Raw genomic sequence first — 115343 nt, 5'->3', positions numbered from 1 at the left:
TCGCGCCCGTGAGGAGCAGGACAGCCGCCTGAAGGAATGGACCGACGACCAGGCCGTTCCGACCGTCGCGGTGGCGTTGCCCAACGCCCGCGCGCTCAGCCCGACGATCGAGCTGCCGGGCCGGCTCGAGGCCTATTCCCGTGCGCCGATCTATGCCCGCGTCTCCGGCTATCTCAAGAATTGGGACGCCGACATCGGCGCCCGCGTCAAGGCCGGCCAAGTGATCGCCGAGATCGAGGCGCCCGACCTCGACCAGCAATTGCTGCAGGCGCGCGCCGATCTCGCCAGCGCCCAGGCCTCGGCCAAGCTTTCCGAGGCGACGCTGGCCCGGCGCAAGACGCTGGTGGCCTCGAACTTCGTCTCCGCCCAGGAGATCGACGAGCGCACGGCAGACCTCTCCAACAAGAACGGTGCAGTGAAGGCCGGCCAGGCCAACGTCGAACGGCTGGAAGCACTCGCCGGCTACAAGAAGATCACGGCGCCGTTCGACGGCGTGGTGACCTCGCGCGATACCGATGTCGGCGCGCTGATCAATGCCGGCGGCGGCTCGGGCCCGGCGATGTTCACGATCTCCGACATCACCAAGCTGCGCGTCTATGTCAACGTGCCGCAGAATTACGTCCCGGCGATCAAGATCGGCGCCAAGGCCACGCTGGCGTTGCCGGATTACCCGAACCGCAGCTTCCAGGCGACGGTCGAAGCCTCCTCGCAGGCGGTCGACGTCGCCTCCGGCACCACGCGGATGCAGCTCGGGCTCGATAATTCCTCCGGCGAATTGATGCCGGGCAGCTATGCCAGCGTGAAGCTCAATCTGCAGCGCGAGTCCACGCCGCTTAGCATTCCCGCCAGCGCGCTGATCTTCAACAGCAACGGGCTGCGGGTCGCGACCGTCAGCCCCGACGACAAGGTGCTGTTCAAGACCGTGAAGATCGGCCGCGATCTAGGCAAGGAGATCGAAATCGCCTCCGGCCTCGCGCCCGACGACCGCATCATCACCGCCCCGCCGGACGGCCTCGCCGACGGCGATCACGTCCGCGTCACCGGCGCCGGTGCCAAGGGCAAGCCGGCCACCGCGTCCGAAAAACAGGACGTGAAGGGGTAAATCCCACAGCCTTCGTAGCCCGTAGCCCGGACGAAGCGAAGCGCAATCCGGGGCAGGTCTATCAGCGGACAGAGCCCCCGGATTGCGCTGCGCTCCATCCGGGCTACGCGCGCTTGTTGCGGGCTGAAGCGCGGGAGAACTGCTACCCCACGCGCCATTCCAGCATGCCGTCATCGGCGGTGACGATGTTGCCCGTGCTGCCGACCGGCGTGCGATCCATGTCCTGGAGATATGCCAGCGTCGCGGTGTCGCTCGCCGGGATGCGGCCGAGCGTGCGGCGGCCGTCCTCGGTGCGCAGCATGGTGACGCCGTGCTCGACCTCGCCATTGGCGCGATAGATCACGGTGAAGGCCTCGACCTTGCCTTTGCCCGCCGCCTCTGCGGTGAAATCGGGCACATCGCGCCGGTTGCGGTCGGCCTCCGCCTGCACGGAGGTCTCCTGCTTGAGCGCGGCCGTCGGCGCGGCGCGCGACAGCACGAGGCCATGGTGCTTGGTGACGAAACCACCCTGGCCGTAGAGCAGGCCGAGCGTGCCGCCGCCTCTCAATTTGCGCACCATCGCGCAAGCCGAATGCGTCATGTAGGTGTTGAGCGGCGCGCCGAAGAACGTCAGACCACCGGTGACGGTCGGCTGCACGTCAGGCCCGAGGCCGAGCGTGCGGCGCGCCATCTTCGGCACGCAGGGGAAGCAGCTATAGAGTTCGATGGCGTCGAACTTTTTGCCGTCGCCGCCGACGAGATCCATGACCGCCTTCAGCACCGCGGTCTGCGCGTGGCTCTCGATGAACTGATCGCGAGTCAGATAGTCGCGCGGCTCTTCCGCCGAGGCGCCGCCGAGCGGATAGATCAGCTTGTCCACGGGCACCCCCGCGGCGCGTGCCTTGGCGAGGCTGGTCAGGATCAGCGCACCGCCCATGTTCACGGTCGGGTTCGCCACCATCAGCTTTGTATACGGCCAGGCAATCATCCGGTTGTCGGTCGTTGCCGTGGTGATCTCGTCGCCGCTGAACTGCTTCTTCAGCCAGGAGTTCGGATTGGCGGCCGCAACCCTTGCATAGGTCGACCAGAGATCGCCCGACTCCTTCAGCGCCTGGCGCGGGGTCTGGCCCCAATGCGCCGAGGTTGCGGACTCATAGAGCGGATAGACCGTGATCGGCCTGAACACGCCGAGGCTCACGGCCAGCGGCTTCTGGAACGCGGCGCCGCGCTTCGGTTCCTCGACGTCGTGCGCGAACGGCGTCCACGGCAGTTCGACGCCGGCGCGCTGCGCCTTGGTCGCGGTCGACTGCGCCTCCGCGCCGCACACCGCCGCGACGCTGCATTCGCCGCGCGCGATGCGCTGCGCCGCCTCATGCAGATAGCGGATCGGGCTCTCGCCGCCGACCGGCCCGTAATAAAGATGCGAAGGCCGGATACCGAGCCGCGCCGCGAGCTGCTTCTCGGGATCGCGATAGCGCCAGCTCAGGAAATTGACGACGTCGAGCGACTGCACGTCGGCGAGCAGCTTTGCGCCGCTGTCGGCCTCGGCGCGCTTCAGCGCCTGTTCCAGCAGCGTGAGCGGCTCGAGGCCGGCTGCGATTTCCTTTGGACGATCGACGATCTCGCCGACGCCGACGATAACGGGAATGCGGTCTTCGGGGATGCTGTTCGACATTCTTGTTGTTTCACTCTGCGGTATTGGAATCGGTGGTCGATTTAGCCGTCATTGCGAGGAGCGAAGCGACGAAGCAATCCATCCAACCGCATACGCGGTGAAATGGATTGCTTCGCTTCGCTCGCAATGACGGGGAGGGGCCGTCACTCCGCCACCAGCGCGTTCATGTGCTCGACGGCTTCGACGAATTCTTCCTTGAATTCCTGCACCACCGCGCCCGCAGACTTCACGCTGTCGATCAGGCCGACGCCCTGGCCGACGAAGTAGCTGACGAGATCGCGCGCCTTCTCGTTGCCGGCTGCGGCTGCACGGTCGATCGCGTTGAAGGCGTCGCGGCTGACGATGCTTTGCAGCGGCATCGGCAATGCGCCCGGGCTGTCCGGCGCGCGGTCCCAGGCGTCGGTCCACACCGAACGGAGCTGCCGCGCCGGCTTGCCGGTGCGGCCCTTGGAGCGGATCGCGTCGCGCGAGGAGGCCGCGATCATCTTTTCGCGGAAGATCTCGGAGGTTTCCGACTCCACCGTGGCGAGCCACACCGAGCCGGTCCAGGCGCCGGCGGCGCCCATCGCCATGCAGGCCGCCATCTGACTGCCGGTCATGATGCCGCCGGCGGCGAGCACCGGCACGTCGCGGATCTTTTTCACCGCCTTGATCACCTCGGGCACCAGCACCATGGTCGAGACTTCGCCGCAATGGCCGCCGGCCTCGGTGCCCTGCGCAACGAGGATGTCGACACCGGCCGCGACCTGGCGCAGCGCGTGCTCCTTGGAGCCGACCAGTGCCGCCACCGGCACGCCGTGCTTGCGGCCCATCTCGATCATCGCCCTCGGGGGCACGCCGAGCGCATTCGCAATCAGCCGGATCGGGTGGCGGAACGAGACCTCGAGCAATTGCAGCGCGGTCTCGGCATCGAACGGCTGCGGCTGGTTGTCGGCGACATTGCGGCTGGTCAGCTCGATGTCGTATTTTTTGAGCAGATTGCGGGTGAAGTCGCGATGCTGTTGCGAGACGCGCGCCTCGAGGCTCTTCCAGGTGACGTTCTTCTCGCCGGCGGTCGAGATATTTTCCGGGATCAGCACGTCGATGCCGTAGGGCTTGCCGTCGACATGGGCGTCGATCCACTTCAATTCCTGTTCAAGCGTTTCCGGCGAATGCGCGGTCGCGCCGAGCACGCCGAAGCCGCCGGCGCGGCTCACCGCCGCCACCACGTCGCGGCAATGGCTGAACGCGAGCAGGGGGAATTCGATGCCCAGCATGTCGCAGATCGGTGATTTCATGGACTGGTTCTCTCCCGGCGGCTGCGTGTTGTGTTTGTTGGCATCAGCCTCTGCGACGCTAGCGCATGACGGTCGGCGAAGCCAAGCGGGTTCGGCCGCGGCGATCTTGCGTGCAGGCGCTGCTTGGCTGCATCGCCCGCAGCGCATTCCGCTGGATAGAAAATGCGATCCGGCGGGCTGGGCAAAGCCGGGAAAACCCACCATCTAGTGCGGGCATGCGGATGGGCGCGGCGGTCGCCGCACCATGGAAAAATGGAAACCGGGAGCCAACGACGTGACTGACACCTCTGCCTACGAGCCGCCGAAAGTCTGGACCTGGAACAAGGAGAGCGGCGGCCGCTTCGCCGGCATCAACCGGCCGATCGCCGGCCCCACCCATGAGAAGGAATTGCCGGTCGGCCGCCATCCGCTGCAGCTCTATTCGCTGGCGACGCCGAACGGCGTCAAGGTCACCGTGATGCTGGAGGAGCTGCTCGCCGCCGGCCACAAGGGCGCGGAGTACGACGCCTGGCTGATCAAGATCGACGGCAACCAGTTCGGCAGCGGCTTCGTCGCGATCAATCCCAACTCGAAGATCCCGGCGCTGATGGACCGCAGCGGGCCTGAGCCGATCCGGGTGTTCGAGTCGGGCTCGATCCTGGTTTACCTTGCGGAAAAATTCGGCGCGTTCCTGCCGACCGACGTCAAGACCCGCGCGGAGACCCTCTCCTGGCTGTTCTGGCAGATGGGCTCGGCGCCCTATCTCGGTGGCGGCTTCGGGCATTTCTATGCCTATGCGCCGACCAAGATCGAATACGCCATCGACCGCTTTGCGATGGAGGTGAAGCGCCAGCTCGACGTGCTCGACCGTCGGCTCGCCGACAACGAGTATCTTGCGGGCGACGTCTATACGATCGCCGACATGGCGGTGTGGCCCTGGTACGGCAGCCTCGCCAAGGGCCTGCTCTATGGCGGCGGCGAATTCCTCTCGGTGCAGGACTACAAGAACGTGCAGCGCTGGACCGACGCGATCGCGGCGCGGCACGCAGTGAAGCGCGGCCGCATGATCAACCGCACCTGGGGCGAGCCGTCGAGCCAGCTCCACGAGCGGCACGACGCCAGCGATTTCGAGACCAAGACGCAGGACAAGGTCGAGCAGATGGCGTCGTAATCGCGTAGGGCGGATTGATCTTACTGCGTCACGAGTCTGTCTCCGTCGTCATTGCGAGGAGCGATAGCGACGAAGCAATCCATCCAACCGCATTTGCGGACAGATGGATTGCTTCGCTTCGCTCGCAATGACGGCTGGATTCGTTTGCAGCCTCACAGGACCGGCGGAAAGGACGTTTGTGGCGCAGTATGCTAACCTGCCCTATGTGTCAGCGCTTCACCCCAGCAAATCATCATACTCCGGATGCTTCTTCATGAAGCCCTGGATGAACTCGCATGTCACGACCAGTTTGATGCCCTGCGCGCGCACCGCGTCGAGTGCCGCGCGCGCGATCCTGGAGCCGATGCCGCGGCCGCCGAGCTCCGGCGGCACTTCGGTGTGAACCAGCGTGATCGTGTCCGGCGTCTTGCGATAGACCACGAAGGCGGTGGCGCCGTCGACGGCGAGCTCGAACCGGCTCTGCGCTGCGTTATCCCGGAATGCTTCACTCATTGTCTTGTCCTCGGCTATTTCGTCTTTGCCCCTTCGGCCGCGGGAAACACCACGCGGTCGTCGGTGCGGCAGTAGCGATCGGCGAACATGCGGCCGATCGGGTGGTAGCGGTCCATATGGACGCGCATCGCATCATGGTCCCACAATTCGTCGCGGATGTGGAAGTGGATGCCTTCGCCCATGATCAGCTCGCGGTCGCCATTGACGTCGATCAGCTTCCAGGTCTTGCACTCCATCGCGAACGGCGCGTCGGCGAGCCGAGGCACGGCGATCTTGCTCGAGGGCGCGAGCTTCAGCCCGAGATAGGCGGGCTCGCCGATCTCGGGCGGGAAGTCGCCGCTCGTCTCGTGCATCGCGCGCGCGAGCGGCTCGTCGGTCAGGTTGACCACGAATTCGCCCAGACGCTGGATGTTGACCATCGTGTCCTTCTCTCGGCCATCCGGCCTGCGGTTGACCGCGAACATGCAGAGCGGCGGGTCTTCGCAGAACACGTTGAAGAACGAGAACGGCGCCGCGTTGACCACGCCATCGGCGTTTTGGCTCGTGACCCATGCGATCGGCCGCGGCAGCACGAAGGAGGTCAGCACCTTGTAGCGTTCGCGCTGGGTGAGGTCGCTTGCCGCATATTCCATGGGACTGTCCGGAAGTTCGTAGGGCGGGTTAGCGCAAGCGTAACCCGCCGCGAGCGGACAAGAAAGTAAAAGGCGGGTTACGCTTGTGCTAACCCGCCCTCCGGTTCTGTTTGTTCGTCTCACCGCGAAGTGCGGGGAGAGGACTACGGCATGCTCAGTTCATGCCGGCCGACCACCATCCAGTGCACCTCGTCCGGACCGTCGGCGAAGCGCAGATGGCGGACGTCCTGGTACATTTCGCCGAGCGGGGACCATTGCGAGATGCCGGTGGCGCCGTGCATCTGGATCGCCTGGTCGATGATCTTGCAGGCGCGCTCGGGGATCATGGCCTTGACCATCGAGACCCAGACGCGGGCTTCCTTGTTGCCGAGCACGTCCATCGCCTTGGCCGCCTTCAGCACCATCAGCCGCATCGCCTCGATTTCGCAGCGCGCCTGGGCGATGATCTGCATGTTGCCGCCGAGATGGGCGATCTTCTTGCCGAACGCTTCGCGGGTCAGGCCACGCTGCACCATCATGTCGAGCGCCTTCTCGGCCTTGCCGATGGTGCGCATGCAGTGATGGATGCGGCCCGGTCCGAGGCGGACCTGCGAGATCTCGAAGCCGCGGCCTTCGCCGAGCAGCATGTTCTCCTTCGGCACCCTGCAATTGTTGAAGCGCAGATGCATGTGGCCGCGCGGCGCGTGATCATGACCGAACACGTGCATCGGCCCGAGGATCTCGACGCCGGGGGTGTCGATGGGGACCAGGATCTGCGACTGCTGCTTGCTCGGGGCGGCGTCCGGATTGGTCTTCACCATCACGATCATGATCTTGCAGCGCGGATCGCCGGCGCCGGAGATGTAGTACTTCTCGCCGTTGATCACCCACTCGTCGCCGACGAGTTTTGCGGTGGTCGAGATGTTCTTGGCGTCGGAGGAGGCGACGTTCGGCTCGGTCATCGCATAGGCCGAGCGGATCTCGCCGTTGAGCAGCGGCTTCAGCCACTTCTCCTTCTGCGCCTTGGTGCCGACGCGCTCCAGCACCTCCATGTTGCCGGTGTCCGGCGCCGAGCAGTTCATGGTCTCCGAGGCCAGCGGGCTCTTGCCGAGCTCGGCGGCGATATAGGCGTAGTCGAGGTTGTTGAGGCCTTCGCCGGTCTCGGCGTCGGGCAGGAAGAAGTTCCAGAGGCCGACTTCCTTGGCCTTGTCCTTGGCCTTCTGCAGGATCGCGAGCTGTTCGTCGGTGAAGCTCCAGCGGTTGGTCTTCTTCTCGCCGGCGCGATAGAACTCGACCGACATCGGATCGACGGTGTCGCGGATGAACTGCTTCACATGGTCGTAGAGCGGGCGGACCTTGTCCGACATCCTGAGGTCGTTGAGCTCGTCGCCCGGATTGAGCGTGTAGTTCGTGGTGCGCGGCACATAGGCATGTTTCATTGTCTTTTCTCCCTCGCGAAGGCGCGTTTCGCGGCGGACAATAGACGCGTGCGGCGCCAAGCGCGAGCACCGATTTTGGCGGGATCGCTACCGCATCGCGGAATATCGCTGCGGCGTTTCAAACGTTGTTTGAACGCCGCCGCTGGCGACGCGATGCCGTTATTGCGGCAAGAGCCGTCTCAGAACGCCGTGTACCCGCCGTCGATCACAAAGCAGTCCGCCGTATGATAGGACGATGCCTTGCTCATGATGTAGACGGCGATGCCGCCGAAATCGCTCGGCTCGCCGAAGCGGCGCAGGGGGATGCGCGGCATTACATTGGCGACGAACTTGTCGTTGGCCATGATGCCGGCGGTCATGTCGCTCTTGATCCAGCCGGGTAGGATCGCGTTCGCGGTGACGCCGTGGCGGGCGAGCTCGACGCCGAGCGCGCGGCACAGCGCGTTCAGCGCCGCCTTGGTGCCGGCATAGTGCTCGTTGCGCGCGGTGCCGAACAGCGAGGCGAGGCTCGACGTGGCGACCAGCCGGCCGAACTTGTCGCCGGCCTCGGACCGCTCGGTCATGTGGCGTGCCGCAGCCTGGAATACGTGAAACACGCCGTCGAGATTGGTCGCGAACATCTTGCGCCACTCCTCCTCGGTGCGGTCGATGAAGGAGCGGCGACCGCCGCCGCCGATGCCGGCATTGGCGAAGCAGCCGTCGACGCGGCCGAAGGTGTCGAGGGTTGCCTTCATCGCGGTCTTGACCGAGCCGGGATCGCTGACGTCGCAGAATTGCGTTGCGACCTTGCCGGGCCCGGCCTTCATCGACGCCGCGGCGTTGGCATTTTTTTCCGCGTTGCGGCCCCAGATCGCGACGTTGCAGCCGGCGGCGTTCAGCGCCTGCGCGATGCCGAGGCCGATGCCGCCATTGCCGCCGGTGATGACAGCGACGCGGCCGGTGAGATCGAAGATGCCACTCATTGGGGTTTCCATTTGGCTTGGTGCGCGCTAATCACGCGTTCACGGATGGGCTTGCCGCCGACCATGGACAAGCCCGGCACAAAAATCAAATATGGGTCCAAATATAGGTCGACCCATCGACCTACCGCGGTACCCGCCGCCGCAACAACGTAAAGAGGAAACCATGCAGTTCAAGCACGTCACGCTCGACTTCGACGGATCGGTGGCGATCCTCAAACTCGACCATCAGGAAGTCATGAACGCGGTCTCGCTCGACATGCTCGGCGGTCTTGCCGAGGCGCTCGATGCGATCGACGACAAGCGTGACGAGGTGCGCTGCCTGGTGATCACGGGCGCCGGCCGCGCCTTCTGCACCGGCGCCAATCTGCAGGGCCGCAACCAGCAGCAGAAGCCCGGCAGGAGCAATGCCGGCGCGGCGCTGGAGACCGCGTTCCATCCGTTCCTGCGCCGGTTGCGTAAGCTGCACTGTCCGATCGTGACCGCGGTGAACGGTCCGGCCGCCGGCGCCGGGATGAGCTTCGCATTGATGGGCGACCTCATTTTGTGCGCGCGCTCGTCCTATTTCCTGCAGGCGTTCCGCCGCATCGGCCTGGTGCCGGATTGCGGCTCGACCTGGCTCTTGCCGCGGCTGATCGGCAAGGCGCGTTCGGTCGAGCTGTCGCTGCTCGGCGAGCGGCTTCCGGCTGAGAAGGCGCTGGAATGGGGCCTCGTCAACCGCGTCTATGACGACGGCGCGCTGATGGACGAGACGATGAAGCTGGCGCACGATCTCGCCAACGGCCCGACGGTGGCGCTGTCGCTGATCCGCAAGCTCTATTGGGACAGCCCGGAAAACACCCTCGAGGATCAGCTCAATCTGGAATTCGAGTCGCAGCGGATCGCGGGCAGTGCCGAGGATTTCAAGGAAGGCGTCACCGCATTTCTCGAGAAGCGGCCGGCGAAGTTCAAGGGCAAATGATCGAGACCGAGCTCGCCCGCTGCGTCGCCGCGTTTCATCCGGGCGCGACCGGCGTCACCGGTGCCGCAAAGCTCTCCGGCGGCGCCAGCCAGGAGACGTGGACGTTCGACATCGTGCACCCGGACGGCACGATCGGCGCGATCCTGCGCCGCGCGCCGCCGGGCTACGGTGCCGCGCCCGGCCGCGCCGCCGGGCTCGAGGCCGAGGCGACGCTGATGCAGCTTGCGCATGACGCGGGCCTGCCGTCGCCGAAGGTGATGCACGTGCTGACGCCGGAAGACGGCCTCGGCCGCGGCTTCATCATGGCGCGGGTCGAAGGCGAGACCATCGCGCGGAAAATTTTGCGCGACGAGGAATATGCGGCCGCGCGGCCGATGCTGGCCCGCCAGCTCGGCCGCGTCATCGCGGGCATTCATAGCCTGCCGCAGGCCAAACTGCCGAAGCTGCGCAGCCTGACCGCGACCAGGGAGATCGAGGATCTCTCCCGCGAGTACCACAGCTTCAACTGGCCGCGGCCGGTGTTCGAGCTGGCGCTGCGCTGGCTGCGCGATCACGATCCCGGTCCGTCGTCCGAAGTGACGCTGGTGCATGGCGATTTCCGCCACGGCAATCTGATCATCGGTCCCGACGGCGTGCGCGCGGTGCTCGACTGGGAGCTCGCGCATTTCGGTGATCCGATGGAGGATCTCGGCTGGATCTGCGTCAATTCCTGGCGGTTCGGCGAGATCGACAAGCCGGTCGGCGGCTTCGGCACGCGCGAGGACCTGTTTGCTGGCTATCAGGAAGCCGGCCGCAAGGCCGACCCCGATCGGGTGAAGTTCTGGGAAGTGATGGGCACGTTGCGCTGGGGCGTGATGTGCTGCGGCATGATGCAGCGCTTCCGCATGGGCCCTGACCATTCGATGGAACGCGCGATGATCGGGCGCCGTGCGTCGGAGACCGAGATCGATTTGTTGCGGTTACTTGCTCCGCGGGGAAAATAACCATGCAGGACGAACCGACACCCACCGAACTGATCAAGGCCGTCGCCGATTTCCTGCGCAATGAGATCGCGCCCGCGATCAGGGGCCACAACGGCTTCAAGCTGCGCGTCGGCATCAACGCGCTCGACCTGGTGACGCGGCAGCTCGCGCTTGCCGAGGCCGGCGATGCGACCGAAGCCGCGCGGCTGAAGGCGCTGCTCGGCGCCGACGGCACGCTGATGGAGCTGAACCGCGCATTGTCGGAGAAGATCGCAAGCGGCGAGGTCGATCTGACGACACCGGGGCTATCGGAGCATCTCTGGCAGACTACGATGGACAAGCTCGCCGTCGACCAGCCGAACTATGCGTCCTACAAGCGGGAGTTAGGGAATAAGGCGTAGCGAATACCAAAACTCGTCATTCCGGGATGCGCCGCAAGGCGCAGGCCCGGAATCCATGCTCACAATGGTGATTATGGATTCCGGGCTCGATGCTGCGCATCGCCCCGGAATGACGGGAGGAGGAATGCCTTACCGCCCCAGCCATTTCGGCGGACGCTTCTCCGAAAACGCCTTCGGGCCCTCGATGTAATCCTCCGACGCGGCCATCGCCTTCACCGCGGGATATTCGCGCTGCTCGGTCATGGCTTGCTCGAGCGAGACTTCGAGGCCCTTCTGGATCGCCTGCTTGGAGGCGCGGATCGACATCGGCGAGTTCTTGGTGATGGTCTCGGCCCAGCGCTCGGCGGCCGCCAGCGCCTCGCCCTGCGGCACCACCTCGTTGACGAAGCCGAGCTCGAGACCTTCCTTGGCGCTGACGTGGCGCGCGGTCAGGATCATGCCCATGGCGCGCTTCAGGCCGATCTGGCGCGGCAGCCGTTGCAGGCCGCCGGCGAGCGCGGCGAGGCCGACGCGCGGCTCGGGCAGGGCGAAGGTCGCATTCTCGGCGGCGATGATCAGGTCGCAGGCCAGCGCGACCTCGAACCCGCCGCCCATCGCGACGCCGTTGACCGCCGCGATGATCGGCTTGTCGCAGTCGAAGCGGGTGGTCAGCCCGGCGAAGCCGCCCTTGTCCCAGCCGCGCTTGCCGCCGGCGGCCTGCCATTTCAGGTCGTTGCCGGCGCAGAAGGCCTTGTCGCCGGCGCCGGTGACGATCGCGACCCACTGCTCCGGATCGGCGGAGAAGTCGTCGAACACCTTGTTGAGCTCGAAATGCGCGTCGATATGCAGCGCGTTGTAAACCTCGGGCCGCGACAGCGTCACGATGGTGATGGGACCCTTGCGCGTCACCTTGGAGAATTTCAGATCCATGTTTGCTCCCGTCGATTTTCTGCGGCGAAGAATATTGCCGATATCCTAGCGCCTGCGCGCCGGTCCGTGCCATCCAATTACGCAACGCGACCGCGCGCGCAAGCCTCACCGACCTGCTTGACTTGGCGGCGTGCTTCTCACCTTAATCGATCCGAACGCGGATGCGCGATAGCGTCTCAACGCAAAATCAGAATCAACAAGATCTTCGGGGGAGACCGCCTTGGATTTCAATCTGCCGGCTGACCTGACAGCCTATCTCGCCGAGCTCGATCAATTCATCGAACGCGAGATCAAGCCGCTGGAAGCCGCTGACGACAACATCCGCTTCTTCGATCACCGCCGCGAATGGGCGCGCACCGATTTCGACAAGGGCGGCCTGCCGCGCCACGAATGGGAGCTGTTGCTGCGCAAGGCCAAGAACCTGGCCGATGCCGCCGGTCATCTCCGCTTCGCGATCCCGAAACGCTACGGCGGCAAGGACGGCTCCAACCTCTGGATGGCTGTCATCCGCGAGCATTTTGCCTCGAAAGGGGCTCGGCCTGCACAACGATTTGCAGAACGAGCATTCGATCGTCGGAAATCTGCCGATCGTGACCATGCTGGACCGCTATGGAACCGACGAGCAGAAGGCGATGATCGACGGCTCGATCACCGGCAAGTACCGCATCACATTCGGTCTCACCGAGCCCGAGCACGGCTCGGACGCCACGCACATGGAAACCAGGGCGGCGCCGGCGACCCGTGACAACGTCAAGGGCTGGATCATCAATGGCGAGAAAATGTGGACGACAGGCATGCATGTCGCCACCCACTGCGCGCTGTTTGCCCGCACGTCAGGCAATGACGGCGATGCGCGGGGCATCTCCTGCTTCCTGGTGCCGGCGAACTCGCAGGGCGTGAAGGTCGAGGAGTATATGTGGACCTTCAACATGCCGACCGACCATCCGAGGGTCAGCTTCACCGACGTGTTCGTGCCCGAGGATGCGCAGTTCGGCGAGGTCGGCCGCGGCCTGTCGCTGGCGCAATGTTTTGTCCATGAGAACCGCATCCGTCAGGCCGCAAGCTCACTCGGCGCCGCCGTGTATTGCATCAACGAAAGTGTGAAGTATGCGCGCGAGCGAAAACCGTTCGGCAAGGCGCTGGCCGAGAACCAGGCGATCCAGTGGCCGCTGGTCGAGCTTGCGACCCAGGCCGAGATGCTGCGGCTGCTGATCCGCAAGACCGCCTGGGAGATGGACCAGCTGACCCAGGCGCAGGTCGAGCACACGCTGTCCGACCGGGTCTCGATGTGCAATTTCTGGGCAAACCGGCTGTGCTGCGAGGCCGCCGATCGCGCCATGCAGGTGCATGGCGGCATGGGCTATTCGCGCCACAAGCCGTTCGAGCACATCTACCGCCACCACCGCCGCTATCGCATCACCGAGGGCAGCGAGGAGATCCAGAAGCGCAAGGTGGCGGGCTTCCTGTTCGGCTACATGGGAGCGGGGAAGCGTTGAGGTAAGAGAATGAAGGAGAGATGAGAGCCATTGCCATTCTCTCCACCGTCGTCCCTGCGAAAGCAGGGACCCATAACCACAAAAGGTCGTTGTTGGAGCGAGATGCGGCCCCAGCGTATTGTCACCGCTAACAGCGGTGGTTATGGGTCCCGGCTCGCGCTTCGCTTGGCCGGGACGGCAGAGGGAGCTAATTCACCTGCCGATCTTTCCCCGCCCAGTACGGTTCACGCAGGCTCCGCCGCAGGATCTTGCCCGACGGGTTGCGCGGCAGCGCCGGGATGAAGTCGACCGATTTCGGCGTCTTGTAGCCGGCGATCCGCTCGCGGGTGAAGTTGATGATGTCGGTTGCGGTCGCGCTCTTGCCCGGCTTCATCACCACCACGGCCTTCACCGCCTCGCCCCATTTGTCGTCGGGGATGCCGATCACGGCGGCCTCCGCCACATCGGGATGGTCGCACAGCGCGCTCTCGACCTCGGCCGGATAGATGTTCTCGCCGCCGGAGATGATCATGTCCTTGATGCGGTCGTGGATGTAGAGATAGCCATCCTTGTCCATGTAGCCGGCATCGCCCGTGCGCAGCCAGCCGTCGCCATCGATGGTGCGCGCGGTCGCCTCGGGCAGATTCCAGTAGCCGGCCATGTTGGAGCCGGAGCGGGTGGCGATCTCGCCGACTTCGCCCGGCGGCAGCGGCTTGCCGTTCTCGTCGAGGATCGCAAGCTCGACACCGGGCAGCGCCTTGCCGGCCGAGCGCATCCGCTCGAGCCCCTCGATGTGGTCCTCCGGCGGCAGCGCCACGATGGTGCCGGTGGTTTCGGTCATGCCGTACATCTGCACGAAGCCGCATTTGAAGACCTCGATGCATTCCTTCAGCAACGCCGCCGGGATCGGCGAGGCGCCGTAGAGCATGTATTTCAGGCGGGAGAAGTCGACCTGCCGCGCGCGCGGCTGCCGCACCACGAACTGCATCGCCGCCGGCACCATGAACAGTTTGGTGATGCCGGATTGCTCGAAGAAGTCGAGCACCTTGGTCGGGTCGAACTCGCGCGCGATCACGCCGCGGGCGCCGTGATAGAGCCCCATCACGCCCCAGCCGGAACCGCCGATGTGGAAGATCGGCATCGCCACCAGCGAGACGTCGTCTGTGGTCCACCGGTTCCACTCCGGCTTCTCGGCCTCATTGCCGCTCTGCACAAGGTTGAGGAAGTTGGCGTGCGACAGCATCGCGCCCTTCGGCTTGCCCGTGGTGCCCGAGGTGTAGAGCTGGATCGCGATGTCCTTCGGCGCGATCGCAAGGCGCGGATCGTCGCCACTCTGCGCGTCGCGCCAGGCGACGAAGTCGAGCCATTCCGGCGCGCCGCCCTCGGTGGTGATGATGCTGCGGACGCTCGGCAGCTTTTCGCGGATGTTACGCGCCTGGGTGATGAATTCGGGGCCGACGAACAGCACCGGCGCCTTGCAGTCGTCGACGATGAAGGCGACCTCGGGGCCGGCGAGGCGCCAGTTCACCGGCGCCATCACCACGCCGGCCTTCATCGCGCCCATCAAGAGTTCGAAGTAGAAGTCGCTGTTCTTGCCGAGATAGGCGATCCGCTCGCCCTTCTTGAGGCCCATCGCGATCAGCGCGTTGGCGACGCGGTTGGTCTTGACGTCGAATTCGGCGAACGAGGTCTGCCGTCCCTCGAACTCATAGGCCAGCGCATCGCCGCGGCTTCTGGCGCGGTCGCGCACCATATCGGCAAGGTTGTTCAGCTTCGGCGCGTCGGACATGTTTCCCCCGTGACGTTTTGTTTTGGTTGCGCGGAGTGTGGCGGCATCGCGCGGGAAAAACAATATGGCGATGTTGGGCGCGATGTTTCAACATCGTCCCGGGCAAGCCAACGGGTCGGCGCGAAGCGCCGCCCGATGACAGGCTCCGCGCGACCCGGGACCCATAACCACAGGGTCGAGTTATCGAGCGCGCTGCGGCCCCAGCATGCTCGATGTTTTCCAGTCGCGGTTATGAGCCCCTGCTTCCGCAGGGACGACAGCAGTGACTCGGGCGCAAGCGCGAGCTTCAACCCCGCGCCGCGCGATCCTTCTCGTTCTGCGCCTTGATCGAGTCGCGCGCCTTGGTCCAGTCGTCGTCGCTCCAGTCGCGCAGCTGGTAGAAATTGCCGCCCATCGCCAGCGCCTGCGCGCCGTCCATGGCGATGGTCTCGCCGTTGATCCAGTCGCAGCCGCCGGAGATCAGGAACACCGCGAGGTTCTGCAACTCCTCCATGGTGCCGACGCGGCCCATCGGGTTCATCGCCTTGGTGCGCGCGCCGGCCTCGTCGCCGGGCTTGATGCGCTTGCTCATGCCTTCGGTCGGAATCTCGCCGGGCGCGATGGTGTTGAGACGGATGCCGTGCCGGCCCCACTCGATCGCAAGCGACATGGTCATGGCGTGGATCGCCGACTTGCTCATCGCCGATGGCACCACATAGGGCGAGCCGTTGCGCACCCAGGTCACGGTGATCGACACCACGTTGCCGCGATGCCCGCCGGCGATCCAGCGCCGGCCGACCGCGTGCGTTACGTAGAAGGTGCCGTGCATCACGATGTTGGCCACGGCATCAAACCCTCGCGCGGAGAGCTCCTCGGAGCGCGAGATGAAATTGCCGGCAGCGTTGTTGATCAGATCGGTGAGGGGACCGCTGGTGGTCCAGATCGCCTCGATCATCTCGTCGACCGCCATGGCGTTGCGGATATCGACGCCGTGGCTGACCACGCGCCCGCCATGCTCGGCCATCAGTTCGGTGGCGGTCTCGTCGCAGACGCTCTTGCGTCGGCCGCAGATATGCACCTCGGCCCCGAGCTGGAGGAAGCGGGTGGCCATGGCCTTGCCGAGGCCGGTGCCACCGCCGGTTACCAGGATGCGCCGCCCGGCAAGAAGCTGATCGGTGAACATCGTTTCCTCCACGGGGGTTGTCAGTTAATTGGTCGATTGACTAAAAGCGGACAACGGCCTTTCTGTAAAGCGCCAACTCAGGGAACAAAGCGGAGGGAATGATGGAAGATCGCGTTTCGATATCGATTTCGGACGGTATCGCCGATGTCCGGCTGGTGCGGGCGGACAAGATGAACGCGCTCGATGCCGCGATGTTCGAGGCATTGGTCGCCGCAACCGACCGGCTTTCCAAGGAAAAAGGCGTTCGGGTGGTGGTGCTGTCCGGTGAGGGTCGGGCCTTCTGCGCCGGGCTCGACATGGGGCGGTTCGCCGCCATGAAGGATGGCGGTAACGGAGTGCCCGGCGGCGCGAACCGCGATCTCACAATCCGGACCCACGGCAAGGCCAACGCCCCGCAGCAGGCGGTCTGGGGCTGGCGCCAGCTCCCGGTGCCGGTCATCGCGGCGGTCCACGGCGTCGCCTTCGGCGGCGGCTTCCAGCTCGCGCTCGGCGCCGACATGCGCTTCCTGTCGCCGGATGCGCGGATGTCGATCATGGAGATCAAATGGGGCCTCGTCCCCGACATGGCGGGCACGCCGATCCTCGCGAGTCTCGTGCGCGACGACATCCTCCGCGAGCTCACCTATACCGGCCGGATCTTCTCGGCGCAGGAGGCCCAGAGTTACGGTCTCGCCACTCGGGTCTGCGACGACCCGCGCGCAGCAGCGTTCGAAGTCGCGCGCGAGATCGCCGGCAAGAGCCCGGATGCGATCCGCGCCGCCAAGCGGATGCTGAACAATCTGTCGGTCGATCCGGCCGCGGCGCTGCTTGCGGAATCCGTCGAGCAGCAGAAGCTGCTCGGCAGCCCGAACCAGACCGAATCCGTCCGCGCCAATCTGGAGAAGCGCGCGCCGAAGTTTGCGGATGCTGGATAGAAGTCACGCCGTCATTCCGGGGCGATGCGTAGCATCGAACCCGGAATCTCGAGGTTCCGGGTCTGGTCCTGCGGACCATCCCGGAACGACGACTTAACTTCGAACCGACACAAGATCGGATAACGACAATGGAAACGTCCCAACCCTTCCGCGGCATCGTCAGCGGCGAGCGCCGGCGCGATCACGCCGCCGTCGCCGAGCGCACTGAGCGCATCGCCTCCGGCCTCAACAAGCTCGGCGTCAAGCCGGGCGACAGCGTCTGCATGCTGATGCGCAACGACATCGCCTTCATCGAGTCGGCCTATGCGGCGATGCGGCTCGGCGCCTATGGCGTGCCGATCAACTGGCACTTCAAGCCGGAGGAGATCAACTACGTGCTGACGGATTCCGGCACGCGCGTCCTGATCGGCCATGCCGACCTGCTGCATCCGCTGCGCGGCGCGATCCCGGATGATGTCATCGTGCTCAGCGTGCCGACGCCACCGGAGATCCTCGCCAACTACAAGATCAATCCCGATCATCTCGCGGCGCCGGACTTCGCGATCGATTTCGAATCCTGGCTGGCGCAATTTCCGCGCTACGACGGCCCCGTGGTGCCGCAGCCGCAGAACATGATCTACACCTCGGGCACCACGGGCCATCCGAAGGGCGTTCGCCGTTTCGCACCGACACCGGAGCAGACCGCCAACGCGGAAGCGATGCGCGCGATGATCTACGGCCTGAAGCCCGGCGCGCGCGCGATCCTGCCTGGACCGCTCTATCATTCCGCGCCGAATTCCTTCGGGCTGCGCTCGGGCAAGCTCGGCGGCGCGCTGGTGCTGATGCCGCGCTTCGACGCCGAGGAATTTCTGGCACTGATCGAGCGCGAGAGGATCGACACCATCTTCATGGTGCCGACGATGTTCATCCGCCTCATGAAGCTGCCGGAGGAGGTGCGCCGGAAGTACGACATGTCGTCGCTGCGCCACATCATCCATGCCGCCGCGCCCTGTCCGGCCGACGTCAAGCGCGCCATGATCGAGTGGTGGGGGCCGGTGATCTACGAATTCTACGGCTCGACCGAGTCAGGCGCGGTGACGTTCGCGACGTCGGAGGACGCGCTGAAGAAGCCCGGCACGGTCGGCAAGATATCGCCCGGCGCCGAGCTGCGCTTCATCGGCGACGACGGCCGCGAGGTGGCGCAGGGCCAGATCGGCGAGATCTATTCGCGGATCGCGGGCAATCCCGATTTCACCTATCACAACAAGCCCGAGAAGCGGACCGAGATCGACCGCGAGGGCTTCATCACCTCCGGCGATGTCGGCTATATCGATGCGGATGGCTACGTCTTCATCTGCGACCGCAAGCGCGACATGGTGATCTCGGGCGGCGTCAACATCTATCCGGCCGAGATCGAGGCCGTGCTGCATGCGGTGCCCGGCGTGCACGACTGCGCGGTGTTCGGCATTCCCGATGCCGAGTTCGGCGAGGCGCTGATGGCAGTGGTCGAGCCGCAGCCGGACGTCACGCTCGACATCGCAGGGGTCCGGGCGCAGCTGAAGACCGCTCTCGCCGACTACAAGGTGCCGAAGCACATCGAGATCCAGACCAACCTGCCGCGCGAGGATTCCGGAAAGATTTTCAAGCGCCGGCTGCGTGATCCCTATTGGGAGCGGGCGGGGCGGAGGATCTAGGGGCCACAAGCTCGCTGTCGTCCCGGCGAAGGCCGGGACGACGTTGGTGGACGTGTGCACCGCGCAAGTTCATCTTGCGCTGCGGCAAAAAAAGCGCACACTTGGGAGCGAGCCGGGCAACCTCTGGAGTAGCCAGCCATGTCTTCCCAGACTTTGCCTCCCCAGACTTTGCCTCCCCAGACGATGCCTTCCGAGACCGACCGGCGCGCGGCAGAAGTGCAGGCGCAGGAGGAGGATGCACGGCTGCGGAACGACATCCGCCTGCTGGGGCGCGTACTCGGCGACACCGTGCGCGACCAGGAAGGGGCCGAGGTGTTCGACCTGGTCGAGCGCATCCGCCAGACCTCGGTCCGGTTCCACCGCGACGAGGACAAGCTGGCGCGGCGCGAGCTGGAAGGCATCCTCGACGGCATGTCGATCGCCGAGACGCTGCGGATCGTCCGCGCGTTCAGCTATTTCTCCCACCTCGCCAACATCGCCGAGGACCAGAACAACATCCGCCAGATGCGCAGCCGCGGCCCGAGCGGGGCGCCGCGGCCGAGCACGCTGGAGCAGACGCTGGTGCATGCCCGCCAGGCCGGCATCAGCCCGGCCGATCTGCGCAGCTTCTTCAAGAGCGCGCTGGTCAGCCCGGTCCTGACCGCGCATCCGACCGAGGTCCGCCGCAAGAGCACGATGGACCGCGAGATGGAGATCGCCGACCTGCTCGACCGCCGCGAGCGGCTGCAGATGACGCCGGACGAGAGCGAGGCCAGCGACGAGCAGCTTCGTCGCGCCGTCGTGACGCTGTGGCAGACCAATCTGTTGCGCCGGACCAAGCTGACCGTGCTCGACGAGGTCGGCAACGGCCTGTCGTTCTACGACTACACCTTCCTGCGGGAGGTGCCGCGGCTGCATTGCGCGCTGGAGGACCGGCTGAACACCGAGGGCGGCGAGGCCGGCGACCTCGCCTCGTTCCTGACGATGGGAAGCTGGATCGGCGGCGACCGCGACGGCAATCCGTTCGTCACCGCGGGAGGTGATGCGCGGCACCTTGCGGCTGCAGTCAAGCCGGGTGCTCAGCTTCTATCTCGAGGAGCTGCACGCGCTCGGCGCCGAGCTGTCGCTGGCGGCGCACCTCGCCGACGTCTCGGACGAGCTGCGGATCCTCGCCGAGCGTTCGCCCGACACCTCGCCGCATCGCAGCGGCGAGCCGTATCGTCTGGCGGTATCCGGCATCTATGCGCGGCTTGCCGCCACCGCGATGCGGCTCGAGGTCGAGACCACGCGGCCGCCGGTCGGCAAGGCCGAGCCCTATGCGAGCGTGAAGGAATTCCAGGCCGATCTCGACGTGCTGAATCGCTCGCTGATCGCGAACAATTCCGGCGTGATCGCACGCGGCCGGCTGCGGCAGCTGCGGCGGGCGGTGGATTGCTTCGGCTTCCATCTGGCGCGGCTCGATATCCGCCAGAATTCGGCGGTGCACGAGCGGACCATCGCCGAGCTGCTCGACACCGCCAATCCCGGCATGTCTTATCTGGCGCTCGGCGAGGACGCGCGCGTCAGCCTGCTGCTCGGCGAGTTGCGCAGCGCGCGGCCGCTGGCCTCGCCCTTCGTCAAATATTCCGAGGAGACCCAGAGCGAGCTCGCCGTGTTCCGGGCCGCGGCCGAGGCGCATGCCAGATTCGGCCCCGAGGTGATCTCCCAATGCATCATCTCGATGTGCAAGGGCATGTCCGACATGCTTGAGGTCGCGGTGCTGCTGAAGGAGGTTGGTCTCGTCAATCCGTCCGGCCGCAGCGCGATCAACATCGTGCCGCTGTTCGAGACCATCGAGGATCTGCAGGCCTCAAGCCACATCATGGACCGCATGCTGGCGCTGCACGACTATCGCAAGCTGGTCGACAGTCTCGGCGGCGTGCAGGAAGTGATGCTCGGCTATTCCGACAGCAACAAGGATGGCGGCTTCGTCACCTCGGGCTGGGAGCTCTACAAGGCCGAGATCGGCCTCGTCGAGGTGTTCGAGCGGCACGGCGTGCGGCTTCGCCTGTTCCACGGCCGCGGCGGCTCGGTCGGCCGCGGCGGCGGCCCGAGCTACGATGCGATCATCGCGCAGCCCGGCGGCGCGGTGAACGGCCAGATCCGCATCACCGAGCAGGGCGAGATCATCTCGTCGAAATATTCCAATGCCGAGGTCGGCCGCAGCAATCTGGAGATCCTCGCCGCGGCAACGCTGGAGACCAGCCTGCTGCAGCCGCGGCAGAGCGCGCCGCGCCCCGAATATCTCAAGGCGATGGAGGAGATTTCCGCGCTCGCCTTCAAGGCCTATCGCGGGCTCGTCTACGAGACCGAAGGCTTCGCCGATTATTTCTGGGGCTCGACCGTCATCAACGAGATCGCGACCTTGAACATCGGCAGCCGTCCGGCGTCGCGCAAGAAGACCCGCGAGATCGAGGATTTGCGCGCGATTCCCTGGGTGTTCTCCTGGGCGCAATGCCGGCTGATGCTGCCGGGCTGGTACGGTTTTGGCGCGGCGGTCGAGACCTGGATCGCGGAGCATCCGGAGCAGGGCATGCCGTTCCTGCAGGAGCTGTACCGGGAATGGCCGTTCTTCCGCACGCTCTTGTCCAACATGGATATGGTGCTGGCAAAGAGCTCGATCGCGATCGCGTCGCGCTACGCCGAGCTGGTGCCCGACGTTGCGTTGCGCGAGAAAATCTTCGGCCAGATCCGCCGCGAGTGGCATCTTTCGATCGAGACGCTGCTCGACATCATGGGCCACGACCGGTTGCTGCAGGGCAACCCGCTGCTGGAGCGCGGCATCCGCAACCGCTTCCCCTACATGGACCCGCTCAATCATGTGCAGGTGGAACTGCTCAAGGAGCATCGCGCGCAGAACCCGGACGAGCAGGTGCTGCGCGGGATCCAGATCACGATCAACGGGATTTCGGCGGGGTTGAGGAATAGCGGCTAAGGCCGTGATGCCTGCGCCGTCATTGCGAGCGCAGCGAAGCAATCCATTGGGCCGCAAGCGGTGACATGGATTGCTTCGTCGCTTCGCTCCTCGCAATGACGACGGAAGGAAGATCGGTCAACAATTATGCGCGCCCCGCGTCTCCACATAGACCGCATACAGCGACTGGCTCGCGGTCATGAACAGGCGGTTGCGCTTCTTGCCGCCGAAGGTGAGGTTGGCGCAGGTCTCGGGCAGCAGGATCTGGCCGATGCGCGCACCGTCAGGCGCGAACACCTGCACGCCGTCATAGCCCGGTCCCACCCAGCCGGCGCCGACCCAGATATTGCCGTCGATGTCGACGCGCATGCCGTCGGGGAAGCCGGACTTGCCGTCCAACGTCATGTCGATCAGCGTGCGCGGGTTGGAGAGCTTGTCGCCGTTGAGATCGTACTGCCAGACGATGTTCTTGGCGTTCGGATAGTGCGTGATGCCGGTGTCGCAGACATAGACCTTCTTGTAGTCGTGGCTGAAGGCGATGCCGTTCGGCTTGAACGGTTCGTCGCAGACTTTGGCGATCTGCCCGGTCGAAGCGTCGATGCGGTAGACGGCCTCCTTCTGATAGGGCTGGTTCGAACCGGTATTGGCGCGCTGGCCTTCATAGATCGAAATCGCACCGTAGCCGGGGTCGGTGAACCAGATCGACTTGTCGTTGGGGTGCACGACCATGTCGTTCGGCCCGTTGAGCGGCTTGCCATTGGCCTGCTCCGCCAATGACGTCACGGTTCCGTCGTGCTCGTAGCGCACCAGCCGGGTGCGCTCGGCGGTGATCTGGCGGCCCTCGAAATCGAACGTCGAGCCGTTGGCCTCGTTCGACGGCTTGTGGAACTGCTCGGAGATGTGGCCGTCATCGTCGAGATAGCGCAGCTGCCGGTTGGCCGGGATGTCGCTCCACACCAGATACTGGCCCTGCGCGTTCCAGGCCGGGCCTTCGGCCCACAGACAGCCGGTGTAGAGGCGCTTGATCGCGGTGTTGCCGACCTTGGCCTTGAAGCGCTTGTCGTCGATCACGACGATATCAGGATCGGGATAGCGCTGCGGCTCCGCATTGGGGCCGAAGTCGCGCGCCGCAGCATCGGATGCGGCCATCGCAGTTGCAGCAAGCGCGGTTGCGCCGCGCAAGATCGTTCGACGGTTGAACGCCTTCGTTCCGTCGCCCTCGTGTTTCGCTGTGTTGCTCGGATGTGTGTTGCTTGGATTTGTCACGAAAGTCCTCCCAGGTTTCTTGTTATCGGGAGGACGATCATACCCCCGCAATTCTGGCACAATGCGGGCACGCGATGAAGGAACAACCGAAGAGTGTGTCGCCCCTACGTTCTCGTCGAGGCGACATTTCATAAAACCGTCAGATCGGATCCGAAGATCAGATCGGATCCCAGGTGAAGACGTCGGCCGAGCGGTCGAGCTTGGCGAACGATCCCTTCAGCGCCGGCATGCCGTGTTCGGCAATGGTCTCCGGCGTCCAGCCTTCGCCGCGATGCACCGAGCGCACCGGACGATGCTGGCCGAACAGGAAGATCTCGTTCATGCGCACGCCGAAGATCTGGCCGGTGACGTCCTTGGCGGCATCCGAGAGCAGATAGGCGCAGACCGGCGCGATCTTCTCCGGACCCATCTGCTTGATCTTCTCGACCCGGGCCTTCTCGGCATCGGTCTCGGTCGGGATCGTGCCGATCATGCGGGTCCAGGCGAACGGCGACACGCAGTTCGAGCGCACGTTGAAGCGGCCCATGTCGAGCGCGATCGATTTCGACAGGCCGACGATGCCGAGCTTGGCGGCGGCATAGTTGGCCTGGCCGTAATTGCCGATCAGGCCGGAAGTCGAGGTGAAGTGCACGAAGGAGCCCGACTCCTGCTCGCGATAGATCCGCGCCGCGGCGTGGCTGACGTAGAACGAGCCCATCAGATGCACCTTGATGACAGCCTCGAAGGCCTCCACGCTCATCTTGTGGAAGATCATGTCGCGCAGGATGCCGGCATTGTTGACGACGCCGTCGAGCCGGCCGAAATGATCGGTCGCGGTCTTCACGATCTTGCTCGCGGGAATGGCTTCCGCCACCGATTCGAAATTGGCGACCGCCGTGCCGCCGCGCTTCTTGATCTCCTCGACCACCTCCTCGGCGGGCGCGGCGCTCGAGCCTGCGCCATCCGCCGCGCCGCCGGGATCGTTGACCACGACCTTGGCGCCTTCCGCCGCGCACAGCAGCGCGATCTCGCGCCCGATGCCGCGGCCTGCGCCGGTGACGATGATGACTTTATCCTGCAGTGATTTTGCCATGTGGGTTCTCCTTGTATGTGTCCGTCATTCCGGGGCGATGCGTCAGCATCGAACTATGGTGCGCAATGCGCACCTGAGAATCTCGAGGTTCCGGGTTCGCGCTTCGCGCGCCCCGGAACGACGGAGGTTGTTACTTCTCGTTCGTAAAGATGATCGTGCCTGATGCGGCGAACATGCCGCCGACGCCGTGGCAGACCGAAATCTTGGCGTTCGGCACCTGTGCGGGTGCAATGCCGCGCATCTGCCGGACGCTCTCCTGCAGCGCATACATGCCGTACATGCCGGAGTGCATGTAGCTGAGGCCGCCGCCATTGGTGTTGAGCGGCAGCTTGCCGCCGGGGCGGGTATTGCCGTCGGCGATGAACTTGCCGGTTTCCTCGTAGGGCATGAAGCCGAGGTCGCCGAGGCCGTACAGCGGCAGATGCGCGAAGGCGTCGTAGATCATCAGATGATCGACGTCCTTGTGGGTGATGCCGGCCTCCTTGAACGCCAGCGGGCCCGCCACCTTGAAGGCGCGCGAACTGTCAAAAGTCTTCATCTGGCTGACCATCGGCGTTTCCACGCTCTCGCCGGTGCCGAGGATATAGACCGGCTTCTGTGGGAAATCCTTGGCGCGGTCGGCCGAGGTCAGGATCAGCGCGCCGCCGCCGTCGGTGACGAGGCAGCATTGCAGCAGCCGGAAAGGATAGGCGATCATCCGCGAGTTCAGCACGTCCGCGACCGTGATCGGCTCCTTCATGGTCGCACGCGGGTTCTTGGCCGCCCATTCGCGCTGCACGACCGCGACCATCGCGAGCTGCTCATGGGTGATGCCGTGCGTCTTCATGAAGCGCAGCACCGGAATCGGGAACATGCTCGGCGGCCCGTAGACGCCGAACGGCGATTCAAACTGGCCGTTGAGGCTGTCGGGCGCGGTGAAGCGCGGCTGCTTGCCGATCATCGACTTGCCGCTCTCGGCATGGGTGATCAGCACGGTCTTGCACAGCCCCGCCTCGATCGCGGCGGCAGCGTGGCGGACATGCAGCATGAAGGAGCAGCCGCCGACCGAGGTGCCGTCGACCCAGGTCGGCGTGATGCCGAGATAATGCGCCATCTGCTGTGGGGTCTCGACCGCGGTGGCGAAGCCGTCGATATCGGACAGCTTCAAGCCGGCATCCGCGATCGCGTTCAGCGCCGCATCCGCGTGCAACTGGATCTGCGACATGTTGGGGATGACCCCGAGCTCGGTGGTCTCGGCCGCACCGACGACGGCAACCTGGTTCCTGCGCATTGCGTTACCCCTTCGCCGGACGGAACAAGGGAAGGGTGATCTTGTCGTCGAGGGCCTCGAAGGCGACCTCGAGCGGCATGTCGAGCTCGAGCGCTTCCGGGGTCTGCGGACAATCGATGATGTTGCTCATCATGCGCGGGCCCTCGTCGAGTTCGACCACGGCGATCGCATAAGGCGGCGTGAAGCCGGGCGCGGCGGGGCGGTGGTTGATGACGTAGCTGTAGAGCTTGCCCTTGCCGCTGGCCTTGAACACCGAGACCCTGCGCGAGGCGCAGGAGGGGCAGAACGGCCGCGGCGGAAAGTAGACATTGGCGCAGGCGTCGCAACGCTGCAGGCGCAGCTCGCCGGCCTTGGTGCCGTCCCAGAAATGCTGGGTCTCAGGCGTCGGCTTTGGTTTCGCGCGCGCGGGCTCGGCCATGTCTATAGTCTCCTCCGGAAATCGTTACGGTCTTGATGCGCCATCGGACCGAGACCCGTCAACGGTCCATCCATGTCCCGCGCAGCGGCCTGTGTCCCGCGCATGCCGCATATTCCGCCCCTCGCACAATTGCTAAGGCCGGCGTGCTTGTGTCGCTCCGGTCCGGCGCGTAGAAGGGCCGCGTCCAAGATACGTCCAAGACACGTCAAAGATACCCGGGAGGAATAATATCATGCTGAGGATCATCGGCGCGGCACTCGCTGCCAGCCTCGCATTTGCCACGCAGGCGATGGCCGCCGACGCACCGTCGGAGATCAAGATCGGCACGCTCTACGCGTCCTCGGGGCGCTACGCCTCGATCTCGATGCCGGTGTACAGCTCGCTGAAATTGTGGGTCGAGCAGAAGAACGCCGAGGGCGGCGTGTTCGTGAAGGCGTTCGACAAGAAGATCCCGATCAAGCTCGTGTCCTATGACGACCAGAGCAATACGGCGACCGCGTCGACGCTTTATAACCAGCTGGTCACCCAGGATAAGGTCGACCTCCTGGTCGCCGATTCCGGATCGGTGCTGACGGCGCCCGCGGTTGCGATCGCGCGCGACCACAAGATGTTCCTGTTCGACCAGACCGGCACCGGTGCCAGCTTCTTCTCCAAGGACAATCCCTACATCGCGCTGATGGCCGACCCGGTGTCGACGGTCTGGCCCAAGCCGGTCGCCGACTTCATCAGCCATGACGGCCCCGGGCTCGGCATCAAGAAGATCGCGATCCTGTACGCGACCAACGAGTTCACCGGCACCCAGGCCAACGCGTTCCGCAAGTTCGTCAAGGAGTCCGGCGCGCCGATCGAGATCGTCTACGACCAGGGCGTTCCGACCGAGACCACCAATTACAACGTCATCATCAACAACATCAGCAACGCCAATCCCGACGCAGTGATCCATTTCGGCTATGCGCCGAACGACATCGCCTTCCTGCGCAACGTCCAGGACGTCGGCACCAAGTTCAAGATGCTGTTCGCGATCTATGCCGGCCTCGAGACCGAACTGCTGGAGAAGAATGTCGGCGCCAAGGGCTTGGAGCACATCTGGACCTATGTGCCGCCGTCCGAATTGGATTATCCCGTCAATTTCGGGATGAACATGAAGGATTTCCGCGCCGCCTGGACCAAGAAGTACAACGACGGCAAGATGGAGTTCGGCTTCAACGCGGTGGCCGGCTACACCACGGCGCTGGTGATCGAGAAGACGCTGTCGGTTGCGACCAGCCTCGACCAGATGGAGCTGCGCCGCGCGGTGTTCTCGCTCAGCGGCCAGCTCAAGACGCTCGACGGCACCTTCGCGCTGGACGAGACCGGCGGCCAGATCGGCGAACTGACGCCGCTTGGTCAGCTCACGGTCGACGAGCACGATCACATCAAGTTCGTCTCGATCTATCCCCACGAGACCGCCACCGGCAAGCCGATCTATCCGGCCCCGTGATGCGATTGACAGCGGCAGGCGTACACCTTCGGCGGCGAGCGATAGCATGACCTATGCGCTCGTTGCCGGCGTGCTGTTCGGGCTGTATTTCAGCCTGGTCGGCATCGGTCTCAATCTCGTGTTCGGCGTCATGCGCATCGTCAACCTTGCGCATGGCGACATCCTGATGCTCGGCGCCTTCATCGCGCTGGGCGTGGTCGGCATCGCCGGCATCGACCCGCTGTTCGCGGTGCCGCTGGCCTTCGTGATCTTCGTGCTCGCGGGTGTGCTGCTTTACTGGGTGCTGGTGCCGCGGCTGCAGGGCTCGGCCAATCCGGAAATGCTGTCGATCATCCTGTTCTTCGGCCTGTCGCAGGTGATCGAAGCCGTCACCACGATCTTCGCCGGCACCAGCGAGCGCTCGATCCAGAGCCGGCTGCTCGGCACCGTGTTCACGACCATCAAGGTGAAGTGGTTTGGCGGCAAGGCCGCTGGCGCTGGGCCGATCCAGATCTTCGGCCAGGGCTTTCCGGCGCCCTGGGTGATCGCGGCGATCACCAGCCTGATCGCGATCGGGCTGGTCTACCTCTATCTCTACCATACCCGGCTCGGCACCCTGACCCGCGCGGTGATGTCGCGCCGCGACGAGGCCTTGGCGACCGGCATCGACGTCGATCGCGTCTCTGCGGCGGCGTTCGGCATCGGGCTCGGGCTCGCGGCCATCGCCGGCGTGTTCGCTCCTTTCATGTTCGGCTCGGTGACGCCGGCGTTCGGCGCCGATGCCACCGTGACCTCGTTCGCCATCGTCGTGCTCGGCTCGCTCGGCAATCCCCTGGGCACCGCGCTCGGCGGCGTCGTCTATGGTCTCTGCTACATGCTGGTGCAGACCTATCTCAGTTCCTGGGCCGACTTGCTGCCCTATGTGTTGTTGATCGTGATCCTGTTGCTGCGCCCGAGCGGTCTGCTCGGAAGGCGGGTGCGCGTTGCATAACGCCTCGAAACACCTGCTGTTCATCCTGGCGCCGCTGGTGGTGGTGTTCGCACTGCTGCCCGGCGTCTATCAAAACCATCTTTTGCTGTTCAACTTCGTGATCTTCCTGATCCTCGCGCAGGGCGTGAACATCATCTATGGCTTCACCGGCTATCTGCCGTTCGGCTATGTAGGCTTCTTCGGTGCCGGCGCCTATGGCTTTGCCATCATGGTGATGCACCTGCAGACGCCGGCGCCGCTCGCGGTGCTGGTCGGCGGCGCCGTCGCGGTCGCGCTGGGCCTGCTGCTGACGCCGCTATTGCGGCTGTCGGGCGCGTATTTCGCGATCGCCAACCTCGCGGCCTCGCTCGCGGTGCTGCACTTCGTCGCCAACCCGGCGCTGGAGGGCATCACCAAGGGTCCCTACGGCGTCTCGCTCACCGGCACCTTCAATCCGACCCACGCCTATTACGCCGCCGTGGTGGTGATGGCGCTGACCGTCGCAGCGGTGGTCTATCTGAAGAACTCGCCGTTCGGGCTTGCGCTGCAAGCCGTGCGCGAGGATGCGGTGTCGGCCTCGATGGCCGGCGTCAACATCATCAAGATGCGGGTGATCGCCTGGCTCGCCTCGGCGCTGGTCGCCGGCCTCGCCGGCGGCATCTACGCCTGGTACGTCTCGGTGTTCTATCCCGACAACGTGTTCTCCGGCGAGTTCTCGATCTTCGCCATCGTGTTCGCGCTGTTCGGCGGCGTTGCCACCATCACCGGACCGATCGTCGGCGTGCTGATCCTCTACGGCATCTACAATCTGATCGGCTTCACCACGCCGCAATATTTCCAGCTGATCTATGGCCTGTTGATCATGGGACTGGTGCTGTTCCTGCCCGCAGGCCTGGTGTCGCTGGCAACCCGCAGGGGGTGGCATGTCCCCTGAGAGAACCCCGATCCTCAATGTCTCGAAGCTGGTGAAACGCTTCGGCGGATTCCACGCGCTCGACGGCCTGAGCTTTCATGTCGTGCCCGGCGAGATCCTCGGACTCGTCGGCCCGAACGGCTCCGGCAAGACCACCGCGATCAACGTGATCTCCGGGCTCTATGCGCCCGATGGCGGCGAGGTGGTGTTCGACGGCGCATCCTCCGGCGGCGTCGCCTCGCACAAGCTCGTCCATCGCGGCATCAACCGCACCTTCCAGGTGCCGAAGCCGTTCCTGTCGCTGACCGTGCGCGAGAACATCCAGGTGGCGCTGGCCTATGGCGGCGCCGCCGGCACGCCGCCATCGATCGCCGAGCTGCTCGACGAATATCGGCTGAAGGAGGTCGCCGACCGCCCCGCAGCCGACCTCAACAGCGCGCAGCAGAAGATGCTCGATCTGACCCGCGCGCTTGCGACGCGGCCGCGGCTGCTGCTGCTCGACGAGCTTGCCGCCGGGCTCAACCCGGCGGAGCTCGACTGGATCGCCGGCCGCATCAAGGCGCTGGCCGCGACCGGCATGGCGATCATCGTGGTCGAGCATCTGATGGGCTTCATCGAGCAGATCACCGACCGCGTCATCGTGCTCAATGCGGGCAAGGAGATCTTCGAGGGCACGCTCGCGACCGCGGTGCGCGAGCCGCAGGTGATCGAGGTGTTTTTGGGAGGCGAGCATGCCCACTGACGCAGCGCCGCTTCTCGACGCCAGCGGTGTCGACGCCGGCTACGGTACCATGCAGGTGTTGTGGGGCGTCGATCTCGACGTCCGCCCCGGCGAAACCGTGCTGCTGCTCGGCGCCAATGGCGCGGGCAAGACCACCTTCCTGAAGTCGCTGGTCGGCCTGATCGAGGCCCGCAGCGGCCACATCAAGCTCGGCGGCGAGGACATCACCAGGATGCGGTCGTCGGACCGCATGAAGCGCGGCATGACCTACATGTCGGAGCTCGCGGTGTTTCCCGACCTGTCGATCGAGGAGAACATCCGGGTCGGCGCGCAGGCACTGGGCCATGCCGATCCGGGCGCGCGGGTCGACGAACTCTACGGCCTGTTTCCGGTGCTGCGCGACAAGCGCCGCGACCCGGCCTCCAGCCTGTCCGGCGGCCAGCGCAAGATGCTCGGCATCGCCAAGGCGCTGTCGGCCGAGCCGAAGCTCTTGGTCATGGACGAGCCCTCGGCCGGGCTGTCGCCGCTGTTCGTCAAGGAGGTGCTGCGCGCCCTGTCGAGCCTGCAGGGCCGCGGCCTGGCGCTCCTGATCGCCGAGCAGAATATCGGCTTCCTCGAGATTGCCACCCGCGTCTTCGTGCTGGAAGGCGGCCGTATCCGCTTCTCCGGCACGGTTGCCGAAATGAGCGGCAACGAAGAGCTGCACCGGGCCTATTTCGGGCTGAAGTGATAGTGATGCGAGGCGGGGCCGGTGCACTGGAAATCGGCCCCGGTTCGCGCGACAATCGGCTGCAAGCCATGAAGCGCACGCCGTGAAGTGCAAGCCGTGAAGTGAAAACCATGCCGAACAATCCGACACTCGCCTCCCTTGCCGCCGATCTCGCCAGCGGCGCGACCTCCGCCCGCAAGCTCGTCGAGCAATGCATCGCCAGGATTGCCGACCCGGCAGGCGAGGGCCAGCGCACCTTCACCCATGTCGACCGCGACGCCGCGCTGGACGCCGCCGACGCCATGGACCGGCTGCGCAAGGCCAACGCGGCACCGTCGCCCTTCGCCGGCATTCCGGTCTCGATCAAGGACCTGTTCGACATCAAGGGCCAGGTGACGCGCGCGGGCTCGCGGGCGCTGGAGGATTCCGCACCGGCGGATGCCGATGCGCCTGTGGTGGCGCGGCTCAAGCGCGCCGGCTTCATCGTGATCGGCCGCACCAACATGACCGAGTTCGCCTATTCCGGCATCGGCATCAATCCGCATTACGGCACGCCGAAGAGCGCCTGGAACCGGAGCGTCGGCCATGTGCCGGGCGGCTCGTCCTCCGGCGCGGCGGTCTCGATCGCCGACGGCATGGCGTTCGGCGCGCTCGGCACCGACACCGGCGGCTCCTGCCGGATTCCGGCCGCCTTCAACGGCATCGTCGGCTACAAGCCGACGCAGCGCCGGATTCCGCTCGCTGGCGGAGTGCCGCTGTCGTTCACGCTGGACAGCTACGGCCCGCTGGCGAATTCGGTGGCCTGCTGCGCCGCGCTCGATGCCGTGCTGGCCGACGAGCTGGTGACGTCGCTGACCCCGCGCCCGGTCAAGGGCATGCGGCTCGCGGTGCCGACCACGATCGCGCTCGATGACCTCGACGATGCCGTCGCAAGAACCTTCGAGCGCGCGCTGGCGTCGCTGTCGCGCGCCGGCGCCTTGATCGAGCGCATCGAGGTTCCTGAATTTCACGACGTCGGCGTGATGAACGCCAAGGGCGGGTTTTCGGCGGCCGAGAGCTATGCCTGGCACCGCTTCCTGCTGGCCAGCAAGGGCGACATCTACGATCCCCGCGTTGCAGTACGCATCCAGCGCGGCGAGGGTTTCCTTGCGGCCGACTACATCGATCTCATCAACGCGCGCCGCTCGTTCATTGCCCGCACCGAGGCGCGCATCGCGCCCTACGACGCGCTGGTGCTGCCGACCACCGCGAACCTGCCGCCGAGCATCGCCGCGCTTGCCGATGACAGGGCGTTCGCAACGGAGAATCTGCGCGCGCTGCGCAATCCTTCGCTGATCAACACGCTCGACGGCTGCGCCATCTCGCTGCCCGCGCATCGTGAGGGCGAGGCGCCGGTCGGCCTGATGCTCGCCGCCGCCGGCGGTTCGGATCGCCGCATCTTCGAGCTCGCGGCCGGAATGGAGACCGTCATCCGTGTTTGATCTCACCTTCACTATCGATGACAAGGGCGTCGCGACGCCGCTCACGCTCGAAATCAAGCAAGCGGTGATCGCCGGCTGGACCGGCCGCGATCCGGTGGCACGCGACAAGCACATCGCCGAGCTCGAGGCGCTCGGCATCGCACGCCCCGCGACGACGCCGATCTACTACCGCTGCTCGGCCCGCCGGCTGACCTTCGCCGACACGATCGAGGTCTGCGGCGAGGACTCCAGCGGCGAGGTCGAGTTCGTGCTGATCGGCTGGCAGGGCCGCATCTTCGTCGGCTGCGGCTCCGATCATACCGACCGCAAGGTCGAGAGCTACAGCGTCACGGTGTCGAAGCAGATGTGCGACAAGCCGATGGCATCTGAACTGTGGGAGCTCGAGGACGTCATCGGCCATTGGGACCAGCTCATCCTGCGCTCCTGGGCCACGATCGGCGGCCAGCGCGTGCTCTACCAGGAAGGCACGCTCGATCACATGCTGCCGGTCAAGGACCTGATCGCGCGCGGCTTCGACAACGGCGCGCTGCCGGACGGCTGCGCCATGTTCGGCGGCACCTTCGCCGCCAAAGGCGGCATCCGCCCCGCCAGCCGCTTCGAGTTCGAGCTGGAAGACCCGGTCAAGAAGCGGAAGATCAGCCACGGATATGACGTGATCACGCTGCCGGTCAGGGGCTGAGCTCTTTCCGCGCGTCGTTCCTTCGACAGCCGAGCGACACTCTCTCCACACGTCGTCCCTGCGAAAGCAGGGACCCATACGCCGCGGCTTTCGCAAAGGGCACGCGGCTGGACGGCTTTCTAACAACCGGCACCTGTGGTTATGGGTCCTGCTTTCGCAGGGACGATACCGTGATTATGGCAGCGTTCTCGGCAGATCTGGATCGGAAATCGGGTGGCGCGGGGCGCAATCATGCGCCAGATTCCATCCCATGACAGCAACAGCCCAAACCCTCACCCGCCCATCCAGCAACAGCCTCGCCCGCGTCGACGCGCTCGACTGGGACCGGATCACCACCGAGCTCGACGGGCAGGGCTGCGCCGTCCTCAACGGGCTGCTGACGCCTGAGGAATGCGACGCCATCGCCGCGCTGTATCCCGACGACAGCCGGTTCCGCAGCAAGGTCGTGATGGGCCGCCACGGTTTTGGCCGCGGCGAGTACAAGTATTTCTCCTATCCACTGCCGGAGCTGATCGCGGAGCTGCGGCCGGCGCTGTATGCGCGGCTGACCGCGACCGCCAATCGCTGGAACCAGACGATGGGGATCGCGATCAGCTATCCGCCGTCGCATGCGGCATTCCTGAAGCGCTGCCACGATGCCGGGCAGACGCGGCCGACGCCGTTGCTGCTGCAATATGGCGAGGGCGACTACAACTGCCTGCACCAGGATCTCTATGGCGAGCACGTGTTCCCGATCCAGGTCGCGATCCTGCTGTCCGAGCCGGGGCGCGATTTCACCGGCGGCGAGTTCGTGCTGACCGAGCAGCGGCCGCGGATGCAGTCGCGGCCGGAGGTGGTGCCGCTCACCAAGGGCGATGCGGTGGCTTTTGCAGTGCATCACCGTCCGGTGCAGGGGACACGCGGAGCATATCGTGTCAATCTCCGCCATGGCGTCAGCCGGATCAGGTCCGGCCATCGCCACACCGTTGGTGTGATCTTCCACGACGCAAAGTGAGTGCGAGTGAGGCGTGGCCGCTGATCTGTTCGAGACCATTTGCGATGCAAGGCCGCCGCGCGAGACGATCGCGGACGGCGCCGTGCTGCTGCGCGGCTTCGTCCGGCCGTTCGAGGCCGAGCTGATCCCGGCCTTGCGCGTCATCGTCAAGCAGGCGCCGTTCCGGCATTTGATCACGCCCGGCGGTCACCGCATGTCGGTTGCGATGACCAATTGCGGCAGCGTCGGCTGGGTCTCCGACGCGAGCGGCTATCGCTATGATCCGATCGATCCTGAGAGCGGACAGCCCTGGCCTGAAATGCCGGAGGTGCTGCGCAGGCTCGCCGCCGATGCTGCTGGTGAGGCCGGCTTCAGCGGCTTCGCGCCGCAAGCCTGTCTGATCAACCGCTACGTGCCCGGCGCAAAACTGTCGCTGCATCAGGACAAGGACGAGCTCGATTACGGCGCGCCGATCGTCTCGATCTCGCTCGGGCTGCCGGCGATCTTCCTGTTCGGCGGGCTGAAGCGCAGCGACACGCCGCGACGCTACCGGCTCGAACATGGCGATGTCGCGGTGTGGGGCGGGCCGTCACGGCTGTTTTATCACGGCGTGGCGCCGCTCGCAGACGGCGAGCACGGCGTGCTCGGCCGCCAGCGCATCAATTTGACCTTCCGTAGGGTGCGCTGAGGCGCCGGCTGGTCTAGACTTGGCGGATGACCACCAAGGCCGACCGCGCGGTCAATCGCACCGGCGTCTATCTCGCCCTGCTGCAGCTCGTATTCACGCTGGGGTGGACGACCTACCTGATCTATCTGCCGAAGCTGTGCGCCGAAGTCGGCATCGCGCCGTCAACCGTGATCCTGATCCTGATGATGGACCAGGCCATCTTCACCATCACCGACACCGCGATGGGCATGGCCGCCGACAGGATCTCAGTCCTGGTCGGCCGGCTCGGCCTGTTCGTCGGCATCCTCGCCGCGATCTCCTGCGCCGCCTTCATCGCGCTGCCTTATGTCGCCGGCACCGGGCCGGGCGCAAAGGCCTGGCTGATCGGGCTGATCGTGATCTGGGCCGTGACGTCGTCGGCGTTGCGCGCGCCGCCGCTGACGCTACTCGGCAAGTATCGCGCGCAGCCGTCGGTGCCGTTCCTCGCCGCGCTGGCGATGCTGGGCTACGGCATCGCGGGCGCGGTCTCGCCCTATCTCGGCGTTGTGCTGCGCGATCATGATGCGCGGCTGCCGTTCGCACTGTCGGGCGCGGTGCTGCTGCTGACCGCGCTCGCGTTCTCGGGGATCGAGCGGCGTATCGCGGCGGAGACCGAGCCCGTGCGGCTCGCTGTACCGGCAAAGCGGCTCGGCGCCGTGCCGATGTTCCTGATCGGCTCGATGGTGCTGCTGTCGCTTGGCTATCAGCTGCACTTCAACATCAACAGCGCCCCGTTCTATTTGCGCTTTGCCAAATCGAACGAGTTGCAATGGTTGATGCCGGTGTTCTGGATCGGCTTCAATATCGCGATGTTTCCGGCCAGCATCGTCGTCAAGCATCGCGGCGGCCTGATCGTGATGGGCGCGGCGGGACTGCTCGGTGCCTTCGCCATCGTTGCCGCGGAGATCGCCGGAAGCCTCAACGTGCTGATCGCAGCGCAGTTCATGGCGGGCGCGGCTTGGGGCTGCATGCTGATGAGCGCGGTGTCCGCGGCGCTCGCGATCGGCGAGACCGGCGCGGAGGGCAAGGTCACGGGCCTCGTGTTCTCGGCGCTGGCGCTTGCGACCTTTGCGCGGATGGCCGCGGTCGCCGGCGGCCTGCAGAAGATGCCGGACTATGCGCCGCTGGTGCACTGGGCGCCGGTCGCCTGCTGGTCGGTCGCCGGCGCCGGCCTGCTCGTGATCGCCGCGTCGCGGCTGCAACGCGGCGTGAAGAGCGCCTAGTCGTTCCGCGCCGGATGGATGAATGCCCAGGGCGAGACTTCGGAATCGGTCGGCACTTCGATCGAGATCACATAGGGCCCGCCGTCGGCCAGCGCCTTCTCCAGCACCGGGCGGAAGTGATCCGGCGAGGTGACGCGCGCCGCGCCGACGCCGAAGGATTCCGCGAGCTTGACGAAATCAGGATTGACCAGGTCGGAGGCGACGACGCGGCCGTCGAAGCGCTCGCGCTGGTCGCGGCGGACATTGCCATAGGCGTTGTTGTTGAACACCAAGGTCACCACGCCGATCTTGAACTGCACCGCGGTGGCGAGCTCCTCCACGGCGAACATGAAGCCGCCGTCGCCGGTGATGGCGACCACCGGCGTGTTCGGATTGGCGACCTTGGCGCCGAGCGCGGTCGGGAAGCCGGAGCCGAGCGTGCCCTGATAGCCCGAGGTGACGAAGGTGCGCGGCTCGTAGATCGGAAAGCCGTACCACGAGGCGAAGCCGACCTGCGACAGCTCGTCGGTGACGATGGCGTTCGCCGGCAGCACCTCGCGCAGGATCTTCAGGTAGGCCATCTGCGGCTGGATGCGCTGGATCTCCTGCTCGGTCGCGGCGGTCGCCTCGCGGATCGCGGCGCGGCGGCTGGAGGTCTTGCTGTAGCCGGCCTTGCGCACGGCCGCGACCAGGTCGGAGGTCGCAGCCTTGGCGTCGGCGATCACGCCGGCATCGGCCGGCCAGCGCCGCAGCTCGACCGGATCGATGTCGATGCGTACGCATTTCAGGCCGGCCGGCTGATAGGGCCAGCGCGACATCGTCGGCAGCTCGAGCCGCGTGCCGATGCCGATCATCAGGTCGGTCTTCGGCCAGAGCTTGTAGGCCGCGGCCATGGTGAGCCCGAGCTCATGCGCATTGGAGACGATGCCGCGGCCGCTGCGGAAGGCGACGACAGGCGCGTCGATCATCTCGGCGAGCTCGAGGATCTCCTCGCGCGCCTCGATGGCGCCGCTGCCGACGAAGATCATCGGCGTCTTGCTGCCGGCGATCAGATCGGCGGCCGCCTTGATCCGGTCCGGATCGGGCTGCGGCGCCGGCAACGGATCGAACGGCTTGACGGCTGCGACCTGGGTGCGCTGGGTGAACACGTCCCACGGCATCTCCAGCGACGCGGGGCCACGCCGGCCCGACAGCATCTCCTGGAAGGCGCGCGACACCATCGCGGGCGCATTGTCGGGGTATTCGATCCGCTCCGCCCATTTCACGAAGCTGCGCAGCGTCGCGAGCTGGTCCGGCATCTCGTGCAGGTGGCCACGGCCCTTGCCGAGGAATTGCGTCGGCACCTGGCCGGTCAGGCACAGCACCGGCTCGTTGCAGCCGAACGCAGTCAAGAGCGCCGCCGAGGCGTTGAGCACGCCGGGGCCGGGCACCACGCTGAACACGCCTGTTTTGCCGGAGGAGCGGGCATAGCCGAACGCCATGTAGCCGCAGGCCTGCTCATGCCGGGCGCCGATCACCTTGAGCTGCGCCTGGTGGAAGGCATCGAACAGGCCATAGATCTGCGCGCCGGGCAGGCCGAACACGGTGTCGACGCCGTGGGCGACGAGGCCGTTGACGATCGCTTCGCCGCCGGATGTTGAGGTCATGGCACTGTCCACTTGCTTGCAGGGTTAGATGGCTTCGTCGACGACGCCGTTGCGCAGGATGCCGACGCCTTCGGCCTCGACCTCGACGACATCGCCGGGCTTCAGATAACGCGGCGGATCGAACCGCGCACCTGCACCGGTCGGCGTCCCCGTGACGATGACGTCGCCGGGAACCAGCGTCGTGAAGGTCGAGATGTAGTTGATGAGGTAGCGGAAGCCGAAGATCAAGCGCGAGGTGCGGTCGTCCTGCCTGAGTTCGCCGTTGACCCGCGTGGTCAGCCTGACATCGGCGATCTGCGCTTCGCTGCTGTAGGGCACGATCCACGGGCCGAGGCTGCCGGTCGAATCGAAGTTCTTGCCCTGGGTGACGTTGAACTTGGCATGGCGCACCCAGTCGCGGATGGTGCCTTCGTTGCAGAGCGTGATCGCGGCGATGTGGTCGAGTGCGGTGCTTTCCGGAATGTGGCGGCCGGCCTTGCCGATCACCAGCACCAGCTCGCCCTCATAGTCGAGCTGCGGCGAGATCCGCGGCCGCACCACCGGCGTGTTGTGGCCGACGAAGGAGCGCGGCACCCGCAGGAACATGCTGGGGTATTTCGGCGCGTCCGAGCCGTCCTTGTATTCGGCATTGCGGTCCGGATAGTTGACGCCGATGCAGATGATCTTGTCCGGCGCCGGGATCGGCGGCTGAAAGGCGACCGCGTCGAGCGCGTGGTCGGGCGATCGCCTGGCCGCGTCTTCCACGAGCTTGCCCAGCGCGCCGGCGGCGATCGCCTCGCGCAAGGTCGGATAATCCCTGGCGAAGCGCGACGCGAGGTCGACGATCCCGGTGTCGGTGACGGCGCCATAGAGGGTGGCGCCGTTGACGGAATAGGTGGCGAGGCGAGGGGCTGACATCGGCGATCCCTCAGTCCGCAACCAAGACGTCGGCGACGAAGCGCGGCTCGCGCACCGCTTGCCCTGCGAAGGTCGAACCCTCCTCGAACCAGGAGCGTGGCGCCGGCGCGCCCCATAGCGTCTGGCGGCGCGGATCGCGCAGGGACCAGCGCAGCGGCTCGTGGTCGTGATCCCCGGTGAAATAGTCGCTGGTGTAGAGCTCGATGCGGTGGCCGTCGGGATCGCGGATGTAGAGGAAGAAGGCGTTGGAGATGCCGTGCCGGCCCGGGCCGCGCTCGATGTTCTTGAGGAAGCCCGACGAGGCCATCACGTCGCAGAGATGCACGATGTTCATCGCGGTCGGCACCCAATAGGCGATGTGGTGCAGGCGCGGGCCACGGCCGTTGGTGATGGCGAAGTCGTGGACATTGCCCTTGCGGTGCATCCAGGCGGCGGCGATGCGCCCCTGGTCGCCGTCCTCCTCGGCATATTCGGTGAGGCGGAAGCCGAGCCGGGCGTAGAAATCGATGGTGTCCTGCACCTCGGCGGCGAACACGTTGAAATGGTCGAGCCGCTGCGGATGGCAGCCCTTGTAGAGATCGTAGCGCCGCAGCAGATGCGGGCGCTTCTCCATGGTGGCGTAGAGCTCGATCTGGAAGCCGAACGGATCGGTGAATTGCAGCGTGCGGCCCTGGAACGGCTGGTCGACGAAAGCGTAGGTGATGCCGTTCTCGGAGCAGAACGCGGCCGCCTTGTCGAGATCGCGGTCATTGCCGACCTTGAAGCCGAGCCGGTTGCAGGCCGCCTTCGCCGCCTTGCGCAGCACCACCGAGTGGTGCTGGTGCTCCTCGCTGGCGCGCAGATAGACCGATTTGTCGTCGCGGTCCTCGATATGGAGACCGACCGTCTTCTCGTAGAAGGCGGCGCTCTTGTCGAGATCGGTGACGTCGAGCACGGCATGGCTGCAGCGGATGATGTTGAACGGCGGATCGAAAACGTGTGTCGGAACGGGCATTGGTGTTTCCCCTCGCTTTATTCGTCATTCCGGGATGCGCCTCTTGGCGCAGGCCCGGAATCCATACTCACGATCGTGGTTATGGATTCCGGGCTCGCCGCTACGCGTCGCCCCGGAATGACAGTGGTAGTTAAATTCCCAGTTTCTGAATCTTGTGCGTCCCGCGCGCGAGCGAGACGTGCTTGGTTTCCATGTAGAAGTCGAACGAGTAGTCGCCGCCGTCGCGGCCGATGCCTGACGACTTCATGCCGCCGAACGGGGTCGGCAGATGGCGGACGTTTTCCGAATTGAGCCAGATCATGCCGGCTTCCAGCGCATCGGCGACGCGCAGCGCGCGGCCCATCTCGCCGGTCCAGACATAGCCGGTCAGGCCGTATTGCACGCCATTGGCGATCTCGATCGCCTCTCGCTCGTCCTTGAACGGGATCACGGTCAGGAACGGGCCGAACACCTCTTCCTGCGCCACGCGCATGCTTGCGTTGGCGCCGGTGACCAGCGTCGGCTGCACATAGTGGCCGCCGCCGGGACCGTCATGCGGCTTGCCGCCGACCGCGATGGTGGCGCCGTCCTTCTTCGCGACGTCGAAATAGCTGCACACCTTGGCGAGATGCCGCTCGTGGATCAGCGGCCCGATCTCGGTCGCGGGGTCGAGCGGGTGACCGACCTTCAACGCCTTCACCCGCGCGGTCAGCCTCTCGATGAACTTGTCGGCGATGCTTTCCTGGACCAGCAGCCGGCTCGACGAGGTGCAGCGCTCGCCGTTGAGCGAGTAGATCATGAACACGACGGCATCGAGCGCGCGATCGAGATCGGCGTCGTCGAACACGATCACCGGGTTCTTGCCGCCGAGCTCGAAATGCACCCGCTTCAAGGTCGGTGCGCCCTGCGCCATGATCGCCGAGCCCGTCGCGCTCTCGCCGACAAACCCGATCGCCTTGATGGCGGGGTGTTCGGTCAGCGCCTTGCCGGCCTCTTCGCCGAATCCATGCACGGTGTTGAGCACGCCGTCGGGGAGGCCAGCCTGTTTTGCCAGTTTGACCAACAGGTCGGCGGTCACCGGCGACCATTCCGCCGGCTTATGCACCACCGTGCAGCCGGCCGCGAGCGCCGGCGCGATCTTCCAGGTCGAAAGCATGAACGGCGTATTCCACGGCGTGATCACGCCGACCGGGCCGATCGGCACCCGGGTCGAGATGTTCCAATGCTCGTCCGAGGGCGTGTTGAGGCCGTCGCGGGCCTCAGTGCATTTGTCGGCGAAGAAGCGGAAATTCTCCGCGGCGCGGATCGCGGCCTTGGCCATGAAGCGGTGCGCCTGGCCGGTGTCGATGCATTCGAGCACGGCGATATCGTCGGCGCGCGCCTCGATCGCATCGGCGACGCGATGCAGCAGCTTGCGGCGCTGCGCCGCCGGCATGTCGCGCCAGGCCTTGAAGGCCTTGGCCGCCGCGGTTGCCGCGTGGTCGATATCCTCCGCATTGCCGCGCGCGACGCTCGCCAGCACCGTGCCGTCGATCGGGGATTTCGTCTCAAACGTCTGGCCGGAGGCCGCCGGCACGACCTTGCCGTCGATCACATTGCCGATGCCTTCCGCTTTTAGCTTGGCGAGCAGCGGGCCGGCGCGATCGCGGTTGGCCTGGAACACGTCGGCTGACGATTTCGCTGTCGCTTTATCCATTGACCGTCTCCACCTTCAGTGCGTCGTGGATGTTGTTGCGTTTCCAGCTGGTTTCCTTGTCGTTGATCTGCATGTCGAACGACAGAGCGAACTTGCTGTTGGCGAACACCGGATCGAGATGGGCCGACAGCGCCTTGAAGATGTGCTCGCCGGCCTTTTTGCGGGCGGCGAGGTCGCGGCCTTCGCCGAGCCGCAGCACCATGTCGAGGAAGCCGTAGGTCTTGCGGCCGTCGGCGATCGCGTAGTGCTCGCACCTGACGGCGCGAACCCGGATGCCGCCGAGCGGGAAGATGCCGGTCTCGACGGCGGCCTTGCGGACCACCTCGACGGTCGCGCCCATGTCGACGAGGCCGTCGAGATTGGCGGAATATTCAAGCGTGAAATGCGGCATGCAGCGCTCCTGAGTGCGTCAGGCGAAGTAGCAGCTCACGGACCCGTACGGTCCGTAGTCGGCCTGGATGGTGTCACCCTTGCGGGTTTCGATCGGACGGATGAAGGAGCCTGCCAGCACGACTTGTCCAGCTTCCAGCGCCAAACCGTTCGGCGCGATCTTGTTGGCGAGCCACGCCACCGCGGTCGCCGGATGATTCAACACCCCGGCCGCGAGACCGGTTTCCTCGAGCTGGCCGTTTCTGAAGCACAGCGCGCCGATCCAGCGCAGGTCGGCCTCCAGCGGACGGATCGGCCGGCCGCCGAGCACGATGCCGGCATTGGCGGCGTTGTCGGCGATGGTGTCGAAGATCTTGCGCGTCGCCTTGGTCTCGGGATCGACGCGCTCGACCCGTGTATCGAGGATCTCCAGCGCCGGGACCACGAAGTCGGTGGCGTTGAGCACATCGAACAGCGTGCAGTTCGGTCCCGCGAGGCGGTGCTTCATCACGAAGGCGAGCTCGGCCTCGACCCGGGTCGCGATGAAGCGATCGGTCGGCACCAGCCCGCCATCGGCAAAGAACATGTCGTCGAGCAGGATGCCGGAATCCGGCTCGTCGATATTGAGCGCGCTCTGCATCGCCTTCGAGGTCAGGCCGATCTTGTGGCCCTTGACGATGCGGCCCTGCGCCACCTTCATCTCGACCCAGGCCTTCTGAATCGCGTAGGCGTCGTCGAGGGTGATGCCCGGGTATTCCAGCGACAGCTGGCGGATTTGCTTGCGGGTCTTTTCCGCAGTGTCGAGCCGCTCGGCGGCAGCGCGGATATCGTCCTTGGAGAGGGCCATGCGTGCTACACAAAAGTGGATGTCGGGAGATGATTAACATGTTAAATGAATTCCCGCAAACTGAATCGAGGCATGCTGCAATGCGAAATTTCGTTGCGGTGGATTGAGCGATGGCGCGCAAGAAATTGGATGAGATACGGCCGGAGGACGAGGCGTCGGCGCGCCGGACCCCGATGCGCGAGTTCTCGCGCTCGCTGCCGATGTCGCTGCTCCGCGCGCGCGAAGCGGTGATGCGGCAATTCCGGCCGTCGCTGCGCAATCACGGGCTGACAGAGCAGCAGTGGCGGATTCTGCGTGCGCTCACGGCGGTCGACGAGATCGAGGTCACCGAGCTCGCCCGCATGGCGTTTCTGCTCGGCCCGAGCCTGTCGCGAATCCTGCGCGATCTCGAGGCGCGCGGGCTGATCGAGCGCAAGGCGGCGGAGAACGATGCGCGGCGCGCGGTGGTCTCGATCTCCGCCAAGGGATTGAAACTGATCGAGGCGGTGGCGCCGACCTCCGAGGTGATCTACGCCGCCATCACCAGGCGCTATGGCGCGCGCAAGCTTGCGGAGCTGCAGGAGATGCTGGGTGCGCTGGAGGCGAGCCTGGCCGGAATGGGCGCGGCCGAAGGCGCCGACGTGGAGGGCGACGAATAGCCGCCGCTCAGGCCATGTAGGGCACCCGCGAGATCACGTTGATGGCGCGGAATTCGGCGATCCAGCCGGCGACCTTGGAGTGCGACCATTCGATATGACGGCGCAGGATCGCCGCCGCCGCGTCGCCGTCGCGGGCGCGCAGGGCTTCGATGATCACCAGATGCTCGTCCATGAAGGAATCGATCTGCGGCGCGGTCAGCGCCACCTGAATGTGCTTGCCGATCACGAAAGCGCAGTGGGTGCGCTTGAGCGCTTCGAGCATCTCGCGATTAATGCCGTAACCCAGGCAGCGGATATGCAGGTCGCCCTCGATCTCATCGAGCTCGCCGACACCGACGTTGCTGCGGAATTGGATCCCCTCGCGCAGCCGCGCCGCCATCCGGTCCAGCAGGGCGGTGGGAATCTTCGCCGCGGCTGATTTCAAGAGCAGCGGCTCGAGGGTCGCGCGCACCTCGAAGATGTCGCGCAGGCGATCCTCGTCCAGCGGCACCACGTACCAATGCGCCTTGGCGCCTTTCTCCAGGATCCCGATCGCCTGCGCGCGGAGCAGCAGATTGCGCGCGACCGTGCGTCCGACCCGGAAATGCCGCGCCAGCGCCAGTTCGCTGACCCGGAAGCGTCCGAACAGCGAGCGGTAGATGATCTCGCGTTCGAGCTTGTAATAGAGGGTGTCCCAGGCGTCGCTGCGCACCGCCTCGACCGGGCCGTCGGTCAGCCCGAACATCTCAGGGGTGATCGGCACGCGCCGCGGTTCGACCTTGCGCTTACCGGCGATCACGCCGCGGCCATCGAACCGGCGCACCAGGCCGATGTGCTCGAGCTGCTCGAAGGCCTGCCGCACCGGCGAGCGGCTGGAGCCGAACAAGGTTGCGATCGCCGACTCGGAGAGGACAGCGCCGGGCGGAACATCGCCGGCCCGGATGTGCTTTGCCAGCGCGCTCTTGATCAGCGCGTAGGCCGGCTGTTTCCGTCTGGTCTGCGATTTCGCTCTTGGAATCGACATCGATGACTGCCCGTCGGTCACATTACTGGTAGCAGGCATTTACGCACCGCCGCCAGCGAAGTTTTGGCTATTGCGTGCAATGTGCAATCATGTTTAGCTGAGCCGGTACGTTTGGATCGATTGTCGCCGTTGCACGTGTTGTGCGCTGCAGCGGCGCTGATGTTTGTTCGTCGCGCTGTTTGATGGCTGCGGATCGGGGCAACGGGTCTATGCGTCCAGCTCGTCTCAATGCAGCCGGCATCCAAGTTCGGCGCCATCAAGGGAGGATTGAATGAAACTGACGAGGCGTGAGTTTTCCGCCGGCTTGGTGGCAGGTCTCGCTGCGCCCGCGCTGATGCGCAGCGCGTGGGCGCAGGGCGCGACCATCAAGATCGGCATGTGCGTGCCGGTGACCGGTCCGGCGGCGGAGCAGGGGCTGTGGGCCCAGAACGGCGCCAAGCTGGCGCTGGCCGCGGTCAACAAGGCCGGTGGCGTGCTCGGCAAGCAGGTCGAGCTCGTGATCGAGGACGACCAGACCACCAATCCGGGTATCGTGCTGGCGTTCTCTAAGCTCGCCGCGCAATCCGACATCGTCGCCTTCCTCGGCTCGATCCGCTCGACCCAGGTGCAGGCGATGGCGCCCGACGTGATCAAGGTCGGCAAGCCGGTGATGATCGGCGGCACCAATCCCGATCTCACCCATTCCGGCAATCCCTGGCTGTTCCGCTTCCGCCCGAACGACAATTATTCCGGCCGCGTGATCGCCGACTTCGGCGTCAATACGCTCGGCAAGAAGAAATGGGCGATCGTGCATTCCACCGATGCCTTCGGCACCGCGGGCGGCAAGGCGCTCAGCGAAGCACTGACCAAGCTTGGCGCGCCGCCGGTGCTCGACCAGGGCTATGCCAACCAGAGCCAGGATTTCACTCCGGTCGTGCTGGCGGTGAAGCAGTCCGGCGCCGACGTGCTCGGCACCTACTTCACCTTCGAGAACGATCTCGGCATCTTTGCCCGGCAGCTGCGCCAGCTCGGCGTCAACATCCCCTGGGTCGGTTCGCCCTCGGTGGTGGCGGTGTCCTCGACCAAGCTCGCCGGCCCCGCGCTGTTCGGCACCTACGGTGTCGCCGACTTCGCCGAAGACTCCAGCGATGCCGCGAAGGCGTTCGGCAAGGCCTATCGCGATGCCTACAAGACCGCGCCCGACAACCAGAGCGCCTGGCCCTATGACGCGATCACCATCCTGTCGGCGGCGATCAACAAGGCGGGCTCGACCGATCCGACCAAGATCCGCGAGGCGATCCTGGCGACGCAGAAATTCGCCGGCGCCGAAGGCGAATATAATTTCGACAAGAACGGCGACGGTCTGCACGGCTACAACGTCGTGAAGAACGACAAGGGCAAGATCGTCTACGACAAGCACATCGACTTCAACGATTGATTGGGCCGGTCAGGGAGGCGCGAGTGGATGGTTCCCTCCCCCACGCAACCGGGGTCTACCCCGGTTGCGTTGGGGGAGAGAGCCCTACCACCTCCCGAACGATAATCACTCCGATCCGGCTGGTCCCGGGATGTTCGTTTCGCCTTTCAATCGAGCGCCGTCATGGATCTCATCCTCCAACTGCTATTCACCGGAATCGGCATCGGCGCGGTCTACGCGCTGGTCGCGCTCGGTTTCGTGCTGATCTTCCGCGCCACCAACGTGGTGAACTTCGCGCAAGGTGAATTCTCGATGGTCGCCGCCTATCTGATGGTGGTCTGCGTCGAGCTCGGCCTGCCATACTGGCTGTCCTTCGTGATCGCGCTTGCCGGCATGGCGCTGCTCGGCGTCATCTTCAATCTCGGCGTCTATTATCCGCTGCGCCACCGCACCTATCTGCCCGTCATCATCGCGACCATCGGCGCCTCGATCCTGCTGTCGAACTCGGTGCTCGCGATCTACGGTCCGCAGCCGCAGGTGTTGCAGGGTTGGTTCGATACGCCCGGCATCCAGCTCGGCCCGGTCTATCTCGACAGCCAGTATCTGTTGATCATCGGCGTCACGATCCTCTTGGTGCTGTTCAATTTCTGGTTCTTCGAGAAGACGCTGCTCGGCAAGAAGCTGCAGGCGACCTCGCAGGACAAGGAGATGGCCTCGCTGCTCGGCATTTCCGTCTCCACCATGATCATGATCACCTTCATCTATTCGGCCGTGCTCGGCGGTCTCGCCGGCATCCTGGTGGCGCCGGTGCTGTTCGTCTCGATCCAGATGGGCTCGACCATCGCGCTGAAGGCGTTCGCCGCGACCATCATCGGCGGCTTCGGCGACGTTGCGGGCGCGATCGTCGGCGGCCTCGCGCTCGGCGTCATCGAAACGTTCGGCGCCGCCTACATCTCGGTGCCATACAAGGACGGCTTTGCCTTCCTGGTGCTGATCGCCTTTCTGGTGTTCCGGCCGCAGGGCATCTTCGGCGAACGTGTCGCGGAGAAAGCATGAGCGCCAGCGACAACATGATTCCGGCGCCGGCCGTGCGCTCGAAACCGCCGATCATCCGGCATCTGCCGTATTTCCTCGGCGCCGCGGTGCTGGTGGCGCTCGCCGCCAGCATGCAGTTCGACGGTTACGTGCTCAACATCCTGCTGCAGGCCACGACCTTCTCGATCGCGGTGTTCGGGCTGTCGGTGGTGCTCGGCCTGTGCGGCCAGATCAACCTGGCGCAGGCCGCGTTCTTCGGCTTCGGCGCCTATGCCGTCGGCCTCGGGACCGCCGACCTGCATCTGAACTTCTGGCTCTGCCTGGTCGGCGGCTGCGTGATCACGTTGATCGCCGGCGCGTTCCTCGGCATGTCGACGCTGCGGCTCGGCGGGCATTACCTGGCCATGGTGACGATCTCGTTCCAGCAGATCGTGACGCTGGTGATGATCAACGCGATCGGCGTGACCCATGGGCCCGACGGCGTCGCCAACATTCGCCGTCCCGAGCTGTTCCAGTCCTCGCAAAGCTATCTGGCGTTCTGCGTCGCGATGCTCGCCATCGTCGGCTATCTGGTCTGGCATCTGCCCGACACCAAGCTCGGCCGCGCCATGCGCGCGGTGCGCGACAACGAACTCGCGGCCGGCGTCAACGGCATCGACGTGTTCCGCACCAAGGTCTCCGCCTTTGCCGTGTGCGCGGTGCTCGGCGGCCTGGCGGGCGGCCTGTTCGCCGGCGGCTTCGCCTATGTCAGTCCGGACCAGTTCTCGTTCGCCGAATCGATCCAGTTTCTGACCATGTCGCTGCTCGGCGGCGTCGCCTCGCCGATCGGCTCGGCGATCGGCACCGGGCTGCTGATCCTGATCCCGGAATGGCTGCGCTTCCTCAAGAGCGTGCCGGGTCTCTACCTCGCGATCTACGGCCTGTCGGTGATCCTGATCATCCGCTTCATGCCCGACGGCATCTGGGGCTTCGTGTCCGACGCCTTCACGCGCTGGCGTGCCCACACCAGGGCGCCGCCTGTGGCCGGAGCGCTCCAGCTCAAGCCCGCGACGACCGGCGGCGACATCGTGCTCGAGGTCACCGGGCTCTCGAAGCATTTCGGCGGCCTCAAGGCGGTCGACGGCGTCGACATCGCGGTGAAGCGCGGCAGCGTGCACGCGCTGATCGGACCCAACGGCTCCGGCAAGACCACGACGCTGAACGTGCTGTCCGGCCTCTACAAGGCCACATCAGGCAAGATCGTGCTCGACGGCACCGACATCACCGCCATGGCGCCGCATCAGCGCACCGCCGCGGGTCTCGGACGCACGTTCCAGAACATCCGCCTGTTCCGCTCGATGACGGCGCTGGAGAATGTCGAAATCGGCGCCGAGCGGCCCGGCAACACCATGATCGGGAAGGGCGACGACGCGCTGACCGAGCGCGCGATGGAGGCGCTGACCTTTGTCGGCCTCGGCAGCCGCGCCAACGAGTTGATCTCGAGCTTCTCCTACGGCCACCAGCGCCTGATCGAGATCGCGCGGGCGCTGGCCTCGAATCCGACCTTGCTGCTGCTCGACGAGCCGGCCGCCGGCCTCAACTCGACCGAGAAGCTCGAGCTGCACGAACTGCTCAAGCGCATCGCAGCGCAGGGGCTCACCATCCTGATCATCGATCACGACATGACGCTGGTCTCGGAAGCCGCCCAGCACATCACCGTGCTGAACTTCGGACGCCGTATCGCGGACGGCGAGTCGATGGCGGTGCTGCGCCATCCCGACGTTGTCTCCGCCTATCTCGGGAGCGAATGATGCCGCTGCTCGAAATCCGCAATCTCGTGGTCCGCTACGGCGAGATCGAGGCGCTGCGCGGCGTCACCATCGCCGTCGAGCAGGGCCAGGTGGTCACGCTGCTCGGCGCCAATGGCGCCGGCAAGTCGACCACGCTGCGCGCGATCAGTGGCCTCGCCAAGCCCGCCTCCGGCGACATCCTGTTCGACGGTCACTCGATCGCAGGCCTCGGGCCGGAAGCGATCGTGCGGCTCGGCATCTCGCATGTGCCGGAAGGCCGCCGCGTGTTTCCGGGCCTCACGGTGAAAGAGAACATCATGCTCGGCGCGTCGAACCGGAAGGTTTCGGCGTCGCAGATCTCGCGCGAGGCCGACGCGATGTTCGATTTGTTTCCCGATATTCGCGCCTTCTCCAATGCGCTCGGCTGGACGCTGTCCGGCGGCCAGTTGCAGATGGTCGCGGTGGCGCGCGGGCTGATGGCGAAGCCGCGGCTGCTGCTGCTCGACGAGCCGTCGCTCGGTCTCGCACCTGTGATCGTGCAGGCGGTGTTCCGCATTATTTCGCAGATCAGGAAGGACACCACGGTCTTGCTCGTCGAGCAAAATGCGCGCATGGGACTGTCGGTCGCCGATCACGGTTTTGTCCTCGAAACCGGACGGATCGTGCTCGGTGGCAAGCCCGACGAATTGTGGGGCAATGAAGCCATCGCCGCGGCCTATCTCGGCGGCCACGCCAAGACCCACGCTTAAGACCCACACCTAAGAACACACTGTGCCTTATCGAGCGAGCTAGTTTTTCATGGTCACCATCAAGGTCGATAATCTCATCAACTTCGTGTCCGAGGTGTTTTCGCATTCGGAGTCCTCTGCGGAAGAGGCGAAGCGCATCGCGACCTATCTGACGACCGCGAACCTCACCGGACATGACAGCCACGGCGTGATCCGCGTGCCCGTCTATGTCAGGTGGAAGAAGATGGGCTCGATCGTGCCGAACCAGACCCCCGAGGTCGTGGTCGACACGCCGTCGCTCGCGGTGGTCGACGGCAAGTTCGGCTATGGCCAGACCGTCACACCGGTTGCGGTCAAGCTCGGCATCGAGAAGTGCAAGAAGGCGGGGCTCGCCGCCGTCGCGCTGCGCAACTCCGGCCATCTCGGCCGCGTCGGCGACTGGGCCGAAATGGCCGCCGCCGAAGGTCTCGTCTCAATTCATTTCGTGACCGCGGCGGGCTCGCTCCTGGTCGCGCCCTACGGCGGCGTCGAGAAACGGCTGTCGACCGCGCCCTATTGCGTCGGCATTCCGCGCCAGGGCCAGGATCCGATCGTGCTCGATTTCGCGACATCCGTTGTCGCAGAGGGAAAGTGCCTGGTGGCGAGCCGCGGCGGCAAGAAGCTGCCGATCGGCGCGCTGGTCGATGCCGACGGTACGCTGAGCGAAGACCCGCATGTGCTGTATGGCCCGTACACGCCGGATGGGCCGCGCGACCACACCAAGGGAACCGGCGCGATCCGCGCCTTCGGCGATCACAAGGGCTCGGGCCTCGCCTTCATCTGTGAGCTGCTTGGCGGCGCGCTGACCGGCACCGGTGCGACGTCATCGGACCGCCGCTTCGCCAACGGCATGATGGCGTTCTACATCGATCCCAAGGTGATCGACACCAGCAACTTCTTCGACGGCGAAATCACCCGCTACACCGATTTCATCCGCGCCACCAAGCCGATCGCGGGCACGGAGTCGGTGCTGGTTCCGGGCGATCCCGAGCGCAAGACCCGCGCCGATCGCACCAGGAACGGCATCCCCTTGCCTGACGACACCTGGGCGGCGATAGTGAATACCGCGCGCGACGTCGGCGTCAGCGAAGTCTCGATCCAGCGGGCGACGGAATAATTCATCCGTCATTGCGAGGAGCGTAGCGACGAAGCAATCCATGCTTCAACAGACTGAGAAATGGATTGCTTCGCTGCGCTCGCAATGACGACAAGTTCGGAACAGGGAAGGAAAAACAAGATGGCAAACAAGGTCAAGCAGGTCTGGGCATCGGGCAAGGCGGTGGTCAACGCGTGGCTCGCGATCCCCTCCGGGTTTTCGGCCGAAGTGATCGCGCAATGCGGCTTCGATAGCGTCACCGTCGACATGCAGCATGGCGTGCAGGATTATCAGTCGATGGTGCAATGCTTCCAGGCGATGCATGCCCATCCGGTCACGCCGATGGTCCGCGTGCCCTGGAATGAGCCCGGCATCATCGGCAAGGTGCTGGACGGCGGCGCCTATGGCGTGATCTGCCCGATGGTCAACACGCCGCAGGAAGCCAAGAACCTCGTCTCCTACGCAAAATATCCGCCGAAGGGCGTGCGCTCCAACGGTCCGATCCGCGCCGGCATGTATGGCTCGGCCGGCACCTATCAGCAGACCGCAAACGACGAGATCGTGCTGCTGCCGATGATGGAGACCAAGACCGCGGTCGAGAACATGGAAGCGATCCTCGACGTCGAAGGCATCGACGGCGTCTATATCGGCCCGTCCGATCTCGGCTTCTCCTACGGCCTGGTGCCGAAGCTCGATCGCGACGAGCCGGAGATCCTCAAGATCTATGAGAAGATCATCAAGGAATGCGGCAAGCGCGGCCTCAACCCGGGCATCCACTGCTCCGGCGCCGAAGGCGCGGTGCGCGCGATCAACATGGGCTTCAAGCTCGTGACGCTGTCGAACGAGGTCGGCCTGATGCAGGTCTACGCCAAGATGCAGGTCAATGCGACCCGCGAGAAGTCCGGCGGCAAGGCCTGAGAACGCGAATAGCGAGTAGCGAATGGCGAATAGGGGACGATGATTGGAGTAGCACTATTCGCTACTCGCCATTCGCTATTCGCCCCTCAAAAGGAGAACTTCCATGGCCACCGCACAAACGATCCGCCTGCACGCCGACGACAGCGTCCTGATCGCGCGCGCGAGCCTGCCGCCGGGGTTGGAGGTGGCCGAAGGCGTCACCACGGTCGACCGCATTCCGGCCGGCCACAAGGTCGCGATCAAGCCGATCGCGCAGGGCGAGCCGATCCGCCGCTACGGCCAGATCATCGGCTTTGCGACCCAGCCGATCGCGCCCGGCCAGCATGTGCACACGCAGAATTGCGGCATGGGCGATTTCGCCAAGGACTACGCCTATGGCGTCGACGTCAAGCCGGTGCCGAATTTCGATCTGCCGGCGACGTTCGAGGGCATCCGCCGCGCCGACGGCCGCGTCGCGACGCGCAACTATATCGGCATCCTCACCTCGGTGAATTGCAGCGCCCATGTCGCCGGCATCGTCGCCGACATGTTCAAGAAGAACCCGTTCACCGGCGACAATCCGCTGGCCGATTTCCCCAATGTCGACGGCGTCGTCGCGCTGACCCACAAGACCGGCTGCGGCATGACCCAGGACGAGCCGCTGGCGCTGCTCCGCCGCACGCTCGGCGGCTATGCGCGGCACGTCAATTTCTCCAACGTCATCGTGCTCGGCCTCGGCTGCGAGGTGAACCAGATCGGCGGCCTGATGGCCGAGCAGAAGCTGGCCGGCCGGCTGCGTGCGATGGACATCCAGGAGGTCGGCGGCACGCGCAAGACGGTCGAAGCCGGCGTTGCCTTCGTCAAGGAAGCGCTCACTGATGCCAACAAGGTCAAGCGCGAGGCGGTGCCGGCGAGCGAACTCACCGTGGCCCTGCAATGCGGCGGCTCGGATGGATATTCCGGCGTGTCGGCCAATCCGGCGCTGGGCGCGGCGAGCGATCTGCTGGTCCGCCACGGCGGCACGGTCATTCTCTCGGAGACACCCGAGACCTACGGCGCCGAGCATCTATTGACCCGCCGCGCCGTCAGCCGCGAGGTCGGCGAGAAGCTGGTCGGCCTGATGCGCTGGTGGGAGGAATATACGAGCCGCGAGGGCGCCGAGATGAATGCCAATCCGAGCCCGGGCAACAAGGCCGGCGGCCTCACCACCATTCTCGAAAAGTCGCTGGGCGCGATGGCGAAAGCGGGCAGCACCAACCTCGTCGACGTCCTGCACTACGCCGAGCCGGTGACAAAAAAGGGCTTTGTGTTCATGGACACGCCCGGTTACGACCCGGTCGCCGCGACCGGGCAGGTCGCCGGCGGCGCCAACCTGGTCTGCTTCACCACCGGCCGCGGCAGCGTGTTCGGCTGCAAGCCGGCGCCGTCGATCAAGCTCGCCACCAACACGCCGATGTACAAGCGGATGGAAGACGACATGGACGTCAATTGCGGCACCATCCTCGACGGCGAGGAGAGCGTGCAGCAATGCGGCCAGCGCATCTTCGACCTCATCCTCAAGACCGCCTCCGGCCAGCCGACCAAGAGCGAGAGCTTCGACTTCGGCGGCGCCGAGTTCGCGCCGTGGGTCCTGGGCGCGACGATGTAGCCTCACACTCCGCTGTCGTCCCTGCAAAAGCAGGGACCCATACCGCGTGATCTATCGATAAAGGCGGTGGCAGACACCTTCCACATTACCACGGCCGGTGGCTATGGGTCCCTGCTTGCGCAGGGACGACGAGTTCTGTTGACGCGGCGTCCCGGATTGCGCTTCGCTCCATCCGGGCTACGGACTGGACGGAGGACACATGCGCGCGCTTCGGTTCGGAATTGTTGGATGCATCGCATTTCTCGCCGCTTTGAGCCTCGGCGCCGCATCGGCTGATGCCGCAACCGTCGTTGCGCTCGGCGCGAGCAACACCTACGGCAAGGGCGTGGCACGCAACCAGGCCTATCCCGCGCAGCTCGAAGCGATCTTGCGCGCGAAGGGACTGAACGTCCGCGTCGTCAACGCCGGCATTAATGGCGACACCACCGAAGGGATGCTGCAACGCCTCGACCGGGCGGTCCCGAACGGCACCCGTGCGGTGATCCTGCAGCCCGGCGGCAACGACCGGCGCAAGGGCAGCCCGGACCGGACCGCGGACATCCAAAGCCGGCTCAGCGCCCGCGGCATCACGGTGATCATGCTCCCCAACGGCATGCTGGGCGGACTTCCGCATCAGCCCGACGGCGTGCACCTGACCCCCGAAGGCTATCACATGCTCGCCGAGCAGCTTGCTTCGCAGGTGTCCGGCGCGATCGGCCGTTAGTCGGTGAGGGCGATTGCCCGCGGCCATTGCTGACTTCGGCACGCCGCGCGGATAATTCCTGGGCAATCGCTGCCCGTTGTTAGTGCTTGATCCATACCGGAACCAGTGTTCTGCTCAAAAAAGCTGCTGGAGTCCTCGGTCCGTGTCGATCTTCGTCGCACTGCATCACGTCACGCACTACAAATACGACCGGCCGATCGATCTCGGGCCCCAGACCATTCGGCTCCGGCCGGCGCCGCATACCCGCACGCCGATCCTGAGCTATTCGCTCAAGGTCACGCCATCGAATCACTTCGTGAACTGGCAGCAGGACCCGCAGGGCAACTGGCTGGCGCGCTATGTTTTTCCGGAGAAGGCGACCGAGCTCAAGGTCGAGGTCGATTTCACCGCGCAGATGACGGTGGTCAATCCGTTCGACTTCTTCGTCGAGCCTTACGCCAACAGCTTTCCGTTCGAATACCCCGCCGACCTCAAGACCGAGCTCGCGCCCTATCTCGAGACCGACGAGCCCGGGCCGTTGCTCGCGGCGTATCTGAAGGGAATCCCGCGCCAGGCCGACTCGACCGTCAATTTCCTGGTCGAGCTGAATGCGCAGCTGCAAAAACAGATCAGCTATGTCATCCGCATGGAGGCCGGCATCCAGACGCCGGAGGAGACGCTGGCCGCGGGCTCCGGCTCCTGCCGCGATTCGGCGTGGCTCCTGATCCAGGCGCTGCGCCATCTCGGGCTCGCGACGCGTTTCGTCTCCGGCTATCTCATTCAACTCCGGCCCGACATCGATCCGCTCGAAGGGCCGCGCGAGGTCGAGAGCGATTTCACCGATCTGCACGCCTGGGCCGAGGTCTATCTGCCCGGCGCGGGCTGGATCGGGTTCGACGTCACCTCCGGCATGCTGACCGGCGAGGGCCACATCCCGGTCTGCGCCACGCCGCATTACCGCTCGGCCGCGCCGGTGACCGGCACCGCGGGCATCGCCAACACCGAGTTCGGCTTCGACATGAGCGTCAAGCGGATCCGCGAGGCGCCGCGGATCACCCGGCCGTTCTCGGATGATTCCTGGGCACGGCTCGACCGGGTCGGCGAGCAGGTCGATGCCGACCTGACGGAGCACGACGTGCGGCTGACCATGGGCGGCGAGCCGACCTTCGTCTCGATCGACGATCCGGAATCGCCGGAATGGAATGTCGCCGCGGTCGGTCCGACCAAGCGGGCGCTCGCCGACGATTTGATCCGCAAGCTGCGCACGCGGTTCGCGCCGGGCGGGCTGCTGCATTACGGCCAGGGCAAATGGTATCCCGGCGAAAGCCTGCCGCGCTGGGCGTTCGGCCTCTATTGGCGCAAGGACGGCAAGCCGATCTGGAAGAATGCCGACCTGATCGCAAGCATCGAGAATCCGCGCAAGGCGGAGGTGGCCGATGCCGAGCGCTTTGCCGTCGGCACCGCGAAGAAGCTCGGGCTCGGCGCCGACTATGTCATGCCGGCTTATGAGGACCCGGCGTTCTGGCTGCAGCGTGAAGCCGGGCTGCCGCCCAACGTCACGCCCGATAACTCCAAGCTGACCGATGCCGAAGAGCGCGCGCGCCTGGCGCGGGTGTTCGACGAGGGACTGACGACGCCGAAGGGGTTCGTGCTGCCGATCCAGCGCTGGACGCCGCTTGCCGACAAGATCCCTGCGCGCTGGCGCAGCGAGCACTGGAAGATCCGCCGCAGCCATCTGTTCGCATCACCCGGCGATTCCCCGCTCGGCCTGCGGCTGCCGATCGGCTCGCTCGAACATGTCCCGCCCGAGGACTATCCTTACATCATCGAGCAGGATCCGATGGCGCCGCGCGAGGCGCTTGCCGATGCGGAGCTGAAGCAGGCGCTCAAGGATATCCCCGAGCCGCTGCCGGTGCGCACCGCAATGGCGATCGAAGTCCGCGACGGCGTGCTTTGCGTCTTCATGCCGCCGGTCGAGAAGGTCGATGACTATCTCGAGCTGATCACGGCAATCGAGGCGACCGCCGAGGAAACGCAGCTCGCGGTCCATGTCGAAGGCTATGCACCGCCATACGATCCGCGCGTCGAGGTGATCAAGGTGACGCCCGATCCCGGCGTGATCGAGATCAACGTGCAGCCGGCGCAGAGCTGGCGCGAGGCCGTCGATATCACGCTCGGCCTCTATGAGGACGCCGCGAAGACACGGCTTGGGGCCAACCGGTTCCTGATCGACGGCCGCCACACCGGCACCGGCGGCGGCAACCACATCGTGGTCGGCGGCAGCAAGCCGGAGGATTCCCCGTTCCTGCGCCGGCCTGATCTGCTCAAGAGCCTGGTGCTGTATTGGCAGCGGCATCCGTCGCTGTCCTATCTGTTCTCCGGTATGTTCATCGGCCCGACCAGCCAGGCGCCGCGCATCGACGAGGCGCGGCACGATGGACTTTATGAACTGGAGATCGCGCTGGCGCATGTGCCGCCGCCGGGCATCGATGCGCCGCTGTGGCTGGTCGATCGGCTGTTCCGGCACATCCTGGTCGACATCACCGGCAACACCCATCGCGCCGAGATCTGCATCGACAAGCTCTATTCGCCCGACGGCCCGACCGGCCGGCTCGGCCTGGTCGAATTCCGCGCGCTCGAAATGCCGCCCGATCCCAGGATGTCATTGGCACAGCAGCTTCTGATCCGCGCGTTGATCGCAAAACTGTGGCGCGAGCCGCAGCAGGGCAAGTTCGTGCGCTGGGGCACCGCGCTGCATGACCGCTTCATGCTGCCGCATGTCCTCTGGGAGGATTTCTTAGGCGTGCTCGCCGAGCTCAAGCAGTCCGGCTACGACGTCGAGCCGGAATGGTATCAAGCCCAGCTCGAATTCCGTTTCCCCGCCTTCGGCCGCGTTCATCATGGCGGCGTTGGCCTCGAACTGCGGCAGGCGCTGGAGCCGTGGCACGTGTTGGGCGAGGAGGGGACGTCGGGCGGCACGGTGCGCTATGTCGATTCCTCGGTCGAGCGGTTGCAGGTGAAGGCGACCGGATTCGTCGAGGGCCGCCACGTCATCACCTGCAACGGCCGGCGGATGCCCATGACCGAGACCGGCCGCTCCGGCGAGGCGGTCGCCGGCGTCCGCTTCAAGGCCTGGCAGCCGGCCTCCGGCCTGCATCCGACCATTCCGGTGCACGCGCCGCTGACATTCGACCTGATCGACACCTGGAATGGCCGCTCGCTCGGCGGCTGCGTCTATCACGTCGCCCATCCCGGCGGCCGCAATTACGAGACCAAGCCGGTCAATTCCTACGAGGCCGAGGCGCGGCGGCTGGCGCGCTTCCAGGAGCACGGCCATACCCCCGGCAAGATCGAAACGCCGCCGGAGGAACGCACAACTGAGTTTCCCCTTGACCCTCGACTTGCGGACGCCGCTCCTGCACTAATTGGCTGCAGGGGAAGTGGAATGACCGTGTCGGGTGGCCAAAGCGGCGGCAGTCAGGAGAGCAGGGCCCGTCCCGGCCAGCGCCGGATGGCGCAATGGACCCGCGACTACGTCCGGCTGCCCGGCATTCCCGACGAATATATCGCCGAGAACGGCGCGCCGCGGCCGGCCTGGGCCCGTTTCTTCGACGCCTTTGCCGCGCTGTCGCCGGCCGATATCGAGCGCCGCTTCGCCTCCGCCGATCGCCATCTGCGCGAGGCCGGTGTCACCTACCGTACGCCCGGCGATACGTCGGACCGGATCTGGCCGCTCAGCCATCTGCCGCTGATCATCGACGCCGCCGACTGGCGCCAGCTCGCCGCCGGCGTCGCGCAGCGCGCGCAGCTTCTGGAAATGGTGCTGGCCGATCTCTACGGCGACGGCCGTCTCGTTGCTGACGGCGCGATCCCAGCGGCGGCGATCGCCGGCAGCAGCGAATATCTGCGCGCGGTGAGCGGCATCAAGCCGCCGGGCGGCCGCTATCTGCATCTCTATGCGGCCGACATCGGCCGCGGGCCCGACGGCCGCTGGTGGGTACTCGGCGATCGCACGCAGGCGCCGTCGGGCGCGGGCTACGCGCTGGAAAACCGCCTGGTGCTGTCACGCGCCTTTTCCAATCTCTACAAGTCGATGAATGTCGAGCGCGTCGCGCCGTTCTTCGAGGCGTTCCGCGATTCGCTGCGCGCCAGCGCCGACCGCGACGAGCCGCGGATCGGCCTGCTGACACCAGGCGCGTTCAGCGAGACCTATTTCGAGCACGCCACGCTGGCGCGCTATCTCGGCTTCCTGCTGGTCGAGGGCGACGATCTCGCGGTCTCCGGCGATCGCATTCATATCCGCACCGTTGCCGGATTGAAGCGGCTCGACGTGCTGCTGCGCCGGGTCGATTCCAACATGCTCGATCCGCTCGAGCTCGATGCGTCGTCCTATCTCGGCGTGCCCGGGCTCGTCGAGGTGCTGCGCAAGGGCGGCGTCGTGGTCGCCAACATGCCGGGTTCCGGCGTGATGGAGGCGCGGGCTCTGCTCGGCTTCCTGCCCAACCTGTGCCGGCGCCTGCTGAGCGAAGACCTGATGATGCCGCATATCGCGACCTGGTGGTGCGGCCAGAAATCCGCCCGCGAGCAGGTGCTGTCGCGGCTCGACGAATTCGCGATCGAGGGCGCCTATGGCCGTGGCGTGGCGGATTTTCCGGGCCACGGTCCGGTACTCCCCGGCGAATTGTCGGCCGCGGACCGCGATCGCCTCAAGGATGCGATCAGCCATCGCGGCATCGACTATGTCGGCCAGGAGCTGGTGCGGCTGTCGACCACGCCGGTGTGGGAGAACGGTCGGATCACGCCGCGTCCGTTCGTGCTGCGGGTGTTCGCCGCCGCGACGCCGAACGGCTGGACCGTGCTGCCCGGCGGCTTCTGCCGGATCGCCGACCGGGCCGACGCGCGCGCGGTCTCGATGGGCGACGGCGCGGTGTCCGCCGACGTCTGGGTGGTCTCCGACAAGGCGGTGGCGACCTCGACCTTGCTGCCGGCGGTCGATACCGTCCGCATCCGGCGCATCGCCGGCGTGCTGCCGAGCCGCGCCGCCGACAATCTGTTCTGGCTCGGCCGCTATCTCGAACGCGCCGAGGCCACCATTCGCCTGATCCGCGCCCTGGGCACGCCGTTGCGCGATCCGGCGCGCGCCAATTCGAACGGCAACGCGCCGGCGATGCATTCGGCCGAGCGGATCCAGCGCCTGCTGGTGACCTGGGGCGCGGCCACGCAGACCGCGCGCGCCAATCCGGCCAAGGTCGCGCTCGAGGCGTTGCAGAACGAGGAGAAGTTCGGCTCGGCGCTGTCGCTGGTGCGATCGGCGCAGCGCACCGCGACCTCGCTGCGCGAGCGGCTGTCGCCGGACGCCTGGCAGGTCATCACCGAAATGGCCGACCGGCTCGCCATCGAGGTGCACGACGATGACGGCGTCGTCAGCGCCGCCGAACTGACCTTGCAGGAACTCGCGAGCTTCGCGGGTCTCGCGCAGGAGAACATGAACCGCGCCGCCGGCTGGCGCTTCCTCGAGATGGGGCGCCGCGCCGAGCGCGCCATCAACACCACGCGCTTCGCCCGCCAGTTCGCCTATGACGAGGCCGGCGACGAGGATCTCGACGTCCTGCTCACGCTGGTCGATTGCCAGATCACCTATCGCTCGCGCTATCTGGTGCAGCCGCTGCTGACGCCGGTGCGCGATCTCGCGGTGCTCGATCCCTACAATCCGCGCTCGGTGGCGTTCCAGGTCGCGGCGCTGAACGAACATATCGCCGCGCTGCCGAGCCTGAAGGAGCACGGTCTGATCGAGCGGCCGCAGCGGCTCGCGGTTGCGCTGGAGGCGATGCTGACGACGGCCGAAGCCTCGAGCCTCGACGTCAAGACGCTGTTCGCGCTGGAGCAGGATCTGCTCAATCTCGCCGACGCCGTCGGGCTGCATTATTTCCCGCATGGACCGAACGCCAGCCGGCCGGAGAAGCTCACGGGGCTGGCGTGATCTACGACATCCGTCACGTCACGACCTATAGCTACGAGACCCAGGTCAGCTTCGCGCGCTGCGCGCTGCGGCTGGAGCCGATCAGCGGCGACGGGCAGCAGCTGATCTCGCATGCGGTCGAGATCCGACCCAAGCCCGCGGAGCGCACCACCCGGCGCGACTTCTTCGGCACGCTGACCGAAAGCGTCCTGATCGAGACCGCGCATCGCAGCCTCCGCATCGATTCCCGCTCGCGGGTCTCGGTGACGCGGCAGCCGCCGGCGCGTGACGCCGCCAGCCCGTCCTGGGAGGACGTGCGCGATCACGCCTTCGAAGGCTTGAGCCTCGATGCGGCCTCGCCGGTCGGCTACGTCTTTGCCAGTGCGCTGGTGCCGGTGTTGCGGCCCGTGACAGCCTATGCGTCTGCGAGCTTTGCGCCGGGTGGCGGCATCCTCACTGGGACAGCCGACCTGATGCGGCGGATCCGCGGCGACTTCAAATACGATCCGAAGGCGACCGTGATCTCGACGCCGCTGCGCGACGTGTTCGAGAAGCGCCACGGCGTCTGCCAGGACTTTGCCCATGTGATGATCGCGGGCCTGCGCGGGCTCGGCCTGCCCGCGGCCTATGTCAGCGGCTATCTGCGCACCATTCCGCCGCCGGGCCAGCCGCGGTTGCAGGGCGCCGACGCAACCCACGCCTGGGTCTCGGTCTGGTGCGGCAGCGAGCTTGGCTGGGTCGGGTTCGATCCGACCAACGATCTGATGGTCGGAGGCGACCACATCATCCTCGCCATCGGCCGCGACTTCGCCGACGTCTCGCCGGTCGATGGCGTCATCGTCGGTGCGCGCAAGCAGAAGCTCGGCGTTGCGGTCGACGTGCTGCCGGTCGAGTGAGCGGAGCTGGAGGCGAGAACCGCGATCAGGCGACGTGCCGCTTGCCGGATTTGTCCCATCCGATCGGGCTGACGACGACGCGGTCGCGGCCGTCGTGCTTGGCTTGATAGAGCGCAAGGTCCGCGGCCTTGAGCAGATCGCGCGACGTGCGCTCGTGGTCGGGCACGAGGCAAGACACCCCGATGCTGACGGTCGGCAGCTCCTGCTCGGTCTCGCGTGCAGCCGTCAGCTTGGCGCGAATCTGCTCGGCGACATCAAGCGCGCCGGCCTTGCCGATGCCTGGCAGCAGCACCGAAAACTCCTCGCCGCCGTAGCGCGCGCCGAGATCGGTGACGCGCTTGGCGCTGGCTGCGATGCACCGCCCCACGGTGGCGAGCACGGCGTCGCCGGCCTGGTGCCCGTAGGTGTCGTTGAACGCCTTGAAATGATCGACGTCGATCATCAGCAGCGAGACCGGCGATTTCGCGCGCATGCCGCGCCGCCATTCGATGTCGAGGGTGTCGTCGAGGCGGCGGCGGTTGGCGAGGCCGGTCAGCGCATCGGTGCTGGCGAGGTGCGCGAGCCGGCGTTCCGCCGCGGCCCGCCGCTTGAGAGCGGCCAGCAAATAGAACATCAGCACGATCGAGAAGCCGCACAGCGCGGCCACCACGCTGCCGATCAGCCAGACCTGCTGCCACCAATCGGCATAGATGCCGTTGAGTGCGAGACCCTCGGCGATGATCAGGCGATGGCTGCCGACCGCCTGGAAGACGTAGAGCCGGCTGACATGATCGACGAGTGATTTCGTCATGTAGGAGCCGGATTGCCGTGCCGGATACTGCTTGAAGACCAGGGAGTCCTTGATGCTTTGCCCGATCTTGCCGATCTCGAATGGTGCGCGCATCAGCATGACGCCATCGGTGTTGAACAGCGCCATGCTGTCGCCGAGGCCGAAGTTCAGCTTGCGAAACAGATTGTGGAAATAGCTGAGCCGCATGCTGCCGGCGACCACGCCGGCAAACGAGCCGTCGTCGTTGCTGATGCGGCGGCTCAGGCTGATCAGATATTCGCCCTCCGGCGTGACCCAGGGCGCGCTGATGAACAGACCGCGGTCCGGTTGGGTTCGATGCACCAGGAAGAAGTCCCGGTCGGCGAAATTCGCGGTCCGCGGCGTCAATGTCCGGGAATCCAGCGTGACGTCTCCCGCGGCACTCAGCACCAGGATCGAGCCGAGATCCTTGGCGGTGGCGGCGCGGTCGAACAGCACGACCTGGCGAAGCTCCGGGCTGATCTTGGTTAGTTCCGGCAGCTTGACGCCGTCGGCGACCGCCTGCAGCGAGAGGTCATAGAGCTCGATGTTGCGGTCGATCTCGCTGGCGATGGAGGCGACGAGGTTGGTCGCGCCTTGCTTCGCGTGCTGGTAGTCCTTGTCCGCCATCTCCCAGAGGATCGATGCGCAGATCGCCGAAAAGCCCAAAACAAGGCCGATCCCGAGCGCAAGCAGCCGTTTGGTCGGCACCGCCTTCGGCCTTGGCACAAGCCCGTTCATTGCACGCTTCCACTTCCCCCCGCGCCCCCGCGCTTTGACCTTTTCTATGGGGGCATCAAATTGAGAAAGGCGACCCGAAGCGCGGGCAATTTATGTGCGCGCGTTGGCAGAGTCTTAACCATCGGGAGGCGGGGACCCAGTCGCTGGCCTTGGCCTGCGCGCCATGCGCTCAAACGCGAAAGCAGCGCGTAGGATGGTAGAGCGAAGCGAAACCCATCGATGCTTTTGCGCTGCGCGAATGATGGGTTTCGCTGCGCTCTACCCATCCTTGCTACACGTCGCCAATCCTTAGGCGAGTCGTTCGGATTTTCGGAATTTTACTTGACAGCAGACCCAACTCAGATGTTTAATGCGTCTGTCTCGCCCGATCGAGGGGCGCTTCGCGGTCGTCACGAACGCGGGTCGAGATGCGGTGGACGCCGAATGCGCAGTTGACGAACGCGCATGAGGCGGACGGCGAAATCGTGCAGGCCTGACGCCCTAGCGGTAGGTGTCTCTTCCGATTGCGCAAATGCGCGTTGTGAAGACGGTGACAACAAAGCCAAGTCTCGCCGGGGAGAGCACGTATAAGCCGTAAGCCATCGCGCAGGGAAAGCCGGATTGCTCCGGTTACACCTGTGGTCCTACCCCCGTGCTTTCTACCCATTGCTCGGGGCCCATGGGTGCGATCGGCACCCGGCTTTCCCTGCGCCCTCTGTGACAGGAGGGAGGGCGAAACGAAAGAGCAAAGCTCGGACAATTCATGTCGCGAGAACGCGAAGCTATATCCTCATCTACAACTGTCATCGCCCGGCTCGCCGCCTCCGCTAAAGCTTCGGCGCGCCACGGACTGCTTGCCTCGTCGAAGCCTTGGCGTAGACGGGACCGGGCGATCCAGTACGCCGCGGCCTCTCGGCTCAAGCATTACTGCCTCTGGAATACTGGATCACCCGCTTTCGCGGGTGATGACACCGACAGTGTGGCACGTGAATCGAAACCCATTCTCATCGTCGTCCTGGAAAGCCAGGACCCATTGCCCCGAATGAGACTTGTAGCGCGACGCTGGGGCCACAATCCCTACGACGACCAAAATCAGTGGCTATGGCTTTCGCCAGGACGACGAGGGGACAGGTCCAGTCAAGACATCAAACAGCGTGATGACACCGAACACGACATCCCTGACGCAGCCCCGGGATCTGGATTGATCCCAGCAGCCGCTTTGTCGCTACGTCCCCGTCCGCCGCAGGCCGTCGTTGGCATCGCTGCGCAAATTGCGGAAGAACTGCTCGACCTCGCGCGACAGCGTTTCGGCGGTTGCGGTCAGATCGTTCGACGCCGCGAGCACCGCTTCCGCCGCCTTGCTGGTCTGGTCCATGTCGTCGCGGAGCGAGCCGACATTCGCGACCAGGGTTTCGTTGCCCTGGGCCGCCATCTGCGCGTTGGCCGAGATTTCGCGGGTCGCAGCATCCTGCTGGCCGATCGCGCTTGCGATGTTCGCGGTGACATCGCTGATCTCGCGCACAGCCTGGCCGATCTCGCGCACGGCAGCCACCGAGTTGCGGGTGGAGGCTTGGATCAGGCCGACATTCTCGCTGATCTCGGCGGTTGCCTTCGCGGTCTGCCCGGCCAGCGCCTTGACCTCGTGCGCGACGACGGCAAAGCCGCGGCCGGCATCGCCGGCGCGGGCGGCTTCGATGGTGGCGTTGAGCGCGAGCAGATTGGTCTGCTCGGCGATCGCCTGGATCAGGTTCAGCACGCCGTCGATGCGCTGGGTGGTGGCGGCAAGGCTCTCGATCTCGGTGATCGAGCGGTCGGTGCGCAGCCCGGCCTGATCGACCGCGCCGGAGGACTGCTTGACCTGGCGGCCGATCTCCTCGACCGAGGCGGACAGCTCTTCGGCCGCGCCCGCCACCGCGGAGACGTTGCTCGAGGCCTGTTCGGTGGCGCCGGCCGCGGCAACCGCCCGGCCGCTGGCGTCCGCCGCGACGGTCGCGATGGTCTGCGCGGTTTGCCGCATCGTCGCGGCGTTGTCGTGCACCGCGCGCAGCACCTCACCGATGGTGCCGCGGAATGCGTCGACGAAGCTCTCGATGTGCCGGCCACGCGCGTCGCGGGCCGCGGAATCCTGCAGGACTTGCGCGTTCAGGCTGCGGTTGCGCTCCATCGCCTCCTGGAACACCTTGATGGCGCGCGCCAAGGCGCCGATCTCGTCGCTGCGCCCGACATGGGGCACTTCGACATGGTCGTCGCCGTCCGCGACGCGCTTGATGGTGGTGGTGATCTGCGACAGCGGCCGGGCCACCGAGCGGGCGATGATCAGGACGCCGAGCACCACCACGATCAGGGCGGCTGCACCGAGCCCGGTCAGCAGCAGCGCCAAAGTTCGGTTGGCGTCGGTCTGCCGTGCCAGCCGCTTGCTGCGCTCGGCATAGACCTTGGACAGCGCCTCGAGGTCCTTGTTCAGCGCGGTGCGCACGTCGCGGTTGGCGTCGTTGTCGCCCCACTCACGCCCGGCTGCGGCGCCGATCTCGATGCCGCGGCGAACCAGCTCCTTGCGGAATTCGACGAATTGCTCGATGCGCGTCTTGAACGCGGCGAACTGGGCGGCGTCGTCGGCCTGCACCAGGGTTTCCCAGTTCTTCACCACGCCGAGGATGCGGTCGTTGAACGCCAGCAGCCCGTCACCGTATTTCTTCACCGCCGCCGGATCGGTCGACATGTAGATGCCGCGCGATTCCATCACCACGGCATAGACCAGCGAGTTGACCCGCTCGACATTGAGTGCGGCGCGGCTCGCGAGGTCGACGGCCTCGGTCAGCTCGGCGTTGCGCCGCGCGTTGGTGTCGGACAGGAGGGTGATGGCCGCGGTCAGCGCCGCGATCAGCGCAAACGTCGAGTACAGCCGGGCAGCAAGCGAGAATCGGGATGCCATAGGAGGCCGGGATCTGGAGATCGGAGGTGTGACGGGGGCGGACATTGCGGGCACTCCAAGAGGCCGGGGAGTACCGTCGGCCAATTAAAGCTTATGCAAAATGTTCATGGATAATGTCTTAACGAGCGCGGTTTGCGCGGGCCGCAACCGGCTAAATCTCCAAATAATCCCAATGTCTTATGAGGGGCTCCGAACCTCCCGTGTCGCGCCGCCGCCTTGCCGCGCTGTCGAGTGACGGGCCGTCATCATCATCACTCATCAACATCCCGTGCGCGGTGGCAGCGAAGCCGATGGCACGACTTTCGCAAAGAGGTGCTAGGTTACGTTGCCCCTGCCTCGACGCGAACTCCCATGCACTATCGTCACACTATCGACGCCACCAATTACGCATTCGACGATCTGCGCATCCTGCTTGCCAAGGCCTCGCCGCCGCGGTCCGGCGACCGTCTGGCCGGCGTTGCCGCCGACAGCGCGGAACAGATGATCGCCGCGCGGCTTACGCTGGCCGACGTTCCGCTCAAGCAATTCCTCGACGAGCCGGTCATCCCCTATGAGGACGATGAAGTCACGCGCCTGATCCTCGACAGCCACGACGTTGCTGGCTTTGTGCCGGTGTCATCGCTCACCGTCGGCGGCTTCCGGGACTGGCTGCTGTCGGATGCCGCCACGGGCGATACGATCAGGAAGATCTCGCGCGGCATCACGCCGGAGATGGTGGCGGCGGTGTCGAAGCTGATGCGCAACCAGGATCTGATCCTGGTGGCGAAGAAATGCGAGGTCACGACCGCCTTCCGCAACACCATCGGTCTGCGCGGCCGCATGAGTACGCGGCTGCAGCCCAACCATCCGTTCGACGACCCCAAGGGCATCACCGCCTCGATCCTCGACGGGCTGCTGCTGGGATCGGGCGATGCCTGCATCGGCATCAATCCGGCGAGCGACGATCCCAAAGTGATCGGCACCCTGCTGCGGCTGCTCGACGACATCATCGCGCGGCTGGAGATTCCGACGCAGGGTTGCGTGCTCACCCATGTCACCACCACGCTCGGACTGATCGGGCAGGGGCTGCCGGTCGATCTCGTGTTCCAGTCGATCGCCGGCACCGAAGCGGCCAACCGCAGTTTCGGCGTCGACCTGTCGCTGCTGCGCGAGGCGCGCGAAGCCGGGCTGTCGCTGCACCGGGGCACGGTCGGCGACAATGTGATGTATTTCGAGACCGGGCAGGGCTCGGCGCTGTCGGCCAACGCCCATCACCAGGTCGATCAGCAGACCTGCGAGGCGCGGGCCTATGCGGTGGCGCGCGCGTTCGATCCGCTGCTGGTCAACAGCGTGGTCGGCTTCATCGGTCCCGAATACCTCTATGACGGCAAGGAAATCATCCGTGCCGGGCTTGAGGATCATTTCTGCGGCAAGCTGCTCGGCCTGCCGCTCGGCATCGACGTCTGCTACACCAACCATGCCGAGGCCGATCAGGACGACATGGACAATCTGCTGACGCTGCTTGCCGCCGCCGGCGTCAATTTCATCATGGGCGTGCCGGGCGCCGATGACGTGATGCTGAACTATCAGTCGACGTCGTTTCACGATGCGCTCTACATCCGCGACCTGTTCGGCCTGAAGCGGGCGCCCGAATTCGACGCCTGGCTCGCGCGCGTCGGCCTAGCCGGCCAGGACTTCCGCCTTGTTGACGATGCGGAGCGGCTGCCCGATCTCGCGGCCCGGCTCCTGACCTGACGGGATAGCGAAATTCTGCAGAGCAACTATCTCGGCGTTGTGACGTTAGCCGGTGCCACAATGTTGAAGAATTTCTGGCCCAGCGTTCCGTGCCGTGGTTAGATTTGCAGGTGCTTCGGGGTCGTATTGATGAGAGCTGAGGGCATAGAGACAGCACGGCGTATCCTCTGCGTCTTTCCGCGCTATACGTCGTCGTTTGGCACCTTCGAGCACTCCTATCCCCTGACCGACGGCGTCAAGGCCTTCATGCCGCCGCAGGGCCTGCTGCTGATCGCCGCATATCTTCCCGAGAACTGGCCGGTCCGGTTCGTCGACGAGAACCTGCGGCCCGCGACCGCGGAGGATTTCGCGTGGGCGGGATGCCGTGTTCGTCAGCGGTATGCACATCCAGCGCCAGCAGATGAACGACATCTGCCGCCGCGCGCATGAGCATGACCGCGTGGTCGCGATCGGCGGCCCCTCGGTCAGCGCCTGTCCGGACTACTATCCCGCATTCGACTACCTTCATGTCGGCGAGCTCGGCGACGCCACCAATGAGCTGATCCGGCGCCTGGCGGAAGACACCAGCCGTCCCGACCAGCAGGTGGTGCTGACGACCGTCGACCGCCTGCCGATGACGGATTTCCCGCTGCCGGCCTATGAACTCGCCGAGACCAAGAAGTACTTTCTCGGCAGCATCCAGTTCTCCTCGGGCTGCCCCTATCAGTGCGAGTTCTGCGACATCCCCGGGCTCTATGGCCGCAATCCTCGCCTGAAGTCGCCGCAGCAGATCATCGCCGAGCTCGACAAGCTGCGCGCCTGCGGCGCGACCGACACGGTCTATTTCGTCGACGACAATTTCATCGGCAACCGCAAGGCCGGCGAGCGAATTGCTGCCGCATCTGATCGCGTGGCAGAAGCGGACCGGCTATGTGACGCGCCTTGCCTGCGAGGCGACGCTCAACATCGCCAAGCGGCCCGAGATCCTGGAGAAGATGCGCGAGGCCTTCTTCGTCACGATCTTCGTTGGCATCGAGACGCCGGATCCCGATGCGCTGAAGGCGATGCACAAGGATCAGAACATGATGGTTCCGATCCTTGAGGGCGTGCGCACGATCAATTCGTTCGGCATGGAGGTCGTCTCCGGCATCATCATGGGGCTCGACACCGACAAGCCGCAGACCGGCGACGCGCTGCTCTCCTTTGTCGAGGAATCGCGGATTCCGCTGCTCACCATCAACTTGCTGCAGGCGCTGCCGAAGACGCCGCTGTGGGATCGGCTCGAAAAGGCAGGGCGGCTGGTCGATGATGAGGGCCGCGACTCCAATGTCGAGTTCCTGCTGCCCTATGAGGACGTGGTCAGTTCCTGGCGCAAATGCATGGAAATCGCCTACGAGCCGAAGCGGCTGTTCGAGCGCTATCTGCATCAGTGCAACTACACCTATGCCAACCGCATCAAGGTGCCGGTCAGCCCGGAGATGAAGAGCTGGGCCAACATCCGGCGCGGGCTGATCATGCTGCGCAACATCTTCTGGAAGGTCGGCGTGCTCGGCGATTACAAGCGGGTGTTCTGGAAGTTTGCGCTCGGCCGGCTGAAGCGCGGCGACATCGAGGGGTTGATCTCGGCGACGCTGGTCGCACATCATCTGATCACGTTTGCGCGCGCAGCCTCCAGCGGCCGGCAGAACGCCTCGAACTACTCGATCCGGCTGCGCGAGGCATCCGTTCCCGCCGAATAGCAGCATGACCACACCGCCAGCGCCATCGCTCCCTTCGCTTCCCGATCTGCGCGAGCTCACGCCGGCGCGGGTCGGCCTCGGCCGCTCCGGGGCCAGCCTGCCGACCGATGCGCTGCTCTCCTTCACGCTCGATCATGCCCGCGCCCGCGACGCCGTTCACGCCGTCTTCGATGTCGGCGGGATTGCAGCCGGCGCTGCCGGCCTCGGCATCACGCCGCTTCAGGTATCGAGCCAGGCGCACAGCCGGCGCGACTATCTGCGCCGGCCCGACCTCGGGCGCATGCTGGATTCGGCGTCCCGGCGATCGCTGGAGGCTAGCGGCATCACCGCCTGTTCCTGTGCCATCGTGATCGGCGACGGCCTGTCGCCGACAGCGGTCAATGTGCATGCCGTCGAGTTGATCCGGCATCTGTTGCCGCAACTCGCGGCCGACAAGATCGACGCCGCTGCGGTGATCGTCGCATCGGGGGCGCGGGTCGCACTCGGGGACGAGATCGGCGCCATCATCGGCGCGCGCATGCTGGTGATGCTGATCGGCGAGCGGCCGGGCCTGTCCGCACCCGACAGCCTCGGCGCCTATCTCACCTTCGCGCCGCGGATCGGTTTGACCGACGCCGATCGCAACTGCATTTCCAACATCCACCGTGCCGGGCTGAGCTATGCGGACGCCGCATTCAGAATCGCCTGGCTTGTGCGCGAAGGCCTGGCACGCCAGGTCACCGGGGTCGCCTTGAAGGATGAAAGCGGCGGTGGATCGTCACGGAATGCGCTCCCAGGGTGTGGCAAATCAGTTACTTAATGGCTGATATCGGTGGTTCCCCGTCGATTTGGCGCGCCCCGCGCGCTTGCGAGCAAGAGGGCGGACAGGTAAAACCGGCGCCGGTCAATATTCGCGTGTTTTCAAGGACTAGCGCTGGACAATCGCGCTCACCCGCCGCATTCGCGCCCCTGAAGCATGATCCGGAAAAGTGCGTAGCGGTTTTCCGAAAAGATCGTGCGCAAACAAGAAGCTAGAGCGCGATGATTCAATCCGATCTCATCGCGCTTTAGACCCAAGCTAGACAGATTGAGCCGTTTGCAGAACTGGACAGGGCATGCTCGAAAAGAATTCCGAAAGTCAGGTCCACGTCGAGAAGGTTGAAGAGCCGCGCTCGGGGCCCAGCATCGCCTTCGGAATCGAACGGCTCGGCCTGATCCCGATGCGGGCGCCGATCCTGTCTTGCATCGTGCTCGTCCTGCTGCTGATCGGTGCCGTGTTCGGTGTGCACCGGATCAAGATCGACGACTCGCTGTCGCAGCTGTTCCGCTCCGAATCCAAGGACTACAAGCAGTACGAGGCGGTGACCAAGCGCTTCCCGGCGACCGAATTCGACGTCCTCGTCGTCGTCGAAGGCAAGACGCTGCTTGAGCGCGACAATCTCGGCAAGCTCCGTGACATGGTCACGGACCTGCAACTCGTCGAGGGCGTGCGCGGCCTGGTGTCGCTGTTCTCCGCGCGCCAGGCGCCGGAGCCCGGCAAGCTGCCGGCGGCGCTGTTCCCGAACGAGCTTCCGGAGGGCGCGGCCTACGACAAGTTCGTCGAGACCGTCAAAAGCAACGAGATCATCCGCGGCAAGCTGCTGTCGGAGGACGGGACGCTCGCGCTGGTCGTGCTGTCGCTCGAGCCGGAGGTGGTCGGCAGCAACAAGCTCGGCAAGGTGGTCGGCGACATCAGGAAGATCATGGCCGACGACCTCGGCGGCAGCGGGCTCAATGCCCAGTTGTCCGGCGTGCCGGTCATGCAGCTCGAGATCCGCAATGCGGTCGAGCGTGACGGCCTGACCTACAACATTCTCGGCATCCTCGCCGGCTGCGTCATCGCGATCATCTTCTTCCGCAAGATCTCCTTCATGGTGGCGGCGGCGTTCCCGCCGATGATCGCGATCCTGCTCGCGCTCGGCGGCCTCGGCTGGGCCAATTTCAATCTCAACATGTTCCTCAACGTGATGACGCCGCTCATCATGGTGATCAGCTTCTCCGATTCGATGCAGCTGACATTCGCGGCACGCGACCGGCTGATCGCGGGGCAGGACAAGTTCACCGCATTCAAGAACGCGGTGCTGGTGGTCGGCCCGGCCTGCGTGCTGACCCACGGCACGGCCGGCATTTCCTTCATCGCGTTGCAGTTCTCGGATTCCGACCTGATCCGCAAATTCGGCGAGGCCGGACTTGCGGCGACCATCATCGCGCTGGTCGCGGTGCTCTCGCTGGTGCCGGTGTTCGGCATCCTGCTGGTGCGCAACGAGAAGGTTTTCGCGGTCAAGTTCCAGAGCGCCGATGCCGGCGTCCAGGCGCTGCGCAATTTCTGCTACTGGATCGCGGTGCGCATGGTCGGCCGTCCCGGGCTGTTCAGCCTGCTCGCACTGATCGTGGTCGGCGGTCTCGGCATCATCTACGCCAATCTCGAGCCGCGTTACCGGCTCGCCGACCAGGTGCCGGACAAGCGGCAGGCGGTGGCGGCGTCAGGCCGGCTCGACGCCAAGCTGACCGGCGCCAATCCGGTCGACGTCCTGATCGAATTCCCCAAGGGTGAATCGCTCTACTCGCCGGAGACGCTGAAGACGATCGCCGACGTGCATGCGATGGTCGAGGACAGTGCCGGCGTCGGCAACGTCTGGTCGCTGGAAACCCTGCGGCGCTGGCTCGCCGAAAAGGCCGGCAGCAACGATGTCGCGACGCTGAAGGAATATGTCGGCGTGATTCCCGAACATCTCGTGCGCCGTTTCATCTCGAAGGATCAGGATGCCGTCGTGGTGTCGGGCCGGGTGCCTGATCTGGATTCCAGCCAGCTGTTGCCGGTGGTGAACAAGCTCGATCACTCGCTCGACAAGGTGCGCGCCGAGCATCCCGGCTACGAGATCGCCGTCACCGGCCTGTCGGTGATTGCCGCGCGTAACAGCGCCAACATGATCGAGAAGCTCAACCGCGGCCTCACGGTGGAATTCGCGCTGGTCGCGATCTTCATCGGGCTCGCGTTCCGCTCGGTCGTGGTGATGTTCTCCTGCATCCTGCCCGGCATCTTCCCCGTGGTGCTGTCGGGCACCGTGCTGTGGCTGCTCGGGGAGGGGCTGCAATTCGCCAGCGTGGTGGCATTGACCGTGTCGTTCGGCCTCGGGCTTTCCGCCACCATCCACTTCCTCAACCGCCTGCGGCTGGAGACCAAGCCGGACGTCACGCCGGAACTTGCGGTGGAGCGCGCCACCGTGCTGGTCGGGCCGGCGCTGATCCTGACCACGGTGGTGCTGGCCTGCGGTCTCGTCGTCACCGTGTTCTCCGACCTGCCGTCGCTGCGCCTGTTCGGCTGGCTCAGCGCATTCTCGATGGTCGCAGCACTGGTCGCGGACCTGTTCATCCTGCGGCCGACCTCGATGTTCCTGATCAACCTGTCGCAGAAGCTGCGCGGCAGAGGCGGCCAGCCGGCGCCGATCGAAAAGGCCTGATGCTCCGATCAACAAAAGGCCCGGTTCCGACGCGTTCGGAACCGGGCCTTTTTGTTGGCCGGTGAAATTGGCCGCGGAGCGTCAGCTCTTCGTCATCGTGATCGAGACGCCGCGGATCTCGCCCTTGGAGTCGATCTGCACAACCTGCTTGGAGCCGTTGGTCTGCAGGTTCAGGTTCGCGGCAAAGCCGGAGGCCTCGACGAACACGTCGATCCGTCCGCCGCCCGCGGTGCCCTGCAAATTGCCGAAGATGTTGCGGCTGGCCTCGCTCCAGTTGCCGGAGATCCGGTCGCCCTGGCTGGTGACATCGCTGGAGAGGTCGAACTTGTAGCTGTCGCTGGCGCAATGCAGGGACTGCTTCAGGTTCATGCCCGACGGCGCGACCTTGTAGTCAGCCTTGCAGCGAATCCGTTCCGTGGTGCCGTTGGACAGCGCCACCGTGCCTGTGCCGGTCCACGAGCCGGCAAAGCCGGCAAAGGGGCCGCTGGCCTGGGCGTGGACGGCGGAGGCAGACAGCATCAGTGCGGCGCCGACGCCCACAGCCCTGAGAGCCTGACCAAAAAGGCTGGAACCAAACCGTTTCATTGTGAATTTTCCCATCAAAATCAACGCCTCCTGCGCAAGAAAGCGTCTCGCCGCATCGAAGGTTTAGTGTCACCGAAGAATGTTAGGTTCAAACGACAGCAGCGCCGTCCCCGCGCCTCTACTGTCATCGAACAGAATCAGAAACCGCACCCCTCATGACCGCATGTAGCTTTGCGCAAGTGCTGTCCGCAATGGTCAAACGCGACAAAGTGATGGCACAAATCACTTTTTTGAATCAATAGCTTATGCGGGGGTTTACAGCGCCGCAAATTTAGCCGCATTTAGCGGTGCTTGTCGTCAATCCGTTGCCGCGTTACGTGGCGTCTGCAATCCCCAAAATCCGTCCCGGCCTTGCCGAAACGCTTTCGGGAACAGATTTTCTGCTGTCGGAAATGAAGGAATACGATGCGTAAATTTCTCTTGGCACTTGCCCTGTTGTCGATCCCGCTCGCGTCCAGCGCCGTCGCCCAGCAGCAGCAGGGACGCGGTACACCCGATGAGCAGAAGGCCTGCACGCGTGACGTGCAGCGTCACTGCCGCGCCGTGATCGATCAGGGTGATTTCACCATTCTCGCCTGCCTGCAGCAGAACCGCAGCAAGATCAGCGCCGCCTGCGACCAGGTTCTGAAGACCCACGGCCAGTAAGACTGAATTCAGGTCTCGAGGGATCGCTATCGGCACCGCGGCTGGCAGCCATGCCGGCCGCGGCCGCATATGCTGGCGGTCACAGATGGCATTGGTTTTGGTGGCGTATTCCCCTATATGGGGCTCGCAAATCCCCCGCATGCGCCGGCCGTTCGCGCCTGCGTCGTGCCATGACCAGTGTAGCCCAAATTTCCCATGACCACCGCGAGCGACCTGCGATCCGGAAAGACCCATCGCGACGAGAATTTTCCCGTCGCGTCGTGGATCATTCATCCGCGGCATCGCGCCCTGATCCTGGCCTTCTATAATTTCGTCCGCACCGCCGACGATATCGCCGATCACGCGACGCTGCCGGCCGATGAGAAGCTGCGCTATCTCGACCTCATGGAGGCCGAGCTGCTCGGCAATGGCGAGACCCAGAAGGAAGCGGTCAATCTGCGCCGGGCCTTCGCCGAGCGCGGCATGCCGCCGCGGCACGCGCTCGACGTGCTGGTGGCGTTCCGCCTCGACGTCACCAAGCTGCGCTACGAGACCTGGGACGACGTGATCGACTATTGCCGCTACTCGGCGATGCCGGTCGGGCGCTTCATGCTCGACGTGCATGGCGAGGATACCTCGACCTGGGCGGCGTCGGATGCGCTGTGCGCCGGGTTGCAGATCAACAACCATCTTCAGGACTGCGGCAAGGACTACCGCAATCTGAACCGCGTTTACCTGCCGCGCGATGCGCTGGCTGCCGCGGGTGCGACCGTCGAGATGCTCGGCGAGACGAAGTCGCAGCCGGCCCTGCTCAAATGCCTGCAGGCGCTCGCGGTGCGAACCGAGGCGCTGCTCGACCGGAGCAAGTCGCTCGCCGCCGAGGTGAAGGATTTCAGGCTCGGCCTCGAGATCTCGGTGATCCAGGCGTTCGCCGACAAGATCGTCACCATGCTGAAGGTCCGCGATCCGCTCAGCGAGCGCGTGCATCTGAGCAAGGTTGAACTGCTGCTGCAGAGTCTCGGCGGTGTCGCCGGCGAGACCGCGCAGCGCGCAACCGGCCGCCGCGCGGCATCCAGGACGGCGGCAGGCGCATGAGTGTCGAGGCGGCGGCCAACGCAAATTACGGAAGCACCGCGTCGGGCAGCTCGTTCTACGCCGCGATGCGCATCCTGCCCCACGCGCAGCGCGAGGCGATGTTCCAGATCTACAGTTTCTGCCGGCAGGTCGACGACATCGCCGATTCCGACGGCCCGCGACCGGAGCGGCTGGCGGCGCTGCAGCAGTGGCGCGACGATATCGACGCGCTCTATGCCGGCCATCCGCCGGAGCGGCTGAAGGACTATGTCGGATCGGTGAAGGCGTTCGGCCTGAAGCGCGAGGATTTCGTCGCGATCGTCGACGGCATGGAAATGGACGTGCCGCAGGACATCCGCGCGCCGGATCTCGCAACGCTCGATTTGTATTGCGATCGCGTCGCGAGCGCGGTCGGCCGGCTCTCGGTGCGCGTGTTCGGCCTGCCCGAGGAGGACGGCATCCAGCTCGCCTATCACCTCGGCCGCGCGTTGCAACTCACCAACATCCTGCGCGACATCGACGAGGATGCCGGCCTCGGCCGGCTCTATTTGCCGCGCGAATGGCTCTGGCATGCCGGCATCACCAACAACGACCCGGCCCGCGTCACCGCCGACCGCGCGCTGCCGAAGGTGTGTGCGCCGCTCGCCGAGCGCGCCAAGATGCATTTCCAGAAGTCCGACGAGATCATGAAGCGCAATTCGCGCCGTGCCGTGCGCGCGCCCCGGATCATGTCGAAATACTACCGCGCGATCCTCGATCTGTTGATCGCGCGCGGCTTCGCCGCACCGCGTGAGCCGGTGCGTGTGTCCAAGGCGGCCAAGATCGGCATTCTTCTTCGTTACGCGATCATCTGATGCAAAAGACCGTTCATATCATCGGTGCCGGCATTTCCGGCCTCTCCGCTGCCGTGCGGCTCGCCAATGGCGGCTACAGGGTGGCCGTGCACGAGGCGACGCAGCAGGCCGGCGGCCGCTGCCGCTCCTATTTCGACGCCGCCACCAATCTCACCATCGACAATGGCAACCATCTCTTGCTGTCGGGCAACCGTCATGCGCTGAGCTATGCGCGCTCGATCGGCACCGAGGCCGGCCTGGTGGGACCTGCGCGCGCGCAGTTTCCGTTCGTCGATCTGGCCGGCGGCCAGCGCTGGCAGCTCGATCTCGGCGATTCCCGCCTGCCGCTGTGGGTGTTCGACGAGGCGCGCCGCGTGCCGGACACCACCCTGCGCGACTACCTCGCGTTGGCGCCGCTGGCCTGGGCCGGCACCGGCGCGCTGGTCGGCAACACCATTCCCTGCAAGGGCACGCTGTATGACCGGCTGGTGCAGCCGCTGCTGCTCGCGGCGCTGAACGTCGATCCGCCGGAGGGCTCGGCCGGGCTCGCCGGCGCCATCGTGCGCGAGACGCTGCTCGCGGGCGGGCAGGCCTGCCGTCCGCTGATCGCGCGCGACGGTCTGAGCTCGGTGCTGATCGAGCCCGCCGTCAAGCTGCTGCAGGAGCGGGGCCACAGCGTCCGGTTCAGTCACGAATTGCGTGCGCTCGTCATGGCGGGTGATCGCGTCAGCGAGCTCGACTTTGGCAATGGCGACAAGATCGCGCTGGCGGCCGACGATGCCGTCGTGCTCGCGGTGCCGCCGCGCGCCGCGGCATCGCTGCTACCCGGCCTGAAAACTCCGACCAAATTCCGCGCCATCGTCAATGCGCATTTCCGCGTCGATCCGCCGCGCGACGCAGCGCCCATTCTCGGCGTCGTCGGCGGCCTCGTCGAATGGCTGTTCGCGTTCCCGCAACGGCTGTCGGTGACGATCTCGAACGGCGACCGCCTGGTCGACATGCCGCGCGAGGAGCTTGCGCAGGCGGTCTGGCGGGATATCTGCAAGGCATCCGGCGTATCCGGCGACTTGCCAGCCTGGCAGATCGTGCGTGAACGCCGCGCCACATTCGAGGCGACGCCGGAGCAGAATGCCCTGCGTCCGGGGCCCGCAACGGCGCAAAAAAACCTGTTCCTTGCCGGCGACTGGACTGCTACCGGGTTGCCGGCGACCATCGAGGGGTCGGTGCGATCCGGTGATCGCGCCGCCGATCTGGTTCTGGCCACGCGCTAGATTCGACCTGCTGGAGCATTTTCGAGCGAAGTGGTCACCGGTTCGCGTCAAGAAAATGCGACCAACAAATGAATGAGAACATGATCCGATTTGATCGGATCATGTTCCGGAGCGGCCGCGGCTTTCGATCAGCCGGTCCGCGATGAAGAGGATATCGAGCGAAATGCTTTCGAGAGATCACGGCGTTGCAGTCGACCCGGTCGCGCTGGAGAAGAGCATCTCCAAGGCAACCGAGGCGCTGCTCGGCTATCGCCAGTCCGACGGACATTGGGTGTTCGAGCTCGAGGCCGACAGCACGATTCCGGCCGAGTACATCCTGCTGCGTCACTATCTCGCCGAGCCGATCGATACCGGGCTCGAGGCCAAGCTCGGCAATTACCTGCGCCGCGTCCAGGGCGCGCATGGCGGCTGGCCGCTGGTGCATGATGGCCCGTTCGACATGAGCGCCAGCGTGAAGTCGTACTTCGCGCTGAAGATGATCGGCGATTCCGTGGATGCGCCGCATATGGTGCGGGCGCGCGAGGCGATCCGTTCGCGCGGCGGCGCCGCGGCCAGCAATGTGTTCACGCGCTTCCTGCTCGCGCTCTATGGCGTCGTGACCTGGCGCGCGACGCCGGTGCTGCCGATCGAGATCATGCTGCTGCCGATGTGGTCGCCGTTCCACATCAACAAGATCTCCTACTGGGCGCGCACCACCATGGTGCCGCTGATGGTGCTCGCCGCGCTGAAGCCGCGCGCGAAGAACCCGAAGGGCGTCGGCATCGACGAACTGTTCCTGGAGGATCCGAAATCGGTCCGCATGGCGCCGAAGGCGCCGCATCAGAGCGCGAGCTGGTTCTATCTGTTCCGCTCGCTCGACGCCGTGCTGCGCGTGATCGAGCCGATGTTTCCGAAGCGCCTGCGCCAGCGCGCGATCGACGCCGCGCTCACCTTCACCGAGGAGCGGTTGAACGGCGAAGACGGCATGGGCGCGATCTATCCGCCGATGGCCAACATCGTCATGATGTATGATGCGCTCGGCAAGGACGAGAATTTCCCGCCGCGCGCCACCACCCGCCGCGGCATCGACAAGCTGCTGGTGGTCGGCGACGACGAGGCCTATTGCCAGCCCTGCGTTTCGCCGGTGTGGGACACCGCGCTGACCTGTCACGCACTTCAGGAAGCGGGCGGCGACGACACGCTCGCCAAGGCCAGGCAGGGTCTCGACTGGCTGAAGCCGCGCCAGGTGCTGGACCTGAAGGGCGACTGGGCGGTCAAGGCGCCGGACGTTCGTCCCGGCGGCTGGGCGTTCCAGTACAACAACGACCATTATCCCGATCTCGACGATACCGCCGTGGTGGTGATGGCGATGGATCGCGCGCGCCGCCACACCGGAACCCGGGACTACGACGAGGCGATCGCACGCGGCCGCGAGTGGATCGAAGGGTTGCAGAGCCGCGACGGCGGCTGGGCGGCCTTCGACGCCAACAACCTCGAATACTACCTCAACAACATCCCGTTCTCCGACCACGGCGCATTGCTGGATCCACCGACCGAGGACGTCACCGCGCGCTGCATCTCGATGCTCGGCCAGCTCGGCGAGACCGTCGAGAGCAGCAAGGCGATGGCCGACGGTATCGCCTATCTGCGCCGCACCCAGCTCGCCGAGGGCTCCTGGTACGGCCGCTGGGGCCTCAACTACATCTACGGCACCTGGTCGGTGCTGTGTGCGCTTAATGTCGCAGGAGTCGATCGCAACGACCCGATGATTCGCAAAGCGGTCAACTGGCTGGCATCGGTCCAGAATCAGGACGGCGGCTGGGGCGAGGATGCCGTCAGCTACCGGCTGGATTACAAGGGTTATGAAGTTGCGCCATCGACGTCCTCGCAAACGGCATGGGCCTTGCTTGGATTGATGGCGGCCGGAGAGGTCGAAAACCCCGCCGTTGCGCGGGGGGTGGAGTACCTAAAGGCAACACAGACGGAAAAAGGGCTGTGGGACGAGCAGCGATACACGGCTACGGGGTTTCCGCGGGTATTTTACTTGCGATATCATGGTTACTCGAAGTTCTTTCCGCTCTGGGCGCTGGCGCGGTATCGGAATTTGAGAAGCACCAATAGCAGGGTGGTAGGGGTCGGGATGTGATTGTTGAGGCGGGGGCCGCCGAGTCCGTGGGCAGAATTGATCCTCGGCCGGTACTGATTGTGACTGGATTGGTGCAGGAGGCCCGCATCGCGGCAGGCCCCGGCATGATCGTGATCTGCAGCTCGAGCGATCCGCAGCAGCTGCGTGAATTGCTGGCGACGCTGGATCCGAAGACTTTCCGTGGCGTGATTTCGTTCGGCGTGGCCGGCGGGCTCGACCCGTCGCTGAAGTCGGGCGACGTCGTGGTCGCGACCGAGGTGATGTCGGGCGATACGCGTTTCCTGGCCGCATCCGCCTTGAACGAGGAGATGATCGCCAGCGCCGCGCTGAAGCGCCGCAGGATCGTCCGCGGCGGTCTCGCCGGCGTCGAACAGGTGATCGCGGCAAAGGCCTGCAAGGCCGCGCTGCGCTCGATCACCGGCGCCGCCGCGGTGGATATGGAGAGCCATATCGCGGCCGCCTATGCCGCCAAAGCAGGCATTCCGTTCGCAGCCCTGCGCGTGATCAGCGATCCCGCGCACCGGGCGCTGCCGGAACTGGCGAAGTCAGCGGTGAAGCCGAACGGCGACATCGATCTGCGCAAGGTGCTGCGCGGCATCGCGCGCAATCCGCGGACGCTGCGGGCGCTGGTGTCGACCGGGATCGATTTCAACCGCGCGCTGCGCTCGCTGCGCAGCTGCCGCGGCTTCCTGCTCGGCAACGAGGTGCTGATGCCGGTGGACGACGTCATGGTGACGGCGAAGGCGGCCTGATCCAACCGTCCCGGGCCGGGACGGGTTTCTCGGGACATCGAGCTCAAAACAAGGCCCGATCGCATTACGATCGGGCCTTGTGCTTGGGTGTCCGATGGTCTGACGCGATGCCACCGTGCTGCCGGCCTGGTGCCCTCAGCGGGCTGCCAGCGCTGTATTGCCCGCCGGGGCGGGCCCCTGGCCGGCGCCGCCTCCCTCAATCCCATAAGGTCCGTACGGCGGCGGCTGCGCTCCGGAGGGCAGGGCGCGTCCTGGCAGGGCGCGTCCCGGCGGCGCAGTGCGCCTGTGGACCCTTGACAGGCAGGCGCACTCGGCCGAGTATGAATTATGATCCTTTATTCATGAATTACGGTTCACTATGGCAATCGCAGCGGTTCGCCTCAATCAGCTGGTCGAGACCAAGGCACGGATCCTGGATGCCGCGAGGGAAGCCGTGGCGCTGAGCGGGTGGAAGGACGCCCAGATCGCGCTGATCGCCGCCCGGGCCGGCGTCGCGACCGGCAGCGTGTATCGCTACTTCGACTCGAAAGCGGACCTGTACGCCCAGGTGCTCGGGCTGGTGTCGGAGCGAGAGGTGGCGGTGGTCGCTGCGATCGTCGAGGCGGAGGGATCGCCATCGCAATGCCTGGTGGATGCGATCTACACCTTCTCGGTCCGGGCGATGCGCGGCCGCCGGCTGGCCTACGCGCTGATCGCCGAACCCTGTGAGCCCGAGATCGACGCGGCGCGCCTGAAATACCGGGCGGCACTCGCCGATCAGATCGCGCGGCTGGTCCGGCGCGGCATCGCCAATGGCGAGTTCGTCGAGATCGACGCGAATGTCGCGGCATCCTGCGTGACCGGTGCGTTCATGGAGGCGCTGGTCGGTCCGCTGGCGCCCGAAGCGGCTCCCGATTCCGATGCGGCGAAGGCGATCGCGCAATCGATCGCAGGGCTCGCCGCGCGCATGCTGTTTCGCCACACGACGCCTGAATTGCCCCCCGTATCGCGAGTCTCCGCATGAATGCGCGTGTCCAACCGGTGGCCGTCACCGCAACGAAAACCGGTGCGTTTGCGACCCATGACGTCCGCAACCAGGCGCGGCCGGCGACAGGCTTCAACGCATTCGATGACGATCGTGCGTTGAACGGCGTGATCGCGACGCTGGCGCCATGGGCGCGCGACAAGCTTTCCGCGCTCGGAGCCCATGCCGGCAGCGAGGCCGTGCAGGAGGCGGCGCGGCTTGCCAATGAGCACGAACCGAAGCTCTTGACCCACGACCGCTACGGCAACCGCAATGATTGGGTCGAATTCCATCCGGCCTGGCATCAATTGATGGCGCTGGCGTTCCAGAGCGAGGTGCATAGCCTGGCCTGGTCGACGCGCGAGCCGCACGGCCATCTGGCGCGCGCGGCGCTGAGCTATCTCTGGAATCAGATCGAGAACGGCGTCGGTTGCCCGACCGGGATGGCGTACGCTGCGATCGCAGGGTTTGCCGGCAAGCCGCAATTCGCGCTGTGGCGGGAGCGGACATTGACGGCGGATTACGATCCGCGCCGGCTTCCGATCGAGGCCAAGCGTGCGGCTGTCATCGGCTATGCGATGACCGAGAAGCAGGGCGGCTCCGACCTACGCGAGACCCAGACCACCGCGCACTTCGTCGAGTGCGGCGCGCATGGCGAGATCTATGCGATCACCGGCCACAAATGGTTCTTCTCGGTGCCGGTCGCCGACGGTTTCTACACGCTGGCGCGCACCCAGTCCGGCGTCAGCTGCCTGTTCGTGCCGCGACTGTTGCCCGACGGCAGCGCCAACCGCATCCACATCCAGCGTCTGAAGGACAAATGCGGCAACCGCTCCAACGCATCGAGCGAGATCGAATATCATGACACCTGGTCGATCCTGGTCGGCGAGGAAGGCCGCGGCATCGCGGAAATCCTCTCGCATGCGCATCTGACGCGGCTGGATTTCGCGGTCGGCTCCGCCGGGCTGATGCGGCAGGCGTTGAGCCTCGCCATCAATCACGCGCAAAGTCGAACCGCGTTCGGCAAGCCGATGTCCGAGCTTCCGATGCAGCGCAATGTGCTCGCCGACCTTGCGCTCGAGAGCGAGGCGGCGATGCTGGGCGCATTCCGCGTCGCGCGCGCCACCGACGGCCTGCAGACCAGCGAGCACGAGCGGCTGCTGGCGCGGGTCGCAACCCCCGTGATGAAGTTCTGGAATTGCCAGCGCGCGCCGGCCTTCACCTACGAATGCCTGCAGGTGCATGGCGGCAACGGCTTCATCATGGAGAATGCGATGGCGCGGCTGTATCGCGAGGCGCCGCTGAATTCGATCTGGGAAGGCACCTCGAACATGATGTGCATGGACGTGCTGCGCGCCATGCAGCGCGATGCCAGGTGTCGCGATGCGTTGATCGACGAATTGCGCGCGAGCAGGGGCCTCAATCCGATCTATGACCGGAGCACCGACGACCTCGCCGATCGCCTGCAGGCCCGATATCCGGACGACGGACATGCGCGGGCGCTGGTCACCCGGATGGCGCATGCGTTGCAGGCGGCCGAGATGTTGCGGCACAGCGACGCCGCTGCCGCCGATCTGTTCGTGCAATCGAGGCTCGGCGCCGACGCGATGCATGTGTTCGGCGCGCTTCCATCGTCGGAAGGCCTCGACGGTATCGTCGAGCGCGCGTCCGTCATCGGTCACCAGGGACCCCGGTAACATGCGTCAGAGCGAAGTGTGTGCCGTCAACGATGTCAGGGCCGTCGTGGGCGAACAGGAATGGGCAACCCGGGTCGATCTCGCGGCGTGCTATCGGCTGGTCGCGCTCTATGGCATGACCGACCTGATCTACAACCACATCAGCGCGCAGGTCCCGGGGCATGACGATCAGTATCTGATCAATCCCTACGGCATGCTGTACGAGGAGATCACGGCGTCCAGCCTGGTCAAGATCGACATCGAGGGCCGCACTTTGCTGCAGCCCGATCACGGCTACAACGTCAACGTCGCCGGCTTCTATCTGCATGCGCCGATCCATCGCGCGCGGCCCGACGTGAAATGCGTTCTGCACACCCATACCAGGGCAGGCACGGCGGTCAGCACGCTTGCCGAGGGACTGTTGCCGCTGTCGCAGACGGCGATGCGGTTTCACGGCCGGATCGGCTACCACGATTTCGAGGGGCCGGCGATCGATCGCGAGGAATGCGACCGCGTCGTCGCCGATCTCGGCCGCAACAACGTCCTGATCCTGCGCAATCATGGCCTCTTGGTCTGCGGCAACACGATTCAGCAGGCGTTCAATGCGATCTATTGGCTGGAGCAGGCCTGCCGGATCCAGATCGATGCGCTCGGCTGCGGCAGGCCGCTGCGCGCGCCGACTGAGCTCGCGATCGGCAACACGGTGACCTGCTTTGCCGGCACCGAGATCACGCTCGACAATGAGCGCGACACCAATCCAACAATGAATGAAGCGGCGCAGACTCTGCAAGCCGGTTACGGCCTGCTGGAATGGCCGGCGTTGCGGCGCAGGCTCGACCGCATCGACGGGAGCTACGCGCAATGAGCACGGCGCTGGCCGCGGCGCGGATCGGATTCATTGGCGCCGGCCGCGTCGCGCAAACGCTCGCGCCGGCATTCGCCCGCGCGGATTTGGATGTCGCGGCGTTCTACAACCGCGGTGCCGATGCCGCGCAGCGGCTCGGCTCCCGCGTCCCGTCGGCGAAGTCGCTGCCGGATGCGCAGCAGGTCGTCGACAGCTGCGACATGATTTTCCTCACCGTGAGCGACGATGCGATCCTGCCGGTGTGCCGCGACCTGCGCTGGCAGCCGCGTCACCGCGTGGTCCATTGCAGCGGCGCGACCGAGCTCGCGGCGCTCGACCATGCCAAAGCCGCAGGCGCGGCCACCGGCGGCTTTCATCCGATGCAGATGTTCGCAAATCCCGACGTTGCGCTCGAGGGGCTCTGCGGATGCACGGTCGGCATCGAGGCCGAGGGCGAGTTCAGGCGCGACCTCGAATGGCTTGCGACCCGGATCGGCTGCGAGCCGCTGGCGCTGCCGGCCGGGGTGCGGGCGCTGTATCACGCCTCGGCCTATTACGTCGGTCCGTTCCTGATCGCGCTGCTCAAAGAAGGCGTCGAGCTCTGGAAGAGCTTTGGCGCCAGCGAGACCGACGCGCTGCGCGCGATGATGCCGCTGCTGCGCGGCACGGTCGCGGCCGTGCTCGACGGCGGATTGGCCAACGGCATGGGCGGCTGCGTGGCGCGCGGCGATGTCGGCACCATCCTCAAGCATCTCCGCGCCCTCGACGAGCGGTTTCCGTCTTCGGGCGCGCTGTATCGCGAACTGGCGCTGCGCAATGTCCCGCTCGGGATCGAGCGCGGCACGCTCAGCGCGCCGCGCGCGGCGGAGATCGAGCAATTGCTGCTGCGGACGAGATTGGAAGAGCAGGCGGCATCCTGACCCAGCAAAAAGCCCCGGTTCGCTGAACCGGGGCTTTGATGCTTCTGCGTTCGCTCAGGTCGTGCGTCAGGCGGCGGTGGAGGCCTTCTGTTGCTGCTTGGCGGCAGCGGCTTCGGCCTCGTCGCGGCGAATCTCCGAGAGCTTCTTCTGCACCTGTTCGGCGAAGATGTACTGCGCCGGACGCTGCTTCGACATGTCGATCTCCGGCGCCATCGGGCCCGTGGTCTTGATGCCGCGCAGCGCGACCCACATCGCCTTCAGCGGGTTGTTGATCGCAGCAGTCGCCGCGGTCGGCTCGTAGCCGCAATGGGCCATACAGTCGGCGCACTTCTCGTACTTGCCGGTGCCGTAGGTCTCCCAATCGGTGGTGTCCATCAGCTCCTTGAAGGTCTTGGCGTAGCCTTCACCGAGCAGATAGCAGGGCTTCTGCCAGCCGAAGATGTTGCGCGCCGGCATGCCCCAGGGCGTGCACTCGTATTCCTGGTTGCCGGCGAGGAAGTCCAAAAACAGCCCGGAATGCATGAAATTCCACTTCTTGCCCTTGCCGAGCGCAAAGACGTCGCGGAACAGCTTCTTGGTCTTGGTGCGGTTGAGGAAGTGCTCCTGGTCCGGCGCACGCTCATAGGCGTAGCCCGGCGACATCGAGACGCCGACGCCGAGCTCGGTGGTGAAGTCGAGGAATTTCGCGATCTCCTCGGCCGGATGGCCGTCGAAGATGGTGGCGTTGACGTTGACCGTGAAGCCGCGCGCCTTCGCCGCCTTGATCGCGGAGACGGCGCGGTCGAATACGCCCTTCTGCGACACCGCCTTGTCGTGATGGTCCTTCAGGCCGTCGAGATGCACCGAGAAGAACAGATAGGGCGACGGCTCGAACAGATCGAGCTTCTTCTCCAGCAGCAGCGCGTTGGTGCACAGCGAGACGAACTTCTTGCGCGCCACGAGGCCGCGCACGATCTCGCCGATCTCCTTGTGGATCAGCGGCTCGCCGCCGGGGATCGCCACCATCGGCGCGCCGCATTCATCGGCCGCGTCCCAGCATTCCTGCGCGGTCATGCGGCGATTGAGGATCGCATCGGGATAGTCGATCTTGCCGCAGCCGACGCAGGCGAGGTTGCAACGGAACAAGGGTTCCAGCATCAGCACGAGCGGATAGCGTTTGCGGCCAAGCAGCTTCTGCTTGATCAGGTAACCGCCGATACGCATTTCCTTGAAGAACGGTATAGCCATTAGACGATTTTCTTTCTGCACTTATTCAAAGGAAGTCGGTTCAGATCAGCCCGCAGTCAGTTCGGCTGGCAGCCGGAATTCGATATTCTCTTCGCGGCCCGGAACGACCGAGACCGACACCGGTCCGATGCGTCGCAGGGCCTCGATGACATCGTCGACCAGAACTTCGGGTGCCGATGCACCCGCCGTGATCCCGACGGCCTTCGCATCCTTCAGCCAATCCGGGTTGAGCTCGCTCCCATCGGCAATGAGATAACTCGCGACGCCGACCTCGGTGCCGATTTCGCGAAGCCTGTTTGAGTTGGAACTGTTGGCGGCCCCCACCACCAAAATGACGTCCACCAGCTTGCTTAGGTCCCTTACCGCAGATTGGCGGTTCTGTGTCGCATAGCAGATATCCCGGGTGTCGGGGCCTTGAATATCTGTAAATTTTGCCTGAAGGGCCGCGATGATGTCCTTGGTGTCGTCCACGGACAGGGTGGTTTGGGTGATATAGGCGACCGGCGTATCGGTCGGCAGCCGCAATTCCGCCACATCCTGAACGCTCTGGACCAGCCAAACCGGCCCCGGAACCTGGCCCATGGTTCCCTCGACCTCGGGGTGGCCCGCATGTCCGATCAGGATCAGGGCGCGGCCCTTCGAGATATAGCGCTTGCCCTGGTTGTGGACCTTGGTGACCAGCGGGCAGGTGGCATTGAGGACCGGAAGGTCGCGGGCTTCCGCCTCCTCCTCGACGCTCCGGGCGACGCCATGGGCGCTGAACACGGTCACCGCCTTGGCCGGCACCTCCGAGAGATCCTCGACGAAGATCGCACCCTTCTTCTTCAGGCTTTCGACCACGTGCTTGTTGTGCACGATCTCGTGGCGGACATAGACCGGCGGACCATACTTCGCGAGCGCGCGTTCGACGATCTCGATCGCGCGCACAACGCCCGCACAAAAGCCGCGTGGCTGGGCAAGAAACACTTCCATCGGACGTCCGTTACGCAAATTGCACCAATCTCATTCCAAGTCCTGTTCCAAGTCCTGTTCCAAGTCCTGTTCCAAGTCCTGCGGCCTTTTCGGCAACGCACTCCACAAGTCGGACGTCGCAACGTCAGTTGCAATGTCCGCGCCATCACAGTTCCTGCACGGGATCGATGCCCCAAGCGCATGGAAATACAGGGATTTGTGGCAAAAAGGTAGCGCTTCGAAAGGCAGAACCATCGGTGGGGAGGGGTGTTAGAGGTAATATGGTGTGGGATCGGAGCCGTGCGACCCTCCGCCCCTCTCACTTGTTCGTCACTTTATCGCCCACTGATGCGGTTTATACCGGCCACTCGTGGCCAGTCCTGTGGTTTGGAACCTCTTCGCCATCGCGTCGAGGAAGGTAACCAAAACAACATTAGATCGGCCCCCGGAACTCCGCTACAGAGCGGGCGTTTTCGGCCATGCTTCCCCGAGATTAGAAAGAAACGAAGTGCTGACAAATATTGTCGTCTCCGTTGTTAGGACCTGTACGCGTTTTGCCCTTCCGGTTGTCATTATCTCTGTGCTGCTGTCGATCGGCGCCGGCTTCTATACGGCCCGCAACTTCTCGATCAACACCGACATCAACAAGCTGATCTCGCCGGATCTGGATTGGCGCAAGCGCGACAACCAGTTCGAGGAAGCATTCGATCGCGAGCGTCTGATCCTGGCGGTGGTCGAAGCCGCGACGCCCGAGCTGACCAGCTCGGCGGCGAAGGCGCTCACCGCGAAGCTGCAGGCCGACAAGAAGAACTTCGAGGCGATCACCGCGCTCGGCTCCGGCGAATTCTTCGAGAAGAACGGCCTGCTGTTCCTGCCGACCGAAGAGGTCGGCAAGGTCGCAGGCCAGCTCGAATCGGCCGCGCCGCTGATCGAGATCATGGCCGGCGATCCCTCGATTCGCGGCCTGACCGGCGCGCTCGAGACCGGCCTTGCCGGCGTCAAGCGCGGGCAGGTCAAGCTCGACAATGCCGCGCCGCCCTTCAACCTGATCTCGGAGACCGTCGAGACCGTCCTCAACAAGGGCAACGCCACCTTCTCCTGGCGCGAGCTGACCAGCGACAAGCCGCTGACCGATTCGGACAAGCGCGCCTTCATCGAGATCAAGCCGATCATCGACTATTCGGCGCTGGAGCCCGGCAAGGCCGCGACCGATGCGATCCGGCAGGCGGCCGCCGACCTGAAGTTCCCGACCGAGTATCACGCGCGCGTTCGCCTGACCGGACCGGTGCCGATCGCCAACGAGGAATACGCCACCGTGCAGGACGGCGCGATCACCAACGGCATCGGCACCGTGGTGATCGTCTTGATCATCCTCTGGCTGGCGCTGCACTCGGGCAAGATCATCTTCGCCGTGTTCGTCAACCTGTTCATCGGGCTTGCGCTCACCACCGCGGTCGGCCTGATGATGGTCGGATCGCTGAACCTGCTGTCGATCGCCTTCGCGGTGCTGTTCGTCGGCCTCGGCGTCGACTTCGGCATCCAGTTCAGCGTGCGCTACCGCTCCGAGCGTTACAAGAACGACAATCTGACGCTCGCGCTGGAAAACGCGGCGCGCCGTTCGGCGGTGCCGCTGTCGCTTGCGGCGATGGCGACCGCCGCCGGCTTCCTGTGCTTCCTGCCGACCGACTACAAGGGCATCTCCGAGCTCGGCAAGATCGCCGGCGCCGGCATGCTGGTGGCGTTCGTCACCAGCATCACGGTGCTGCCGGCGCTGCTCGACCTGCTCAACCCTCCGGGAGAGAAGGAGCCGGTCGGCTACGCCTTCCTGGCGCCGGTCGACCACTTCCTGGAAAAGCATCGCATTCCTATCATCGTCGGCACGCTGCTGGTCACGGTCGCCGGGCTGCCGCTGCTGCACTGGATGAAGTTCGACTTCAACCCGATCAATCTGCGCAACAAGCAGGCGGAATCGATCGCGACCTTCCTCGACCTGAGGAAGGATCCGAACACCGGGGCCAACGCCATCAACGTGATGACGCGCTCGGAAGCCGACGCCAAAAAGATCGAGGCCAAGCTCGAGAAGTTGCCGGAAGTGGCGCGCGTGATGTCGCTCGACAGCTTCGTGCCGGACGACCAGCCGGCCAAGCTGAAGCTGATCGCGCAGGCGGCCAAGACGCTCGGCCCCGCGCTCAATCCGGACTCGGTCGATCCGGCGCCGTCGGATCAGGAGAATGTCGAGTCGCTGAAGAGCTCGGTCGACAGCCTGCGCAGGACCGCGGGCGACGGCAAGGGACCGGGCGCGGTTGCCGCGCGAAGGCTCGCCGACGCCTTGCAGAAGCTTGCCGATTCGAACCAGGCTGTCCGCGACAAGGCGCAGGACGTCTTCGTCGCGCCGATGAAGATCGTGTTCGATCAGCTCCGCAATACGCTGCAAGCCCAGACCGTCACCTTGCAGAACCTGCCGCCGGAACTGGTCGAGAGCTGGAAGACCAAGGACGGCCTGATGCGCGTCGAGGTCGAGCCGAAGGGTGACCCGAACGACAACGACAATCTGCGCCGCTTTGCCGACGCCGTGCTCGCCGCGGAGCCGACCGCAATCGGCGGACCGGTCTCGATCCTCAAATCGGGCGATGTCATCGTGAATGCGTTCATCCACGCCGGCATTCTGGCGCTGGTCACCATCGGCCTGCTGCTGTGGCTGACGCTGCGCCGCATCGTCGACGTGCTCATGACGCTGGTGCCGCTCCTGGTCGCCGGCATCGTCACGCTGGAGATCTGCGTCTTGATCGGGCTGCCGCTCAACTTCGCCAACATCGTCGCGCTGCCGCTGCTGCTCGGCGTCGGCGTGGCGTTCAAGATCTACTATGTCACGGCATGGCGGCAGGGCAGGACGAACCTGCTGCAATCGAGCCTGACGCGGGCGATCTTTTTCAGCGCGCTGACCACGGCGACGGCGTTCGGCAGCCTGTGGCTGTCCAGCCATCCCGGTACCGCGAGCATGGGCAAGCTGCTTGCGCTGTCGCTCGTCACCACGCTGGCCGCGGTGCTGCTGTTCCAGCCGGCGCTGATGGGCAAGCCGCGTGAGACCCTCAAGGAGGAGGATATCGCCAACGACGTCACCTGACGCGTTGTTTTGATCGGGCTTGGCGGCCGATGCCGCCAAGCCGCAATCACAGGCTGAGCGATGCCAGCCGTGTCAGTGCGTCGGTCGCGCGATGTCCGGCAGCAGGCAGATATCGCCGACCGTGTCAGCGGACGCATTGGCATTGCTTGGGGCCTGCTTCTGGCCCGGCTTGCTGGCAGGGGCCACGGCGCCGGTGGTCTTCTGCGGCGCTGTTGATTTGGGAACGGTGCCCTTTGCTGCCGAGCCTGCGGCCGCCGGATTGCCGGCGGCGCTCACCGGGATCGGCGGGCCGACGCGGGTCCAGGTCTCGCCGCCGCACAGGAAGCCGAGCACGCAGCCCTGGATCTCGAGCTGATCGGTGCCGACCGGCTTGATGGTCGAGCTGTAGAGCTGGCCGTCCTTGGCGTTATACACTTGGCCTTCCCAGGCATCGGCGCCGGCCTTCTTCTTCATGTCGATCAGGATCGGCATGCCGAGCGTCGGCCTGCTCTGCTTCGCAGGATCAGGATTGTTCTTATCCTTGCCGCCGGGGGTTTTTTCCCACGACACCGCCCCCCACATGTTGCCATTACACTGGGCGACGCGGATGATGGCGACACCGTCAGCGACCTTCCAGTCGCCGGTCGGGTCCGCTGCAAGTGCCGGTGATAATACGGTGGCCAAAAATAAACCCGAAAAGGCTATTGTGCGCGCGAAAGTTCTTGGGCAGTGCAACATGGTCCAAACCTGTGCTTAACTAGACGATCCGAGCGGGGGTCAAAACGCCGCTAGCGAGCGTTTTAAGTTGACGAGATGGCCATCAACCGACGTATGTAACGAATGGTAAGTTCCAATTTAGACGTTTCCGAGATTTTTGTGGAGCGCGAGGGGCAGCGCGGTGCCATGCACACGCGTCATCTCAACGAGCAGCTCGTTCGCGTCCTCAAAACCATCGGTTACGACGTCGGCTTCCAGAAGGGGCAAGGCCAGTACCTCTTCGATCGTCAGGGGGCTCGTTACCTCGATCTATTGAGCGGATTTGGCGTTTTTGCGATTGGCCGCAATCATCCGGCCCTGCGCCAGGCGCTGAAGAGCGTGCTCGACGCCGATCTGCCGAATCTGGTGCAACTCGACGTGTCGACGCTTGCCGGCGTGCTCGCGGAACGGTTGCTGGACTATGTTCCATACCTGGACAAGGTGTTTTTCGCCAATTCCGGCGCCGAAACCGTCGAAGCGGCGATCAAGTTCGCGCGCGGCGCGACCGGCCGTCCTGGTATCGTTTATTGCGGGCATTCGTTCCACGGCCTGTCGTACGGGGCGCTGTCGCTGACCGATGATTCGAATTTCCGCAGCGGCTTCGAGCCGCTGCTGCCCGGCTGCACCCCGATACCCTACAACGATCTCGAGGCGCTGGAGAAGGCGCTGTCGTCGCGCCAGGTCGGTGCATTCATCGTCGAGCCGATTCAGGGCAAGGGCGTCAATATGCCCACCGACGAGTTCCTGCCCGGCGCGCTGGCGCTGTGCCGCAAATACGGCACGCTGTTCATCGCCGACGAGATCCAGACCGGCATCGGCCGCACCGGGAAGTTCCTCGCGATCGAGCACTGGGGCATCGAGCCCGACATGGTGCTGCTGGCGAAAGCGCTCTCCGGCGGCCACGTGCCGATCGGCGCGCTGCTGACGCGCAAGAACATCTTCGACAAGATCTTCAACCAGATGGATCGCGCGGTCGTGCATGGCTCGACCTTCGCGAAGAACGATCTGGCGATGGCCGCCGGCATCGCGACCCTCGACGTCATCAAGTCCGAGAAGCTGGTCGAGAACGCCGCCAAGCGCGGCGCCGAGCTCCGCCTCGCGCTGACGCGCATGGTGCCGGGCTATGAATTGATGAAGGAAGTCCGCGGCAAGGGCTTGATGATCGGCGTCGAATTCGGACCGCCGAAATCGCTGCGGCTCAAGGCGTCGTGGAATCTGCTGGAGACCGCCAACAAAGGCCTGTTCTGCCAGCTGATCACAGTGCCGCTGTTCAAGGATCACAAGATCCTGACCCAGGTCGCCGGCCACGGCCTCCACACCATCAAGCTGCTGCCGCCGCTGACGATCACCGAAGAGGATTGCAGCTGGATCGAGAAGTCGTTCGACGACGTGATCGCCGGCAGCCACAAGGTGCCCGGCGCGATCTGGTCGCTCGGCAAGACGCTGGTCGACAACGCGGTGCGCAAGTCGGCGTAGGCACGTTCCCGTAGCCGGGATGAAGCAGCCTTATTCGTCATTGCGAGCGAAGCGAAGCAATCCATCGAGCCGCAAGCGGCGATATGGATTGCTTCGTCGCTTCGCTCCTCGCAATGACGAGAGCAGAGGTTTTGCTGCTCACCCTTCCTTGTTCGCGCGCATCGCGCTCTCGAACTTGTCGCCGAACTCGCTGAGTTCGTCGGCGCCGAGATCGCTGACCGCCCAGTAGTTCAGGCCGCGGTCGCTCCAGCGCCGGATATTGAAGCCCTGCAATGTCGAGATCTTCGCGGGCTTGCGTTCGGTGCTCGCGGTCTGCGCCACGAACAGGTTGATGACGTGCTGGCGCCGCTTGTAGACCACGGCGCCGATCTCGCGGGCGTTGACGTAGTCGAGCCTACCGCCGATCAGCGTGAAGCCCTGCGCGGTGAGATCGATCACCGGCGGCGAGACGTCGAGCTTGCCGTTGAACCACGGCTTGACCGTATGCTGGTCGGTCGACACCACGTCGATCAGGTGGCCGGCCTGCAGCGAGCGCAGATGCGCCGACACCACCTCGTTCTCGATGCGCTGCTCGTCGTCATTGCGCAGCACGATCGCGACCAGACCCGTTGCGGCCATCGCCGACACCGCCGAGCCCATCGCAAAGCCGCGCAGCACCGAGCGCCGGCTTGGCGCGGCCTGCGGTTGCGGCAGCGACTTCTCGATCTTGCGGCGCAGCTCGAGCGGAGCCTTGTAGCGCACGTCGCTCTCGGCGATCGCCTGGCGGATCTCCTGATATTCCTTCATGAGAGCGGCGCAATGCGCGCACCCCTCGACATGGGCTTCCACTTCGCGCGCATGGCCGGCATCGAGTTCGCCGTCGATCAGCGCGTGGATCAGCACTTCGGCTTCCTCGCAGGTCATTTCACGTGCTCCTGTTCCGCAAGCCAGGCCGATCGCAGCATGGCGCGGGCGCGCGCGAGGCGGGACATCACGGTGCCGACCGGCACGGCGGCGACATCGGCGATCTCGCGGTATGATAGATTCTGGATTTCCCTGAGCACGAAGGTCTCACGGAATGGCTCGGCGAGCGCCGCCACCAGCTTGCGCACGGTGTCGCCGTCGAACCGGCGCAGCAGCTGCTTTTCCGGGGTCTCCGGGGCTTCGTTCCACAGCGGGGTCTGCTCGCCGCCTTCCGGCAGCTCCTCGACCGCGGTGGGCGCGGTCTTGCGCCTTGCGTATTCGGCGCGGCAGACATTGCGCAGGATCGCGAACAGCCACGGCTTCATCGCGGGGCCGCGATAGCTGTCGAAATGCTTGTAGGCGCGCAGATAGCATTCCTGCACCGCATCCTCGGCGTCGGCGGCATCGCGCAGCAGATAGCGCGCCAGGGTATAGGCGTCGTCAAGGTACGGCAGCGCGGCTTCGCGGAAGCGTCGCGCCTTTTCGGGATCGTCTTGCGACGCGTTGACAACCATCGTGTCCTGCCCGGCATGTCGAGAGACGGCTTGTGCCCGGGCGGGGGCTGTGGGCCACCGACCGGGCATGGTTGTGATTGTATGGCTGGTCACGTTACCCAACCTTGATACTGCCTGTCATGTGCGGATGCAGCGAGCAGAAATACTTGTATTCGCCCGGCTCCGTGAAGGTGAACGAGAAGGTGCCGTCGGTGTCCATGGTCTTGGAGCGGAATTTGCCCGCACACACCACGGTGTGCGGGATGTCGTCGCGGTTGGTCCAGGTCACGGTGGTGCCGACCTTCACGTCGAGGGGGTTCGGCGTGAACGAGAAATTGTCGATATGGACCGCGGTGTCTTCGGCGCGGGCCGCCGTGACCGGCAGCAGCATGGTCGCGACCACGGCGATCCCGAAGTCGCGTCGATTGATCGTACTCATCGTCTGTTTCCTCAGCCGGATCCGTTAGCCTTGCAGCGGCGTGTCGATGATCGCCAGCGGCTGGCTGTTCTGCTTGAAGTTGATGCTGGCGACGCCGAGCATGCTGCGCAGCTTGGCATCCTCGACCTTCATCGGGCCGGGCGAGGGGGCAGCCCCCGGCGCCGGCTGCGGGAAGGCGGTCGAGCGCGCGGTGTGGAAGGTGACGTTGCCCTCGACCTTCTGCATCACCTGGTGGATGTGGCCGTTGAGCACGGTGACCGAACCGAAGCCCTTGACGTATTCCAGCGCGCGGGCGCCGTCCTCGGTGCCCCAGCCCCATTGCGGATAGACCGTCCACAGCGGGATGTGGGCGAACAGCACGATCGGCGTCGACTTGGAGCGGCCCTTGAGGTCGTTCTCCAGCCATTCGAGCTGCTCATTGCCGAGATTGCCGAGGCCGCCGCCCTTGAGGTCGACGACGTTGACGAGGCCGATGAAATGCACCCCGCCGGCGTCGAACGAATAGTAGCCCGGACCCTTGGTGCCCTTGCCGTAACGCTCCTTGTAGAGCTTGACCTCCTCGTCGATGAAGTCGTGCTCGCCCGGCACGTAATGCACGTCGAGCTTGGCCTGCGAGATGATGCGGTCGGCATCATCGAATTCGGACGCCTTCGACAGATGCGTGATGTCGCCGGTGTGGATCATGAACGACGGCTTGACCGGCATCGCCCGGACCTTGTTGATGGCCTCCTCCAGCGTGCCGATGGCGTTCGGGTTGGCCGGCTTGTCGAAGCCGACATGGCTGTCGCTGATCTGCATGAAGGTCATGCCGCTGGCCTCGGCGGCCTTGGCCGAGCCGACGATGCCGAGCGAATGCGGCACGCCGCCGGTGACGGTCCACAGCACGCCTGTGCCGGCCCAGGTCATGCATTCCAGCACCTTGCGTCGGCTGACGCCTTTCTCCTCATCGTGGTGATTGTGATCGTGTCCGCTCATGACAAGTCTCCCATGGGCCCAGGGATTGGGTTTCCGGGGAGGTGATCGGCAGGGCCGGAGCTTTATTCCCGGAGCGTCGGAGCGGGGTGAGGGGCGGAATGACGATTTCGTGAGGACCGGAAAGCCGGCTGCATTGCGGTGCAACATGGCGATGCGGCAACAGAAATGAACGGCCGCAACACGGCTGTCTTGCAGCCGTCAGCATAATGTCAGCGCTGCTGCGTAAGGTTGGCAGACATTTGATAGGTCCAGTACTGCGTGAGTGGCTTACGCCGTCCCCGAAAGGGGGCGGCGGTTTCCTTGGCGGCCGGGCAGCGGCGGCAATGGCTGCGGCTGGTCCATCGTGATCTACAGTTCCATCCTGCTGCCGATCTCGACCAGCGAACCGCTCGGAATCCGGAAGCGGTCGATCGCGTGCGCGGAATTTCGGGACATGAACGCGAACAGTGCAATCTGGAATCGGGCGATCGCGTTGCGGCGCGTACCGCTGACGGGATCGTGACGTTCGACGTAGTAGGTCGCGCCTTTCTGGATTGGCACCCCGATCTGCCTGGCATTGGCGAGTACGGCCGGCAGGTCTGGAATCTCGACGAAGCCGAAATGCACGGTAATGTGCCAGACGCCTTCGCACAGCTGTTCGCAGCGAATTCGATCCGCCGAGCGGATACGGGGCACGCTTTCAAAACTTGCGGTCAGCGCGATCGTCGTTTCGTGCAGGGAACGGGATTGCTTGACGTAGTTCACGATGATCGGCGGCATTCGGTGCCTCAGTCGGGTCAGGAATATCGCCGTTCCCGGGACCCGCGCAATGTGCTGCGTGCGCAGGCCGCCAACGAAGGCGTCGACATGCTGCGAATGCGCCATGCTCCGCCGATGCAGCGCATCGAGGCCGAAATGCCAGGTGATCATGACGCCAAACACCAGCGCGCCGAACAGCAGAGGAATCCAGCCGCCTTCCGCGATCTTGAAGAGATTGGCGAGAAAGAACGCAAGGTCGACCGCAAGCAGCAGCCCCGCGATCGTGACTGCTCGCAGCGCGCTCCAGCGCCACATGCCTCGCATCACCTGGTAGAGCAGAGCGGTGGTCAGGACCATGGTCGTGGAGACCGCGGCGCCATAGGCGGCGGCGAGGCGGTCTGAACTGCCGAAGCCGATTGTGAGTGCGACCGTCAGGCACATCATCGTCCAGTTCACGAAGGGGACGTAGATCTGGCCATATTCCTCGGCCGATGTCTGGTTGATCCGCACGCCTGGAAACCAGCCAAGCTGCATGGCCTGGCGTGTCATCGAGAACGAACCGGTGATGATGGCCTGGCTTGCGATGATGGTCGCGAGCGTCGCAAGCGTCACCAGCGGATAGACCGCCCAGACCGGTGCGAGCTTGAAGAACGGGTTGGCGCCGGGATCGGGGGAGGCGATGAAGTCACCGACCTGTCCGGCGTAGTTGAGGATGAGAGCAGGCAACACGACCCCGTACCAGGCGAGGCGGATCGGCTTGCGCCCGACATGTCCCATATCGGCGTAGAGGGCTTCACCGCCGGTGAGCGCCAGGAATACGCCGCCGAGCAGGGTGAAGCCGAGCAGGCCATGCGTGGTCAGAAGCAGAATGCCATATGCAGGATTGAGCGCACGCAGAACGTCGGGATGCCGCGCCACCGAGCTGGCGCCGAGCGCTGCCATTGTCACGAACCATAGCAGCATCACTGGGCCGAACGCCTTGCCGACGATGGCGGTCCCATGACGCTGAAACGCGAACAATGCGATCAAAATCCCGGCAGCGATGGGCATCGTGTACGGCCTGAACACGTCGGTGGCAACGTTCAGGCCTTCGACCGCGCTCAGCACCGAGATGGCCGGCGTGATGATGCCGTCGCCATAAATCAGCGCCGCGCCGAACAGCCCGATCGCAATCAGCCAACGGCCGCGCCCGGACCACCGTGCGCCGGTCAGCGCCATCAGCGCCAGAATGCCGCCCTCGCCATGGTTGTCGGCGCGCATGACGAACAGGCAATACTTGATCGAGATCGTGATGATCAGCGCCCAGACGATCAGCGAGAGCGAGCCGAGCGCGGCATCCGGGCTGAAACCGTTGCCCATCAGGTGAACGATGGTCTGCAGCGTATAGAGCGGGCTGGTGCCGAGATCGCCGTAGACGATGCCGAGCGCAAGCAGGATGCTGGTGAAAGTCGGCGCTTGCTCAAATCGGCTGTGCGCCTGCCCGGTGAAACCGGTCGTATCGTTCAGAGCAGAGATCGTCGAAGGCATCCGGCTCACCATTGTCGTCGAGTCGCGAGCAAGAGGCGGCCGCCCGGCGACAGGTCTCGCCGTTACAACGACGATGTAGCCCGATCGTTGCGAGGGTGCTCATCGGCTCGCGCCGGCAAACGCCCTGAGCGCGTCGAGCAGCAGGCCGGGCGCCTCCTGCGCGACGCAATGGCCGACGTTCTGGAACGTCCAGCGGCTGGCGTGCGGGATCAGGGCTGCGGTGCGCTCCGCCATCTCCTTGTAGATCGGCCATGACTGCTCGGCGGTGGCAATGCGGACCGGACAGGCGATCTCGGAGAACCACGGGAACGGATTGCCTCTGATGTCGCCGGTGTAGATCTGCTCCATGGCCTCAAAGATCGGTCCCAGCAGCGCCGACTCGATCTGCGGCGTGCAGCGCAGCCGCATCCGCCCGTCGTCGAGCTTTGCATATCCATGATGCACATAGGCCCACAGCGACGGTTCGGTCCACGGCGCGAAGGCCGGCGCGGCACGCAATCGGCGGAACAGGTCGTCGGCATTGTCGAATTCGGCCCGGCGGCGCAGCACGCCCTGCACCGACCCGTTCGCGATGTCGCTGAGGCCACCGCTGCGCGGCGTGCGCGGATCCATCGCGGTCGGCTCGGTCACGAACAGCCGCGCGAAGCGGTCCGGCATCAGCTTGGTGGCGAGCAGCAGGTCGGTGGCGCCGGCACTGTGGCCGATGCCGTAGATGTCATGGAGTTCGAGGCGCTGCACGATCATGCAGAGGTCGTCGGCGAAATCCTGGAAGTGATAGCGGTCGGCCGCCGGCTTGTGGCTCAGGCCATGGCCGCGGCGGTCGAGCGCATAGACGGTGTAGTCGGAGGCCAGCGCCTCCGCGACTTCGGTCCAGACCTCGGCGACGAAACCGGTGCCGTGCAGCAGCAGCGCCGGCGGCTTGCCGGACGAAGGCTCGCCCCAACGTGCGAGCGCGATCTGCGCACCGGCATCGCCAACGAGAATGCGCTGCGGCTGCATCATCGGTTGCTATCGCGCGTCCTGCAAAATCATCGCCCGTCCTGCAAAATCATCGCCGCGGCCTTTTCGGCGATCATCGCGGTCGGCGTGTTGGTATTGCCGGAGGTGATGGTCGGCATCACCGAGGCATCCGCGATGCGCAGGCCGTGCAGGCCGTAGAAGCGCAGCCGCTCGTCGACGACGGCCATCGGATCGCTCGCCAGTCCCATCTTCGCGGTGCCGACGGGGTGGAAGATCGTGGTGCCGATGTCGCCGGCGGCCTTGGCGAGCGCGGCATCGTCGTCGCCGACCGACGGACCGGGCAGGAACTCCTCGGGATGATATTGCTCCAGCGCCTTCTGCTTCATCAGTTTGCGGGTGGTGCGGATCGCGTCGGCCGCGACCTGGCGGTCGTCGTCGGTCGAGAGATAGTTCGGCGCGATCGACGGCTTGTCGTCGGGCGCGGTCGATTTGATCCGCACCGTGCCGCGCGAGGTCGGCTGCAAATTGCAGGCGCTGACCGTGATCGCGGGGAAGCGGTGCAGGGGATCGCCGAACTTGTCGAGCGACAGCGGCTGCACGTGGAACTGGATGTTGGCGCGCGCGCGCGTCGCATCCGAGCGGGTGAAGATGCCGAGCTGCGACGGTGCCATGGTCAGCGGCCCGCGGCGGCGGAACGCATAGTCGAGGCCCATCAGGCCGCGGCGGACCAGGTTGTAATAGGTCTCGTTCAGCGTGCGCACGCCCGACACCTTGTAGATCGCGCGCTGCTGTAAATGATCCTGCAGATTATGGCCGATGCCTTGCACGTCGGCCACGATGTCGACGCCGAGCGGCGACAGCCATTCGGCCGGGCCGATGCCCGAGCGGTGCAGCACCTGGACGGATCCGATCGCACCGGCGCAGAGGATCACTTCGCCTTTGGCACGCGCCTCCACGGTCTCGTTGCCTTGTCCATTGCCTTGCTCGTTGCCTTGGCGGAACAGCACGCCGGCGGCCCGGCCGCTCTCGATGATCAGGCGGTCGACCAGCACGCCGGTCTCGACCCTGAGATTGCTGCGGTTCAGCGCCGGCTTGAGGAAACCGCGCGCCGACGACCAGCGGCGGCCGCGCTTCTGGTTGACGTGGAAATAGCTGGTGCCTTCGTTGTCGCCGGTGTTGAAATCAGGGATGCGCTTGATGCCCATCTGCTCGGCGGCATCGCCGACCGCATCGAGGATCTGCCACGACAGCCGCGGCGCCTCGATGCGCCAGCCGCCGCCGGTGCCATGATGCTCGCTGGCGCCGAGGAAGTGATCCTCCAGCTTTTTGAATGCCGGCAGCACGTCGCTGTAGCTCCAGCCGGTGAGGCCGAGCTGCCGCCAGTGGTCGTAATCCGCGGCCTGGCCGCGCATCGAGATCATGGCGTTGATCGCCGACGAGCCGCCGATCACCTTGCCGCGCGGATAGGCGAGCGATCGGCCGTTGAGGCCGGGTTCGGCCTCGGTCTTGAACATCCAGTCCGAGCGCGGATTGCCGATCGCGAAGAGATAGCCGACCGGGATGTGAAACCAGATCCAGTTGTCCTTGCCGCCGGCTTCCAGCAGCAGCACGCGCTTGCTCGGATCGGCCGACAGGCGGTTGGCCATGATGCAGCCTGCCGTGCCTGCGCCGACGATAATGTAGTCGTAATCACCCTCGAGCCTTCGCGGCATGTCCTCGTTCCCGGCAAACGTCTCTTGTTGGGCTTCTTCTATAGCGTTTTCGAGCGAAGTGGAGCCCGGTTCGCGTGAAGAAAACGCGTCAATACAAGAAAATAGAACTCGGTTCGGACCGAGTCAGGACCGAGTTCTATCCAGACGCAGCCGGTCGAGACAAGCCCGGCGGTGGATGCCGGGCTTGGGCCTTTGCGCATAATTCGGACCGGATGTGGACTTGGGCGGCTTTTCACGCCCATTCCGAATGAATAGGCTTTCTCCTGATAGATGGTTGCTCAACTTGCCGGAGGATTGCCGTGGCAGACCCAGTCCGCGCCGCATTTTACCACGACGGAATGCGTGAGTTGCAGGATCGCTTCGACGGTCGTCGCGTCGCCGACGGCCTCGAGAAGCATCGCCTCCACTTCGAATTCTGGGAGCAGGATCGCAGGCTCATCGAGGAGACGCGTTTCTTCTTCATCGCGACGAGCTATCAGGACAACGTCGATTGTTCGATGCGTTCCGGCGATCCCGGCTTCGTGAAGATCACCGGGCCCGATACGCTTGAATTCCCGGAGTATGACGGCAACAACATGTACCGCACGCTCGGCAATATTCATCGCAACCCGAACGTCGGGTTGCTGTTTGTGCGCCTCGACGGCAAGACGTTTCGCACGCGCATCCGAGGCAAGGCAACGATCCACGACGACCCGGAGACGCTTGCCAGGCACCATGGCGCGAAGGTCGTCGTGCGCGTGACATGCGAGATCTTCCCGAATTGCCCGCGCTACGTTCCCGACCTGATGGGCGCCTCAGCGGATGTGCCGCCGAATCTGTTCGTTCCGCGGCCCGGCTACGAGCCGCCCGCACCGGAATGGAAGAGCCGGGATTACCTCAAGGACGTGCTTTCGAAATACGATCCGCATCGGAAGCGTGAGGTCTAGCGATCAAGGCAGCGGCGCCATGTAGGGAATGCTGGCCACCAGCGCGAACACCTGCACCGCATTGCACGCCATGCCGCCCCAATGCAGCCGGCGCAGCCGCCGCACGGCGGTCGGATCGCCTGAATCTCTCGCGTCTGCCTCGGCATCGAGCCGGCGCAGGAACCATCGCCGCGCCAGCACCGCGAAACCGGCGATCAGGGCGATGCAGAGTGCGGTGAGCGGCCGGCCCGCCGCGACAAAGGCGAGCGTCCCGATCACGCCGGAGACGGCCAGCACGAGGAAGTAGGCATTGAACATGCCGCGCAGCAGCCGGGTGACCGGCGGGACGTCGAGCTTCACCAGCAGGAACGCCGGCGCGGCCAGCAGGAAGTATCCCATCGGCACCAGCAGGATGATGGTGGAGAACAGGACCGCTTGATCCGGCGTCATGCAGCCGCTCCGTGTTTGGAAGAAGAGGGATTTCGCTGCGGAACCTGGGGTAGTATCCGTGCCGGATATGCCCCGTACTATTGGGCTTTGGTCGGGTGCGATCGTGTCGGTCGGGTCAGTCAGTGATAACGATCTTGACGGTTGACCCGTCCGGCAAGTCCTTGGTCTCCGAATACATCTTTGCCGTAAAGGCGATCCAGTCTCGACAAGAGCACATCCATACATTGTCGACCGTATACTCGCCCCCGAACAGCGGCAGCGTCGTGAAGGCGTAGCACTGGGAACGGCCAAGGATCAGTCCGGCCGAGCGGCACCGATCGACCAATGGGCGCAGCAGCCAACCATCCGCGTCATCCACGCAACGTTCGCGAAACGCACCCTCGGAAGCGGCGATCCTTGCGATCGAGCCCGCCGACACTTCCAGCATGTGAACCGCTCCTGTGGCGTCCGCCAAAAATATGTCCGCGAACAGGCTGGCTCCCAGGACGCGGCTCCCGGCAGGCAGTATGTCCGACCAAGTGGCGAGCTGGGCGAGCGTGATTTCAACCGGAAGGAAGTCTGAGCGGCCCTGTTCCATCCTGAGATCATGAATGCCCGTTCGCGCTGCGGCAAGTCGGAAGTTCTCTGTGCAGGTGACGTCCATGGCCCGGCGCTTTCCGCCAATCTCGGTCGCTCTGCATTTGCCGCGCCATGGGCCCAGCCACCAGCGCGAACACCTGCACCGCATTGCATGCCATGCCGCCCCAATGCAGCCGGCGCAGCCGCCGCACAGCGGTCGGATCGCCTGAATCTCTCGCGTCTGCTTCGGCATCGAGCCGGCGCAGGAACCATCGCCGCGCCAGCACGACCAAACGCCGCCTTGGCGAACAATGTCGGGCCCACGGGGGAGACGTATCAGCTTCGGAATTCAGCAGTTGCGTATGTCGCGGACGTCCCGGCAAATCCTCACGATTTCCTTTTGTAATTGTGCGTCGGTCAATTCGACGAGTGGCATCTGTGGGTTATTGGCCGCTTGAATATCGTTCAGCTCGGTCTCCTCGTAGAGCGCATGATCAATCGCTACCCATACGATTTTCACGCCGCGTGTCTTGGCGGCCTGCAGCAAGGTCTTTAGCTCGTGCTGCACCACGAAATCCGAAGCAAGGAAGTTGTGGCTCGCCAGAAGCAGCGCGACGTTGGCCTGCTGCATGGCAAGATCAATGGAGTCCTTCCAATTGCTGCCGGGCCTCAGTCGAGTGTCATCCCATAGATCGATGCTGCCCTTTCTGATCAAGGGTTTTAGCGTCGTTTGGAATTTTTTGAGCCAGTCACCATCCTTGTGGCTGTAACTGACGAAGACCGATGCGGGCGAATTGCCGACGCTTGTGGAGGGCATGTCTTCCTTCGCCGGCGGGCTTGAAGCGTCCATCTTGCCGATCCCAAGTGCTTCGAGTTCTCTTACGACTCGACTGAGGTCTTCGCATCCAATTTCCGCCCATAGCGCGGCGCGCGTGCTGTGTGCGCCCTCCACGGCAATGAAGGCGCCGAGTATCTCGCGTGTCCAGATTGGTCTTAGCCTGGAAAACATGGGGAATTTTTGCAGCGCTTTGTCGAGCTCGGTGACCAAGTGATGGCTTCCAGAATGAATGAGCGCCGTGAGAACCAATAGGCTTTCAATAGGTTCGGAAGTCTCGCGTTCTCTGTCCTCCAGAAGCGGCTTTGCGCTTGTCCCAAGGAGTCGCGCAAGAGCGATTGCACTGGTACCTCTGATAAAGGGGTCGCTCGCATTGAGGCGCTTATCCAAGGCTTGCAACACGGACTTTTCACCTCGGACCGCAAGTGAATAGCGCATCTGGGCGGCAATCTCATCGTCACCCTGTGCGATAGAGAAGGCCAGCTCGGAGCATTGTGGCCAGTCGATCCTCAGGCCGTAAAGCGCACTCAATGCCCAGCCTATGCCAGGGCACGTTGCCCCATCGCCGATGATAGCCGCCAAATGCCTGGCTGCTTCGGGGTGGACGATATTGCCCAGTGCAATGCCTGCACCGACGCCGATTGAGTCGTCCTCGAGAAATGAAGCGAGCCGTGGCACGGTTCGGCGCAAGCGCAGATGGCCCAATCCAACCATGGCGTGACCGCGATACTTGTCCTCTGGGTGTGTAAGCCAGCGCGCAATGAGGGCGTCAGCCGCGCGTGGCTCCAACTCGCCCATGACAAGATCGATATCCCAGGAATAATCTTCGTCGCGTACCGCTTGTTGAAAATCCCGCAATAGTTCTTCGCACGACTGGAGCAGGGATGCCTCGCCAATTCGGGCAAAGATTCGAAGCGTCGCCTGAATGGCATAGTATGCAAGCTTCCCCATCGTGTATTTGTCGATGGTACGGTATCGGTCGACTTGTCCCGGCCGGCCGTAGCGAGCGGTCTCGGCGATACTGTAAGCGCTCTCTGAAGCGGCAGCGTATCCAAGCGCCTCGATCGCTATCCTTTGTACGTCAATGTCCTTGGACTGGAGTAGCTGATAGGTGGCCGAGCGAACAACGCTATCCCCGACAAATGCGCTAAAGCAGGGGGAAACTGCCGTTTTGGCGTGCCAGGTTTCATTTTCAATAATGGTGAGCAGATGCTGGGCCACCTGCGGTCCCAGTATCTTACAAAGACGGGTCAGTCGTATCGACGAATGCCATGAGTGCGTCGGCCAAGCTGAGCCTAGCGGGAGCAATTCCTTTATGATGTCAGGACCGTTGGCGGCCAGCCGATGAAGTGCTGTTTCCGCCGCCAGTGGATCGGTCCCCCAAAAAGCCTCGAAATCGTCCATTCCAATGCCCGCGGAGAATAGCTTTAGACGGTGGCTCGGTTTGATAGCACGCCGAAACATTACCTTGTCGTGGAAAAATGGGGCAGTCCACCGCGTGGTTGCAAGGAGAACACCTTTTCAAAAAGGTTAGTGGTCGGATTTGCGTGTTTGGTATTACTTGCCGGCTGTTGGGTGGACCGCCTCTTGCATGCTAGACAGGCTCCCGTCGTCCAACCTTCGAGGCCAGAATTCTCATGCCCATCGTCAACCGCGTCGCCGATCTGCAACCCGATATCCAGGCCTGGCGCCGCGACATCCATGAAAACCCCGAGCTGCTCTATGATGTGCACCGCACTGCATCATTCGTGGCCGACCGTCTCAGGGAGTTCGGCTGCGACGAGGTCGTGACCGGGCTCGGCAAGACCGGCGTGGTCGGGGTCATCAAGGGCAACAAGGGGCCGGCCAAGGGCGACGTCAAGGTGATCGGCCTGCGCGCCGACATGGACGCGCTGCCGATCCACGAAGAGACCAATTTGCCCTACGCCTCGAAGACGCCCGGCAAGATGCATGCTTGCGGCCATGACGGCCACACCGCGATGCTGCTCGGCGCCGCGCGCTATCTCGCCGAGACGCGCAATTTCGCCGGCGACGTGGCGGTGATCTTCCAGCCCGCCGAGGAGGGCGGGGCAGGAGCGGCCGCCATGATCAAGGACGGCCTGATGGACCGCTTCGGCATCGAGCAGGTCTACGGCATGCACAATGGGCCGGGAATTCCGATCGGCTCGTTCGCGATCCGTCCGGGCCCGATCATGGCATCCACCGACGAGGTCAACATCAACATCGAAGGGCTCGGCGGCCATGCCGCGCGGCCGCACAAGTGCATCGATTCGGTGATGGTCGGCGCGCAGCTCATCACCGCGTTGCAGTCGATCGTGTCGCGCAGCGTCGATCCGTTGGATTCCGCCGTGATCTCGATCTGCGAATTCCACGCCGGCAACGCCCGCAACGTGATCCCGCAGACCGCGGTGCTGCGCGGCACGGTGCGCACCCTGACCCCGGAGGTCCGGCAATTGATCGAGAAGCGCATCGGCGAAGTAGTCAAGGGCGTGGCCCAATTGACCGGCGCGCGGATCGATCTCGACTACAAGCGCGGCTATCCCGTCACCGTCAATCACCCCTCGCAGACCGAATTCGCCACCCGCATCGCCAGGGAAGTGGCCGGCGACGGCAACGTGCACACGATGCCGCCGCTGATGGGCGGCGAGGACTTCTCCTACATGCTGGAAGCCCGCCCCGGTGCCTTCATCTTCTGCGGCAACGGCGACAGCGCGGGCCTGCACCATCCTGCCTACAATTTCAACGACGAGGCGATCGTGTACGGCACCTCGTATTTCGTGAAGATCGTGGAGGACGCGCTGGCGGCGTGAGCTTCGAAGTCGGCGTAACGCTTTCTACCGTCATTGCGAGGAGCGAAGCGAGGAAGCGACCCATATCTCCGCTTGCGGTGCTGTGGATTGCTTCGCGGAGCCTGTCATCGGGCGCGCGTTTGCGCGACCCGTTAACTCGCACTGACGGTGAGTGTTGGTCTTGGCGCCGGCTCACGCGTCCCAGCGCACCGGCAGCGTCACCGGGCCGCGGAACACCCAGCCGCGGACGACTGGTGGCGCCTCCGCGCGGAGGCGCAGATTCCGAAACCGGTCGAACAGCATCGGCGCCACGATCTTGCCGACGGTGAGCCGCGACACCCAGGTGCCGGCGCAGAAATGCGGTCCGGCGCCGAATGCCAGGTGCGATTGCCTGGGCCGCATCACGTCGAAGCGATCGGGCTCGGCGAAGCGATTGCCGTCGCGGTTGGCGGCGCCGACGCAGAGGCCGATCTGAAGGCCCTCGGGCAGCCTGGTGCCGGAGAGATCGACGTCGCGGGTGACGCGGCGCGGATACATGCCGATCGGCGAGATCCAGCGCACCGCTTCCTCGAGCGCCGCCGGCCACAGCTCCGGCTTCGCCAGCACGTTGTCCTTCTGCGCCGGGTTTTCCAGCAGGCCGAGCACAAGGGTCAGGATCGCGTCGCGCGGCTCGTTCAGGCCGCCGCCGATGATCACCTTGACGTTGGCGCGGATGCCCTCGATCGGCATCGGCGGATCGGCATGGACCATCGAGGACAGGATCGATGGATTCGGCCGGTTGCGATGCTCATCGAGCACCGCGTCGATCGCGGCATCGACAGCGGCGCTCGCCTGCATCGCCTTGCGCTCGATCTCGCCATGGGCGGCATAGTTGCCGGCGCCGTCGATCAGCGCCTGCGACCATTCGGCGAGCGTCTGCCACGGCATCGCGCGAAAGCCGATCATCGCCATCAGGCTGAGGGAAGCCATCGGCGCGGCCAGCGCGGTGAACAGATCGGCTTCACCGGCCGCCGCCAGATCGTCGATCAGTCTGTCCGCGATCGCGGTGAATTGCGGCGCCCAGTGCTCCTTGATCGTGGCCGGGCGGAACGAGGGTTCGATCGCCTTGCGGCCGATCGTATGCTCGGCGCCGTCCTTCCGCATGAAGGTCGGCCCCATCACCCTGTTGACCAGCGAGGCGGGATTGTCGGCCGAGTAGGTCGCGCCATCGCGCTCGATCCGCGTGATGTCGTCGAAGCGCGTCACCAGCGTCAGCTTGGCGGGCGCGACATGGACCGCCGGCGCCAGCTCGCGCAGGCGGCGGAAGATCGGATAGGGGTCGTCGAGCAGGTCCTGATAGGCGATGTCGCTGACGATGGGCACGCTGCTGGCCATGGGTCCTCCCGGAGCGGTTTTTTGCGAAGGCTAGCGCCGGGCGGGTAATCGCTCAATTCGATGGGATTGATATCATCCATCGAATTGTTCCATGACCCTGTGCTAGGCTGGACCGTCGACAATCCGGGAGGTGCAGCGTGGCGGTGAATTCCTCGATCGATCCGATCGACATCGGGACCTTGCGGACGCTGGTGCTGGTCTACGATCTGCAATCGTTCTCGGCGGCGGCCAAGCGGCTCGACGTCAACCAGTCCACCATCAGCTATGCGGTCGAACGGCTGCGCGGCGCGCTGCTCGATCCGCTGTTCGTCCGCAACGGCAATGGCGTGACCGCGACCGAGCGCTGTGCGGTGCTGGTCGGCTGGGCGCGGGACATGATCGGCGAGATCGACGGGCTGGCCTCACCGGTCGAATTCGACCCGGCGATCGCGCAGGGCAGCGTGGCCATCTCCTGCAACTATCACGAACGCCAGACCCTGATCCCGCAGTTCAGCGCGCGGCTGCGTGCCGGCGCGCCGCAGGTTCGTCTCGTCCTGCTCGATGCCGGAGGCCATGGCGACGTCCATCTCAAGCAGAACCAGTGCGACATCGTGCTCGGTCCGGTCGGGATCGTCGGCGAGAGCTTCTTCCGCCGCCACATCCTCACCGATCACTATGTCTGCGTGATGGATCCGGCCAATCCGCTGGCGCGGGGCCGGATCGCGCTGTCGGCCTATGCGAAGGCCGCGCATGTCTTCATCACCCATAGCGGCGAGTGGCAGCCGCTTTATCTCGCGGCGCTGAAGGCGAGGAAGATCGAGATCGCGCCGATCGTCAGCCTGCCGAACCACGACAGTCTGGAGCGGATCCTCACCGGCACACGGCTGGTCGCGACCATCCCGCATCATCTGGCGCGGGCGATGCGCGGCAGCCTGCACGTCGCTGCGCTGCCGTTCCGGGTGCCGATCTCGATCGACATGTACTGGAGCGCCAGGACGGCCAAGTCAGGCCTGCACAAATGGGCGCGCGGCCTGCTGGCGGAGGTCGCCAAGGCTTACGCCGGCTGAGCGTGGAGCACGTCTTGCGTTCCAATGCAGAAGGCCCGCACCTGAGGTGCGGGCCTTTCGTCCTGTCGCGGCGAAAGCGGGGCCATCAGAACACGTGGTAGAACACGTAGTACAGAACGCCCGAGAGGATCATCGCGGCCGGCAGGGTCAGCACCCAGGCCATTGCGATGTTGCGGATCGTCGACCATTGCAGGCCGGAGCCGTTGGCGGCCATGGTGCCCGCGATGCCTGACGACAGCACGTGCGTGGTCGAGACCGGCAGGCCGTAGCCGTCGGCCGCCGCGATCGTCGCGGCCGCGGTGATCTCGGCGCAGGCGCCCTGCGCGTAGGTCAGGTGGGTCTTGCCGATCTTCTCGCCGACGGTGACGACGATGCGCTTCCAGCCGACCATGGTGCCGAGGCCGAGCGCGATGGCGACGGCGAACTTCACCCAGCTCGGGATGAACTTCGTCGCGGCATCGAGCGAGCCCTTGTACTCGTTCAGCGTGGCGACGTCGGCGGCGGAGAGCTCGGCTTCCTTGTCCTTCATCAGGAAGCGGATCGCCTCGGACGCCAGGTACATGTCGTTGCGGGTGTTGCCGACCGCGTCGGCCGGGAACTTGGCCAGTGATCCGTACTCGGCGACCTGCTTGCCGATGTCGCGCACCAGCACCGCCAGCGACGGATAGGTGCCTTCGTTGATCTGGTGCTGCGCGACATAGTTGGTCACGGCCGGGCGCGGATTGCCGATCACGTTGTAGCCGGCGGCTTTGCCTTCGATGACCTTGCTGGCCGCGCTCGAGTGCGCGGCGAAGTACTCGATCTGGGCCGCCGGCAGCGCGCGGTTCAGCGCGTAGGCGGTCGGTACGGTGCCGATCAGGATCAGCATGATCAGGCCCATGCCCTTCTGACCGTCGTTGGAGCCGTGGAAGAAGCTCACCAGCGTGCAGGTCAGGATCAGGATGCCCCGGATCCACCACGGCGGCGGCTGGTTGCCGACCGGCTCGCCGAACAGTGCCGGCGTTGCGCGCGCCAGCACGGCCTTGAGGATGTAGAGCAGGCCGGCCGCGAGCACGAAGCCGAACAGCGGCGACAGCAGCAGCGCCTTGGCGATGCCGGCGGCCTGCGTCCAGTCCACGCCCGAGGTGCCGTCACGGCCGCGCAGCAGCGCATTGGTGATGCCGACCCCCATGATCGATCCGATCAGAGTGTGCGAGCTCGACGCCGGCAGGCCGAGCCACCAGGTGCCGAGATTCCAGAGGATGGCGGCGATCAACAGCGCGAACACCATCGCAAAGCCGGCGCTCGAGCCGACTTGCAGGATGAGTTCGACCGGCAGCAGCGAGACGATGCCGAACGCGACGGCGCCGCTCGAGAGCAGCACGCCGAACAGGTTGAACATGCCCGACCACACCACGGCGACATGCGCCGGCAGCGAGCGGGTGTAGATCACGGTGGCGACCGCGTTGGCGGTATCGTGGAAGCCGTTGACGAATTCGAAGCCGAGCGCGATCAAGAGCGCAACGAACAGCATGATGTAGGGCAGGAACGACGTGACGCGCGTGCCGGTGGCGTCGACGTCGGCATAGATGCTGTAGGCAACGAACAGCAGCGCGGCCGCAACCACGCCCAAATAAATAACCCCGGTCATGGGGTGGAAGCCTTTGTCGAGGTCCGGGCCCTTTTTCAAGGCGGGCTCGATCGAGCCGGGTAACGCCATATCGCTCATGGTAAACTCCTGTCCCAATGCCTCCGATTTTGATCGATGCATATGACAGGCAATTGAAATCGGGCCGTGAAATGAGGCGTTCGTCTGCGGCCGTGGATATCGAGCGGAGTTTATGTGCAACGCATTGATGGCTCACGCGCCTTGGCGGCCTCGTGGCAATCTTCAGCAATAGACGACCACCGATCACGACGGAGTTCACCGTCCGATTTCGCGAGGTGAGGCAATTGAGGGAGGCGAGGACGTCGCCGGAGAGACGTGGGGCCACGTGGCCAGCACATCTGGATTTCAGCACGCCTGTATTTCAAGTCGCCTGGAATCTAAGTCGTCAAGACTCCGCGTCACCAGGAATCCGGTGCGGACTGGAAGCGAGCGAGAGGGACGAATAGCGAGATGAGGTGGCGCGCCGCACGATCGGGGCTAGCAAACCGCGCGGCGCGCCCGCCTCGGGGTACGCCATGGCGTGAACATGACGCCCGATTACCTGCGGAACATGTCACAGTACCACGGATCAATTAAAGGTTGTAGGTATTTGTTTGCAGCTTAGAACAATTTCACGTTGAAGTGTGGTTCCACAAACCGGTGGAACTCAGGCCGCGCGGGCCGAATTGCGCAACCGTTCCGCGGCGATTTTCAGGTCGCCGATAAAGCGCTGATATTCCAGCGCCTTGGCTTTCTCGTCGGGCAATCGCAACAGATAGGACGGGTGCACGGTGACGAGCACCTTGGTGGCGTCGTGGTTAATCAGATGGCCGCGGTTCTTGTTGATCGGCGTGATCTTGCCGAGCACGCTTTGCGCTGCGGTGGCGCCGAGCGCAACCACGAGTTCCGGCTTGATGGCGGCGAGCTCGCGCTCATACCACTGACGGCAGGCGCGGATCTCCGGCGTGTTCGGCTTCTGGTGCAGCCGGATCTTGCCGCGCGGCACGAACTTGAAGTGCTTCACCGCATTGGTGATGTAGACCTTGCGGCGATCGATGCCGGCTTCCCCGAGCGCGCGATCGAGCAACTGCCCGGCCGGTCCGACGAAGGGGTGGCCGGCGAGATCCTCCTTGTCGCCGGGCTGCTCGCCGACCAGCATCAGCGTTGCGCTTTGCGGTCCTTCGCCGAACACGGTTTGCGTCGCATCCTTCCACAGCGGGCAGGCGCGGCAGGCGGCGGCCTCGTCGCGCAAGGCGGCAATCGTGTCGTGGGCCTGTTTGTTTGCAGTCGGCTTGCGAGGCATCGGCTGATCCTGAGGCTGCTGCGGCTCGGCCGCCCTGCGTGCGACGAAGGGGCCGCTGGTCATGCGCATGGCGTCTTCGATCAGCGGCTTAATGATCGAATCCTCCGGCAGGTTCCTCCAATTGGCCTGCGGCATCTCCATCACTTTCAGCCGCGCCGGATTGGAGAAGCTGTTGTCATGACGCCGCCAGGCCTCCTCGAGCCGGTCCTCGCTCGGCACCTCGGATTTGGCGACGCCCGGCGTGATCGAGATCGCGTGCCCGTCCCAATGGGCGCAGACGTCGGGCGTGAGGATCGACCACGGCATGTCGGCGAAACGGCCGGCGAAGAAAGGCGCGGCGAGCTCGACGACGTGATGCTCCGGCTCGAACCAGGCGACGTAATGCGCCGTCCGCTCGCGGCCGATCTCGCGAAAGCGGAGCTGCGCGTGCATCCGGTCGATGTCGCGATAGACCGCGCGCGCCATCGCGTGGACCTCGGCGACGTCGGGATCGGCGGTCGCGCCGAGCAGATCGTGGTGGCTGCGCAGCCGCCACAGCAGGCGATAGAGCAGGGCGAAGCGCCGATCGTCGCGATGCAGGATCGCGGCCTTTGCGAGCTCGACGAATTTGGCCGACACGCTGAACTGCGCCTGCGGCGTGTCAGGCCATTCATTCGCGCAGGCGGCCGACGACAATTCGTCGTCGCGGCGTATGGTCCATGTGACCTCAGCGGGCTGCACGTCATGTGTCGCCAGGCGCCGCGCGGCCTTGCGCCAGCCCTCGAAATCGGTGTCGTTGTCGAGCACGATGATACGCATGCGATTGCTCCATTTCCGTCACGCCGCCATTTTCGGGGCCTTCCGCGCCCGACGTTGCGAGCGATCCGGCTGCGGCCGCTGTTCGGCTGCTGAATCCCATTGATTCCACTGATGAATCGATGGGCTCACCAATCCGATTGACTCCGCGGGCCCTGTTAGCTTTATATTAGAACATATCATGAACAAATGGGCCAGTCCCTGGTTCTCTGTTCAGATCAGTGACGGCCTCAAATTTTGGTTGGGAAGGAGCGGCGCATATGAATGGCGCACGCATGGGTACGCTTGCGTCTCTGCGCGGCAGCATCGCGCGCATCGAGGCGGCATCGGAGGCGGCGATGCCGAACCGCGTCGCGCTCGGCCACACGAGCGCGGACGCGATGTTGCGCGGCGGGCTTGCGCCGGCCGCGCTGCACGAGGTGTTCGCCGCCGGCCATCAAAGCGGTGCTGCGACCGGCTTCATCGCGGGGCTTGCCGGACGCGTGTCGACGCGCAAGCCCCTGGTCTGGGTGCGGCAGGATTTTTCCGATCGCGAGAACGGCGCGCTGTCGATGCGCGGCCTTGCCGAGCTCGGCCTCGATCCGCGCCTTCTGGTCACGGTGCGTGCCGCCGATGTCGACGGCGCCCTGCGCACCGCGGCCGATGCGCTGGCCTGCGATGCGCTCGGCGCGGTCGTGCTCGAAATCTGGGGCCAGGCGCGCCAGCTCGATCTCGTCGCCAGCCGCAAGCTGACTTTGGCCGCGCAAGCCTCCGGCGTCACCGCGCTGGTGCTGCGGATCGCGGCGACGCCAATCCCCTCGACCGCGGAGACGCGCTGGATCGTGCGCGCGGCGCATTCGCCGCCCGGCCACGCCGCAAGCGCCTGGGGCGCGCCGCGCGTCGAGGCCGAACTGGTGCGCAACCGTCATGGCCCGGTCGGGCGATGGATCATGGAATGGAAATGTGATGAGTGCCAATTCAGCGAACCGTCGGCGTATCCTCAGCCTGTGGCTGCCACGCCTGCCCATCGACCGCATCAAGCGCAAGCTCGCGCAGGACATCGCCTCGCGAGCTGAGCTGGTTGCAAGCGAGCTGAGCCGATCTTCAAGTGAGGTGAGCACATTGGAAGGGCTCTCTCCCCCCTTGCGAGGTCCGAAGCTCGCTCTCGAAGTTGGAGAGAGGGGTAGCCACGAGCACCGCCCGTGGGGCTCACCCCTCTCCCTCACCCTCCCCCGCAAGGGGGGAGGGAACCCATCCGCTCATGCGTCCCTTACGAACGAGGCGAAACAAGCGGACCTCCCCAGCGTCGTCGTCGCAAAAGACCACAACGCCATCCTGCTGCATGCGATCGACGAGGCCGCGGTGCGCGCCGGGCTGTCGGTCGGGCTGCCGCTCGCCAATGCGCGGGCGATCTGCCCGGAGCTCACGGTCTATGATGCCGATCCGGCCGCCGATCTGAAGACGCTGAACGACATCGCCGACTGGTGCGACCGCTTCACGCCGCTGGTCGCGCTCGACGCGCCATACGGCCTGTTCCTCGACATCACCGGCTGTGCGCATCTGTTCGGCGGCGAGCGGGCGCTGCTGCAAATCGTGACTCATGCGCTGAGCCGGCGCGGCTTTGCCGTCAGTGCCGCGATTGCCGGCACCTCGATCGCGGCGCGCACGCTGACGCGTCACGCCTCGGGCAAGATTGTCGCCGATGGCGAGGAGGCGCAAGCGGTCGGCCCGCTGCCGGTGTCGGCGCTCGGTGCCGATGCCGCTGTGACCACCGGTCTGCGCCGCGCCGGGTTGAAGACCATCGGCGATGTCGCCGCGCGCGCGCCGCACGAGATCTCGGCGCGGTTCGGCGCCGCCTTCACCACCTTGCTCGGCCACGCGCTCGGGCGGGGCGATGCCCCGATCAGCCCGCGCAAGCCGCCGCCCGATTACATCGTCGAGAAGCGTTTCCCGGAGCCGATCGCGACCGACACCGTGATCGCACTGACGCTGCAAAACCTCGCCAAGATGCTGGTTGCGGCGATGGACAGGCAAGGCAAGGGCGCGCGGCAGCTGGAGGCGAGCTTCTTCCGCACCGACGGTGCGGTGCGCACGATCATGGTCGAGACCGGGCGGCCGGTGACGCGGCCGGAGATGATCGACCGCCTGTTCCGCGAGCGGCTCGATGCGCTCAACGATCCGCTCGATCCCGGCTTCGGCTTCGATCTCATTCGTCTTGCCGCCGGGCGTACCGAGATCGTGGTGCAGCAGCAGCGCGATCTCGACGCGACCGTGCACGACAATGACGAGCTCTCGGCGCTGATCGACCGCATCGCCGCCCGCATCGGGGGGAAACGCGTCGTCGTGCATCTGCCGCTCGAGAGCCACATCCCCGAACGATCTGCGCTCGCATTGCCGGCGCAGCATCATCTGGCTGCCGCCGGCGCCGCCGCCTGGCCGGAGCGCGTCATGGGCGAGCCGCCGCTGCGGCCGCTCAGGCTGTTCGAGCCGCCCGAGCCGATCAAGGTGCCGTTCGCGAGCGTGCCCGACGGCCCGCCGCATCAATTCACCTGGCGGCGCGCCCTGCACGCGGTGGTGCGGGTCGAGGGCCCCGAGCGCATCGCGATGGAATGGTGGAAGCAGGACGGCGCGGCACTGACGCGCGACTACTTCCGCGTCGAGGACGCCGAGGGCCAGCGCTTCTGGATTTTTCGCGACGGCCTCTACGAGAGCGAGCTGCGCGACGAAGAGGGCAGGCCGGTTCCGGCCAACTGGTATGTGCACGGGTTGTTCGCATGACGCAAAGCAAGCGAAGTGGAGGCCGGTTCGCGTGAAGAAAACGCGTCAAAACGAGAATCCCATGCCCGACTATGCCGAGATCGGCATCACCAGCAATTTCTCCTTCCTGCGCGGCGGCTCCGATCCGCGCGCCTATGTGCATCAGGCGAGCGAACTGAAGATTCCCGTGATCGGGCTCGCCGATCACAACACGCTGGCCGGCGTGGTGCGGGCCTGGAAGGAGCTCGACAGCGAGAAGGTTCTTCATCCGCCAAAACTCCTGATCGGCGCCCGCATCGTCTTCACCGACGGCACGCCCGACATCCTGGTCTATCCGCGCGATCGCGCCGCCTATGGCCGGCTGTGTCAGCTCTTGACCCGCGGCAAGCGTGGCCGTGGCATCGAACGGGTCGAGAAGGGCGACTGCCGGCTCACTCTGTCCGATTTGATCGATTTCGCAGAAGGCCAGCTTCTGGTGCTGGCGCTGCCGCATCGGTTCGAGGCGTCGAAAGCGCTCGATCTGCTCGCGCAATTGAAGGCCAGCGCCGCCGACGGCGTCTGGCTGGCCGCAAGCCTGCTCTATCGCGGCGACGACAAGCGTCGCCTGGCGCGGCTGCATGATCTCGCTACCGATGCCGGTGTGCCGCTGCTTGCCACCAACGAGGTGCTCTATCACCATCCCGCGCGCCGCCCGTTGCAGGACGTGCTGACTTGCATCCGCGAAAAGACCACGATCGAGGCGATCGGCCGCAGGCTCGAGGCCAATGCCGAGCGGCATCTCAAGCCGGCGCATGAGATGGTCCGGCTGTTCCGCGATTTGCCGGATGCGATCGCGGAGACCCTGCGCTTTGCCGCGCGCATCTCGTTCTCGCTCGACCAGCTCAAATACCAGTATCCCGACGAGCCGGTGCCGCCGGGCAAGACCGCGCAGCAGCATCTGGAAGATCTGACCTGGGCCGGCGTCGACAAATATTTCGGCGGCGAGATCGACGACAAGCTCCGCGCCACCCTAAACAAGGAGCTGGCGCTGATCGCCGAGCTGAAATACGCGCATTACTTCCTCACCGTGCACGACATCGTGCACTATGCGAGGAGCCAGAACATCCTGTGCCAGGGGCGGGGCTCGGCGGCGAATTCCGCGGTCTGCTACGTGCTCGGCGTCACCTCGGTCGATCCGACCAAGGTCGATCTGTTGTTCGAGCGCTTCATCTCCAAGGAGCGGCTGGAGCCGCCCGACATCGACGTCGATTTCGAGCATTCGCGGCGCGAGGAGGTGATGCAATATGTCTATCGCCGCTACGGCCGCCACCGCGCCGCGATCATCGCCACCGTGATCCATTATCGTCCGCGCAGCGCGATCCGCGATGTCGGCAAGGCGCTCGGGCTGACCGAGGACGTCACCGCGGCGCTCGCCGACACCGTGTGGGGCAGCTGGGGCAAGGGCCTCAACGACATGCAGGTGCGGCAGGCCGGGCTCGATCCGAAAAATGCGATGATCAATCTCGCGGTCGAACTGGCCACCGAGCTGATCGAGTTTCCGCGCCATCTCTCGCAGCATGTCGGCGGCTATGTGCTGACCCAGGACCGGCTCGACACCTATGTGCCGATCGGCAATGCCGCGATGGACGACCGCACCTTCATCGAATGGGACAAGGATGATGTCGACGCGCTGCATATGATGAAGGTCGACGTGCTGGCGCTGGGCATGCTGACCTGCATCCGCAAATGCTTCGACCTGATCGCCGACCACAAGGGCAAGCGCTGGGAGCTCGCCTCGGTCCCGCAGGACGAAAAACCGGTCTACGACATGCTGTGCCGCGGCGAGTCGCTCGGCGTGTTCCAGGTCGAGAGCCGGGCGCAGATGAACATGCTGCCGCGCCTGAAGCCGCAGACGTTCTACGATCTCGTCATCGAGGTGGCGATCGTGCGCCCCGGCCCGATCCAGGGCGACATGGTGCATCCCTATCTCAAGCGAAGGAGCATGAAGCCTGAGGATATCGAATATCCTTATCCCAAAGGCGGCAATAAAGACGAATTGCGAAATGTCTTGCACAAGACGCTCGGTGTGCCGCTGTTCCAGGAGCAGGCGATGCGGATCGCGATCGAGGCGGCAAAATTCACCTCGGAAGAAGCCAATGGCTTACGGCGCTCGATGGCGACCTTCCGCAATCTCGGCACCATAGGAAAATTCGGAGACAAGATGATCGGGAACATGATCGCGCGCGGTTATGATCCTGAATTCGCCAAAAATTGCTTCGAGCAGATCAAGGGCTTTGGCTCCTACGGCTTCCCGGAAAGCCACGCCGCGAGTTTCGCACAGCTCGTCTACATCTCCTCATGGCTGAAGCACCATCATCCCGATGCGTTCTGCTGCAGCCTGCTCAACTCGCAGCCGATGGGCTTCTATGCCCCGGCGCAGATCGTCGGCGACGCCCGCCACAACGGCGTCACCGTGCGCGAGGTCGATGTCTCCTTCAGCTTCGCGCAGAACACGCTGGAGGAAAAGGTCGGCGAGCACTGCGCGGTGCGGCTCGGCTTCCGCCAGATCGACGGGTTTCACTGGCTGGATGAGGACGAGGAGCGGTTGAAATCCCTCCAATTGTCATTCCGGGATGCGCCGTTAGGCGCAGGCC

At 65.0% G+C, this 115343-nt stretch carries 87 protein-coding genes and 4 pseudogenes (2 of these 91 only partly in view); 52 read left to right on the top strand and 39 right to left on the bottom strand.

Annotation, left to right across the window (positions count from 1 at the left end; genetic code table 11):
* Window positions 1–1102 carry the 3' portion of an efflux RND transporter periplasmic adaptor subunit gene (locus tag ACVW17_RS33870; protein ID WP_456798388.1) on the top strand. The gene continues 101 nt to the left of window position 1, outside the view, so only the last 1102 of its 1203 coding nucleotides appear in the window; the start codon falls outside the window, past its left edge; its stop codon occupies window positions 1100–1102.
* A 142-nt stretch (window positions 1103–1244) separates the two neighbouring features.
* Here the strand turns inward: ACVW17_RS33870 and ACVW17_RS33865 are convergent, their stop codons facing one another.
* Together ACVW17_RS33865 and ACVW17_RS33860 are read right to left on the bottom strand one after the other, a co-directional pair.
* Window positions 1245–2756: an acetyl-CoA acetyltransferase gene (locus ACVW17_RS33865; protein WP_456798387.1), complete on the bottom strand. Its 1512-nt coding sequence runs from the start codon at window positions 2754–2756 to the stop codon at window positions 1245–1247.
* Between the two features lie 143 nt (window positions 2757–2899).
* On the bottom strand, window positions 2900–4033 hold the full coding sequence (locus ACVW17_RS33860; RefSeq protein ID WP_456798386.1) for a nitronate monooxygenase: 1134 nt from the start codon (window positions 4031–4033) through the stop codon (window positions 2900–2902).
* 274 nt (window positions 4034–4307) lie between these two features.
* On the opposite strand from ACVW17_RS33860, the gene yghU reads away from it, so the two are divergent.
* The gene (gene yghU, locus ACVW17_RS33855) at window positions 4308–5183 is read left to right on the top strand and encodes a glutathione-dependent disulfide-bond oxidoreductase (protein ID WP_456798385.1); all 876 of its coding nucleotides are present in this window, start codon (window positions 4308–4310) and stop codon (window positions 5181–5183) included.
* Between the two features lie 216 nt (window positions 5184–5399).
* Here the strand turns inward: yghU and ACVW17_RS33850 are convergent, their stop codons facing one another.
* The 4 genes from ACVW17_RS33850 to ACVW17_RS33835 form a co-directional block, all read right to left on the bottom strand.
* The gene (locus tag ACVW17_RS33850; protein WP_456798384.1) at window positions 5400–5675 is read right to left on the bottom strand and encodes a GNAT family N-acetyltransferase; all 276 of its coding nucleotides are present in this window, start codon (window positions 5673–5675) and stop codon (window positions 5400–5402) included.
* Window positions 5676–5689: 14 nt separating this feature from the next.
* Window positions 5690–6307, bottom strand: coding sequence for a flavin reductase family protein (locus tag ACVW17_RS33845; RefSeq protein WP_456755918.1), 618 nt, complete (start codon window positions 6305–6307; stop codon window positions 5690–5692).
* A gap of 143 nt (window positions 6308–6450) precedes the next feature.
* Window positions 6451–7725 carry an acyl-CoA dehydrogenase family protein gene (locus ACVW17_RS33840; RefSeq protein ID WP_456798383.1) on the bottom strand — a complete coding sequence of 425 codons (1275 nt, stop codon included), beginning with the start codon at window positions 7723–7725 and terminating at the stop codon, window positions 6451–6453.
* Window positions 7726–7904: 179 nt separating this feature from the next.
* Complete coding sequence (locus ACVW17_RS33835) at window positions 7905–8687, bottom strand: SDR family NAD(P)-dependent oxidoreductase (protein WP_456755916.1); 783 nt, start codon at window positions 8685–8687, stop codon at window positions 7905–7907.
* A gap of 163 nt (window positions 8688–8850) precedes the next feature.
* On the opposite strand from ACVW17_RS33835, the gene ACVW17_RS33830 reads away from it, so the two are divergent.
* From ACVW17_RS33830 to ACVW17_RS33820, 3 genes are read left to right on the top strand one after another with little or no spacing between them, the layout of a single operon-like run.
* Window positions 8851–9645, top strand: coding sequence for an enoyl-CoA hydratase/isomerase (locus ACVW17_RS33830; RefSeq protein ID WP_456798382.1), 795 nt, complete (start codon window positions 8851–8853; stop codon window positions 9643–9645).
* On the top strand, window positions 9642–10628 hold the full coding sequence (locus ACVW17_RS33825; protein ID WP_456798381.1) for a phosphotransferase family protein: 987 nt from the start codon (window positions 9642–9644) through the stop codon (window positions 10626–10628). The genes ACVW17_RS33830 and ACVW17_RS33825 overlap by 4 nt, the downstream gene beginning before the upstream one ends.
* A 2-nt stretch (window positions 10629–10630) precedes the next feature.
* On the top strand, window positions 10631–11008 hold the full coding sequence (locus ACVW17_RS33820; protein ID WP_456798380.1) for a DUF6285 domain-containing protein: 378 nt from the start codon (window positions 10631–10633) through the stop codon (window positions 11006–11008).
* A 129-nt stretch (window positions 11009–11137) separates the two neighbouring features.
* On the opposite strand, the gene ACVW17_RS33815 is transcribed toward ACVW17_RS33820, so the two are convergent.
* Window positions 11138–11917: an enoyl-CoA hydratase-related protein gene (locus tag ACVW17_RS33815; protein WP_456798379.1), complete on the bottom strand. Its 780-nt coding sequence runs from the start codon at window positions 11915–11917 to the stop codon at window positions 11138–11140.
* A gap of 220 nt (window positions 11918–12137) precedes the next feature.
* Here ACVW17_RS33815 and ACVW17_RS33810 point away from each other — a divergent pair.
* A pseudogene (locus tag ACVW17_RS33810) lies at window positions 12138–13413 on the top strand (acyl-CoA dehydrogenase family protein).
* A 187-nt stretch (window positions 13414–13600) separates the two neighbouring features.
* On the opposite strand, the gene ACVW17_RS33805 reads toward ACVW17_RS33810, so the two are convergent.
* Together ACVW17_RS33805 and ACVW17_RS33800 are read right to left on the bottom strand one after the other, a co-directional pair.
* Window positions 13601–15181 (bottom strand): fatty acid--CoA ligase, encoded by a 1581-nt coding sequence (locus ACVW17_RS33805; protein WP_456798378.1) that lies wholly within the window; start codon window positions 15179–15181, stop codon window positions 13601–13603.
* A 286-nt stretch (window positions 15182–15467) separates the two neighbouring features.
* A complete protein-coding gene (locus tag ACVW17_RS33800) occupies window positions 15468–16343 on the bottom strand; it encodes an SDR family oxidoreductase (protein ID WP_456755909.1) in 876 nt (291 codons plus the stop codon).
* Window positions 16344–16444: 101 nt separating this feature from the next.
* Here ACVW17_RS33800 and ACVW17_RS33795 point away from each other — a divergent pair, with 101 nt between their 5' ends.
* The 3 genes and pseudogenes from ACVW17_RS33795 (at window position 16445) to ppc (ending at window position 21883) form a co-directional block, all read left to right on the top strand.
* On the top strand, window positions 16445–17257 hold the full coding sequence (locus ACVW17_RS33795; RefSeq protein WP_456798377.1) for a crotonase/enoyl-CoA hydratase family protein: 813 nt from the start codon (window positions 16445–16447) through the stop codon (window positions 17255–17257).
* A 128-nt stretch (window positions 17258–17385) separates the two neighbouring features.
* Complete coding sequence (locus ACVW17_RS33790; RefSeq protein ID WP_456798376.1) at window positions 17386–18930, top strand: acyl-CoA synthetase; 1545 nt, start codon at window positions 17386–17388, stop codon at window positions 18928–18930.
* Window positions 18931–19068: 138 nt separating this feature from the next.
* Window positions 19069–21883 (top strand): annotated as a pseudogene (ppc, locus tag ACVW17_RS33785) (phosphoenolpyruvate carboxylase).
* A 117-nt stretch (window positions 21884–22000) separates the two neighbouring features.
* Here the strand turns inward: ppc and ACVW17_RS33780 are convergent.
* The 4 genes from ACVW17_RS33780 to ACVW17_RS33765 all read right to left on the bottom strand — a co-directional run bounded on the left by ACVW17_RS33780 (window position 22001) and on the right by ACVW17_RS33765 (window position 25888).
* Window positions 22001–23047, bottom strand: a complete 1047-nt coding sequence (locus ACVW17_RS33780) for an SMP-30/gluconolactonase/LRE family protein (RefSeq protein WP_456799003.1) — start codon at window positions 23045–23047, stop codon at window positions 22001–22003.
* Between the two features lie 238 nt (window positions 23048–23285).
* Window positions 23286–24200: an SDR family oxidoreductase gene (locus ACVW17_RS33775; RefSeq protein WP_456798375.1), complete on the bottom strand. Its 915-nt coding sequence runs from the start codon at window positions 24198–24200 to the stop codon at window positions 23286–23288.
* 130 nt (window positions 24201–24330) lie between these two features.
* A complete protein-coding gene (locus ACVW17_RS33770) occupies window positions 24331–25470 on the bottom strand; it encodes a thiolase C-terminal domain-containing protein (protein ID WP_456798374.1) in 1140 nt (379 codons plus the stop codon).
* Between the two features lie 4 nt (window positions 25471–25474).
* Window positions 25475–25888, bottom strand: coding sequence for a Zn-ribbon domain-containing OB-fold protein (locus ACVW17_RS33765; protein ID WP_456798373.1), 414 nt, complete (start codon window positions 25886–25888; stop codon window positions 25475–25477).
* 232 nt (window positions 25889–26120) lie between these two features.
* Between ACVW17_RS33765 and ACVW17_RS33760 the strand changes: the two genes are divergently transcribed.
* From ACVW17_RS33760 to ACVW17_RS33715, 10 genes are all read left to right on the top strand, one after another.
* The gene (locus ACVW17_RS33760) at window positions 26121–27368 is read left to right on the top strand and encodes an amino acid ABC transporter substrate-binding protein (protein ID WP_456755904.1); all 1248 of its coding nucleotides are present in this window, start codon (window positions 26121–26123) and stop codon (window positions 27366–27368) included.
* A 46-nt stretch (window positions 27369–27414) separates the two neighbouring features.
* Window positions 27415–28338 (top strand): branched-chain amino acid ABC transporter permease, encoded by a 924-nt coding sequence (locus tag ACVW17_RS33755; protein WP_456798372.1) that lies wholly within the window; start codon window positions 27415–27417, stop codon window positions 28336–28338.
* Complete coding sequence (locus tag ACVW17_RS33750) at window positions 28331–29251, top strand: branched-chain amino acid ABC transporter permease (RefSeq protein ID WP_456798371.1); 921 nt, start codon at window positions 28331–28333, stop codon at window positions 29249–29251. The genes ACVW17_RS33755 and ACVW17_RS33750 overlap by 8 nt, the downstream gene beginning before the upstream one ends.
* Window positions 29241–29972: an ABC transporter ATP-binding protein gene (locus tag ACVW17_RS33745; RefSeq protein ID WP_456798370.1), complete on the top strand. Its 732-nt coding sequence runs from the start codon at window positions 29241–29243 to the stop codon at window positions 29970–29972. The genes ACVW17_RS33750 and ACVW17_RS33745 overlap by 11 nt, the downstream gene beginning before the upstream one ends.
* Window positions 29962–30681, top strand: a complete 720-nt coding sequence (locus tag ACVW17_RS33740; protein ID WP_456755901.1) for an ABC transporter ATP-binding protein — start codon at window positions 29962–29964, stop codon at window positions 30679–30681. Before ACVW17_RS33745 ends, ACVW17_RS33740 begins: the two co-directional genes overlap by 11 nt.
* Window positions 30682–30791: 110 nt before the next feature.
* A complete protein-coding gene (locus ACVW17_RS33735) occupies window positions 30792–32141 on the top strand; it encodes an amidase (protein WP_456798369.1) in 1350 nt (449 codons plus the stop codon).
* Complete coding sequence (locus ACVW17_RS33730) at window positions 32134–32820, top strand: DUF2848 domain-containing protein (RefSeq protein WP_456755899.1); 687 nt, start codon at window positions 32134–32136, stop codon at window positions 32818–32820. The genes ACVW17_RS33735 and ACVW17_RS33730 overlap by 8 nt, the downstream gene beginning before the upstream one ends.
* 250 nt (window positions 32821–33070) lie before the next feature.
* On the top strand, window positions 33071–33814 hold the full coding sequence (locus ACVW17_RS33725) for a 2OG-Fe(II) oxygenase (protein WP_456755898.1): 744 nt from the start codon (window positions 33071–33073) through the stop codon (window positions 33812–33814).
* A 13-nt stretch (window positions 33815–33827) separates the two neighbouring features.
* Window positions 33828–34481 (top strand): DNA oxidative demethylase AlkB, encoded by a 654-nt coding sequence (gene alkB, locus ACVW17_RS33720; RefSeq protein WP_456798368.1) that lies wholly within the window; start codon window positions 33828–33830, stop codon window positions 34479–34481.
* A 26-nt stretch (window positions 34482–34507) separates the two neighbouring features.
* On the top strand, window positions 34508–35722 hold the full coding sequence (locus ACVW17_RS33715) for an MFS transporter (RefSeq protein WP_456798367.1): 1215 nt from the start codon (window positions 34508–34510) through the stop codon (window positions 35720–35722).
* On the opposite strand, the gene ACVW17_RS33710 is transcribed toward ACVW17_RS33715, so the two are convergent.
* The 6 genes from ACVW17_RS33710 to hpaH all read right to left on the bottom strand — a co-directional run bounded on the left by ACVW17_RS33710 (window position 35719) and on the right by hpaH (window position 42129).
* The gene (locus tag ACVW17_RS33710) at window positions 35719–37347 is read right to left on the bottom strand and encodes a thiamine pyrophosphate-dependent enzyme (RefSeq protein ID WP_456798366.1); all 1629 of its coding nucleotides are present in this window, start codon (window positions 37345–37347) and stop codon (window positions 35719–35721) included. The two genes, ACVW17_RS33715 and ACVW17_RS33710, sit on opposite strands and share 4 nt — an antisense overlap.
* A gap of 24 nt (window positions 37348–37371) precedes the next feature.
* Window positions 37372–38244 (bottom strand): fumarylacetoacetate hydrolase family protein, encoded by an 873-nt coding sequence (locus ACVW17_RS33705; RefSeq protein WP_456798365.1) that lies wholly within the window; start codon window positions 38242–38244, stop codon window positions 37372–37374.
* A gap of 10 nt (window positions 38245–38254) precedes the next feature.
* Entirely contained in the window at window positions 38255–39238 is a 984-nt protein-coding gene (hpaD, locus tag ACVW17_RS33700; protein ID WP_456798364.1) for a 3,4-dihydroxyphenylacetate 2,3-dioxygenase, read from the bottom strand.
* A gap of 130 nt (window positions 39239–39368) precedes the next feature.
* On the bottom strand, window positions 39369–40913 hold the full coding sequence (gene hpaE / locus ACVW17_RS33695) for a 5-carboxymethyl-2-hydroxymuconate semialdehyde dehydrogenase (RefSeq protein ID WP_456798363.1): 1545 nt from the start codon (window positions 40911–40913) through the stop codon (window positions 39369–39371).
* Window positions 40906–41304 carry a 5-carboxymethyl-2-hydroxymuconate isomerase gene (locus ACVW17_RS33690; protein ID WP_456755891.1) on the bottom strand — a complete coding sequence of 133 codons (399 nt, stop codon included), beginning with the start codon at window positions 41302–41304 and terminating at the stop codon, window positions 40906–40908. Before ACVW17_RS33690 ends, hpaE begins: the two co-directional genes overlap by 8 nt.
* Before the next feature lie 18 nt (window positions 41305–41322).
* On the bottom strand, window positions 41323–42129 hold the full coding sequence (gene hpaH, locus ACVW17_RS33685) for a 2-oxo-hept-4-ene-1,7-dioate hydratase (RefSeq protein WP_456798362.1): 807 nt from the start codon (window positions 42127–42129) through the stop codon (window positions 41323–41325).
* 110 nt (window positions 42130–42239) lie between these two features.
* Here hpaH and hpaR point away from each other — a divergent pair, with 110 nt between their 5' ends.
* Window positions 42240–42767: a homoprotocatechuate degradation operon regulator HpaR gene (gene hpaR / locus ACVW17_RS33680; RefSeq protein ID WP_456798361.1), complete on the top strand. Its 528-nt coding sequence runs from the start codon at window positions 42240–42242 to the stop codon at window positions 42765–42767.
* Between the two features lie 7 nt (window positions 42768–42774).
* On the opposite strand, the gene ACVW17_RS33675 is transcribed toward hpaR, so the two are convergent.
* Window positions 42775–43770: a GntR family transcriptional regulator gene (locus tag ACVW17_RS33675; protein ID WP_456798360.1), complete on the bottom strand. Its 996-nt coding sequence runs from the start codon at window positions 43768–43770 to the stop codon at window positions 42775–42777.
* Window positions 43771–44041: 271 nt separating this feature from the next.
* Here ACVW17_RS33675 and ACVW17_RS33670 point away from each other — a divergent pair, with 271 nt between their 5' ends.
* From ACVW17_RS33670 to ACVW17_RS33625, 10 genes are all read left to right on the top strand, one after another.
* Window positions 44042–45187, top strand: a complete 1146-nt coding sequence (locus ACVW17_RS33670; protein WP_456798359.1) for an ABC transporter substrate-binding protein — start codon at window positions 44042–44044, stop codon at window positions 45185–45187.
* A 162-nt stretch (window positions 45188–45349) separates the two neighbouring features.
* Window positions 45350–46222, top strand: coding sequence for a branched-chain amino acid ABC transporter permease (locus tag ACVW17_RS33665; protein WP_050420108.1), 873 nt, complete (start codon window positions 45350–45352; stop codon window positions 46220–46222).
* Window positions 46219–47991 (top strand): branched-chain amino acid ABC transporter ATP-binding protein/permease, encoded by a 1773-nt coding sequence (locus ACVW17_RS33660; protein WP_456798358.1) that lies wholly within the window; start codon window positions 46219–46221, stop codon window positions 47989–47991. Before ACVW17_RS33665 ends, ACVW17_RS33660 begins: the two co-directional genes overlap by 4 nt.
* Window positions 47991–48719 (top strand): ABC transporter ATP-binding protein, encoded by a 729-nt coding sequence (locus ACVW17_RS33655; protein ID WP_021079917.1) that lies wholly within the window; start codon window positions 47991–47993, stop codon window positions 48717–48719. Before ACVW17_RS33660 ends, ACVW17_RS33655 begins: the two co-directional genes overlap by 1 nt.
* Window positions 48720–48768: 49 nt before the next feature.
* The gene (locus ACVW17_RS33650; protein WP_456798357.1) at window positions 48769–49854 is read left to right on the top strand and encodes a malate/lactate/ureidoglycolate dehydrogenase; all 1086 of its coding nucleotides are present in this window, start codon (window positions 48769–48771) and stop codon (window positions 49852–49854) included.
* A 120-nt stretch (window positions 49855–49974) separates the two neighbouring features.
* Window positions 49975–50751 carry an HpcH/HpaI aldolase family protein gene (locus ACVW17_RS33645; protein ID WP_021079919.1) on the top strand — a complete coding sequence of 259 codons (777 nt, stop codon included), beginning with the start codon at window positions 49975–49977 and terminating at the stop codon, window positions 50749–50751.
* Between the two features lie 103 nt (window positions 50752–50854).
* A complete protein-coding gene (locus ACVW17_RS33640; RefSeq protein WP_456755883.1) occupies window positions 50855–52378 on the top strand; it encodes a UxaA family hydrolase in 1524 nt (507 codons plus the stop codon).
* A gap of 199 nt (window positions 52379–52577) precedes the next feature.
* On the top strand, window positions 52578–53081 hold the full coding sequence (locus tag ACVW17_RS33635) for a GDSL-type esterase/lipase family protein (RefSeq protein ID WP_456798356.1): 504 nt from the start codon (window positions 52578–52580) through the stop codon (window positions 53079–53081).
* A 142-nt stretch (window positions 53082–53223) separates the two neighbouring features.
* Window positions 53224–59040: a transglutaminase family protein gene (locus ACVW17_RS33630; RefSeq protein ID WP_456798355.1), complete on the top strand. Its 5817-nt coding sequence runs from the start codon at window positions 53224–53226 to the stop codon at window positions 59038–59040.
* Entirely contained in the window at window positions 59037–59915 is an 879-nt protein-coding gene (locus ACVW17_RS33625) for a transglutaminase family protein (RefSeq protein ID WP_456798354.1), read from the top strand. The genes ACVW17_RS33630 and ACVW17_RS33625 overlap by 4 nt, the downstream gene beginning before the upstream one ends.
* A 25-nt stretch (window positions 59916–59940) precedes the next feature.
* Here the strand turns inward: ACVW17_RS33625 and ACVW17_RS33620 are convergent, their stop codons facing one another.
* Both ACVW17_RS33620 and ACVW17_RS33615 read right to left on the bottom strand, forming a co-directional pair.
* Window positions 59941–61443 carry a diguanylate cyclase gene (locus ACVW17_RS33620; RefSeq protein WP_456755878.1) on the bottom strand — a complete coding sequence of 501 codons (1503 nt, stop codon included), beginning with the start codon at window positions 61441–61443 and terminating at the stop codon, window positions 59941–59943.
* A gap of 1204 nt (window positions 61444–62647) precedes the next feature.
* The gene (locus tag ACVW17_RS33615) at window positions 62648–64354 is read right to left on the bottom strand and encodes a methyl-accepting chemotaxis protein (protein ID WP_456798353.1); all 1707 of its coding nucleotides are present in this window, start codon (window positions 64352–64354) and stop codon (window positions 62648–62650) included.
* Window positions 64355–64705: 351 nt separating this feature from the next.
* Here ACVW17_RS33615 and ACVW17_RS33610 point away from each other — a divergent pair, with 351 nt between their 5' ends.
* The 4 genes and pseudogenes from ACVW17_RS33610 to ACVW17_RS33595 all read left to right on the top strand — a co-directional run bounded on the left by ACVW17_RS33610 (window position 64706) and on the right by ACVW17_RS33595 (window position 71285).
* On the top strand, window positions 64706–66088 hold the full coding sequence (locus ACVW17_RS33610; protein ID WP_456798352.1) for an ethanolamine ammonia-lyase subunit EutB: 1383 nt from the start codon (window positions 64706–64708) through the stop codon (window positions 66086–66088).
* Window positions 66089–66217: 129 nt separating this feature from the next.
* Window positions 66218–67806, top strand: a pseudogene (locus ACVW17_RS33605) (B12-binding domain-containing radical SAM protein).
* 4 nt (window positions 67807–67810) lie between these two features.
* Complete coding sequence (eutC, locus tag ACVW17_RS33600) at window positions 67811–68605, top strand: ethanolamine ammonia-lyase subunit EutC (protein WP_456798351.1); 795 nt, start codon at window positions 67811–67813, stop codon at window positions 68603–68605.
* Between the two features lie 295 nt (window positions 68606–68900).
* A complete protein-coding gene (locus ACVW17_RS33595) occupies window positions 68901–71285 on the top strand; it encodes an efflux RND transporter permease subunit (protein WP_456798350.1) in 2385 nt (794 codons plus the stop codon).
* A gap of 81 nt (window positions 71286–71366) precedes the next feature.
* Here ACVW17_RS33595 and ACVW17_RS33590 read toward each other — a convergent pair whose 3' ends face one another.
* Window positions 71367–71870: a hypothetical protein gene (locus ACVW17_RS33590; RefSeq protein WP_456755872.1), complete on the bottom strand. Its 504-nt coding sequence runs from the start codon at window positions 71868–71870 to the stop codon at window positions 71367–71369.
* 405 nt (window positions 71871–72275) lie between these two features.
* Between ACVW17_RS33590 and ACVW17_RS33585 the strand changes: the two genes are divergently transcribed.
* From ACVW17_RS33585 to ACVW17_RS33540, 10 genes are all read left to right on the top strand, one after another.
* On the top strand, window positions 72276–72515 hold the full coding sequence (locus ACVW17_RS33585; RefSeq protein WP_456755871.1) for a hypothetical protein: 240 nt from the start codon (window positions 72276–72278) through the stop codon (window positions 72513–72515).
* 195 nt (window positions 72516–72710) lie between these two features.
* Window positions 72711–73589, top strand: coding sequence for a squalene synthase HpnC (gene hpnC, locus ACVW17_RS33580; protein ID WP_456798349.1), 879 nt, complete (start codon window positions 72711–72713; stop codon window positions 73587–73589).
* Entirely contained in the window at window positions 73586–74422 is an 837-nt protein-coding gene (gene hpnD / locus ACVW17_RS33575; protein WP_456755869.1) for a presqualene diphosphate synthase HpnD, read from the top strand. Before hpnC ends, hpnD begins: the two co-directional genes overlap by 4 nt.
* Entirely contained in the window at window positions 74422–75672 is a 1251-nt protein-coding gene (hpnE, locus tag ACVW17_RS33570) for a hydroxysqualene dehydroxylase HpnE (protein ID WP_456798348.1), read from the top strand. The genes hpnD and hpnE overlap by 1 nt, the downstream gene beginning before the upstream one ends.
* Window positions 75673–75835: 163 nt before the next feature.
* Entirely contained in the window at window positions 75836–77797 is a 1962-nt protein-coding gene (gene shc / locus ACVW17_RS33565) for a squalene--hopene cyclase (RefSeq protein ID WP_456798347.1), read from the top strand.
* A gap of 26 nt (window positions 77798–77823) precedes the next feature.
* On the top strand, window positions 77824–78549 hold the full coding sequence (locus ACVW17_RS33560; protein ID WP_456755866.1) for a phosphorylase: 726 nt from the start codon (window positions 77824–77826) through the stop codon (window positions 78547–78549).
* Between the two features lie 358 nt (window positions 78550–78907).
* The gene (locus ACVW17_RS33555; protein ID WP_456798346.1) at window positions 78908–79552 is read left to right on the top strand and encodes a TetR/AcrR family transcriptional regulator; all 645 of its coding nucleotides are present in this window, start codon (window positions 78908–78910) and stop codon (window positions 79550–79552) included.
* Complete coding sequence (locus ACVW17_RS33550; protein WP_456798345.1) at window positions 79549–81249, top strand: acyl-CoA dehydrogenase family protein; 1701 nt, start codon at window positions 79549–79551, stop codon at window positions 81247–81249. The genes ACVW17_RS33555 and ACVW17_RS33550 overlap by 4 nt, the downstream gene beginning before the upstream one ends.
* Window position 81250: 1 nt before the next feature.
* Window positions 81251–82093, top strand: a complete 843-nt coding sequence (locus ACVW17_RS33545; RefSeq protein ID WP_456798344.1) for a class II aldolase/adducin family protein — start codon at window positions 81251–81253, stop codon at window positions 82091–82093.
* Window positions 82090–82992 (top strand): Rossmann-like and DUF2520 domain-containing protein, encoded by a 903-nt coding sequence (locus ACVW17_RS33540; protein WP_456755862.1) that lies wholly within the window; start codon window positions 82090–82092, stop codon window positions 82990–82992. The genes ACVW17_RS33545 and ACVW17_RS33540 overlap by 4 nt, the downstream gene beginning before the upstream one ends.
* A 66-nt stretch (window positions 82993–83058) precedes the next feature.
* Here ACVW17_RS33540 and hpnH read toward each other — a convergent pair whose 3' ends face one another.
* A complete protein-coding gene (gene hpnH / locus ACVW17_RS33535) occupies window positions 83059–84219 on the bottom strand; it encodes an adenosyl-hopene transferase HpnH (protein ID WP_456755861.1) in 1161 nt (386 codons plus the stop codon).
* A gap of 45 nt (window positions 84220–84264) precedes the next feature.
* Complete coding sequence (ispH, locus tag ACVW17_RS33530; protein ID WP_456755860.1) at window positions 84265–85191, bottom strand: 4-hydroxy-3-methylbut-2-enyl diphosphate reductase; 927 nt, start codon at window positions 85189–85191, stop codon at window positions 84265–84267.
* A gap of 487 nt (window positions 85192–85678) precedes the next feature.
* Between ispH and hpnN the strand changes: the two genes are divergently transcribed.
* Window positions 85679–88294 carry a hopanoid transporter HpnN gene (gene hpnN, locus ACVW17_RS33525; protein ID WP_456755859.1) on the top strand — a complete coding sequence of 872 codons (2616 nt, stop codon included), beginning with the start codon at window positions 85679–85681 and terminating at the stop codon, window positions 88292–88294.
* 72 nt (window positions 88295–88366) lie between these two features.
* Here hpnN and ACVW17_RS33520 read toward each other — a convergent pair whose 3' ends face one another.
* Window positions 88367–89011, bottom strand: a complete 645-nt coding sequence (locus tag ACVW17_RS33520) for a DUF2147 domain-containing protein (RefSeq protein WP_456755858.1) — start codon at window positions 89009–89011, stop codon at window positions 88367–88369.
* 102 nt (window positions 89012–89113) lie between these two features.
* Here ACVW17_RS33520 and hpnO point away from each other — a divergent pair, with 102 nt between their 5' ends.
* The gene (gene hpnO / locus ACVW17_RS33515) at window positions 89114–90505 is read left to right on the top strand and encodes an aminobacteriohopanetriol synthase HpnO (RefSeq protein ID WP_456755857.1); all 1392 of its coding nucleotides are present in this window, start codon (window positions 89114–89116) and stop codon (window positions 90503–90505) included.
* Between the two features lie 138 nt (window positions 90506–90643).
* Here hpnO and ACVW17_RS33510 read toward each other — a convergent pair whose 3' ends face one another.
* The 7 genes from ACVW17_RS33510 to ACVW17_RS33480 form a co-directional block, all read right to left on the bottom strand.
* On the bottom strand, window positions 90644–91408 hold the full coding sequence (locus ACVW17_RS33510; RefSeq protein ID WP_456755856.1) for an anti-sigma factor family protein: 765 nt from the start codon (window positions 91406–91408) through the stop codon (window positions 90644–90646).
* Entirely contained in the window at window positions 91405–91962 is a 558-nt protein-coding gene (locus ACVW17_RS33505) for a sigma-70 family RNA polymerase sigma factor (RefSeq protein ID WP_456755855.1), read from the bottom strand. The genes ACVW17_RS33510 and ACVW17_RS33505 overlap by 4 nt, the downstream gene beginning before the upstream one ends.
* Before the next feature lie 94 nt (window positions 91963–92056).
* A complete protein-coding gene (locus ACVW17_RS33500) occupies window positions 92057–92380 on the bottom strand; it encodes a cupredoxin domain-containing protein (RefSeq protein ID WP_456755854.1) in 324 nt (107 codons plus the stop codon).
* A 24-nt stretch (window positions 92381–92404) separates the two neighbouring features.
* Window positions 92405–93355: a metallophosphoesterase family protein gene (locus ACVW17_RS33495; protein WP_456755853.1), complete on the bottom strand. Its 951-nt coding sequence runs from the start codon at window positions 93353–93355 to the stop codon at window positions 92405–92407.
* 348 nt (window positions 93356–93703) lie between these two features.
* Window positions 93704–95620 carry a potassium transporter Kup gene (locus ACVW17_RS33490; protein WP_456798343.1) on the bottom strand — a complete coding sequence of 639 codons (1917 nt, stop codon included), beginning with the start codon at window positions 95618–95620 and terminating at the stop codon, window positions 93704–93706.
* Window positions 95621–95719: 99 nt separating this feature from the next.
* Window positions 95720–96622 (bottom strand): alpha/beta fold hydrolase, encoded by a 903-nt coding sequence (locus tag ACVW17_RS33485; RefSeq protein WP_456755851.1) that lies wholly within the window; start codon window positions 96620–96622, stop codon window positions 95720–95722.
* Window positions 96623–96648: 26 nt separating this feature from the next.
* On the bottom strand, window positions 96649–98292 hold the full coding sequence (locus ACVW17_RS33480) for a GMC family oxidoreductase (protein ID WP_456755850.1): 1644 nt from the start codon (window positions 98290–98292) through the stop codon (window positions 96649–96651).
* Window positions 98293–98591: 299 nt separating this feature from the next.
* Between ACVW17_RS33480 and ACVW17_RS33475 the strand changes: the two genes are divergently transcribed.
* Window positions 98592–99218, top strand: coding sequence for a pyridoxamine 5'-phosphate oxidase family protein (locus tag ACVW17_RS33475; RefSeq protein ID WP_456755849.1), 627 nt, complete (start codon window positions 98592–98594; stop codon window positions 99216–99218).
* Between the two features lie 3 nt (window positions 99219–99221).
* On the opposite strand, the gene ACVW17_RS33470 is transcribed toward ACVW17_RS33475, so the two are convergent.
* From ACVW17_RS33470 to ACVW17_RS33460, 3 genes are all read right to left on the bottom strand, one after another.
* Window positions 99222–99647, bottom strand: coding sequence for a hypothetical protein (locus ACVW17_RS33470; protein ID WP_456755848.1), 426 nt, complete (start codon window positions 99645–99647; stop codon window positions 99222–99224).
* A gap of 115 nt (window positions 99648–99762) precedes the next feature.
* Entirely contained in the window at window positions 99763–100290 is a 528-nt protein-coding gene (locus ACVW17_RS33465) for a T6SS immunity protein Tdi1 domain-containing protein (RefSeq protein WP_456755847.1), read from the bottom strand.
* A 264-nt stretch (window positions 100291–100554) separates the two neighbouring features.
* A complete protein-coding gene (locus ACVW17_RS33460; RefSeq protein ID WP_456755846.1) occupies window positions 100555–102444 on the bottom strand; it encodes a TIR domain-containing protein in 1890 nt (629 codons plus the stop codon).
* Window positions 102445–102677: 233 nt separating this feature from the next.
* On the opposite strand from ACVW17_RS33460, the gene ACVW17_RS33455 reads away from it, so the two are divergent.
* Window positions 102678–103850: a M20 aminoacylase family protein gene (locus ACVW17_RS33455; protein ID WP_212018790.1), complete on the top strand. Its 1173-nt coding sequence runs from the start codon at window positions 102678–102680 to the stop codon at window positions 103848–103850.
* A 171-nt stretch (window positions 103851–104021) separates the two neighbouring features.
* Here ACVW17_RS33455 and ACVW17_RS33450 read toward each other — a convergent pair whose 3' ends face one another.
* Window positions 104022–105203, bottom strand: a complete 1182-nt coding sequence (locus ACVW17_RS33450) for a cytochrome P450 (protein WP_456755845.1) — start codon at window positions 105201–105203, stop codon at window positions 104022–104024.
* Window positions 105204–105340: 137 nt separating this feature from the next.
* Between ACVW17_RS33450 and ACVW17_RS33445 the strand changes: the two genes are divergently transcribed.
* Window positions 105341–106249 carry a LysR family transcriptional regulator gene (locus tag ACVW17_RS33445; RefSeq protein ID WP_456755844.1) on the top strand — a complete coding sequence of 303 codons (909 nt, stop codon included), beginning with the start codon at window positions 105341–105343 and terminating at the stop codon, window positions 106247–106249.
* Window positions 106250–106334: 85 nt separating this feature from the next.
* Here the strand turns inward: ACVW17_RS33445 and ACVW17_RS33440 are convergent, their stop codons facing one another.
* Complete coding sequence (locus tag ACVW17_RS33440) at window positions 106335–107957, bottom strand: inorganic phosphate transporter (protein WP_456755843.1); 1623 nt, start codon at window positions 107955–107957, stop codon at window positions 106335–106337.
* 586 nt (window positions 107958–108543) lie between these two features.
* On the bottom strand, window positions 108544–109977 hold the full coding sequence (locus tag ACVW17_RS33435) for a UdgX family uracil-DNA binding protein (protein ID WP_456755842.1): 1434 nt from the start codon (window positions 109975–109977) through the stop codon (window positions 108544–108546).
* A gap of 257 nt (window positions 109978–110234) precedes the next feature.
* Here ACVW17_RS33435 and ACVW17_RS33430 point away from each other — a divergent pair, with 257 nt between their 5' ends.
* From ACVW17_RS33430 to ACVW17_RS33420, 3 genes and pseudogenes are all read left to right on the top strand, one after another.
* On the top strand, window positions 110235–111029 hold the full coding sequence (locus ACVW17_RS33430; RefSeq protein ID WP_456755841.1) for an ImuA family protein: 795 nt from the start codon (window positions 110235–110237) through the stop codon (window positions 111027–111029).
* Between the two features lie 223 nt (window positions 111030–111252).
* A pseudogene (locus tag ACVW17_RS33425) lies at window positions 111253–112731 on the top strand (Y-family DNA polymerase); the annotation flags it as partial.
* Window positions 112732–112792: 61 nt separating this feature from the next.
* Window positions 112793–115343 carry the 5' portion of an error-prone DNA polymerase gene (locus ACVW17_RS33420; RefSeq protein WP_456798342.1) on the top strand. The gene runs 902 nt beyond the window's last position, so 2551 of the gene's 3453 nt are visible here — the first part of the coding sequence; the start codon lies at window positions 112793–112795; its stop codon lies off the right edge, out of view.

The organism is Bradyrhizobium sp. USDA 4473, from assembly GCF_054063335.1.
Note: the sequence above shows the minus strand (reverse complement) of the source record. Positions and strands in the feature narration are given on the sequence as shown.

Bases quoted from the DNA above. Each gene is read 5' to 3' on its own strand.
- ACVW17_RS33865 (WP_456798387.1), bottom strand. From the start codon at position 2,756: ATGTCGAACAGCATCCCCGAAGACCGCATTCCCGTTATCGTCGGCGTC.
- ACVW17_RS33860 (WP_456798386.1), bottom strand. From the start codon at position 4,033: ATGAAATCACCGATCTGCGACATGCTGGGCATCGAATTCCCCCTGCTC.
- ACVW17_RS33850 (WP_456798384.1), bottom strand. From the start codon at position 5,675: ATGAGTGAAGCATTCCGGGATAACGCAGCGCAGAGCCGGTTCGAGCTC.
- ACVW17_RS33845 (WP_456755918.1), bottom strand. From the start codon at position 6,307: ATGGAATATGCGGCAAGCGACCTCACCCAGCGCGAACGCTACAAGGTG.
- ACVW17_RS33840 (WP_456798383.1), bottom strand. From the start codon at position 7,725: ATGAAACATGCCTATGTGCCGCGCACCACGAACTACACGCTCAATCCG.
- ACVW17_RS33835 (WP_456755916.1), bottom strand. From the start codon at position 8,687: ATGAGTGGCATCTTCGATCTCACCGGCCGCGTCGCTGTCATCACCGGC.
- ACVW17_RS33830 (WP_456798382.1), top strand. From the start codon at position 8,851: ATGCAGTTCAAGCACGTCACGCTCGACTTCGACGGATCGGTGGCGATC.
- ACVW17_RS33825 (WP_456798381.1), top strand. From the start codon at position 9,642: ATGATCGAGACCGAGCTCGCCCGCTGCGTCGCCGCGTTTCATCCGGGC.
- ACVW17_RS33820 (WP_456798380.1), top strand. From the start codon at position 10,631: ATGCAGGACGAACCGACACCCACCGAACTGATCAAGGCCGTCGCCGAT.
- ACVW17_RS33815 (WP_456798379.1), bottom strand. From the start codon at position 11,917: ATGGATCTGAAATTCTCCAAGGTGACGCGCAAGGGTCCCATCACCATC.
- ACVW17_RS33805 (WP_456798378.1), bottom strand. From the start codon at position 15,181: ATGTCCGACGCGCCGAAGCTGAACAACCTTGCCGATATGGTGCGCGAC.
- ACVW17_RS33800 (WP_456755909.1), bottom strand. From the start codon at position 16,343: ATGTTCACCGATCAGCTTCTTGCCGGGCGGCGCATCCTGGTAACCGGC.
- ACVW17_RS33795 (WP_456798377.1), top strand. From the start codon at position 16,445: ATGGAAGATCGCGTTTCGATATCGATTTCGGACGGTATCGCCGATGTC.
- ACVW17_RS33790 (WP_456798376.1), top strand. From the start codon at position 17,386: ATGGAAACGTCCCAACCCTTCCGCGGCATCGTCAGCGGCGAGCGCCGG.
- ACVW17_RS33775 (WP_456798375.1), bottom strand. From the start codon at position 24,200: ATGGCAAAATCACTGCAGGATAAAGTCATCATCGTCACCGGCGCAGGC.
- ACVW17_RS33770 (WP_456798374.1), bottom strand. From the start codon at position 25,470: ATGCGCAGGAACCAGGTTGCCGTCGTCGGTGCGGCCGAGACCACCGAG.
- ACVW17_RS33765 (WP_456798373.1), bottom strand. From the start codon at position 25,888: ATGGCCGAGCCCGCGCGCGCGAAACCAAAGCCGACGCCTGAGACCCAG.
- ACVW17_RS33760 (WP_456755904.1), top strand. From the start codon at position 26,121: ATGCTGAGGATCATCGGCGCGGCACTCGCTGCCAGCCTCGCATTTGCC.
- ACVW17_RS33755 (WP_456798372.1), top strand. From the start codon at position 27,415: ATGACCTATGCGCTCGTTGCCGGCGTGCTGTTCGGGCTGTATTTCAGC.
- ACVW17_RS33745 (WP_456798370.1), top strand. From the start codon at position 29,241: ATGTCCCCTGAGAGAACCCCGATCCTCAATGTCTCGAAGCTGGTGAAA.
- ACVW17_RS33740 (WP_456755901.1), top strand. From the start codon at position 29,962: ATGCCCACTGACGCAGCGCCGCTTCTCGACGCCAGCGGTGTCGACGCC.
- ACVW17_RS33735 (WP_456798369.1), top strand. From the start codon at position 30,792: ATGCCGAACAATCCGACACTCGCCTCCCTTGCCGCCGATCTCGCCAGC.
- ACVW17_RS33725 (WP_456755898.1), top strand. From the start codon at position 33,071: ATGACAGCAACAGCCCAAACCCTCACCCGCCCATCCAGCAACAGCCTC.
- ACVW17_RS33715 (WP_456798367.1), top strand. From the start codon at position 34,508: ATGACCACCAAGGCCGACCGCGCGGTCAATCGCACCGGCGTCTATCTC.
- ACVW17_RS33710 (WP_456798366.1), bottom strand. From the start codon at position 37,347: ATGACCTCAACATCCGGCGGCGAAGCGATCGTCAACGGCCTCGTCGCC.
- ACVW17_RS33705 (WP_456798365.1), bottom strand. From the start codon at position 38,244: ATGTCAGCCCCTCGCCTCGCCACCTATTCCGTCAACGGCGCCACCCTC.
- hpaD (WP_456798364.1), bottom strand. From the start codon at position 39,238: ATGCCCGTTCCGACACACGTTTTCGATCCGCCGTTCAACATCATCCGC.
- hpaE (WP_456798363.1), bottom strand. From the start codon at position 40,913: ATGGATAAAGCGACAGCGAAATCGTCAGCCGACGTGTTCCAGGCCAAC.
- ACVW17_RS33690 (WP_456755891.1), bottom strand. From the start codon at position 41,304: ATGCCGCATTTCACGCTTGAATATTCCGCCAATCTCGACGGCCTCGTC.
- hpaH (WP_456798362.1), bottom strand. From the start codon at position 42,129: ATGGCCCTCTCCAAGGACGATATCCGCGCTGCCGCCGAGCGGCTCGAC.
- hpaR (WP_456798361.1), top strand. From the start codon at position 42,240: ATGGCGCGCAAGAAATTGGATGAGATACGGCCGGAGGACGAGGCGTCG.
- ACVW17_RS33675 (WP_456798360.1), bottom strand. From the start codon at position 43,770: ATGTCGATTCCAAGAGCGAAATCGCAGACCAGACGGAAACAGCCGGCC.
- ACVW17_RS33670 (WP_456798359.1), top strand. From the start codon at position 44,042: ATGAAACTGACGAGGCGTGAGTTTTCCGCCGGCTTGGTGGCAGGTCTC.
- ACVW17_RS33665 (WP_050420108.1), top strand. From the start codon at position 45,350: ATGGATCTCATCCTCCAACTGCTATTCACCGGAATCGGCATCGGCGCG.
- ACVW17_RS33660 (WP_456798358.1), top strand. From the start codon at position 46,219: ATGAGCGCCAGCGACAACATGATTCCGGCGCCGGCCGTGCGCTCGAAA.
- ACVW17_RS33655 (WP_021079917.1), top strand. From the start codon at position 47,991: ATGCCGCTGCTCGAAATCCGCAATCTCGTGGTCCGCTACGGCGAGATC.
- ACVW17_RS33650 (WP_456798357.1), top strand. From the start codon at position 48,769: ATGGTCACCATCAAGGTCGATAATCTCATCAACTTCGTGTCCGAGGTG.
- ACVW17_RS33645 (WP_021079919.1), top strand. From the start codon at position 49,975: ATGGCAAACAAGGTCAAGCAGGTCTGGGCATCGGGCAAGGCGGTGGTC.
- ACVW17_RS33640 (WP_456755883.1), top strand. From the start codon at position 50,855: ATGGCCACCGCACAAACGATCCGCCTGCACGCCGACGACAGCGTCCTG.
- ACVW17_RS33635 (WP_456798356.1), top strand. From the start codon at position 52,578: ATGCGCGCGCTTCGGTTCGGAATTGTTGGATGCATCGCATTTCTCGCC.
- ACVW17_RS33620 (WP_456755878.1), bottom strand. From the start codon at position 61,443: ATGAACGGGCTTGTGCCAAGGCCGAAGGCGGTGCCGACCAAACGGCTG.
- ACVW17_RS33615 (WP_456798353.1), bottom strand. From the start codon at position 64,354: ATGGCATCCCGATTCTCGCTTGCTGCCCGGCTGTACTCGACGTTTGCG.
- ACVW17_RS33610 (WP_456798352.1), top strand. From the start codon at position 64,706: ATGCACTATCGTCACACTATCGACGCCACCAATTACGCATTCGACGAT.
- eutC (WP_456798351.1), top strand. From the start codon at position 67,811: ATGACCACACCGCCAGCGCCATCGCTCCCTTCGCTTCCCGATCTGCGC.
- ACVW17_RS33595 (WP_456798350.1), top strand. From the start codon at position 68,901: ATGCTCGAAAAGAATTCCGAAAGTCAGGTCCACGTCGAGAAGGTTGAA.
- ACVW17_RS33590 (WP_456755872.1), bottom strand. From the start codon at position 71,870: ATGAAACGGTTTGGTTCCAGCCTTTTTGGTCAGGCTCTCAGGGCTGTG.
- ACVW17_RS33585 (WP_456755871.1), top strand. From the start codon at position 72,276: ATGCGTAAATTTCTCTTGGCACTTGCCCTGTTGTCGATCCCGCTCGCG.
- hpnC (WP_456798349.1), top strand. From the start codon at position 72,711: ATGACCACCGCGAGCGACCTGCGATCCGGAAAGACCCATCGCGACGAG.
- hpnD (WP_456755869.1), top strand. From the start codon at position 73,586: ATGAGTGTCGAGGCGGCGGCCAACGCAAATTACGGAAGCACCGCGTCG.
- hpnE (WP_456798348.1), top strand. From the start codon at position 74,422: ATGCAAAAGACCGTTCATATCATCGGTGCCGGCATTTCCGGCCTCTCC.
- shc (WP_456798347.1), top strand. From the start codon at position 75,836: ATGCTTTCGAGAGATCACGGCGTTGCAGTCGACCCGGTCGCGCTGGAG.
- ACVW17_RS33555 (WP_456798346.1), top strand. From the start codon at position 78,908: ATGGCAATCGCAGCGGTTCGCCTCAATCAGCTGGTCGAGACCAAGGCA.
- ACVW17_RS33550 (WP_456798345.1), top strand. From the start codon at position 79,549: ATGAATGCGCGTGTCCAACCGGTGGCCGTCACCGCAACGAAAACCGGT.
- ACVW17_RS33545 (WP_456798344.1), top strand. From the start codon at position 81,251: ATGCGTCAGAGCGAAGTGTGTGCCGTCAACGATGTCAGGGCCGTCGTG.
- ACVW17_RS33540 (WP_456755862.1), top strand. From the start codon at position 82,090: ATGAGCACGGCGCTGGCCGCGGCGCGGATCGGATTCATTGGCGCCGGC.
- hpnH (WP_456755861.1), bottom strand. From the start codon at position 84,219: ATGGCTATACCGTTCTTCAAGGAAATGCGTATCGGCGGTTACCTGATC.
- ispH (WP_456755860.1), bottom strand. From the start codon at position 85,191: ATGGAAGTGTTTCTTGCCCAGCCACGCGGCTTTTGTGCGGGCGTTGTG.
- ACVW17_RS33520 (WP_456755858.1), bottom strand. From the start codon at position 89,011: ATGTTGCACTGCCCAAGAACTTTCGCGCGCACAATAGCCTTTTCGGGT.
- hpnO (WP_456755857.1), top strand. From the start codon at position 89,114: ATGGTAAGTTCCAATTTAGACGTTTCCGAGATTTTTGTGGAGCGCGAG.
- ACVW17_RS33510 (WP_456755856.1), bottom strand. From the start codon at position 91,408: ATGACCTGCGAGGAAGCCGAAGTGCTGATCCACGCGCTGATCGACGGC.
- ACVW17_RS33505 (WP_456755855.1), bottom strand. From the start codon at position 91,962: ATGGTTGTCAACGCGTCGCAAGACGATCCCGAAAAGGCGCGACGCTTC.
- ACVW17_RS33500 (WP_456755854.1), bottom strand. From the start codon at position 92,380: ATGAGTACGATCAATCGACGCGACTTCGGGATCGCCGTGGTCGCGACC.
- ACVW17_RS33495 (WP_456755853.1), bottom strand. From the start codon at position 93,355: ATGAGCGGACACGATCACAATCACCACGATGAGGAGAAAGGCGTCAGC.
- ACVW17_RS33490 (WP_456798343.1), bottom strand. From the start codon at position 95,620: ATGCCTTCGACGATCTCTGCTCTGAACGATACGACCGGTTTCACCGGG.
- ACVW17_RS33485 (WP_456755851.1), bottom strand. From the start codon at position 96,622: ATGATGCAGCCGCAGCGCATTCTCGTTGGCGATGCCGGTGCGCAGATC.
- ACVW17_RS33480 (WP_456755850.1), bottom strand. From the start codon at position 98,292: ATGCCGCGAAGGCTCGAGGGTGATTACGACTACATTATCGTCGGCGCA.
- ACVW17_RS33470 (WP_456755848.1), bottom strand. From the start codon at position 99,647: ATGACGCCGGATCAAGCGGTCCTGTTCTCCACCATCATCCTGCTGGTG.
- ACVW17_RS33465 (WP_456755847.1), bottom strand. From the start codon at position 100,290: ATGGACGTCACCTGCACAGAGAACTTCCGACTTGCCGCAGCGCGAACG.
- ACVW17_RS33460 (WP_456755846.1), bottom strand. From the start codon at position 102,444: ATGGACGATTTCGAGGCTTTTTGGGGGACCGATCCACTGGCGGCGGAA.
- ACVW17_RS33455 (WP_212018790.1), top strand. From the start codon at position 102,678: ATGCCCATCGTCAACCGCGTCGCCGATCTGCAACCCGATATCCAGGCC.
- ACVW17_RS33450 (WP_456755845.1), bottom strand. From the start codon at position 105,203: ATGGCCAGCAGCGTGCCCATCGTCAGCGACATCGCCTATCAGGACCTG.
- ACVW17_RS33440 (WP_456755843.1), bottom strand. From the start codon at position 107,957: ATGAGCGATATGGCGTTACCCGGCTCGATCGAGCCCGCCTTGAAAAAG.
- ACVW17_RS33435 (WP_456755842.1), bottom strand. From the start codon at position 109,977: ATGCGTATCATCGTGCTCGACAACGACACCGATTTCGAGGGCTGGCGC.
- ACVW17_RS33430 (WP_456755841.1), top strand. From the start codon at position 110,235: ATGAATGGCGCACGCATGGGTACGCTTGCGTCTCTGCGCGGCAGCATC.